At 43.1% G+C, this 115,343-nt stretch carries 101 protein-coding genes, 1 other RNA gene, 1 pseudogene and 1 riboswitch (1 of these 104 running past the window's edge); of the genes and pseudogenes, 55 read left to right on the plus strand and 48 right to left on the minus strand.

Translation table 11 applies throughout. From position 1 onward, the window contains the following. Positions 1-327 precede the first annotated feature (327 nt). From AC3CID_RS03060 to AC3CID_RS03070, 3 genes are all read right to left on the minus strand, one after another. Complete coding sequence (locus tag AC3CID_RS03060; RefSeq protein WP_488526925.1) at positions 328-1,698, minus strand: MBL fold metallo-hydrolase RNA specificity domain-containing protein; 1,371 nt, start codon at positions 1,696-1,698, stop codon at positions 328-330. A gap of 146 nt (positions 1,699-1,844) precedes the next feature. Further along, complete coding sequence (locus AC3CID_RS03065; RefSeq protein ID WP_016767150.1) at positions 1,845-2,612, minus strand: 1-acylglycerol-3-phosphate O-acyltransferase; 768 nt, start codon at positions 2,610-2,612, stop codon at positions 1,845-1,847. Between the two features lie 197 nt (positions 2,613-2,809). Further along, positions 2,810-3,748: a hypothetical protein gene (locus tag AC3CID_RS03070; RefSeq protein ID WP_488526926.1), complete on the minus strand. Its 939-nt coding sequence runs from the start codon at positions 3,746-3,748 to the stop codon at positions 2,810-2,812. A 269-nt stretch (positions 3,749-4,017) separates the two neighbouring features. Between AC3CID_RS03070 and AC3CID_RS03075 the strand changes: the two genes are divergently transcribed. From AC3CID_RS03075 to AC3CID_RS03090, 4 genes are all read left to right on the plus strand, one after another. After that, positions 4,018-5,730, plus strand: coding sequence for a class I SAM-dependent methyltransferase (locus AC3CID_RS03075; protein WP_488526927.1), 1,713 nt, complete (start codon positions 4,018-4,020; stop codon positions 5,728-5,730). Between the two features lie 58 nt (positions 5,731-5,788). Then, positions 5,789-6,517 carry a DUF429 domain-containing protein gene (locus tag AC3CID_RS03080; RefSeq protein WP_488526928.1) on the plus strand — a complete coding sequence of 243 codons (729 nt, stop codon included), beginning with the start codon at positions 5,789-5,791 and terminating at the stop codon, positions 6,515-6,517. An 82-nt stretch (positions 6,518-6,599) separates the two neighbouring features. After that, entirely contained in the window at positions 6,600-7,409 is an 810-nt protein-coding gene (locus tag AC3CID_RS03085; protein WP_488526929.1) for a M15 family metallopeptidase, read from the plus strand. Between the two features lie 305 nt (positions 7,410-7,714). Next, positions 7,715-9,595: an ATP-dependent zinc protease family protein gene (locus AC3CID_RS03090; RefSeq protein WP_488526930.1), complete on the plus strand. Its 1,881-nt coding sequence runs from the start codon at positions 7,715-7,717 to the stop codon at positions 9,593-9,595. A gap of 156 nt (positions 9,596-9,751) precedes the next feature. Here AC3CID_RS03090 and AC3CID_RS03095 read toward each other — a convergent pair whose 3' ends face one another. Genes AC3CID_RS03095 through AC3CID_RS03120 form a run of 6 tightly spaced genes read right to left on the minus strand, consistent with a single transcriptional unit; the run spans position 9,752 to position 11,865 of the window. Beyond that, positions 9,752-9,889 (minus strand): hypothetical protein, encoded by a 138-nt coding sequence (locus AC3CID_RS03095; protein WP_165689832.1) that lies wholly within the window; start codon positions 9,887-9,889, stop codon positions 9,752-9,754. A 1-nt stretch (position 9,890) separates the two neighbouring features. Continuing rightward, complete coding sequence (locus tag AC3CID_RS03100) at positions 9,891-10,034, minus strand: hypothetical protein (protein WP_170964600.1); 144 nt, start codon at positions 10,032-10,034, stop codon at positions 9,891-9,893. A 15-nt stretch (positions 10,035-10,049) separates the two neighbouring features. Next, positions 10,050-10,331, minus strand: coding sequence for a ParE family toxin-like protein (locus tag AC3CID_RS03105; RefSeq protein ID WP_065682674.1), 282 nt, complete (start codon positions 10,329-10,331; stop codon positions 10,050-10,052). Positions 10,332-10,390: 59 nt separating this feature from the next. Next, the gene (locus tag AC3CID_RS03110; protein ID WP_146457565.1) at positions 10,391-11,092 is read right to left on the minus strand and encodes a hypothetical protein; all 702 of its coding nucleotides are present in this window, start codon (positions 11,090-11,092) and stop codon (positions 10,391-10,393) included. Next, the gene (locus tag AC3CID_RS03115; protein WP_054542203.1) at positions 11,082-11,414 is read right to left on the minus strand and encodes a hypothetical protein; all 333 of its coding nucleotides are present in this window, start codon (positions 11,412-11,414) and stop codon (positions 11,082-11,084) included. The genes AC3CID_RS03110 and AC3CID_RS03115 overlap by 11 nt, the downstream gene beginning before the upstream one ends. Further along, complete coding sequence (locus AC3CID_RS03120; RefSeq protein ID WP_146457563.1) at positions 11,404-11,865, minus strand: hypothetical protein; 462 nt, start codon at positions 11,863-11,865, stop codon at positions 11,404-11,406. The genes AC3CID_RS03115 and AC3CID_RS03120 overlap by 11 nt, the downstream gene beginning before the upstream one ends. A 296-nt stretch (positions 11,866-12,161) precedes the next feature. Between AC3CID_RS03120 and AC3CID_RS03125 the strand changes: the two genes are divergently transcribed. Both AC3CID_RS03125 and AC3CID_RS03130 read left to right on the plus strand, forming a co-directional pair. Beyond that, positions 12,162-12,350, plus strand: coding sequence for a YgjP-like metallopeptidase domain-containing protein (locus AC3CID_RS03125; protein ID WP_488527270.1), 189 nt, complete (start codon positions 12,162-12,164; stop codon positions 12,348-12,350). 40 nt (positions 12,351-12,390) lie between these two features. Then, positions 12,391-12,654, plus strand: a complete 264-nt coding sequence (locus tag AC3CID_RS03130) for a M48 metallopeptidase family protein (RefSeq protein WP_261383280.1) — start codon at positions 12,391-12,393, stop codon at positions 12,652-12,654. Positions 12,655-12,741: 87 nt separating this feature from the next. On the opposite strand, the gene ssrA is transcribed toward AC3CID_RS03130, so the two are convergent. Next, positions 12,742-13,108: a transfer-messenger RNA gene (gene ssrA, locus AC3CID_RS03135) on the minus strand. Between the two features lie 66 nt (positions 13,109-13,174). After that, positions 13,175-13,660 (minus strand): SsrA-binding protein SmpB, encoded by a 486-nt coding sequence (smpB, locus tag AC3CID_RS03140; protein ID WP_004735156.1) that lies wholly within the window; start codon positions 13,658-13,660, stop codon positions 13,175-13,177. A 119-nt stretch (positions 13,661-13,779) separates the two neighbouring features. Here smpB and AC3CID_RS03145 point away from each other — a divergent pair, with 119 nt between their 5' ends. Together AC3CID_RS03145 and AC3CID_RS03150 are read left to right on the plus strand one after the other, a co-directional pair. Then, positions 13,780-14,208, plus strand: a complete 429-nt coding sequence (locus AC3CID_RS03145; RefSeq protein WP_004735157.1) for an SRPBCC family protein — start codon at positions 13,780-13,782, stop codon at positions 14,206-14,208. A 3-nt stretch (positions 14,209-14,211) separates the two neighbouring features. Beyond that, entirely contained in the window at positions 14,212-14,523 is a 312-nt protein-coding gene (locus AC3CID_RS03150; protein ID WP_004735158.1) for an RnfH family protein, read from the plus strand. A 200-nt stretch (positions 14,524-14,723) separates the two neighbouring features. Here AC3CID_RS03150 and bamE read toward each other — a convergent pair whose 3' ends face one another. From bamE to nadK, 3 genes are all read right to left on the minus strand, one after another. Further along, positions 14,724-15,083 (minus strand): outer membrane protein assembly factor BamE, encoded by a 360-nt coding sequence (bamE, locus tag AC3CID_RS03155; RefSeq protein WP_004735159.1) that lies wholly within the window; start codon positions 15,081-15,083, stop codon positions 14,724-14,726. Between the two features lie 167 nt (positions 15,084-15,250). After that, the gene (recN, locus tag AC3CID_RS03160) at positions 15,251-16,915 is read right to left on the minus strand and encodes a DNA repair protein RecN (protein WP_102492459.1); all 1,665 of its coding nucleotides are present in this window, start codon (positions 16,913-16,915) and stop codon (positions 15,251-15,253) included. 294 nt (positions 16,916-17,209) lie between these two features. Next, positions 17,210-18,094, minus strand: a complete 885-nt coding sequence (gene nadK, locus AC3CID_RS03165) for an NAD(+) kinase (RefSeq protein ID WP_017084432.1) — start codon at positions 18,092-18,094, stop codon at positions 17,210-17,212. 143 nt (positions 18,095-18,237) lie between these two features. Between nadK and grpE the strand changes: the two genes are divergently transcribed. The 5 genes from grpE to dnaJ all read left to right on the plus strand — a co-directional run bounded on the left by grpE (position 18,238) and on the right by dnaJ (position 25,498). Continuing rightward, the gene (grpE, locus tag AC3CID_RS03170; RefSeq protein WP_017059864.1) at positions 18,238-18,819 is read left to right on the plus strand and encodes a nucleotide exchange factor GrpE; all 582 of its coding nucleotides are present in this window, start codon (positions 18,238-18,240) and stop codon (positions 18,817-18,819) included. A gap of 392 nt (positions 18,820-19,211) precedes the next feature. Next, the gene (locus tag AC3CID_RS03175; RefSeq protein WP_004735163.1) at positions 19,212-20,486 is read left to right on the plus strand and encodes a dicarboxylate/amino acid:cation symporter; all 1,275 of its coding nucleotides are present in this window, start codon (positions 19,212-19,214) and stop codon (positions 20,484-20,486) included. Between the two features lie 256 nt (positions 20,487-20,742). Continuing rightward, positions 20,743-21,780 carry a polysaccharide lyase family 7 protein gene (locus AC3CID_RS03180; protein WP_488524674.1) on the plus strand — a complete coding sequence of 346 codons (1,038 nt, stop codon included), beginning with the start codon at positions 20,743-20,745 and terminating at the stop codon, positions 21,778-21,780. Positions 21,781-22,152: 372 nt separating this feature from the next. Then, on the plus strand, positions 22,153-24,066 hold the full coding sequence (gene dnaK, locus AC3CID_RS03185) for a molecular chaperone DnaK (RefSeq protein WP_004735165.1): 1,914 nt from the start codon (positions 22,153-22,155) through the stop codon (positions 24,064-24,066). 286 nt (positions 24,067-24,352) lie between these two features. After that, entirely contained in the window at positions 24,353-25,498 is a 1,146-nt protein-coding gene (gene dnaJ / locus AC3CID_RS03190) for a molecular chaperone DnaJ (RefSeq protein WP_004735166.1), read from the plus strand. Positions 25,499-25,635: 137 nt separating this feature from the next. Here dnaJ and AC3CID_RS03195 read toward each other — a convergent pair whose 3' ends face one another. Further along, complete coding sequence (locus tag AC3CID_RS03195; RefSeq protein ID WP_488524673.1) at positions 25,636-26,067, minus strand: type IV pilin protein; 432 nt, start codon at positions 26,065-26,067, stop codon at positions 25,636-25,638. Between the two features lie 102 nt (positions 26,068-26,169). Here AC3CID_RS03195 and AC3CID_RS03200 point away from each other — a divergent pair, with 102 nt between their 5' ends. From AC3CID_RS03200 to tadA, 7 genes are all read left to right on the plus strand, one after another. Beyond that, positions 26,170-26,676 carry a GspH/FimT family pseudopilin gene (locus tag AC3CID_RS03200; RefSeq protein WP_488526931.1) on the plus strand — a complete coding sequence of 169 codons (507 nt, stop codon included), beginning with the start codon at positions 26,170-26,172 and terminating at the stop codon, positions 26,674-26,676. Continuing rightward, positions 26,657-27,289, plus strand: coding sequence for a PilW family protein (locus tag AC3CID_RS03205; RefSeq protein WP_146457554.1), 633 nt, complete (start codon positions 26,657-26,659; stop codon positions 27,287-27,289). Before AC3CID_RS03200 ends, AC3CID_RS03205 begins: the two co-directional genes overlap by 20 nt. After that, positions 27,286-28,590, plus strand: coding sequence for a hypothetical protein (locus AC3CID_RS03210; RefSeq protein ID WP_488526932.1), 1,305 nt, complete (start codon positions 27,286-27,288; stop codon positions 28,588-28,590). Before AC3CID_RS03205 ends, AC3CID_RS03210 begins: the two co-directional genes overlap by 4 nt. Continuing rightward, entirely contained in the window at positions 28,580-29,029 is a 450-nt protein-coding gene (locus AC3CID_RS03215) for a prepilin-type N-terminal cleavage/methylation domain-containing protein (RefSeq protein WP_016796759.1), read from the plus strand. The genes AC3CID_RS03210 and AC3CID_RS03215 overlap by 11 nt, the downstream gene beginning before the upstream one ends. 297 nt (positions 29,030-29,326) lie before the next feature. Then, entirely contained in the window at positions 29,327-30,889 is a 1,563-nt protein-coding gene (locus tag AC3CID_RS03220; RefSeq protein ID WP_010438945.1) for an AbgT family transporter, read from the plus strand. A 231-nt stretch (positions 30,890-31,120) separates the two neighbouring features. Beyond that, positions 31,121-32,410: a hemolysin family protein gene (locus AC3CID_RS03225; protein WP_488526933.1), complete on the plus strand. Its 1,290-nt coding sequence runs from the start codon at positions 31,121-31,123 to the stop codon at positions 32,408-32,410. 85 nt (positions 32,411-32,495) lie between these two features. After that, positions 32,496-33,134, plus strand: coding sequence for a tRNA adenosine(34) deaminase TadA (gene tadA / locus AC3CID_RS03230; RefSeq protein ID WP_488526934.1), 639 nt, complete (start codon positions 32,496-32,498; stop codon positions 33,132-33,134). A 58-nt stretch (positions 33,135-33,192) separates the two neighbouring features. Here tadA and AC3CID_RS03235 read toward each other — a convergent pair whose 3' ends face one another. Both AC3CID_RS03235 and mltF read right to left on the minus strand, forming a co-directional pair. Next, a complete protein-coding gene (locus AC3CID_RS03235) occupies positions 33,193-33,327 on the minus strand; it encodes a hypothetical protein (RefSeq protein WP_004735176.1) in 135 nt (44 codons plus the stop codon). A gap of 316 nt (positions 33,328-33,643) precedes the next feature. After that, positions 33,644-35,212, minus strand: coding sequence for a membrane-bound lytic murein transglycosylase MltF (gene mltF / locus AC3CID_RS03240; protein ID WP_171317103.1), 1,569 nt, complete (start codon positions 35,210-35,212; stop codon positions 33,644-33,646). Between the two features lie 329 nt (positions 35,213-35,541). Here mltF and purL point away from each other — a divergent pair, with 329 nt between their 5' ends. Continuing rightward, positions 35,542-39,465, plus strand: a complete 3,924-nt coding sequence (gene purL, locus AC3CID_RS03245; RefSeq protein ID WP_488526935.1) for a phosphoribosylformylglycinamidine synthase — start codon at positions 35,542-35,544, stop codon at positions 39,463-39,465. Positions 39,466-39,717: 252 nt separating this feature from the next. Further along, positions 39,718-40,251: a DUF3332 domain-containing protein gene (locus AC3CID_RS03250; protein ID WP_017074183.1), complete on the plus strand. Its 534-nt coding sequence runs from the start codon at positions 39,718-39,720 to the stop codon at positions 40,249-40,251. A 109-nt stretch (positions 40,252-40,360) separates the two neighbouring features. On the opposite strand, the gene dapD is transcribed toward AC3CID_RS03250, so the two are convergent. Further along, positions 40,361-41,392 carry a 2,3,4,5-tetrahydropyridine-2,6-dicarboxylate N-succinyltransferase gene (gene dapD, locus AC3CID_RS03255; RefSeq protein WP_488526936.1) on the minus strand — a complete coding sequence of 344 codons (1,032 nt, stop codon included), beginning with the start codon at positions 41,390-41,392 and terminating at the stop codon, positions 40,361-40,363. A 504-nt stretch (positions 41,393-41,896) separates the two neighbouring features. Between dapD and AC3CID_RS03260 the strand changes: the two genes are divergently transcribed. Further along, positions 41,897-43,891, plus strand: a complete 1,995-nt coding sequence (locus tag AC3CID_RS03260) for a bifunctional metallophosphatase/5'-nucleotidase (RefSeq protein WP_488526937.1) — start codon at positions 41,897-41,899, stop codon at positions 43,889-43,891. A 135-nt stretch (positions 43,892-44,026) separates the two neighbouring features. Here the strand turns inward: AC3CID_RS03260 and AC3CID_RS03265 are convergent, their stop codons facing one another. The 5 genes from AC3CID_RS03265 to AC3CID_RS03285 form a co-directional block, all read right to left on the minus strand. After that, positions 44,027-44,668, minus strand: coding sequence for a MarC family protein (locus tag AC3CID_RS03265; RefSeq protein WP_371699635.1), 642 nt, complete (start codon positions 44,666-44,668; stop codon positions 44,027-44,029). A 232-nt stretch (positions 44,669-44,900) separates the two neighbouring features. Continuing rightward, entirely contained in the window at positions 44,901-45,890 is a 990-nt protein-coding gene (locus tag AC3CID_RS03270) for a GGGtGRT protein (RefSeq protein WP_139684110.1), read from the minus strand. Positions 45,891-45,914: 24 nt separating this feature from the next. After that, complete coding sequence (locus AC3CID_RS03275; protein ID WP_488526938.1) at positions 45,915-46,607, minus strand: iron-sulfur cluster assembly scaffold protein; 693 nt, start codon at positions 46,605-46,607, stop codon at positions 45,915-45,917. Between the two features lie 194 nt (positions 46,608-46,801). Continuing rightward, positions 46,802-46,886: riboswitch (Fluoride riboswitch) on the minus strand. A 155-nt stretch (positions 46,887-47,041) separates the two neighbouring features. Next, positions 47,042-47,335 (minus strand): YebG family protein, encoded by a 294-nt coding sequence (locus tag AC3CID_RS03280; protein WP_004735185.1) that lies wholly within the window; start codon positions 47,333-47,335, stop codon positions 47,042-47,044. An 88-nt stretch (positions 47,336-47,423) separates the two neighbouring features. Then, positions 47,424-48,320 carry a LysR family transcriptional regulator gene (locus tag AC3CID_RS03285; protein WP_488526939.1) on the minus strand — a complete coding sequence of 299 codons (897 nt, stop codon included), beginning with the start codon at positions 48,318-48,320 and terminating at the stop codon, positions 47,424-47,426. Positions 48,321-48,482: 162 nt separating this feature from the next. On the opposite strand from AC3CID_RS03285, the gene AC3CID_RS03290 reads away from it, so the two are divergent. From AC3CID_RS03290 to recD, 4 genes are all read left to right on the plus strand, one after another. Then, on the plus strand, positions 48,483-49,478 hold the full coding sequence (locus AC3CID_RS03290; RefSeq protein WP_017074190.1) for a TDT family transporter: 996 nt from the start codon (positions 48,483-48,485) through the stop codon (positions 49,476-49,478). 127 nt (positions 49,479-49,605) lie between these two features. Beyond that, positions 49,606-53,118, plus strand: coding sequence for an exodeoxyribonuclease V subunit gamma (gene recC, locus AC3CID_RS03295; RefSeq protein WP_488526940.1), 3,513 nt, complete (start codon positions 49,606-49,608; stop codon positions 53,116-53,118). 461 nt (positions 53,119-53,579) lie between these two features. Continuing rightward, entirely contained in the window at positions 53,580-57,254 is a 3,675-nt protein-coding gene (recB, locus tag AC3CID_RS03300) for an exodeoxyribonuclease V subunit beta (RefSeq protein ID WP_473576915.1), read from the plus strand. Next, positions 57,254-59,470 carry an exodeoxyribonuclease V subunit alpha gene (gene recD, locus AC3CID_RS03305; protein ID WP_488526941.1) on the plus strand — a complete coding sequence of 739 codons (2,217 nt, stop codon included), beginning with the start codon at positions 57,254-57,256 and terminating at the stop codon, positions 59,468-59,470. Before recB ends, recD begins: the two co-directional genes overlap by 1 nt. An 81-nt stretch (positions 59,471-59,551) precedes the next feature. Here the strand turns inward: recD and AC3CID_RS03310 are convergent, their stop codons facing one another. Both AC3CID_RS03310 and argA read right to left on the minus strand, forming a co-directional pair. Next, positions 59,552-59,743, minus strand: coding sequence for a hypothetical protein (locus tag AC3CID_RS03310; RefSeq protein ID WP_004735192.1), 192 nt, complete (start codon positions 59,741-59,743; stop codon positions 59,552-59,554). Between the two features lie 283 nt (positions 59,744-60,026). Continuing rightward, positions 60,027-61,364 (minus strand): amino-acid N-acetyltransferase, encoded by a 1,338-nt coding sequence (gene argA, locus AC3CID_RS03315; RefSeq protein WP_488526942.1) that lies wholly within the window; start codon positions 61,362-61,364, stop codon positions 60,027-60,029. 163 nt (positions 61,365-61,527) lie between these two features. Here argA and AC3CID_RS03320 point away from each other — a divergent pair, with 163 nt between their 5' ends. From AC3CID_RS03320 to csdE, 4 genes are all read left to right on the plus strand, one after another. Then, a complete protein-coding gene (locus AC3CID_RS03320; protein ID WP_171308813.1) occupies positions 61,528-62,001 on the plus strand; it encodes a DUF2850 domain-containing protein in 474 nt (157 codons plus the stop codon). Positions 62,002-62,082: 81 nt separating this feature from the next. Then, entirely contained in the window at positions 62,083-63,195 is a 1,113-nt protein-coding gene (gene mltA, locus AC3CID_RS03325) for a murein transglycosylase A (RefSeq protein WP_488526943.1), read from the plus strand. Between the two features lie 113 nt (positions 63,196-63,308). Continuing rightward, complete coding sequence (tcdA, locus tag AC3CID_RS03330; RefSeq protein WP_017074198.1) at positions 63,309-64,118, plus strand: tRNA cyclic N6-threonylcarbamoyladenosine(37) synthase TcdA; 810 nt, start codon at positions 63,309-63,311, stop codon at positions 64,116-64,118. 73 nt (positions 64,119-64,191) lie between these two features. Continuing rightward, positions 64,192-64,620 (plus strand): cysteine desulfurase sulfur acceptor subunit CsdE, encoded by a 429-nt coding sequence (gene csdE, locus AC3CID_RS03335; RefSeq protein WP_145570622.1) that lies wholly within the window; start codon positions 64,192-64,194, stop codon positions 64,618-64,620. Positions 64,621-64,689: 69 nt separating this feature from the next. On the opposite strand, the gene csdA is transcribed toward csdE, so the two are convergent. The 3 genes from csdA to AC3CID_RS03350 all read right to left on the minus strand — a co-directional run bounded on the left by csdA (position 64,690) and on the right by AC3CID_RS03350 (position 67,784). Next, the gene (gene csdA / locus AC3CID_RS03340; RefSeq protein ID WP_488526944.1) at positions 64,690-65,901 is read right to left on the minus strand and encodes a cysteine desulfurase CsdA; all 1,212 of its coding nucleotides are present in this window, start codon (positions 65,899-65,901) and stop codon (positions 64,690-64,692) included. Positions 65,902-65,988: 87 nt separating this feature from the next. Further along, entirely contained in the window at positions 65,989-66,882 is an 894-nt protein-coding gene (gene panE, locus AC3CID_RS03345) for a 2-dehydropantoate 2-reductase (RefSeq protein ID WP_488526945.1), read from the minus strand. A 110-nt stretch (positions 66,883-66,992) separates the two neighbouring features. After that, positions 66,993-67,784: a nucleoside-specific channel-forming Tsx family protein gene (locus tag AC3CID_RS03350; RefSeq protein WP_488526946.1), complete on the minus strand. Its 792-nt coding sequence runs from the start codon at positions 67,782-67,784 to the stop codon at positions 66,993-66,995. 585 nt (positions 67,785-68,369) lie between these two features. Between AC3CID_RS03350 and AC3CID_RS03355 the strand changes: the two genes are divergently transcribed. Further along, a complete protein-coding gene (locus AC3CID_RS03355; protein ID WP_488526947.1) occupies positions 68,370-69,716 on the plus strand; it encodes a DUF4397 domain-containing protein in 1,347 nt (448 codons plus the stop codon). A gap of 75 nt (positions 69,717-69,791) precedes the next feature. Here the strand turns inward: AC3CID_RS03355 and AC3CID_RS03360 are convergent, their stop codons facing one another. The 4 genes from AC3CID_RS03360 to AC3CID_RS03375 form a co-directional block, all read right to left on the minus strand. Next, a complete protein-coding gene (locus tag AC3CID_RS03360) occupies positions 69,792-71,150 on the minus strand; it encodes an AmpG family muropeptide MFS transporter (RefSeq protein ID WP_488526948.1) in 1,359 nt (452 codons plus the stop codon). Between the two features lie 54 nt (positions 71,151-71,204). After that, on the minus strand, positions 71,205-71,753 hold the full coding sequence (locus tag AC3CID_RS03365) for a peptidylprolyl isomerase (protein WP_488526949.1): 549 nt from the start codon (positions 71,751-71,753) through the stop codon (positions 71,205-71,207). Beyond that, entirely contained in the window at positions 71,753-72,322 is a 570-nt protein-coding gene (locus AC3CID_RS03370) for a YajG family lipoprotein (protein ID WP_004735204.1), read from the minus strand. The genes AC3CID_RS03365 and AC3CID_RS03370 overlap by 1 nt, the downstream gene beginning before the upstream one ends. A gap of 66 nt (positions 72,323-72,388) precedes the next feature. Next, positions 72,389-73,540, minus strand: coding sequence for a methyltransferase (locus tag AC3CID_RS03375; protein WP_488526950.1), 1,152 nt, complete (start codon positions 73,538-73,540; stop codon positions 72,389-72,391). Positions 73,541-73,715: 175 nt separating this feature from the next. Here AC3CID_RS03375 and bolA point away from each other — a divergent pair, with 175 nt between their 5' ends. From bolA to nqrM, 9 genes are all read left to right on the plus strand, one after another. Further along, entirely contained in the window at positions 73,716-74,024 is a 309-nt protein-coding gene (gene bolA / locus AC3CID_RS03380; RefSeq protein ID WP_488526951.1) for a transcriptional regulator BolA, read from the plus strand. Between the two features lie 521 nt (positions 74,025-74,545). Next, the gene (locus AC3CID_RS03385) at positions 74,546-75,886 is read left to right on the plus strand and encodes a Na(+)-translocating NADH-quinone reductase subunit A (protein ID WP_017080319.1); all 1,341 of its coding nucleotides are present in this window, start codon (positions 74,546-74,548) and stop codon (positions 75,884-75,886) included. 5 nt (positions 75,887-75,891) lie between these two features. Then, complete coding sequence (locus AC3CID_RS03390) at positions 75,892-77,136, plus strand: NADH:ubiquinone reductase (Na(+)-transporting) subunit B (protein ID WP_004735208.1); 1,245 nt, start codon at positions 75,892-75,894, stop codon at positions 77,134-77,136. Then, positions 77,126-77,893, plus strand: a complete 768-nt coding sequence (locus tag AC3CID_RS03395) for a Na(+)-translocating NADH-quinone reductase subunit C (RefSeq protein ID WP_004735209.1) — start codon at positions 77,126-77,128, stop codon at positions 77,891-77,893. Before AC3CID_RS03390 ends, AC3CID_RS03395 begins: the two co-directional genes overlap by 11 nt. Continuing rightward, positions 77,893-78,525, plus strand: a complete 633-nt coding sequence (locus tag AC3CID_RS03400; protein WP_004735210.1) for an NADH:ubiquinone reductase (Na(+)-transporting) subunit D — start codon at positions 77,893-77,895, stop codon at positions 78,523-78,525. The genes AC3CID_RS03395 and AC3CID_RS03400 overlap by 1 nt, the downstream gene beginning before the upstream one ends. A 7-nt stretch (positions 78,526-78,532) precedes the next feature. Beyond that, complete coding sequence (gene nqrE / locus AC3CID_RS03405; protein WP_004735211.1) at positions 78,533-79,129, plus strand: NADH:ubiquinone reductase (Na(+)-transporting) subunit E; 597 nt, start codon at positions 78,533-78,535, stop codon at positions 79,127-79,129. 29 nt (positions 79,130-79,158) lie between these two features. Further along, positions 79,159-80,385 carry an NADH:ubiquinone reductase (Na(+)-transporting) subunit F gene (gene nqrF, locus AC3CID_RS03410; protein ID WP_004735212.1) on the plus strand — a complete coding sequence of 409 codons (1,227 nt, stop codon included), beginning with the start codon at positions 79,159-79,161 and terminating at the stop codon, positions 80,383-80,385. Between the two features lie 174 nt (positions 80,386-80,559). Further along, on the plus strand, positions 80,560-81,564 hold the full coding sequence (locus tag AC3CID_RS03415) for an FAD:protein FMN transferase (RefSeq protein ID WP_146457511.1): 1,005 nt from the start codon (positions 80,560-80,562) through the stop codon (positions 81,562-81,564). A gap of 16 nt (positions 81,565-81,580) precedes the next feature. Beyond that, on the plus strand, positions 81,581-81,835 hold the full coding sequence (gene nqrM, locus AC3CID_RS03420) for a (Na+)-NQR maturation NqrM (RefSeq protein ID WP_004735214.1): 255 nt from the start codon (positions 81,581-81,583) through the stop codon (positions 81,833-81,835). A gap of 127 nt (positions 81,836-81,962) precedes the next feature. On the opposite strand, the gene AC3CID_RS03425 is transcribed toward nqrM, so the two are convergent. Then, on the minus strand, positions 81,963-83,204 hold the full coding sequence (locus tag AC3CID_RS03425; RefSeq protein WP_065206871.1) for a diguanylate cyclase: 1,242 nt from the start codon (positions 83,202-83,204) through the stop codon (positions 81,963-81,965). 318 nt (positions 83,205-83,522) lie between these two features. Between AC3CID_RS03425 and AC3CID_RS03430 the strand changes: the two genes are divergently transcribed. The 4 genes from AC3CID_RS03430 to AC3CID_RS03445 are packed head-to-tail and all read left to right on the plus strand — an operon-like array spanning position 83,523 to position 90,387. Beyond that, positions 83,523-84,749 (plus strand): site-specific integrase, encoded by a 1,227-nt coding sequence (locus AC3CID_RS03430; protein WP_372137098.1) that lies wholly within the window; start codon positions 83,523-83,525, stop codon positions 84,747-84,749. Then, positions 84,739-87,042, plus strand: coding sequence for a hypothetical protein (locus AC3CID_RS03435; protein ID WP_488526952.1), 2,304 nt, complete (start codon positions 84,739-84,741; stop codon positions 87,040-87,042). The genes AC3CID_RS03430 and AC3CID_RS03435 overlap by 11 nt, the downstream gene beginning before the upstream one ends. A 17-nt stretch (positions 87,043-87,059) precedes the next feature. Next, complete coding sequence (locus tag AC3CID_RS03440) at positions 87,060-89,837, plus strand: hypothetical protein (RefSeq protein WP_488526953.1); 2,778 nt, start codon at positions 87,060-87,062, stop codon at positions 89,835-89,837. Then, positions 89,830-90,387: a hypothetical protein gene (locus AC3CID_RS03445; protein ID WP_488518517.1), complete on the plus strand. Its 558-nt coding sequence runs from the start codon at positions 89,830-89,832 to the stop codon at positions 90,385-90,387. Before AC3CID_RS03440 ends, AC3CID_RS03445 begins: the two co-directional genes overlap by 8 nt. Before the next feature lie 210 nt (positions 90,388-90,597). Here AC3CID_RS03445 and AC3CID_RS03450 read toward each other — a convergent pair whose 3' ends face one another. The 3 genes from AC3CID_RS03450 to AC3CID_RS03460 all read right to left on the minus strand — a co-directional run bounded on the left by AC3CID_RS03450 (position 90,598) and on the right by AC3CID_RS03460 (position 92,040). Further along, on the minus strand, positions 90,598-91,074 hold the full coding sequence (locus tag AC3CID_RS03450; RefSeq protein WP_231897787.1) for a hypothetical protein: 477 nt from the start codon (positions 91,072-91,074) through the stop codon (positions 90,598-90,600). A gap of 250 nt (positions 91,075-91,324) precedes the next feature. Continuing rightward, entirely contained in the window at positions 91,325-91,531 is a 207-nt protein-coding gene (locus tag AC3CID_RS03455) for an antitoxin Xre/MbcA/ParS toxin-binding domain-containing protein (RefSeq protein WP_488526954.1), read from the minus strand. A 296-nt stretch (positions 91,532-91,827) separates the two neighbouring features. After that, positions 91,828-92,040 carry a helix-turn-helix domain-containing protein gene (locus AC3CID_RS03460; protein ID WP_372276220.1) on the minus strand — a complete coding sequence of 71 codons (213 nt, stop codon included), beginning with the start codon at positions 92,038-92,040 and terminating at the stop codon, positions 91,828-91,830. 101 nt (positions 92,041-92,141) lie between these two features. On the opposite strand from AC3CID_RS03460, the gene AC3CID_RS03465 reads away from it, so the two are divergent. From AC3CID_RS03465 to AC3CID_RS03475, 3 genes and pseudogenes are all read left to right on the plus strand, one after another. Then, a complete protein-coding gene (locus tag AC3CID_RS03465; RefSeq protein WP_488518519.1) occupies positions 92,142-92,675 on the plus strand; it encodes a hypothetical protein in 534 nt (177 codons plus the stop codon). After that, complete coding sequence (locus AC3CID_RS03470) at positions 92,675-94,084, plus strand: DEAD/DEAH box helicase (protein ID WP_488518872.1); 1,410 nt, start codon at positions 92,675-92,677, stop codon at positions 94,082-94,084. Before AC3CID_RS03465 ends, AC3CID_RS03470 begins: the two co-directional genes overlap by 1 nt. A 457-nt stretch (positions 94,085-94,541) precedes the next feature. Beyond that, positions 94,542-94,892 (plus strand): annotated as a pseudogene (locus AC3CID_RS03475) (regulator). Between the two features lie 201 nt (positions 94,893-95,093). Here the strand turns inward: AC3CID_RS03475 and AC3CID_RS03480 are convergent. Beyond that, a complete protein-coding gene (locus AC3CID_RS03480) occupies positions 95,094-95,984 on the minus strand; it encodes a hypothetical protein (protein WP_488526955.1) in 891 nt (296 codons plus the stop codon). 251 nt (positions 95,985-96,235) lie between these two features. Between AC3CID_RS03480 and AC3CID_RS03485 the strand changes: the two genes are divergently transcribed. Beyond that, the gene (locus AC3CID_RS03485; RefSeq protein WP_488526956.1) at positions 96,236-96,955 is read left to right on the plus strand and encodes a BTB/POZ domain-containing protein; all 720 of its coding nucleotides are present in this window, start codon (positions 96,236-96,238) and stop codon (positions 96,953-96,955) included. 319 nt (positions 96,956-97,274) lie between these two features. Here AC3CID_RS03485 and AC3CID_RS03490 read toward each other — a convergent pair whose 3' ends face one another. The 4 genes from AC3CID_RS03490 to AC3CID_RS03505 form a co-directional block, all read right to left on the minus strand. Continuing rightward, complete coding sequence (locus AC3CID_RS03490) at positions 97,275-98,171, minus strand: DUF6236 family protein (protein ID WP_488526957.1); 897 nt, start codon at positions 98,169-98,171, stop codon at positions 97,275-97,277. Positions 98,172-98,597: 426 nt separating this feature from the next. After that, positions 98,598-99,032: a GNAT family N-acetyltransferase gene (locus AC3CID_RS03495; RefSeq protein ID WP_102551158.1), complete on the minus strand. Its 435-nt coding sequence runs from the start codon at positions 99,030-99,032 to the stop codon at positions 98,598-98,600. Positions 99,033-99,169: 137 nt separating this feature from the next. Further along, positions 99,170-100,243 (minus strand): hypothetical protein, encoded by a 1,074-nt coding sequence (locus tag AC3CID_RS03500; RefSeq protein WP_248370524.1) that lies wholly within the window; start codon positions 100,241-100,243, stop codon positions 99,170-99,172. 107 nt (positions 100,244-100,350) lie between these two features. Next, positions 100,351-100,902, minus strand: a complete 552-nt coding sequence (locus AC3CID_RS03505) for a hypothetical protein (protein ID WP_102551159.1) — start codon at positions 100,900-100,902, stop codon at positions 100,351-100,353. A gap of 587 nt (positions 100,903-101,489) precedes the next feature. Between AC3CID_RS03505 and AC3CID_RS03510 the strand changes: the two genes are divergently transcribed. The 3 genes from AC3CID_RS03510 to dinB (AC3CID_RS03520) all read left to right on the plus strand — a co-directional run bounded on the left by AC3CID_RS03510 (position 101,490) and on the right by dinB (AC3CID_RS03520) (position 105,073). After that, positions 101,490-102,353: an AraC family transcriptional regulator gene (locus AC3CID_RS03510; protein ID WP_017102204.1), complete on the plus strand. Its 864-nt coding sequence runs from the start codon at positions 101,490-101,492 to the stop codon at positions 102,351-102,353. 476 nt (positions 102,354-102,829) lie between these two features. Then, positions 102,830-103,891 (plus strand): DNA polymerase IV, encoded by a 1,062-nt coding sequence (gene dinB / locus AC3CID_RS03515; RefSeq protein WP_372096714.1) that lies wholly within the window; start codon positions 102,830-102,832, stop codon positions 103,889-103,891. A gap of 174 nt (positions 103,892-104,065) precedes the next feature. Beyond that, complete coding sequence (gene dinB / locus AC3CID_RS03520) at positions 104,066-105,073, plus strand: DNA polymerase IV (RefSeq protein WP_488526958.1); 1,008 nt, start codon at positions 104,066-104,068, stop codon at positions 105,071-105,073. A 141-nt stretch (positions 105,074-105,214) separates the two neighbouring features. Here the strand turns inward: dinB (AC3CID_RS03520) and AC3CID_RS03525 are convergent, their stop codons facing one another. Then, the gene (locus AC3CID_RS03525; protein ID WP_488526959.1) at positions 105,215-107,149 is read right to left on the minus strand and encodes a RecQ family ATP-dependent DNA helicase; all 1,935 of its coding nucleotides are present in this window, start codon (positions 107,147-107,149) and stop codon (positions 105,215-105,217) included. A gap of 145 nt (positions 107,150-107,294) precedes the next feature. On the opposite strand from AC3CID_RS03525, the gene AC3CID_RS03530 reads away from it, so the two are divergent. The 3 genes from AC3CID_RS03530 (at position 107,295) to AC3CID_RS03540 (ending at position 110,294) form a co-directional block, all read left to right on the plus strand. Next, positions 107,295-107,768 carry a GreA/GreB family elongation factor gene (locus AC3CID_RS03530; RefSeq protein ID WP_488526960.1) on the plus strand — a complete coding sequence of 158 codons (474 nt, stop codon included), beginning with the start codon at positions 107,295-107,297 and terminating at the stop codon, positions 107,766-107,768. Positions 107,769-107,855: 87 nt separating this feature from the next. Continuing rightward, a complete protein-coding gene (locus AC3CID_RS03535) occupies positions 107,856-108,614 on the plus strand; it encodes a YggN family protein (RefSeq protein WP_488526961.1) in 759 nt (252 codons plus the stop codon). A 318-nt stretch (positions 108,615-108,932) separates the two neighbouring features. After that, the gene (locus tag AC3CID_RS03540; protein WP_488526962.1) at positions 108,933-110,294 is read left to right on the plus strand and encodes a sodium-dependent transporter; all 1,362 of its coding nucleotides are present in this window, start codon (positions 108,933-108,935) and stop codon (positions 110,292-110,294) included. A gap of 181 nt (positions 110,295-110,475) precedes the next feature. Here AC3CID_RS03540 and lipA read toward each other — a convergent pair whose 3' ends face one another. From lipA to rodA, 6 genes are all read right to left on the minus strand, one after another. Continuing rightward, positions 110,476-111,441, minus strand: coding sequence for a lipoyl synthase (gene lipA / locus AC3CID_RS03545; protein ID WP_004735240.1), 966 nt, complete (start codon positions 111,439-111,441; stop codon positions 110,476-110,478). 4 nt (positions 111,442-111,445) lie between these two features. After that, positions 111,446-112,105, minus strand: a complete 660-nt coding sequence (lipB, locus tag AC3CID_RS03550) for a lipoyl(octanoyl) transferase LipB (protein WP_017079937.1) — start codon at positions 112,103-112,105, stop codon at positions 111,446-111,448. Positions 112,106-112,300: 195 nt separating this feature from the next. Continuing rightward, a complete protein-coding gene (gene ybeD / locus AC3CID_RS03555) occupies positions 112,301-112,576 on the minus strand; it encodes a DUF493 family protein YbeD (protein ID WP_017079938.1) in 276 nt (91 codons plus the stop codon). A gap of 235 nt (positions 112,577-112,811) precedes the next feature. Beyond that, on the minus strand, positions 112,812-113,993 hold the full coding sequence (locus AC3CID_RS03560; protein WP_017079939.1) for a serine hydrolase: 1,182 nt from the start codon (positions 113,991-113,993) through the stop codon (positions 112,812-112,814). Positions 113,994-114,086: 93 nt separating this feature from the next. Further along, positions 114,087-114,926 carry a septal ring lytic transglycosylase RlpA family protein gene (locus tag AC3CID_RS03565; RefSeq protein WP_017094899.1) on the minus strand — a complete coding sequence of 280 codons (840 nt, stop codon included), beginning with the start codon at positions 114,924-114,926 and terminating at the stop codon, positions 114,087-114,089. A gap of 3 nt (positions 114,927-114,929) precedes the next feature. After that, positions 114,930-115,343, minus strand: partial view of a rod shape-determining protein RodA gene (gene rodA, locus AC3CID_RS03570; protein WP_054548035.1) — the final stretch only. It continues 708 nt past the right edge of the window; the window shows 414 of its 1,122 coding nt (coding positions 709-1,122); its start codon lies beyond the right edge, outside the window; it ends in the stop codon at positions 114,930-114,932.

Here is a 115,343-nt window from a genome sequence, read left to right on the forward strand (position 1 = left end):
GGTTTGTTAACGCTTAGTTCTAATTCGATAATCGTTCCATTCAACTTTATATGCAACTGTATGTATTTTCTGGCGTTTTGCAGAGTGAATAAATAGTGATTAATACAAAAATGGAAATTTGAGCCATGCAGAAGAGACAAAATCGAGAAAAACAGCGGTGAAAACCGATTAGCATGAACGGCTGATATATGAGTGGCGAGATGGATTTGATTGGAATATATCACCTTCATCGAGTGATCTCGCAGGCCTAAGAAACTGTGCCTTTGAAGGCTCGATAATTCTGGCCTTAATGTTTACTGAGTAAAAGTGGCTAGTTTGATGCGTGTTTCAAACAACCACAAACCCTCGCGCCTGTAGTTCTTGAGCGAACTCAGACTGAGTATTTGGTTCGCCATGTATCAAATGCAGCTCTTTTGGTGGAACGGAAATTCCTGCTATAAATCGGTTGAGATCTTCTTTATCGGCATGAGCCGAGTAGCCAGACATGCCATGAATTTGAGCATTAACCTCAACGTCTTTGTTATCAATAGAAACCTGCATTTCGCCTTGCTGCAACTCGCGCCCGAGCGTTCCGTGTGCTTGATAGCCCGCTAAAATCAAATCGGTGCGTTTATCTGGAAGCAAAGCCGATAAGTAGTTCATGATCCTGCCGCCCTGACACATTCCAGAAGCTGCGACCACAATTGCGGGTTCACCTGTCGACTTAAGACGATTGACGATTTTCTTGTGCATTCTATGCCCGTCAACGGTAATACATTGCTCAAAAGCAAGTGGGTGACGTTTCAGTTCAAGACGTTGTTTTGCTTCTTGCCCCCACAACTCTTTAAAGCGTCGGTAGGAACGCGTCACTTTCTCTGCCATGGGAGAATCGAGGATGATAGGAATATCGCTACTGAGTTGATGCTTAAAGATCAGGTGTTCGATATCAAACAAAAGCTCTTGTGTTCTACCGATGCTAAAAGCCGGAATTAGAATGACGCCACCATCGAGCAGCGAACGATCAATGATCGCTTTGAGGCGGTCTGAACGAGTAGCAATATCATCATGTTGACTTGTGCCATATGTGGATTCAATAAACAGATAGTCGGCTTGTTGTGGTGGCTTTGGATCGGGCAGGAGTGGTGTGTTACTTGGCCCTAAGTCACCAGAAAAGACCACAATCTCTTGGCTAGATAGCTTAATCTCGATATAGGCGGAACCTAAGATGTGCCCAGCAGGTTGAAAGCGAGCATACAGAGTATTTGGCCTACGATGATCCATTCCGTTATTTTGCTGCTTAGGAGCGATTGAAAACCACTCACCATAAGGCTTAGGATCAATCAACGAATGAATTTTTTTGAGTATGAGTTTTGATTGTTTATGACTGAGCCCTTGCAGTTTTAGCCCGTCTTCAATCATTAAAGGAGCGAGTTCTGCGGTGGCTTGCGTACAATAAATCGGTTGGTTAAAGCCGCTGGCGAGTAACCAAGGTAATCGGCCAATATGGTCAATGTGAGTATGAGTCAGCAGCAGAGCGTTAAGGTGGGACGTTTCAAATTCAATATCAAAAGGGTGTGTGTCTTCCCCTTGAAGCTTTTTATCTTGAAGATCTAAACCTTGAAAAAGGCCACAGTCGATGAGCACCGCTTGGCCTGAATCCCTTAGCTCGTGACAAGATCCGGTGACAGTATGTTTGCCACCATGGTGAATCACTTCCATCGTTTACTCCCATTGCTCTATAAAGCCGTTACGCCTGTTTTTATTTTGCGGATAAACGCCAGCAAGTAAAACGAGAACAATGAGAGTTGCGATCGTTGAGTGTCTTTTTAAGTCATTGAGCGATGGCTCAGTGTGTTCGTTGTGAGTTAGCTCGTAGAAGAACGGTCTGAATCCAGCTCTGGGTGTTGTTGTTCCTCTAAACGAGCCACTTCGGCATCAAGTTCTGCGATTTTCTCTGCCATGAGTGCGTGACAGCGATTGGCTAACTCTCTTGCGTCGCTGAGCTTGTATCCAGACACATCGATAGGTTCCAGCATCTCGGTGATCACAATGCCATTATTAACTCGGTTGAGGTCAATCTTATTGTGCGTAGTGCTGGTACACATTGGGGTAATAGGTACGCCGGCTTCAATCGCCATCCGGAAAGCCCCTGTTTTGAATGGCAATAATCCACGCCCTTTACTGCGTGTTCCTTCTGGGTAAACCCAAACAGACAGATCTCTGTGATGGATCGCTTCTGCCACTTGCTTGATGGTATCGCGTGCTTTGGATTTATCTTCACGATTAATCAGAATGTTACCTGTGATCCAATACAGCAAGCCAAAGAAAGGCACATACAGTAAGTCGCGTTTACCCAGCGAAACAGTACGCGGCCTCAGCATCCCCGGATCGGTGACAAAATCCAATATGCTTTGGTGGTTAGAGATGTAGACGCTTTTTTCTGACGTTGGCGCATTGTCTAGGCCGCGCTGCACCAGTTTTACACCGACGATCTTTTGTAGCTGGTTGAACCAACGACAGAAAACGTACACATGCTTGGGGTTCTTGGGGCTAAACAAGCAGTAAACAAAAGCACAGAGGGTGGTGAAAATAATAAACACCGTAGCCAAAATTATACGAAGAACAGCAAGCACAATTCACTCCTTACTCACCGCAAGATTGCAGTGATTAAATAGTTTTAGATGCTTGAAGTTTTCACTCTATTTAACCGAATTGCAACAATTAACTGTTATAGGGTTCTTTTTTTAGATCTTTATATAAAACAAGGACTAACAATAGGTGTTTGACACGATCATCGAGCTTACACGTGTTCACCAGTAGGTAGGTATGTTCACCAATACTGTTTATTTGGATCCGACTTTTCTACCCATTCAGGATTTTGACGCGACTCTAAATAGAGTTGTAGGCCGTTATAGGACATGAAAGCTGCAGGGCCACCAAGATGTTCGAAATAGTCAAAATAATCATCTTCGAGTGAACAAAGGTGAGCTAAATCTTTAACGTTATTCATCATTGCCCATTGAATGGCAAATACAGGCGCTATTGAACCTGAAATACTGACCTCTTCGACATTTGGGTTGAACAGTGAATTTGCTTGTTCAAGCTGTATCTCTTCTTGTTCAGACTCTTGTTGTAACACCTCTTCGATGATCTCTGAGCGCTTGGTATTAGAGACATTCTTGTTTAGTTTGGCGATTCGCAACGCGTAGCTAAAACGGTCTGTTGAAACGATGTCGACAAGTTGCGATAGCAGCTCTTTGTCTACGCCCGCAGCCTTGGTGAAATAATCGATACACGAATTGATTGAAGCATAACGAGTACCGTCAAATTCAAAGCCACTGGTTTCGTCGTAGGCCTCGATTACAATGTCATCAACCGACAAAGGCCAACCTTTATAGTCGATTCGCTGCTTGGCGATTTGATACATCTTCCAAGCACTGCGCCCAAACCCGCCAAGCGTCGAGCCAGAGAAATCTGAATCAATAAGCTCTTGCTCCGTCCAGTTTTCACCGATGCCTAAGTGCTTTGCATATTTATCGATGAGTGCGTGTTTTATCAGGTCGCGCACAGCCCAAATTGAATTTAGATCTTTTGCATACCTAACACTCGCGCATTCCTTACAAGCTGGCAGTGCAATCGGTGAATAGTCTATCTTGGCAATAGCCTGTGCAGTCTTAGGAAATTCAACAACATCATTGGAAGGTTCACCACAAAACCAACAGGTGTGGCGCAGGTTAAATGGGATGTCTATGTACGAGTATGTGGTCATTAGTCTTTTATCGGCTAGGTGCTTGAGGTTGGTTTAATTATCAAAGCAATTATCTCCGTTAGCACGTCGCCTTGCACCTTGTTTGTTTTATTTTTCTGACGAAACTGATTCGAGATGTGACTCGCCTGATGAGCTCATTAGGTAGATGTTGATATAAAACAGTCACTAACGATTAATGTCGATTCGTGTTGCTGAACTTACATGTGCCGCTAGCAATCACCCAAGCTCCCCATTACTATTGAGATAGGCTCCTTACTCTAATAGCGCATATGTCCTCATCGATTTCTTTTTACGATAAAAATGCTTACACACTTTGTGAACAGTACAACTCAGTGACGTTCGAGACGGTGCATAAAAGCTGGCAAGCTTATTGGCCTTTAGAGGGCGATAAAGTACTAGATGTCGGTGCTGGGAGCGGTCGTGATGCGTTATGGATGCACAATGCCGGAGCTGATGTTATTGCGATAGAACCAAGTGCTTCATTACGCGAACAAGGCTCGAAATATACAGGCCCAAGTGTTACCTGGATTGATGATTCACTTCCCTCGCTTAGCCGCACTGAAAACCTCGGAATGCGTTTTGACTTGATATTGGTCAGTGCGGTTTGGATGCATCTCGCTCCGTCTCATCGAGAGCGTGCATTTAGAAAGTTGTCTAACTTGCTAGCTCCAAATGGCAAGCTGGTGATCACTCTACGTCATGGAGAGTTTCAAGACAGTCGGCAAGGGTATCAAGTCTCGGTTGAAGAGCTTGAGCGTTTATCAAAAAACAGCGCCTTGTTGGTTCGTCATGTCGATGATAGCCAAGATACATTGAACCGCAGTGAAGTGTGGTGGCAAACCGTTGTGATGACATTACCAGATGATAGTTCTGGCGACTTGAACAAGGTGCGCCACATTATTGTGAATGACAACAAGTCGGCGACATACAAGTTGGCTTTGTTGAGAACATTACTGCGAATTGCTGATGCTCATTCAGGCTCTGTGATTGATCGAACTGATGGGAAAATTTCTCTACCAGTGGGCTTGGTTGCTCTGTATTGGGTTAGGCAGTTTAAGCGACTGATTGATATCGACATAGAAGGCGCTGGGATTCAGCAAAATAGCAACACAACGAAGGGACTTGGGTTTGTAAAAGAGGACGGATGGAATAAACTCAAACACTTAAGTGCTGATGATCTAGCGATAGGCGCTATGTTTCTCGGCGATGAAGCTAAGGCTCTACAAAAGCTATTTTCACAAACGATCAGCACCATTAAATCAGGGCCTGTGACTTTTATTTATCAAGGCTCGAAAGACACCCGACTATTCGATATATACCCTCCTAAAAAACGACGGAAGAGCCGAGAATCGCTGATCATTGATAGTGAGTTCCTAGAAAGCTTTGGTTATTTCATACTCGATGAAAGCCTGTGGGAGTGCTTTAGAATCTACCACTCTTGGATTGAACCGCTGGTGGTGAACCAATGGGTAATGGAGATGCAGCGCTTCGAGTTGAACCGACAGCGAAGTATCTCACTACAGACTTATCACGACTGCTTGGTATGGATCGATCAAAAGCATGATACTCGCGATGTGCGTAAACGTGTCGAGCAACTTAGAACTGATCGTGCCGGTATTGTCAGCGTATGGAGTGGGAAATCATTAAAAAATGAGTATCACGTTGATCACTGTTTGCCTTTCGCTTACTGGCCAAACAACGATAAGTGGAATCTCTTTCCTACTACAAGCAAAGAGAACTTAAGTAAAAGTGACAAAGTTCCTACGGCTGAAAAGCTTCGCTCGTCCAAGTCGCGGATTCTAGAGTGGTGGCAACTCGCTTGGAACGATTCGGCTCATTTTGAACAACAATTCTTTTCAGAAGCCGCTCTTTCGTTACCTAACATCCCTGCACAGTGTCGAGACTTTGAAGAGGTGTTCGATGCAATGGGATTGCAGATACGTGGTGTAAAAAGCCGACTGTTGATTAGTGAGTGGCACTGAACATTAAGTGGGCTAGTTATCCCAAATAGCCCTCAACAAATTAATCATCGAGAACATAATGAAATACATCGGAATTGATGGTTGCAAGGCGGGGTGGATCGCTTGGATTGTCTCAGGCAATGAGCCACCTACGTTCAAAGTGGTAAACAGGCTCGATGAGTTGGTCGATGATCTTATGGGAGCAACAACGTTAATCGATATGCCGATTGGCTTTAGCGATTCGCTTACTCCAGATAGATTATGCGATAAAGCGGCAAGACGTTTTCTAACCAGCAAGCGTGGTTCTTCGGTGTTTCCGGTGCCGTGCCGAGAGGCGGTTTACCAAACTGATTACATTGCGGCGTGTAATGCCAATGTGCAGCAGCTTGGTAAGAAGTTCTCTAAGCAAACTTGGGGGATTGTTCCTAAAATTCGAGAGTTGGATAAACTCATCGATGAGCTCCCAAATTTATCGATCAGAGAATCTCACCCGGAGGTGGTGTTTGCAGCTTTGAAAGGCGAACCGTTGACCTTTTCTAAACGAACAAAAGAAGGCAAAGAGGAACGGCTTTCTATTATTCAGCAACTCGCCCCTCAATGGTGTGATGGCTTGGCGTTGGCCATTTCAAACACTAAGCGTAAAGACGTCGCGATAGACGATATTTACGATGCTTTTGTACTTATGTTGGTTGCCTATTACGCTCCGCAATTATCGACCTTACCTGAACTTTCTGATGTTGGTGGAGAAGCTGACAAGGATCGGAACGGACGAGTTAGAGAGATTGTCTATTGGAATAAAGCGCGCTAACAAAGCGTGCGCTCAGCTTGGCTTAATATGCTATTTTCCAACCTCTGTTACTTTTCACTCTTACTATTTTTGAGTCTTTGATATGAAACGTTTTATTGTCGGCTGGCTGGCCACTGTGCTCAGTGCTGCGAGTTATGCCCAAGTTGCCCCTATATCTCAATGGCAATGCGACATGATGAAAAAGAACAATGTCTTGAGTAATGGTGCGCCTGTTGGTTGTGAACGATTATCCAAAGTGGATTTCGATTTCATTAATTTCAACGGCGAAACGCAACAGGGCAATATGATAGTGCTTGATGTTGTTGCGCCTTCTGTTGAGCAAATTTTTTCAGAGCTAAAACAGCGCAATTTCCCTCTTCATTCTGCTCGCTTGATGCGTGAGTTCAAAGGTGACGACAACGCCTCAATGGAAGCGAACAACAGCAGTGCATTTAATGCTCGGCCTATTACTGGCGGAGGAGGCTGGTCGAAGCATGCTTATGGTGTGGCGATAGACATCAACCCAGTTCAAAATCCTTTCTTAGAGTTCGATAACAACGGACGAATCACGGTAAAGCCTTCACAATCTGCGACTCGCTATGTGAACCGTACTCGTTTTCGCGCGCGTGATGAAATTGAACGCAGTGGCATGGCAGAAGATGTGGTTGAGCTGTTTGCCTATCACGGATTTATGATCTGGGGAGGGGATTGGAATAGCCCAATCGATACTCAGCATTTTGAGGTTGGATCAAGAAAGTTCGTTACCCAACTGCTCGATAAACCTCTACCTGAAGCAAAGGTGTTATTTGAGCGTTACGTCGAATCTTACCGCCAATGTTTTAATAAGAACAAAAGCGAGAACGCAGAAAAAGCTCGCGCTATCTGCGCAAAGAAAACAGTCGGGGCTTTTTAGTGCTATGTTTATCTAGAACCGTTTGTGTTTTAGCAAGTTAAGCCTGCTTATGGTGTGTTTTGAATCGCTAAGGTCAACGTATGTCGTTGGCCTTTTTTATATTCATTTCTTCAATATAACACCAGGCATTAAAAAGGTTATTGGGTATCCATTAGTCAATAATCGATAAGGTATTGCTCTGCAAAGTCATCGGTTTGTCATTGAAAAACTCATAGCGTTAACGTTATGTGAGAACCTGTGCTGGTAGGGGAACTCTTCGCCGAAACGCCAGTATTATTAGTGAACTGATCACAACGGACCAACTAATGAAAAAGATACCTTTGGCTCTAACTCTTCTAAGTACGCTACTTTTTTCACAATATGCTTTGGCTACTGATACTTCACCGACCACGCAAAACCCTACTTACGAACTCGATGGTAAGGCGGTATTAGGCCGTACTGAGAATGTGTACCTATCGAGCGTTCAAGGGCTAAAAGACGTTCCTTTCATTGGTAAAATCGATACTGGTGCAGAAACCACCTCTATGCACGCTGAAGACATTCATGTGAAAAGCAAGAATGCCGACTATAAAAACCTCAAAGACAAAGAGTTGATGGCGGCGTTAACCGAAGACCTGTTGAATAGTTCCGATGTTGATTACGATGATTGGAATGGCAGTACCTTTGCGAAATATGAAGCTGTGGTGTCTTTTAAAGTTCAAAACCCGCGCACGGGAGATATGGTATTAATCGAAGCGCCTTTAGAGCGTGTCAGCATGATACGCAGCCGCACCAGCAGCACGCCTTTACTTCGTCCTACCGTAAAAATGTCGCTTACCATTGCAGACCAAGAGCTAAAAACAGACGTTAACCTGACTGACAGAAGCCACTTCTCTGCGCCAGTATTGATCGGCAAAACCTTCCTTGCGGATAACGCACTGGTGTTTGCAGGTTACGACTATTTACAAGAGCAAGAGAACGCAACAGTGGTTGGCCGAAAAGAGGTGGTGTCTATCTCTGGAATGGCGATGAACGCGACCTTCTCATTAAAAAATCGCTACAGCATCCTTCATGCAAAAGACATCGATGTAGATAAGAAGAACAGTGAAGTGACGTTTGATATGGTCGACAACGACGGCAAGCAAAAAGAAATGACGCTGCCATTAGTTCGTATGTTGAGCGTGAGTGGTAAGAAAAGACCTTTGGTGTATGTGCCGGTTCAACTCGATGAAAACACAACTAAAGACGTTCTGGTGTACCTACGTGAGCGCTCGAGTAGTGAGTCGCAGTTGAGATTTGGTACCAGTACCGCCAGTGAACTTTTCATGATTGATACCAATGCAGAAAATATTCTTTCTGAAGGTTCAGAAAGCTTTAGTGATGTCGCTAAAAAGAGTGAACCTTTGGTTATTTCTCCAGAAGAGGACATCACCCTTGATGACTTCCCACTCAAGGCCGTTGCCTCTTTCACTGTCAACACGCCTCTGTTGAAGGTCGACAGTTTTGAAATGACAGGTAAAGGCAAAGATGCCTACGTTGAATTTTACCTTACGGATGTAAACGGTGAGAAGCAGAAGGTGACCAAGCCAATTATTAAGAAGCTTAAAGTCGGTGATGATACTCGTCCGGTAGTGAGTGGTGAGTTTGCGGTCTCTGGAAACGTTCGTACGCAAGAGTTTGCCATCGATGTGCTCAATACGAATGAGAAAGAAGCGTACTTTATTTTAGGCAAGAAGATGGCAAAAGACGGTGTGTATGTGAACACTCGCTCTGACTATCTTTTGAAAGCTGAGCCTTTGTTTAAAGTTGGGCACATTGAAGTTGTTGAAGTGAACGGCATGAAGTTCCCAGCCAAGTTGGATACTGGCGCGGATGTAAGCTCAATGAATGCAGTCAACATCAAACGATTTAAGAAAGACGGCCAAGACATGGTGAGTTTTACCTATCAAAACAACCAAGGCGATAAGCAAGATTTCACCAAGCCAGTGATTGATGTTATGCGCATCAAAGCCAAGAAAGGCGAGAAGGTGAACATTCGCCCTGTCGTTGAAATGAAGGTGAAGTTGGGTGACTTAGAGAAAGAGGTGAGGGTAAACCTTCAAGATCGCTCTCGCTTTGAATACAGCATGATCTTAGGTAAGAACTTCTTAAAGCACGGCGCAGTAGTGAGTAGCGATGAAGATTACTTGTTGGGTGATATGGATTAACACCTAAACTTATTTAAGTTCGTTCTAGAACAGTTTTAGACAGCCACACATTTCAGTATTGGGATGTGTGGTTTTTTATTGAGAGCCTAAACGGCTAACCATCAATGCCTTGTGAACAAGTTAAAAAAAGCGGCTCCTTAGAGAGCCGCATATTACTTAGTCATCACCTAAATAATCATCATTATTTGGGTTATGTGCATCAGACCAATCATCCATATCAGCATCGTTGTTTGGGTTGTTGATATCTGACCATACATCGAGCTCGTCTTGAGACATATCACTTGAGTTTGGCATATTATTTCTTCCCTTGTTGATTAGGGTTTAGTTGTTTACCGCGGTTGCCTTTGTTCTGATCATGCTGACGGTTAGTGCCGCTTGTTCCCTTGTTGGCATTAGGGATGTTTGCTGCATTGTCTGCTGGTGTGATTTTCTTAGCCATTGTCAATTTCCTTGTTTAATAACTAGCCTTGCGGATTTGTTTAATGATTCGCTCAAATCCTTGCCTAGTTGTGATTGCTTTGGGATAAAGCCCATCAGGAGCAACACGCCAAACAAACCGGAACCCTCTACCCAACTTAAACCTAATATAGGTCGGACAAGAGCGGATCTTCTTACCCCCTAAATTTGGGTATAAAGCTCCAGCTCGGAGTTGGGCTTCAATACTGAAAGCTCGCTCTGCATAGCATGGAGGAAGTTGAGATTGGAATGTATCAATAAGCTGTTTAGTTGAAGTCATTCTTGCTCTCCCTGATGAACTGATAGCAAGAATGATTGAGTGCACTGCACTCGCAACAACTAATTTAATAAATTATTTAATAGGTCATCGAACTCGACGGCTTCGAGGTATTTCTGCTTGATAAGGGTTTGGTATTGAGCCAGCGCAGGAGTTGTATTTCCTAGAGAGCATGCTGCAAGGTAGGCTTTTTCTATATCCTGATTGAAAAAGTGCATGATCATTGATTCACCTTGTGTCAGCAAGGCGCTTTGAGCCAATAGAGCCTGCATTACACTGGTTACGCCATTGAGAGAAAGTTGCGGTAACTCTTGAAAAGGTTTTGGTAACTTTTCCTTACTCAGGTCGATGTGTTCTGATTTTAATTTTACGATCAGCTCTGACAGCGCAGTTGTTTGAATGCCAACTGCGAGAATAGATTGTCTACCCATGACGACTGTTTCTAAAAAGTCCGCCGCTTCTATGCGTTTTTTAGAATGAGAAAAGATCTCTTTGACTCGTTTACTATCAGCAAAGAACCCTTGTAGCAAAACGGCATTATGGAGTTTGGTTAGGCTATTACTTGCAATGAGCAAGTTGTTCTTTGTTGAGCCCAGCGCCATAGGCTCTTTTTTAACCTCAAAGAAACCTTTGCTTCTTACTAGTGGGTACACCAAATCTTTGAATGATTTATGTTCGGCTAACTTTATGTTAAATAGCTTCTTAATTGCATCAGGCGTTGAGATGTAGCTATCGGTTGAGGTGTAGCTATCGTTAGATTTCACACGATAGCTCCAATAGTTTTCGCTCTGGCAACGGCTTATCTTTTAATGACTCGCGTGCAATAAACTGTGCTCGCTCATACCAATCTGAACGGCAGCCATATTCGGACTTTTCATATTGGTCAATCACTCCCAAGCAGTATCCTGCACGTAAACTTTCTGATAGCGATGTGGTTTGTGCCGCTAACAATCGTTTCGAACTTTTGGAGTCATAAATATTGATAAGTTCAACACAGCTATCGACCAGAGAGAGTTTTTTAGCATTGGAAACCATTGGTAAGATCGCTAGTGCAATAGCAAGCATGGCGTGTTTTTTATTGAGCATTTGTTACCTCAGCGTCCGTTTGTGCTTGTTTAGTATCGTTGTCGTTATTTGGGGTTTCTAATGGGGTGTCTGAGCCTGGGTTTAGAATCAGATCCTGGCTTGGAACTGCAATATACAAGCACAGTAATATAATGCTGAAAGAAAAGATTTGGTCGTAACTTTGCTCTAGCAATAACAGGTTTTTAAAGTGCTCGGTACCTTCGAATAGGTCAATAAAAACAATCGTACTGGCACAAAGTAACGCAGCCGTAACGAATTTTCCGTGCCATAAAAACGGGGTGCTAATGATATGCCACCAGCGAAGTGAGGTTTGTTTTGTATATACCCAATAGCGTTTTAGCAACACAAGAAATGAGATAAAAAAGATAATCTCGATGGTTGATACATCAGAGAATCCATCTTGATATTCAAAAATATTGAGTAATTCAAAACTGATGACTGCAATACTCATACTGACGAGGAAAATGTAAATTAACGCTTTTAAAATAAATCCTAGCAAGCGACTTAATGTCCAATCAGCCTGCTGTAAATAGTGTTTTAAAGAGGGCGTAGCCAATTTGGGCTTCGGGGTATCGTTGTTGATAGTGCTCTGCTCATGATTTGTTTACGTAATAGATATTTTACATACATCACGGATGTTTAATTGCATAAAAAATAGATATTAATATGAAATGTTATGCAAATCATGGATTGCATCGATGATTTGTTGTGTTTGCACTCTTTCATTGCCCCACCAGCCCTACGACAATGCGAGAGTATGTGTCAGGTGAGTCATTGCCATACTTAGGGCGGAATTATCGCTTAAAAGTGCTTAAAGGCGACTTAAAGCCTACAAAACTACTTAATGGACGTATTACGGTCACCGTTACCGACCCATCCACACAAACGCACTATATTCGCCGATCTTTAACGAATTGGTATAAGCAGCCATGCTGATAAGAAGATTCGAGAGAAGGTAAGGCGTTACGAATCGTTGGTGGGCGTTGAAACGGGAGTTGTTCGTACTAAAGAGTTTAAGAGTAGATGGGGCAGTTGTACCCCTTACGGTGATTTAGAATTTAACTGGGTGATTGTCATGGCTCCCAACAGGGTTGTTGATTACGTAGTGGTGCATGAGCTTTGTCATCTAATCCACCATGACCATTCGCCACAGTTCTGGAAAGAAGTTGAACGAGTCATGCCCGACTATAAAGAGCATAAAGAGTGGCTTAGAGGAAATGCACTAAATCTAATCATATAGTGCGTACGTTCACTAATGTAAAAAGACATCCTCAAATGAGACATAAAAAAAGGGCCAACTCTTTCGAGTTGGCCCTTTCCAAACGTTTGGTGGAGCTGGCGGGAGTTGAACCCGCGTCCAAAAATCATTCATCATTGGTACTACATGCTTAGTCGATCTTTAATTTCACCAGCAACCTGCGAACCGACACGCTAGTTAAAGGCTAACCTGAATTGTTATTCGCGCTTTTCCTCTCAGGTGGGAGAATCCGCGCTAGCTAGTTTGGGTTTGATCTCTTATTGGTCCCCGTCTTACGAGCGGAAGCTAGGGTAAGAGAGCTCTGAGCAGGTTATTAAGCTGCTAGTGCGTAGTTTTCGTCGTTTGCGACTATTTTTTTGCGGCTTTTAACGTGGCCAACCGCCCCACGGCATGCACCTCAGACTTCAAAATTCCTGTCGAATCCTAAATCAGCCCCAAGTGTTATTTGCATAGTACCAGAAAAGCTTTGCCTGTCTAGCACTGTGCGTTTAAGTGCTTAAAATTAACGCAAATTACTCTTCATAATTCGTGCTTTATCTCTCGCCCAATCTTTTTCTTTCATATCAGTACGTTTATCGTGCAGCTTTTTACCTTTCGCTACGCCAACTTTAATCTTCGCCCAAGAGCGAGACCAGTAAAGTGCGGTAGCGACAAGTGTCATGCCTTCACGATTAATACGACCGATAAGGTTATCGAGTTCTTTTCTCGACATTAGTAGTTTACGGATGCGTGTTGGGTTCGCCACGATATGAGTACTCGCTTGAGTTAGCGGAGTGATCGTCATACCACTGATGAATGCTTCGCCATCTCGGATGTAGACGTAGCTTTCTGCGATATTGGTTTTGCCTTCACGTAGGGATTTTACTTCCCAGCCTTGTAGCTCAAGCCCCGCTTCTATCTCATCATCGATGAAATATTCGTGGCGAGCTTTCTTATTAAGCGCAATGGTATTACTACCGGCTTTTGATTTTGATTTATTCTTTGCCATAATGGCCTCATTATACGGATTGCACCCTAGTTGGGGAATCCTTTTTATTTGCGCTCTGGCCCAATACAATTAAAATTGCAGTTTGTGTTAATGTAACGCTGTCTTTAACAGGAGTCTATATGCCAAAGGTTACTCGTTCAGCATTAGTGTCGTTTAGTGCCGACCAGATGTTCAGCTTGGTCAATGATGTTGCTCGTTATCATGAGTTTTTGCCAGGGTGTTCTGGTTCACGTGTGATCGAATCTTCAGATTCAACTATGGTGGCTTCGGTTGATGTCTCTAAAGCGGGTATCAGCAAAACATTCACTACCTCTAACCGTTTAGCTGATGGTGCTGAGATCTTGATGGAGCTGGTGGACGGTCCGTTCAAAAAGCTGCAGGGCGGTTGGTATTTTACTCCACTCGATGAGCAAGCGTGTAAAGTTGAACTTAAGTTGGAGTTTGAATTCTCTAGTCGAATGATTGAAATGGCATTTGGTAAGGTTTTCAATGAGCTGACGAGCAATATGGTCAGTGCTTTTACTCAACGTGCGAAACAGGTTTATTAAGCCATGACTATTGAATCGGATATGATCCACGTAGAGGTTGTGTTTGCGCTTCCGCACGAGCAGCGTGTGTTTACCTTGGTGGTGAACAAAAACGCGACTGTGGAAGAGATTATTGCGCAGTCTGGTGTTTTGGAACTGTACCCAGAAATCGACTTAGCGAAAAATAAGGTTGGCGTATTCAGCCGCAACGTTAAACTAGATGCGACGGTTCGTGATAAAGACCGTATCGAAATCTACCGAGCACTGTTAGCTGATCCAAAAGAGATTCGCCGTAAGCGTGCTGAGCAAGCGAAAGCAGCAGCTGCTAAATCGTAATGCTAAACAAGTTCGACTAAGAAGAGAGCTCGCTATATTGGCGAGCTTTTTTGTGCCTGTTGGTTAGACAACGCAGCTAACTTGTTAGCAGATGTTAAAAAGCCTGCTCGTGTTAGCAGGCTTTTGCGATTATTGCTTTGTCGACCGATAGCTTTGTCGACTGATAGCTTTGTCGACGGGAAAGCTTCGTTGGTTGAAAGCTAGCGAAGGCTTTCGAAGAACTCATCACTGGCTTCAAAATCACCGTTGATCGTTACTAGAGTGCCTGTGGCATCAAAGTTAACGACTAGGTTTTTCTGAATAGGGTCTTCATGGCCTTTTTGGTGGTGGTAAATGTAATACCACGTATCTGGGTAGCCGTTTTCGATAAGCATTGGTGAGCCCATAACGTAACGAACTTGTGTTTTTGTCATGCCAAACTTGAGCTGATCGACAGCTTCTTGTTCAACATAGTTACCCTGATTGATGTCAATTCGATAAACCAACTTCTCTAGTAGAGAGCAACCGGTCAACATTGTTAGTGCAAGTGGAACTGCAACTAACCACTTTTTAATTCGCATAGTTTGAGATCTTTCTTCGCTAAAATACTGCCTGATAATAAACAAGCTCCAGCAAGAAGTAAAAAGCTCCTTGCGCTTTGAGCTTGTTATGACTGGCAATTTTGAATTAAGTTGCAAAATTGCCAAGAATTTTCGGTAAATTATCAGAAAGTTGCCGAATATGTAACCTATGCTGCGATTAATAACTCTTTTGCGTTGGCCAGTGTCGATTCGGTAATCTGGCTGCCACCAAGCAGTCGAGCAAGCTCTGAAACGCGTTGTTGCTCATCAAGCGTGTGCATTTGAGTCTCAGTTTTACCTGATTTCGTGTTCTTCGCTACAAACAGCTGTTGGTGACCGCAACCGGCAACTTGAGGTAAGTGAGTCACACACATTACCTGCGTAGATTCACCCAGTTTACGTAGCATTTTTCCGACAACCGCAGCGGTTGGTCCACTGATACCCACATCCACTTCATCGAAAATCAGGCTTGGTGTATCCACTTTTTGCGCTGTGATCACCTGAATCGCCAGTGAGATTCGTGATAACTCACCACCAGAGGCCACCTTAGCAATTGGCTGCATTGGTTGGCCTGGGTTAGTCGAAACAATGAAGGTCACGTTATCCATACCCAATGGAGAAGGGTGTGTGTTGGTGTTGTTCACTTCAATGGCAAACTGCGCTTTTTCCATGCTCAGTTCGTGCATGCTTTGCGTGATCAGTTTGTTGAGCTCTTTTGCATAACGAGTTCGAGATTTATGAAGCTTCTCTGACTTAGCAACGAACGATTGGTATTGGTTTTCTACCTCGTTTGCTAAGTCTTCGAGTTTTTCATCCGAGCAATCAAGTGCTTCAACCTGTTGTAATAAGTCTTGATGGTGCTTGTAAAGCTCTTCTGGTAACACGTGGTGCTTACGAGACATCGACATCACTTTAGAGAAACGCTCTTCAACGTAAGCCATACGACCCGGATCGACATCAATGCTGTCTAGGTAGGTTCTTAATTCGTTATTGGTCTCTTCAATCTGAATAATGGCTTCAGACAGTAAGCTCGGCAATTCAGCCAATCTTTCATCAAGCTCAGCTAACTGAATTAGGGAGTTATTGGCCGATTGCAGAATACCAAGCGCATTAACTTCTTCGCCTTCATAAATAAGCTCGATAGCTTGCTGACAGGTTGTGGCCAATTCTCCGCTATTGGAGAGGCGCTTATGCTCTTGTTCGAGGTCTTCATATTCTTCCTCCCCAATAGACAGCTCGTTTAACTCTTTGATTTGGTATTCAAGAAGTTGTTTTTGAGCTTGGTTTTGCTGGCTATTTTCACGTAACTCTTTTAAGTGGTTATCGGCTTGTCGCCATGATTGGTAAGCGTTACGTGTCGACTTCAATAGGTTCAAGTGACCTGCGTATTGATCAAGCATGGCCATTTGGTAATCGCTTTTCATCAACTGATGGTGCGCATGTTGACCGTGAATGTTGATCAACAGCTGCCCAAGCGATTTCAATTGTGAAAGAGGGACAGGACTGCCGTTAATGAATGCGCGAGAGCGACCTTCTTTTGAGATGGTTCTGCGCAAGATGCATTCACTGCCATCAAGCAATTCGTTGTCTTCTAACCAGCGGGTAGCGTGTAGATTGTTCTCAAGTAAAAAAGCAGCACTGACTTCGGTTTTTTCTTCACCTTGTCGAACCATTCCCGCATCTGATCTTCCTCCAAGACATAAGCCTAAAGCATCGATAGCGATAGATTTACCTGCACCCGTTTCACCGGTGATTGTTGTCATGCCTTTAGAGAGTTCTAGCTGTAAAGACTTAACAATAGCGAAATTATTAACACTTAGATGAGCCAGCATTTTTATTTACCTGTATAACTGAACAATACTGTATATAAGCTCAGTATATACTGTTTCTTTATACAGTAAAGTCGACAGGTGAAAATTTTTTGTGACCGTTATCAGAATTGAGTGCGTCCGTAGATCACTGAAACCACTATGGATTCCCAACTCAGTCGTTCCTCCCTCTTGGGAATGACGGTATAAGGAATTGCAGAGAAGCTAGAGCCGACGGGCTTTTTACTGGCAATAAAAAAGGCTGACGCATGTCGTCAGCCTTTCAAATTTTTGGTTGCCACTGGAGCGTTTATTCTTTTAGAACAGCTTACTCGACCAGCCTAGTTTGTTACGTAGAACATGGTAGTAGTTGTAGTCTTTAGGATGGATCAGCTTAAGTACATTCGGGCTTTGGTAAATGTGGATCTCATCGCCAGGAGAAACCGGTAGCGAGATTTGGCCATCGCAGCTGACTTCCTGAGTACCGCGGTTATCAGGCGATACGATCAGCTTGATTCGACGCTTGCCATCCACCACCAGTGGGCGGCTTGAAAGGGTGTGCGGGAACATTGGCACTAGTGAGATAGCATTTAGGCTTGATGACAGGATAGGGCCGCCGCCAGAAAGCGAATAAGCGGTAGAACCTGTCGGTGTTGAGACGATCAAGCCATCAGAACGCTGTGAGAAGGCGAAGCTGTTATCGATATACACCTCAAACTCGATCATGTGCGCGACTTGACCTGGGTGAAGTACGGCTTCATTGAGTGCCGCGTTGTGGCTTTTTATTTGGCCGTGACGATGTATCTCTGTTTCGAGTAGGAATCGCTCTTCTTCCATAAACTCACCTTTAAGTACATCGGTGAGTGAGGTTTGGAAGTTTTCAGGGTTCAGGTCTGTCAGAAAACCTAAATTGCCTCGGTTAACACCGATGACTGAAATGTCGAAACGCGACAAAATACGAGCGGCACCGAGCATATTTCCATCACCACCCACTACAATCGCGAGATCGGCACGTTTACCTAATTCAATCAGGCTAGAAAAATGTTCTTGTGGGATATCGTCCAAAATGCTGGAGAGCCTATCATCAACAAACACTTGATAACCCTCAGTACTTAACCACTGATAGAGCTCTCTATGAGTCTGAATTGCTTGCTGATCTCGAGGTTTACCAATAATTGCGATGACTTCAAATGGCTTTTTCATAACGTTTCCAAACGAATTAGGCTTGAATCAAAATTCTTCATCCCCATAATAAAGGCAAGTTGAACGTCTATGCGAGTGTTTTATATCAATTTGAGGCGCAAACACGCCTGTCACTGGCATTGAAAACGAATTCTGGAGATATCATGAGCAACGAAGAAAACAAAGTAACCGAAGAAGAACTAGATCAGATCATTGCTGAAGCTGAGAAAGTTGAAGAAGCTGAACTGAATGAAGACGCGGCTGATGAGCAGGAATCAAAAATTGCTCAACTAGAAGCCGCACTGCTTTCTAGTGAGTCTAAAGTGAAAGAGCAGCAAGATTCTGTTCTTCGCGCAAAGGCTGAAGTTGAGAATATGCGTCGTCGTACTGAGCAAGAAGTGGATAAAGCACGTAAATACGCGCTAAACAAATTCGCTGAAGGCCTACTACCTGTTATCGATAACCTAGAGCGTGCAGTACAAGCTGCAGATGCTGAGAACGAAGCGGTTAAGCCGATTCTTGAAGGTGTTGAGCTAACTCACAAAACGTTCGTAGATACAGTGGCTAAATTTGGTCTTACCGAGATCAACCCTGAAGGTGAAGCATTCAACCCTGAATTCCACCAAGCAATGTCGATTCAAGAAAGCCCAGACCACGAGTCAAACACTGTGATGTTTGTTATGCAGAAAGGCTACGAGCTTAACGGCCGTGTTATTCGCCCTGCAATGGTAATGGTTGCTAAGTAATTGAGTAGCCGATTGCTAAGCAGTTGATTATTGCAGTTGTGAAGTAAGACAATAGCGGCGACAAAACAATTCACTGGTTAACATGAAATGAAAAGAGAGGCATATGCCTCTCTTTTTTTATGCCTGTAACTTGAGAGTCCACGTGAATAGTCACCAAAATCGCATTAAGAATGCCGTTCTTTTTATTTTATTCAGAACAGTGATTTAGAGTTTTATATTATGAAACTGGTTGTTAATGAAGAAATGTTTTGATGTCACACTTGTAATGTTTTTGTAAATAAATGCTTTTAATTGTTACCTTTGTATGTAAAATCCACTGCAATATAGCGATTTGGGTCGCATATATAACTATAAAAGTACAATTTTTAAACACAACAAACTGGAGAAGAACGATGGACAAATCGCTCTCAAGTAAGATTTTTGTAGGCTTGTTTGCCGGCCTTATTATTGGTACTGCTATTCAGTACCTATTCAGCGGCATTGCTATTTTTGATACGTACCTACTCGGCGCTGCTGAAGGTGCTGGTGGTATGTTCGTATCACTTATCAAGTTGCTTGTAGTACCTCTTGTATACGTATCTATCGTTTGCGGTATCGTTGAGCTAAAAGATATTCGTTCATTTGGTCGTCTTGGTGGTAAAACCTTTGGTCTTTACATTATTAACACCATCATCGCGATTTCTGCAGCGCTAACGATTGGTCTTATTTTCCAACCGGGTGCTGGTGCGAATCTAGCGGGTACAGTTTCTGAGACAATTGCGCTTACAACAACTGAAACGCCAGATATCTTCTCTCTTGTTGTAAACATCGTTCCTAGCAACCCTGTAGAAGCGTTTGCAAGTGGCGACATGCTGCAAATCATCTTCATGGCTATTCTGACTGGTCTTGCTATCCAAGCTCTTGATTCTCGTGGTGGCCCAGCTATCAAGACATTCAAGATGGCTAACGAAATCATGATGAAGCTTATCGGCCTAGTAATGAGCCTTGCGCCATACGGTGTATTTGCTCTGATGATTCAATTAGGTGCAACACTTGATGCAAACACGCTAATGTCAGTTGCTGGCTATGTAGCGCTTGTTGTAGCAATGCTTGTGTTCTGGATCTTCTTCTTCTACCCAATGATGGTTGGTTCATTCACTGGTATTTCTCCAAAGCAGTTCCTACGTGCAACTCGTGAGCAAATCCTTTTCTCACTATCGACTGCAAGTTCGAACGCGACGATTCCAGTAACAATGCGTACTCTGACGGACAAACTAAACGTATCTAAGTCAGTGGCAGGTTTCGGTGTACCACTAGGTGCAACAATGAACATGTCTGGTGTATCTATCTACATCGCACTAGCAACTATGTTCGTAGCAAACGCATTCGGTCAGCCAATCAACACTGCTGATATCTTTACTCTAGGTCTAACTATCCTGCTACTGTCTATCGGTGCTGGTGGTGTTCCTGGTGGTGGTGTTGTAATGGTTGGTGTTCTATTGCACCAACTAGGTTTGCCACCAGAAGGTCTAGCGATTGTTGCTGCTGTTGACCGTATCTGTGACATGTTCTGTACTTCTTCTAACGTTGTTGGTGATACTGCGGTTAACACTATCGTAGCGAAATCTGAAAACGAAATTGGCGTTGAAGCTAACGAAGAAGCTGAGCTAAAGAAAGCAGAAGCATAATTCTTAATTAAGATTCGATAACTAAAAGCCCCGCTCAATGAGAGCGGGGCTTTTTTGTTTCTGCTGAGAAGTGCTTTGGGTTATCTGATAACTTGGCTAAAAAGATCTTTGATTGGTGTTAAGTCTCATTTTTTCTTTTTACTCGTGCCGAATTAGCCATCAGTTTTCAATCTTTAATATAGATCACATATAATAATACAATATTATTTTACTGTTCTGGCAACCTACATTATGACGACATAAAGGAAACCCAATAATGAAGCTGTCTTACCTTAGCCTACTGACTGCCAGCCTTTTAGCCGCTCCCGCTCTTGCTTCTAATCACGATATTGGTCAACAGTTCAATCTTGACCCTGCAAAAGCACCAGCACAAAACTTCGATTTATCTAAATGGAAAATTAACTTACCGGAGCTGACGACTGAAGGGTCTAGAAAAGGTAAAACGCTGGAGATTGGTAAAAAGGAACTGTCGAATGTAGACACGCCTTACGTTCACCCTAAATGGTTCTACACGGATGCTGAATCTGGTGCGATGGTGTTTGTGGCTCCGAATACAGCTCCAACGACGCCAAACAGTAAAAACACGCGTAGTGAGCTAAGAGCTATGCTAGCGGATAGCTACTCTGCTCCGAGTAACAATTTCGCTATTTCAAGCCACGAGAACGCTGAAGAGTTTGGTTCTATCGGTGGGCAGATGACGGCAACACTTTCTGTTGATCAGGTGAGTACCAGCGGTAACTATAAGAAAACTGGTGCATTCTCTGTGGTTATTGGTCAAATCCATGGGTCGGATAATGAACCTCTGAAAATTGTTTACCGCAAACTACCGGAGCATGAGCATGGTTCGTTAACGTGGAACTATGAATTAAACCCGCCGACAGAGATGAAAAATGCGAAGGATGAAAACGGTAAGAAGCTTCGTAAAGACATTCGCCATGATGTATTTGGCCAATACAACCTGAAAAAAGGCAGCTCTGATCCTACTGATGGTATCAAGTTAGGTGAAGTGTTCTCATATGATGTGAATATCAAAGATAACATCATGCATTTAACCTTTATTAAAAATCCAAACTCAGCCGACCCTATTGTGAAGACGTATGATGTTGACTTGGCAAAGGGTAAATATCAGGGGCACGATATCGATCTTGGCTATGGTCAAGATTGGATGTACTTCAAAGCGGGTGCGTATAACCAGTGTAATACTAAGAAGTCGAGTTCCGCCTGTGAGTGGCGTGGTATGGAAGCGGGTGACTACACCCAAGCAAGCTTCTACCAGTTAGTTCTTAATCAATAATATTGCCGAATCAATAACGGTTCGACGCGCTGTTAGTTGAAAAAGACCTTCCATATGAAGGTCTTTTTTTATGCGAGATAGAATAGGGAGACATTTTATTTATGAAGATGAACGCGTGAATATGTCAACTTTCGAGCCTTAAGCAGTAAGGGGTAAGCCACTTTTTACCTTTAAGTAGAAAGATAGAGGGAAAAACAGATTTTTTTTACCTATTTCCCTTGAAAATTAGTTTGCAGCCCTTATCTATGGTGCATACGAAAGCAAAATACATTTGCATTTAAATTTTGTGTATTAGGGTTGAATCCCTGATTACTACCCCCCACATAGTGGGTATAGCAAAAAACTAAATAGAATTTATTCGGAGAAAGCCTGATGGGTCGAATCATTGGTATTGATTTAGGTACTACTAACTCTTGTGTTGCTGTTCTTGACGGTGACAAACCACGCGTATTAGAAAATGCTGAAGGCGAACGCACAACAGCATCGGTAATCGCATACACTGAAGGCGAGACGCTAGTTGGTCAACCTGCGAAACGTCAAGCTGTTACTAACCCTCAAAACACGCTATACGCAATTAAGCGTCTAATCGGTCGTCGTTTTGAAGATGAAGAAGTTCAACGCGATATCGAAATCATGCCTTTTAACATTGTTAAAGCTGATAACGGTGATGCATGGGTTGAAGCGCAAGGCCAAAAAATGGCTGCTCCTCAAGTATCTGCTGAAGTTCTTAAGAAAATGAAGAAAACAGCTGAAGACTTCCTAGGCGAAGAAGTAACTGGCGCAGTTGTAACTGTTCCTGCTTACTTCAACGATGCTCAGCGTCAAGCAACGAAAGATGCTGGCCGTATCGCTGGTCTAGATGTTAAACGTATTATCAACGAACCTACTGCTGCTGCTCTGGCTTACGGCCTAGACAAGCAAGGTGGTGATCGCACTATCGCTGTATACGACCTTGGTGGTGGTACATTCGATATCTCTATCATCGAGATCGATGAAGTAGAAGGCGAGAAGACTTTCGAAGTTCTTTCAACTAACGGTGACACTCACCTTGGTGGTGAAGATTTCGATAACCGCATGATCAACTACCTAGTAGATGAGTTCAAGAAAGAGCAAGGTATCAACCTTAAATCTGATCCACTAGCAATGCAGCGTGTTAAAGAAGCAGCAGAAAAAGCGAAAATCGAGCTTTCTTCTACTACTCAAACTGACGTAAACCTACCTTACGTTACTGCTGATGCGACTGGTCCTAAGCACATGAACATCAAAGTGACTCGTGCGAAGCTTGAGTCTCTAGTTGAAGACCTAGTTCAACGTTCTCTTGAGCCACTAAAAGTTGCTCTAGCAGATGCTGACCTATCTGTAGGCGAAATCACTGACGTTATCCTAGTTGGTGGTCAGACTCGTATGCCTATGGTTCAAGCTAAAGTAACTGAGTTCTTCGGTAAAGAGCCACGTAAAGACGTGAACCCTGACGAAGCTGTTGCAATGGGTGCTGCTGTTCAAGGTGGTGTATTAGCTGGTGAAGTTAAAGACGTTCTTCTTCTAGACGTTACTCCTCTATCTTTCGGTATCGAAACGATGGGCGGCGTAATGACTAAGCTTATCGAGAAAAACACAACTATCCCTACTAAAGCGGATCAAGTGTTCTCTACAGCTGAAGACAACCAAAGCGCAGTAACTATCCACGTTCTTCAAGGTGAGCGTAAGCAAGCGACTTACAACAAGTCTCTTGGTCAGTTCAACCTAGAAGGTATCCAACCAGCACCACGTGGCATGCCACAAGTTGAAGTAACATTCGACCTAGATGCTGATGGTATCCTGAACGTATCTGCTAAAGATAAAGCGACAGGTAAAGAGCAGAAGATCACTATCCAAGCATCAGGCGGTTTGTCTGAGGAAGAGATCGAAGCAATGGTTCAAGAAGCAGAAGCTAACAAAGAAGCTGACAAAAAGTTCGAAGAGCTAGTAACTGCACGTAACCAAGCTGACCAAATGATTCACGGCACTAAGAAGCAAGTAGAAGAAGCTGGTGAAGCTCTACCTGCAGACGAGAAAGCTAAAATCGAAGCAGCTATCGAAGCTCTAGAATCAGTTAAGTCTGGTGATGACAAAGAAGCTATCGACGCTAAAGTTCAAGAACTTATGCAAGCAGCTCAAAAGCTAATGGAAATTGCTCAACAGAAAGCTCAAGCTGAACAAGCTGGTGCTGACGCTGGTGAACAACCTAAGCAAGATGACGACGTGGTTGATGCTGAGTTTGAAGAAGTTAAAGAAGACAAAAAATAATTTCGTCGCAGAGTAGCCTGATTTCGTTGTCGGAAGTGCTCACCTACTAACGTAGGCTCCGCGCTTCCTTCTAGAACTCAAGCTACTTGCTTAGAAATTCATTGTCTCAAAGACTTATTATTACGGGCGTCAGAGGTAACTCTCACGCCCGTAAATTTGTATTTAGACTTGTCGATCTAGATAATAGCTTTATTCGGCGTTTCAGCCGGCAGAACTTTTATCTAGATTGATACACAGACTACTGAAGTGATCATTCGGTAGTAGCAATTATTTGGTGACCTAGAACATGTCAAAACGTGATTTTTACGAAGTATTAGGCGTAAGCCGCGATGCATCAGAGCGCGATATTAAAAAAGCGTACAAACGCTTAGCGATGAAATTCCACCCGGACCGTAATCAGGGTGATGACAGCGCAGCAGACAAATTTAAAGAAGTAAAAGTAGCGTACGAGATCTTAACCGATTCTCAAAAGAAAGCAGCTTACGACCAATACGGCCACGCAGCTTTTGAACAAGGTGGCATGGGTGGCGGCGGTTACGGCGGCGGTGGCCAAGGTGACTTCGGCGATATCTTCGGTGATGTGTTTGGCGATATCTTTGGCGGCGGTCGTCGCGGTGGTGGTCAAGCGCGTGCACAACGTGGTTCTGATTTGCGTTACAACATGGAGCTTTCTCTAGAAGAAGCCGTTCGTGGTGTATCTAAAGAAATCGAAGTACCAACTCTTGTAGAGTGTGATATTTGTGACGGTAGCGGCGCGAAAGCGGGTTCTTCTGCACAAACGTGTGGTACTTGTCATGGCCACGGCCAGGTACAAATGCGCCAAGGTTTCTTTGCGGTTCAACAGACTTGTCCTACTTGTAACGGTAAAGGCAAGATCATCAAAGACCCATGTAACTCATGTCATGGTCAAGGTCGCAAACAGAAGACGAAAACGCTTAACGTTAAGATCCCAGCAGGTGTTGATACTGGTGATCGCATTCGTCTATCTGGCGAAGGCGAAGCAGGGGAGCACGGCGCTCCAGCTGGCGACTTGTACGTACAAGTACACGTAAAAGAGCACAACATCTTTGAGCGTGACGGCAACAACCTTTACTGTGAAGTGCCAGTAAGTTTCTCTATGGCTGCTTTAGGCGGTGAAGTTGAAGTTCCAACACTAGATGGTCGTGTAAACCTTAAAGTGCCAGAAGAAACACAAACGGGCCGTATGTTCCGTATGCGTGGCAAAGGCGTGAAAGGCGTTCGTGGCGGCGGTGTAGGTGACCTAATCGTTAAACTAGTGGTTGAAACACCGGTTAAGCTAAGCTCTCGTCAAAAAGAACTATTACGTGAATTCGAAGAGACATGTTGTGGTGAAGCGGCAAGCAAGCACAAGCCAAAGTCTGAAGGTTTCTTCAGCGGCGTTAAAAACTTCTTCGATGACCTAACTAAGTAATTGATAGTGATTTGAAAATCTTAAAGCCTGCCAGTGTGCAGGCTTTTTTGTATCTGTAGATCAGAGAAAAGAAGCTCAGAGAAGAAAGAGTCGATATTTCTCAGACAAACTATCGAGCCCTTTGGTGGTTGCTCTTGTTACTTCCAACACGCTTCTGGCTCTGAAACACCCGAGTGGTGTAATTCCAACTTATCGGTAGTTGAGTCTAAGCACTCATCATTCACTTGTTGAGAAAGCGGTTCTGCTTGAATGGCATAGGTTGTACTACTCGCCGAAATCGCTAACGTGTATCGGCTGGTGTCGGTATCGCAAAACAAACATGTCCCTCCGGAAATAATATTCTCCGCTGCGGATGCATAGTTCCCCGTGTACAGCGTCTCCATTTCCAATTGTATCTTTGTTATATCAGCTATCGCGGTGACTCGGTGCGCTTTAACTACATGGCTCGTATAACTTGGATACGCAATGGCACCAAGTATCCCCACGATGGCGACAGCGATCAATAATTCGATCAATGTCATCCCTCTAATGCTTAAGTTGTTGTTGTTGCATATATTTCTTCGAATCATCGCGAGTAGTTTCCTTTAATATCTCTGCCTATTTTTCTCCGGTGGTAGCATCGGCGCAAGATTAAATACGGTTACGAACGGTATTACATAGGAATTTGGGAAATGACTCGCGGGTTTACTTTAATAGAGCTGTTAATCACGGTGTCGGTGTTATCGATACTGATAGCCACGGCTGCCCCGAGTTTTAGTTCAGTAACGCAAACTGTGAAGATGCAGCGATTGGCTGGCGAGTTGAATGGTTTTCTTATTCAGGCTAAGTCAGAGTCAGTAAAAAGGAATCAAGATCTTTGGGTTCATTTCTCGATGGAAAAGAATGAAGTGCAATCAACTGGAGATTGGACTATTTGGTTAAAACCGACCGAAGACTTGTCAGGAGAAACCTTACTGCAGTTGTCGGGCGAACCCTTTCGCGACCTTTCTTTTTCTCATAACTACACCGGAGACAGAATCACTTTTGAGAGCGTTCGTGGAAGGCCTTCTCGCGGGACTCTCTATCTGGCTCCTAATGCAGATTCAACCGATCGGCTTTTGATCAAATTATCCAGCCCTCCAGGGCGAATTAAGGTGTGCGGTGAGTCGAGTGCACAGTATGGCTATGATGCGTGTTAAATCGACAGCTGTAGCTCCTAGCAAGCAGCAAGGCACATCACTGATTGAATTAATGGTGGCCTCTGTGATTGGCGTGTTCGCTATTTCGATTATCGGCAGCGTCTTCATTACGGGGCAGAGAATTGCTAAAGATAAAGGCATTGAGTTATTACTGCTGCAAAATCTAACCAGTACGATGCAGGTCATGAAAGAAGATATTCAACGAGCGGGCTACGATGGCTCTAATGGTTACTCAATCAAGTTATCTGGAGCGAGCAATACCATCCAAGTGAGTGGCGGTGTTGCCGTTGGGTTTGTCTATTTCAGAGAGGGCTCGAACGGAAACAAAGATAATCGAAATATCGTTTATCGGAAAGATGGAACCAAGCTACAAATTTGTGAGAAGGGCACCACTGTATCTGAGGCGATTCCTACTTTTAATCAGGTTACTGGATGTTACTCACTTTTCGATGACAGCCTGATCGAGGTAGACGCATTCAGCATTGATGCTCAGTTATTAGAGCAACACTCTATTAAAACCACGCTTACCGATATCAGCATTACGGCTTCAATTCCAACCGCAGGTGTTACCAAATCGGTTTCGGTTTCCGTTAAACAAAGGAATTGGCAATGATGGTGTTTAGAAAGCAACGCGGCGTGGTGACCTTGTTGATCACATCGGTGCTTTTAGTTGGTGCTTTAGTGGTGACGTTAGGCGCATATCGCAGTGTGTTTCATCAAATTAAAGTTGCCCAAAATGAGGTGGAAGGGCGCAAAGCCCACTGGTTAGCAGAAGGTGGTTTAGAGTGTGGTTTCACTTACATCGCTGAAAATGATCTGACTGCTATTCCCAATGATTTAATGGATCATTGTCAGCAATCGAAAGTCGTTACGTTGGAATCAGAAGCCCTCACACCGAATGTATTGGTATCGAGCTCTGAGTCTTTATCGTTGAACAAAGAGATTAGCTTTGAAGACGCTTCGGGATTAGGAGTAATGCAAACCAATTCGAGTTTAGAATTTATTTCTGATCACAACATCGACATCAATCCCGATATTGCTCTTACTGCTGTTGATGGTATTAACGAGTGTGTCTCTGTTCGATTTTTAGATAGTGTTATCTATAAGCAAAAGGGAGGAGGACGTTTAAAGACAATTACACCAGAGTCACCTCCTTTTCCTTCCTTCGAGTCATGTCAACAAACCACCAATATTAGCAGTGATGCAATTATCGACTCTTCGGGTTCATTACCTTCAAACTCATTTCAATCAGACTTCAAATTTGATCCTGATATAGATACGTTCTCTAATTATTTTGGAGTACCTAAAACGTCAGAGAACATCGACCAAATTAAGCTTGATTATCATGTTATCGACCTGATTGACCGGACTACATCTCCTCCTAAACATTCAGACTTGGTTAGTGGGAAATATGAAGGTAATAAGTGTAGCAAAGCTATTAATGATGCCTTTTCAAGTGGGGAAAATAAGGTCTGGGTTATAGGTGATTGCGTGGTTTACTCACCTGCGATTAATGTCGTTGAACCTATCCCAGGAGTTATTACGCCACGTTCATTAGTGATTCAAGACGGCATCGTTGCGAACGGTAACGCAAGCGTATTTGATGGATCTTTTTATCATCTAAATGATATGAGTATATTTGATAATCCTAACTCTCCCGATGTCGATACCGACCTATTGAGTGGTTTGTGGGCTAAAGTTCCAGATACGGTTCCTATCGCAGGTTTAGTACAGATCAATTCGGTTTATATTGGATTTGCTTCTTTTTTTCCTAAAGGAGGGATGTTCTTTGATTCCGTTGGTGGGTTATCGACAATTCAGGGGTCAATCAATCTGGATTATATCGGTGAATACAACCCTCATAGTGCTCCTTTGAAAGCGAAGTGGAAGCGAGGATCATGGAATGATTTCTAAACACTCAGGTTTTAGCCTGATAGAGGTTCTTATCTCTTTTCTATTGATCGGTGTAGCTTCTCTAGGGTTGGTTAAGCTGCAAGTTTATGCGGAGCAAAAGTCGGACTTTGCGCTTCACAGTGTAGAGGCACTGCATTTTGCTGAAAGGCAAATGGAATATTATCGAACGCGAGTCTCGGATGTGAGTGGGGCAGTAGGGCTTATTCCTTTTTCGCAACTCAATCAAGCGAACTATTGTCTCAACACGACAAGCTCAGATCCTTTATCCGGTTTGTCGGACTCTGGGTATGCGATGACTTGTGAGGTGGAGAATGCTGCTGGCGCTTTGTCGGGTGCGTTAAAAAGCATTACTGTTTCCGTTGCATGGCAAGATCGTATGAACCGTTCGCAAAGCATTTACCTCGAGACTATGCTCTCCAAATACAGTGAGTTTGATTGATCTATTAAGCAAACGTTTACTGCATGCCAAGGCCTACGCATCCCCTTTACTGATAGTTTTCACTCCTCGGACATTGTTTACGTGCCAGTTAAAACTCTGTATATGGAATGGTGTTTTTTGTGTTTTTATATTGTTGCTGTTGTACAGTATTTTTGCAAAATATGTCTCCATTTATGGAAAATGATGTGGAACCTTGTGCTTTTTAACAGCGACTTTAATAGAATATGTGCTGTACCAATGGGCCATGGTCAAAACTTTTATTAGGCCTAAACAAACAACATCACATATGGAGTTACAATGAGTAACCAAGCTGTAAAAAAAGCACCATCGACTGAGAAGATCAGTGGGATGGACCGCTTTCTAAACTTCATTGAACGCGCCGGCAACAAAATTCCAGACCCAGCAATTCTGTTCTTCTGGGCTCTAGTTATCGTATGGGTAGCATCTGCACTTTTGTCGAACCTTTCATTCGACCTAATCAACCCTCAAACGGGTGCTGCTCTAGAAGTTAACAACCTACTTACTGGTGAAGCGCTTGCTAGCTTCCTAGCGAATATGGTAACCACATTCACAGGCTTCGCACCGTTAGGCATCGTACTTGTTGCTATGTTAGGTGTTGGCGTTGCTGACTCTTCAGGCTTCATTACGACTGGCCTTAAGAAGATGCTTAACTTCACGCCAGCTAAGCTACTAACGCCAATGCTAATCTTGGTTGCTATCGTGTCTCACACAGCAGCTGATGCAGGTTACGTTCTAGTAATTCCTCTTGGCGGTATCATCTTCCACGCTGCGGGTCGTCACCCTCTAGCGGGTATTGCAGCAGCGTTTGCTGGTGTATCTGGTGGTTTCTCAGCGAACTTCATTCCTTCAGGTATTGATCCGCTACTAGCAGGTTTCACTCAAACAGCGGCAAACGTTCTTGACCCTGCATACGTGGTTAACCCTCTAGCGAACATCTTCTTTACTGGCCTATCTTCAGTTCTAATCGTTGGTATCGGTTGGTACGTAACAGAGAAGGTTATCGAGCCTCGTCTTGCTAACACTCCTGTTGATGAAGATGCAGAGCAAGCTCCTGATTTAGGTACGTTCACGGCGATTGAATCTAAAGCATTCAAATTTGCTGGTTGGGCAATGGTTGCGGGTATTGGTCTGCTTATCGCAGCTTTGGTTCCTGAAAACTCAGCACTTCGTTCGCCTGAAGGTGAGCTAACAGCGTTCTCAGCACCAGTGATGAAGTCTATCGTTCCTCTGATCTTCATCCTGTTTATTATTCCGGGTATCGTTTACGGCCGTGTAGCAGGTACTTTCAAGAATAGTAATGATGTTATTAAAGCAATGTCTGAGACGATGGCAACGATGGGCGCATACATTGTAATGTCGTTCTTCTGTGCTCAGTTCCTATCTGCATTCGCTCAATCAAACATCGGTACTATGCTGGCACTTTACGGTGCTGAAGGCTTGAAAGCGATGGACCTTCCAGGTGAAGCAACGGTTGTTGGTATGATTCTACTAACGGCTGCAGTTAACCTGCTTGTAGGTTCTGCTTCAGCTAAGTGGGCACTGATTGGTCCTATCCTAGTTCCTATGCTAATGGTTGTGGGTATCTCTCCAGAGCTATCTCAAGCGGCTTACCGTGTAGGCGATTCAGTTTCTAACATCATCTCTCCACTGATGGTGTTCTTCCCATTGGTTGTTGTTTACTGTCAACGTTACGTTAAGTCGACAGGTATCGGTACTCTAGCTTCTCTAATGATGCCATTCTCGATTGCTATGCTAATCGGTTGGTCAATCTTCTTGCTAGCTTACTGGGCTCTTGGTATCCCACTAGGTATCCAAGCTCCTTACACTTACACAATGTAAGATAAGTAACGCTAAGTAATAAAAGCAAAAGTTAGTAAGATAAAATCATCGAAGCCCGCACCGAAATGTGCGGGCTTTTTTTCGTTATTTTTTTCGCCATTTTTTTTCTACTTCTGTTTGTGTCCAAGATTTCTTATATCCAAAACTTTTTATATCCCAAATAAAGGCACTCAGCTTATACTCCGGATTACGGCTAATTGTTGGCCGGTAAAATTAGGAAATCCAATCCACATGAAAATTCTGCTTTTAGTAGGGTTAATTGTTTTAAATGGTCTGTTTGCCATGTCAGAGATTGCATTGGTAGCAGCAAAGAATAGTCGGCTAAAGCGCTTAGCCGAAAAACATCGCTCCGCTCAGGTTGCACTTGAGCTCAAAGAAAATCCAACCCGCTTCCTTTCAACCATTCAAATCGGTATTACGGTAATCGGCCTACTCAGCGGTATTGTGGGCGAGGCGACGCTTTCTGCGCCACTGGCCGTTCAACTTGAGCTGTGGGGATTCGACCCAACCCAAGCGAATATCTTATCTACAGCGGTAGTCGTTGTTGGTATTACTTACTTCGCAATTGTTGTCGGTGAATTGGTGCCAAAGCGTTTTGCTCAATCCCAAGCTGAAAACATTGCTGTGTTAGTCGCGCTACCAATCTTCTGGTTATCTAAAATCGCAACGCCGTTTGTGTTTGCGTTGTCTGCGTCAACCGAAGGCATCTTAAAGCTGATGGGGCGTGGCGGTGAAGAAGATAGTGTCACTGAAGACGATATCCATGCACTGGTGAAAGAGGGCTCAGAATCTGGAGTGATTGAGCGCGGCGAGCAAGAGATGATTCGTAATATCTTGCAGCTTGATGATCGCCTTGTAAGCTCTTTGATGACGCCACGTCGAGATGTCGACTTTCTAGATATTGAGCAACCTGTAGAGCAGATATTTAAGAAACTGCGCTCTTCAAAGCACAGTGTATTTCCATTGTGCCAAGATCACCTCAATAAAGTGGTCGGTACGGTGTCGTCCAAAGCCTTGCTGAATCAGGCAGGCAATTTAAGTATTCAAGTTATCATGGGGCTGTCTAAGTCGCCGATCTACGTTCCAGAATCGATGAAGGCACTGCGGCTACTTGGCTACTTTAAAGAGTCGGGTACCGAGATGGCATTCATTGTCGATGAATATGGCGATGTGCAAGGCCTTGTGACTCATTATGATATTCTTGAAGCGATTGCAGGTGAGTTATCTAATAACCCCAATGACCTATGGACAGAGCAAGTTGAAGACGGGTTGCTGGTGGATGGTTTAATCCCTATCAGTGAACTCAAGAACCGCTTAGAGCTGTCAGAGTTAGAAGGGGAAAGCGAAGGCTTTCAAACATTGAATGGCCTTGTCACTTGGCTAATTGGACGTTTACCCGATGCGGGAGAAGTTGTTCAGTGTCAGCAATGGCAGTTTGAAATCATCTCGGTCGAAAACAACCGTATCGTGAGTGTTAAAGCGACAAAAATAGTCAATGAGCTAGGCGATGATGTTAGTTAGATACGCCGCTAGCTAGAGATTAAACGAACAAGCCAACGCTTGTTGTTCATTATCTCTTTATTGTTCATAATCACTAAGATTAGGTATGCTTCCCCGCATACCTTTTTTTGTTCTTATCCTTTGTTTTCTGGAGTTCCCTTTGTCAGACCATCAATTCACCCCTCAAGATGAAATCTTCATGCGACGCGCCATCGAGGTTGCTAAGCAAGCAGAGAAAGAGGGAGAGGTTCCCGTTGGTGCTGTGCTGGTGAAAGAGGGGGAGATTATTTCTGAAGGTTGGAACCGTTCGATTGGAAGCCACGATGCCACGGCACACGCAGAAATCGAAACCTTGCGTAAAGCTGGCCAAGCCTTGGAAAACTATCGCTTACTTGATACCACCTTATACGTCACGCTTGAGCCTTGCCCAATGTGTGCTGGTGCCTTGTTACACAGCCGAGTGAAGCGGATTGTCTTTGGTGCACCTGACTTAAAAGCAGGCGCAGCAGGTACGGTATTGAACCTCTTTGAAAGCCAAGCCTCATACCACTATGCCGATGTTGAGCATGGCTTATTAGAAGCAGAATGTCGTGAGCAGTTGCAGGCGTTTTTCAAGCGTCGTAGAAAAGAGATAAAAGAAAAACGGAAGCAAGACCGTCTGTTGGAAGAGCAGTGTTTAGAATCTGACAAGGCAAGTAATAAGAATAAGGTCAGTAACAAGAACAAGGTCTGTAACAAAAAATAGCAGCAAGCTTTCGGGACTCTCTATCGCAAGAGTGCTGCAGAAAACTTGCTCGGTACATTTACTCAGAAAGTATCTGCATGAAAGCACGGTTGCGCCAAATGATCTTTTTCTTATTATTTGAAAGCATACGCTTACGACGGTTTGCAGCAACGGTCTTATCAAGGCGCTTCGATTTCAGTTTACTCTTCATCATTTCAACGATTTCCTATTTGTCGTCTGGCTTTGTAATTATGACTTCGGTTTTAATTATAGTGGTTATTTGTTTATGAGCTCTGTCGCGAACTTAGCGATACCTTTTGAGTAACCATCGCGATGGCCAGTGTTTGAATACAACAGAACATCATGGCGCTTATGGTGTGTCGTTATAAAGTTCGATTGTTACTGCAATATGACACCTCAAGTATAATGGTCACTTTGTTGGTTTAGTTTCTCAATGCGAACTAGCCAATACGAACCAGTGACTCATGTATAAAAAAAAGAGCAACGCTATATGGCATTGCTCTTTTTATTTATTTGGAAGACTCAGCTTCGTCGACAGCGGATTCAGCCGCACTGATTGTCGATTCAGCGCCCGAGATCTCTAAAGGTGGGATAACCACCAAACCTTCGAGGCTCGCTTCTTCTTCTTTATTTCGCTTATTCACATGACCAATAATGCTTTGGTAATAACGGCGAATATTCTCAACGTAATTCCTTGCTTCATCACCACGCGCATAGCCGTATCGAGTTTGGCTGTAGTACTTCTTTTGTTTCAATAGAGGAAGTCGATCTTTTACATCACCCCAAGCGTCAGGGTTGCCGCCTTGTGCTTTGGTTAAGCGACGTGCATCCATCATGTGACCGTAACCTACGTTATATGAGGCGAGGGCAAACCAGATCTTTTCATGTTGAGTAATTGAGTCAGGAACTCGATTCACGATACGACGTAAATATTCCACGCCACCTTGTACCGACTGTTTCGGGTCAAGACGATTGGTTACACCTACGCTCTTCGCGGTTGGCAACGTCAACATCATCATGCCACGAACACCTGTAGGAGAACGCGCGACTGGGTTCCAGTGTGACTCTTGGTATGCCAAAGCTGCGATTAAGCGCCAATCAAATTCTTGCGAGTATTTCTGAAATAGTGGCGACCATTTTGGTAGCTTGCTGTCTAGAGCGCGGATAAAGGCACGAGTATCGACATAATCGAAGGTGCCGATATGGCCAATATATTTCTCTTCCAGTGAAGCTAGCTCACCAGACTGCTTTAGGTTACCGAAAAACTCAATCAGCAGCGCATAAAGGCTTTCATCTTCAGACTTCTGTAAATACCAAGAGATCGGTTGGTCTTCTGTAAGTTCAAAAGCCAAAGCCACGTCTGGGTATAAACGTTGTGCGAGTGACAGCTCAATCGAATCCGCCACAGTAAACAAGCGTTCCCCTGTAGAGACTTCTTTTAGCAGGTCGTTGATGTCAGCATTGCCGATCGCATCGTAGATAAAGTCATCGTGTGTGTTTTGCAGCTGTTTTAGTGTTGGCTCAAAGTGTGAGTCTTTCACTACAACCAAAGATGGCGTCAATGTGTCAGTAGACGCTACCTCTTCTGGTTCAGTTTGTGCTTTTACGAAATCAGCCTGACGCTCATTCTCAAACCTGATCAGTTGCTCAAGGTTTCTTGGTCGCCACTGACCTTTTTTGTACACGACTTGTTGGCTTACATAGTAATAAGCAGGCGCAGCGCGATAGGCACGTGTCAGGTTGCTGTTTTGTGTTAACCCCGTTGCGATAAGATCGATCTCGCCTTTCTTTAACGCCGGAAATAGGCCGGATAGACGGTAAGCGGGTTTAACCTCAAGCTTTACACCAAGTTCTTCTGCAAACTCGCGAGCTAACTCGTAATCCAAGCCAGCAGGACCATCTGGACCGATGTAATAAGAGAGTTGGTTATTCAGGGTGCCGACACGAAGAACGCCACGCTCTCGTATCTGCTCAAGGACACTTTTAGGTTCAGATTCAATCTGGCATCCAGCCAACCCAAATAGGGCAATAGCGAGCAGAAGAAACTTAGACGAAAAGATGAGCGTAAATTTAGGCATCAAAATGAAATCTCGAAAAGTGGAAGCCCCTTTATACCAAACCCCGCAAGGCTGGCAAAGCAGGTTTATTTAAACAGTTGTAAAAGTGGTGATAAATGCAGCAAAAGTACCATTTACACAGAAAGATAAAAAAAATAACGCAAACGGTTGCTTTTGGTGTTACGTCACAAAAAGAAATGCTTTATAATGCGCTCGCATTGAAGAGGTGGAATCGGCATAGGTTTGGCAACCTTCGGGAATAGCTTCGAAGAAAACAGTTAGGTTGTTCCTATAACCCACTGAATTTATTCCAATACTACCTTAATCAACTGCATAAGAGACGTAAGCACATGAGAATTTTGCGTGGCTCCCCAGCTCTATCTGAGTTTCGTGTTAACAAGCTTTTAGAGCTTTGTCGTGAATTAAGCTTACCTGTAACAGGTATTTACGCTGAGTTTGCCCACTTTGCTGATCTAACGGCAGACCTAGATGAGTCTGAAGTTGAGAAGCTAGAAAAGCTACTGACTTACGGTCCAACGATTGAAGAGCATGAACCTGAAGGTTTATTGCTGCTTGCAACGCCACGTCCAGGCACTATCTCGCCTTGGTCTTCAAAATCAACAGATATCGCACACAACTGCGGACTGGCTAAAGTGTCACGTCTAGAGCGCGGTACTGCTTTCTACATTGAAACCTCTTCTGAACTTTCTGAGCTTCAACTTGTTGAGCTGAAAGCAATTCTGCACGACCGTATGATGGAAGTGGTTTTCACTGACTTCGAATCAGCAGCGGCACTGTTCACTGTTGCTGAGCCTGCTCCTTATGCGGAAGTTGACCTACTAACTGGCGGACGTAAAGCGCTTGAAAAAGCAAACGTTACCCTAGGTCTAGCTCTTGCAGAAGATGAGATTGATTACCTTCTTGAAAGCTTCACTGAGAAGCTAGGTCGTAACCCGACTGACATCGAGCTAATGATGTTTGCACAAGCGAACTCAGAGCACTGTCGTCACAAGATCTTTAACGCTGATTGGACTATCGATGGCGTTAAGCAAGAAAAATCATTGTTCAAGATGATTAAGAACACCTTTGAAACGACACCAGAACACGTTCTGTCTGCTTATAAAGATAACGCAGCGGTAATGACAGGTTCTGAAGTCGGTCGTTTCTTTCCAGATCCAGAAACTCGTCAGTACAACTATCACCAAGAGAAAACACACATCTTGATGAAAGTTGAAACGCACAACCACCCAACGGCAATCTCTCCATGGCCGGGCGCGTCAACAGGTTCAGGCGGCGAAATCCGCGATGAAGGCGCGACAGGTATTGGTGGTAAGCCAAAAGCGGGTCTGGTTGCTTTCTCTGTATCTAACTTAAAAATTCCTAATTTTGTTCAACCGTGGGAAACGGACTTTGGTAAGCCAAGCCGTATCGTGACTGCGCTTGATATCATGCTTGAAGGCCCTCTTGGTGGCGCAGCATTCAACAACGAATTTGGTCGTCCAAACCTACTAGGTTACTTCCGTACTTACGAAGAGAAAGTAAACTCTCACGCAGGTGAAGAAGTACGTGGTTACCACAAGCCAATCATGCTGGCTGGTGGTCTAGGTAACATTCGTGATGATCATGTTCAGAAGAAAGAGATCCCAGTAGGTGCAAGCCTAATCGTTCTTGGCGGTCCAGCAATGAACATCGGCCTTGGTGGCGGTGCTGCATCTTCAATGGATTCGGGTTCTTCTTCTGAAGACTTAGATTTTGCATCTGTACAACGTGAAAACCCAGAGATGGAACGTCGTTGTCAGGAAGTGATCGACCGTTGTTGGCAGCTTGGTGATGCGAACCCAATCGCATTCATCCACGATGTGGGCGCGGGCGGTATCTCGAATGCACTTCCTGAGCTAGTAGACGATGGCGAGCGTGGCGGTATCTTTAACTTACGTGACGTGCCAAACGATGAGCCGGGCATGAGCCCACTTGAGATCTGGTGTAACGAATCTCAAGAGCGTTACGTAATGGCGGTTGCTGATAAAGACATGGCAACATTCGACGCGATTTGTAAGCGTGAGCGTGCTCCATACGCGGTAGTTGGTAAAGCAACAGAAGAGCGTGATCTTAAATTAGAAGATTCTCACTTCGACAACACGCCAATCGACATGCCAATGGACATCCTATTAGGTAAAACGCCTAAGATGCACCGTGACGCGAAGACGCTAAAAGCGAACAACCCTGCGATTGACCGTTCTGGTATCGAACTAAACGAAGCGGTTGACCGTATTCTTCGTCTACCAACAGTGGCAGAGAAAACATTCCTTATTACTATCGGTGACCGCTCAGTTACAGGCCTTGTAGCTCGTGACCAAATGGTTGGCCCATGGCAGGTTCCTGTTGCTAACTGCGCAGTAACAGCTGCAAGTTACGACTCTTACCACGGTGAGGCAATGTCTCTTGGTGAGCGTACGCCAGTGGCACTTCTAGACTTTGGTGCGTCAGCTCGTCTAGCGGTTGGTGAAGCAATCACTAACATCGCAGCGACCAACATCGGCGATATCAAACACATTAAATTGTCAGCTAACTGGATGTCTCCAGCGGGTCACCCAGGTGAAGATGCTGGTCTTTACGAAGCGGTTAAAGCCGTGGGTGAAGAACTATGTCCGGCACTGGGTCTTACTATCCCGGTAGGTAAAGACTCAATGTCGATGAAGACCAAGTGGGAAGAGAACGGTGAGCAGAAAGAAGTCACATCTCCGTTATCTCTTGTTATCACTGCGTTTGCACGTGTTGAAGATGTTCGTAAGACGATTACTCCTCAGCTTCGTACTGACAAGGGTAATACAAGCCTAGTTCTTATCGACCTTGGTAACGGCCAAAACCGCATGGGCGCAACAGCACTTGCTCAGGTTTACAAGCAGCTTGGTGATAAGCCAGCAGACGTAGACAACGCGGCACAGCTAAAAGGCTTCTACGAAGGCGTTCAAGCACTTGTAGCAAACGACCAAGTTGTGGCTTACCACGATAAAGGCGATGGCGGTCTATTCGTAACGCTAGCTGAAATGGCGTTCGCAGGTCACTGTGGTGTGAATGCTGATATTGCAGCGCTAGGCGAAGACACGCTAGCAGCACTCTTTAACGAAGAGCTAGGTGCGGTAATCCAAGTTCGTAACGATGACCTAGACGCAGTGCTTTCTACTCTTGCAGCAAATGGCCTAGAAGCGTGTTCACACGTAATTGGCAGCGTTGTTGGTGAAGGGGAAGCATCAGACGAAGTCGTGATTAAGTCAGGCGCAGACGTTGTAATCCAACGTAACCGTACTGAATTACGTACTATCTGGGCTGAAACCACGCACAAGATGCAAGGTCTACGTGATAACCCAATCTGTGCAGACCAAGAGCACGAAGCGAAGAAAGACAATTCAGACCCAGGTCTGAACGTAAAACTAAGCTTTGACGTAAACGAAGACATTGCAGCACCATTCATCAACGCTCCTATGATAAATAAGGGCGCTAAGCCTAAGATGGCGATTCTGCGTGAGCAGGGTGTTAACTCTCACGTTGAAATGGCAGCAGCATTCGACCGTGCAGGCTTCGAAGCAACTGACATTCACATGAGCGACATCCTAACGGGTCAAGCGGTACTAGAAGAGTACAACGGCCTTGTAGCTTGTGGTGGCTTCTCTTACGGTGATGTACTTGGCGCTGGTGAAGGGTGGGCTAAATCGGTTCTGTTTAACGACTCTACTCGTGACCAATTTGAAAACTTCTTCAAGCGTGAAGATACTTTCTCTCTAGGTGTGTGTAACGGTTGTCAGATGTTGTCTAACCTGCGTGAGCTCATCCCGGGTGCAGAGTACTGGCCACGTTTCGTTCGTAACGAATCAGAGCGTTTTGAAGCTCGTTTCAGCCTAGTTGAAGTTCAGAAGTCTGACTCTGTGTTCTTCAATGGTATGGAAGGTTCTCGTATGCCAATCGCTGTTTCTCACGGTGAAGGCCGCGTAGAAGTACGTGACAATGACCACCTAAACGCGATTGAAAACTCAGGCACGGTTGCACTACGTTACGTTGATAACAACGGTAACCAAACGCAGCAATACCCGAACAACCCGAATGGTTCGCCAAACGCTATCACAGGCCTAACAACCACGGATGGCCGCGTGACTATCATGATGCCTCACCCAGAGCGTGTATTCCGCACGGTTGCAAACTCTTGGTCTCCAGAAGGTTGGGGCGAGAATGGTGCTTGGATGCGTATGTTCCAAAATGCACGTAAGAATGTGGGTTAATCTGGTTCTCTAAACCGACATTTTTGATAAAATGAGAAAAGCGCAGATCGAAAGGTCTGCGCTTTTTTATTTCCAAAATTTGAGGAGCCTGATCGAAATAATTAAGGTTTGCAGTTTGCTGTTCTAAAAATCTCCACTACGCTAAATGTTATGGAATCAATTTGTTAGGCGGATAATTTCTGTAATTGTGCAGGGAAAGCTTCGTTCGGCTATGCAAAAACTGAATCAATCATCGTGGCATAAGAGGGATCTATGAAAACAACAATCACAAAAGCAGTTGCAGTGGCAGCGATTGTCATGTCATTAGCTGGGTGTGTCGGTAGTAATGCCGTTACTGGGAAATTAATGAAATTCAACGTAGAGGTTGTGGACAACCGTTACGCTCGTGCTGGGGTCAACTTCTTGCTTGCTCCAGTTTACGCTTTAACATTCGCAGCCGATTACATCGTATTTAACTCGATCGAATTCTGGGCAGGTAAAAACCCACTCACTGGCGCGCCTCACATCTTTGATAGCAAAGTCGATACCATGATTGATGTGAACGACAGCCTAGATGATTCATTGAAAGAAGCCCCACTTGGCTTCAACAATCGCCATATCGAACAAGGCGAAATGCAACAAATCGATGAAAACACCATACGCATGGATATTACCTACAATGATGGCCAAAAAGCTGTACTGATGGGGGTTCGTGATGGCGACAAAGTTAGTTACTACATGGATGGAGCGCTCGTTTCAGAAACTTCAATTCAAGCCCTTGAGCAGTTAGCAGCAGAAAAAGCATAGTCTTCTCAATTTTACCGCTATAAAAAAAGCCGCTGGATTAAACCCCAGCGGCTTCGTATTCTCTAGCATCTAGCATCTAGCATCTAGCATCTAGCATCTAGCGCTTAGATTAGTTGTTGCTGTGTAGCTCGCTGTTTAGCTCAACCGCAGACTTGTTCGCTAGGCACTCAATTTGACCAGTGATCGAGTTGCGACGGAACAGCAGATCAGAAACGCCAGCAAGGTTACGAGCTTTAATGATTTCTACTTCGTTGCCTTCTTTATCTAGCATGCGAACTTTAGTTCCCGCAGTCACGTAAAGACCCGACTCAACTGTACAACGGTCGCCCATTGGGAAGCCAAGACCTGCGTTTGCACCTAGTAGACAGTTTTCGCCGATAGAGATAACCATAGTACCGCCACCAGACAGAGTGCCCATGATAGAAGCGCCTCCGCCGATATCAGAACCGTTACCCACAACAACACCTGCAGAGATACGACCTTCAACCATGCTTACGCCTGTAGTACCTGCATTGAAGTTGATGAAACCTTCGTGCATTACTGTTGTGCCTTCACCTACGTGTGCGCCAAGACGAACACGAGAAGTATCAGCAATACGAATACCTGTTGGTACTACGTAATCTACCATTTTAGGGAACTTGTCTACGCAATCTACAGACAGAGCGCGACCAGCAAGGCGAGCTTCGATTTGACGCTCAGCTAGTTCAGGAAGGTCGATAGGACCTTCGTTTGTCCATGCAATGTTGTGCAGTAGACCGAAGATGCCGTCCAGTACCGTACCGTGTGGTTGAACTAGGCGGTTAGAGATAAGTTGTAGCTTTAGGAAGCCTTCAGCAACTGATGCTGGCTTCTCGTCAGTTGCAAGAACAACAAGAACAAGTGGCTGTTCAGACGCTGCCGCTTTTTCTGCGAAAGATGCGTTTGCTGCATCGTCGTTTGCTGCGAATGCTTTCGCTAGTTCTGCACTTTGTGCAGCAGAGATTTCGATAGCTTGGTTGCCTTCAGCGTAACCTGACACTTCAGCCACAGCCGCTACAAGAGCGTCGCTTGGGTTTAGACGTGGGTTAGGGAAGAACGCTTCAATGATTTTATTGTCGCGGTTTTTGGTTGCCGTACCGAAGGCTAGTGAAAAGTAAGCCATGTTGAATCTCCATGTGTTGAGTCTTGATTTTGCTATTCATAGCAGTGACTCGAATAATGAGTGCTGCCGTTAGCAAAGTTAATTTAATTGCGTTCATCATAAAGAGAGCGCCCTCGTTATGAAAGGGCGTATCGGGATAAAGTCTGTAAAATGATATTGCTTGTCTTTTTAGAGATAGTTTTCATTATCCGGATATTATACCTCGCTCTTAAATATGGGCGTGCTTACTTAAGTAGCGCGGTGCCATTTCATTTCCACACCTGACACTTATCTTTAGCCCATCCTCTTGTTAGCAGTATCAATAGAGTGAGTCACACTTTCTTTATAAATTCATGTTTATTATCAGAATTATTCGACTTCTGTTGATTAATCGCTTGTGCCTACAGTTAGGGTAAATACTCAATTTTCCAGACGTGTAATTAAGAGAACGATCACTAAAACCCTGCAAGATGTCAGTATATTGCCTGCCATAACGACATTAAAACGATTAATAAAGGATCTTCTATGAATTTTACTAAGTCTTTACTGGTGCTCTCTATCGGCGTAGCGATGGTTGGTTGTGGCTCGGACAATGACGACAATATTATTGCCCCCGATATGACATTGCGCATAGCACATGTGAATGACACCCACTCAAATTTTGATCCTGTAAAATCCAGTTTTACTATGGGTGCTGATGGCAAGAAGGTTTATAACGAATTTGGCGGTTATCCTCGCCTATTGAAAGCCGCTGACGATATCAAAGCGGGGGCTAAAGAAGACAAAGAACCTTTGTTATTCTTGCATGGTGGTGATGCATGGCAAGGTACCGCTTACTTTAAGCTAAATGAAGGTGCTGCAAACGCAGACTTATTGTCCCAGATGGGGTTAGATGCAATGGTACTTGGGAACCATGAATTCGACTTAGATACCGACAAGCTCGCATCGTTCATCAATACAGTTAGTTTTCCTGTATTAGCAAATAATATGGATGCATCAAAAGATCAGTCTTTAAGTAATGTAGATAATTTATATCCGTATCAACTATTTGCATTTGAAGGCTCAGAAAAAAGAGCAATTACCTCTGTTTCTGATGCAAGTGATGATGAGAAAGTTATTGCGGTAATAGGTGTTGTTTTGGGTGATATGCCAACGATTGCTACCGGCACTGGTGATGTGACATTTAGTGACCAAATTACAGCAACTCAAGCCACTATAAATGATTTAAAAACCAAGGGTGTGAATAAAATCATCGTTCTATCACACATAGGTAATGCTGCCGATAAGGAGCTTGCTGCCAATACAACGGGTATCGATATCATTGTTGGCGGTCATTCTCATACTTTACTTGGTGATTTTACCGATCTTGATCAAGGTAATAATGGTATTTACGCCGAAATGATTCCACAAAAAGACAAAACACAAAATACTTGTGTGGTTCAAGCAGGCCAATATGCGGAAGCTATTGGAGACGTTGATGTATCATTTGACATAAATGGCAATCTCATGTCATGCGTTGGGAACAATACTTTATTATCAAATGATGAGTTCTATCATGATTCTCATCGAGAACATCAAATGATTAGCACTGATAAAGATGATGTAACGTCGTTTATTGATAATAATGAAAAAATCACGATAAAAGATGAAGATATTGATTTAAGAACCCGTATCGACGCAACTTATAAGCCAGCTCTCGATGCTGCGTATGGTGATGTTGTTGCAGCTGCACCGACTGAAATCAGTCATGAGCGCCGTCCTGGGGATGCTGGAACTGATAAGCACGGTTCAGATGTTGCTCCGATGATTGCTCAAGGTATGATTTATTGGGCAAATCAACCGTCGGTAACAGCGGTTACCGGTAAAAATGTTCAGATTGGTTTGGTGGGAGCTGGTGGTGTTCGAACGGATATTGCGTCAGGTGATTTCAGGGAAGGCAATGCGACATTAGAATTATTACCATTCTCGAACTACTTGTCGATTTTAACCGTTAAAGGCGAAGTGATTCGAAATCTAATCGACAGCACAATTGAGCCTACGCTTGCGGAAGGTGCTCATGCTGGTAAGTTTCCGTACGTCTCGGGCATGCGTTACACGTTTACAGAAGATGTGAAAGGTGTATCTGGCACAGTGACGGCTCTTGAGGTAAATACTGGAACAGAAGACAATCCAGTGTGGACGGCAATGAACGATGTTGATAACTACACGGTTATCGTTAATAACTATAATGCAAGTGGTAGTGATGGTTGGAATGTATTAGGCGATGCTCAATTAACATCAACAGATCGTCAAGACATTGTCATTTCAGGCAATGGTTTTAAAACTTACAAAGTTAATAACCTGACATACGATGGAAGTACCGAGAAATATAGCGTCAACTATGATGGTGGTACTAAACCATGTGCGGAAAGCTCAGGTGACGTATGTAATACTGATGCCGAATCATTTATTTCTTGGGCTGAGCATAAGAAAGTATTAGAGCCACTAGGATTTGAAACAACAACGATGGAATATAAATAGTATTGATACGCTCTTATAGGAGCGTCATGTATTGTTAATGAAAGCCTTCAAATACAAGGTCATAGATTAACAATAAAATAAATATAGCCAGCAAGTTGCTGGCTATATTTGTATAAAACTTAGTGGAATTAGACGTTAAATAAACAGCGCTTTATAAGCCTGCTCAATCCCTTCAATCAACATCTGCATACCGATAACTGCGAGTATTAGACCCATCATTCGAGTAATCACGTTTAGTGCACTTGGTCCGACAGCTTTAACAAAGCGCTCGCCGAATACAAACAATACGTAAGTTAGGGTGCAGAGGAGGCCAAATGCCACAATGGTAATGATAGTCTCGTAAATCCCCTCGGTACTGGCAAAGTTCATCGCGGTGGCAATGGTGCCCGGGCCAGCCAGTATTGGCATGGCTAAAGGTGATACGGCGATACTTAGAGCAGCGTCTCGCTGGGCGTCTGAGTTCACTTTCTCTTTTGCTTTAGCGTGTGTTGAATCACCTTGCAGCATATGGAAGCCAATCAAAAAGACCAGAATACCGCCTGTGATACGCAGTGCGTACAGCGTGATACCAAAGAGGTCAAAGATCAGTTTTCCAGAAATCGCAAAAGTACTGACGATAACGAAGGCAATGAGTACCGATCGGAATGCGATAGATTTAACCGTTTCCCTGTCATTGTCGCCGGTTAATCCAAGAAAGATTGGCGTATTAGCGATAGGGTTCATGATGGCAAAAAAGCCCATGAACACGGTGATGGTATGAATGATCAACTCTTTCATATTATTCCTTTAAAAATATAGGGTTAAATACTTAGCGACTGGTGCATTTAATCTTATAGATAAATAACTATTAGGAATAGATCGTAGAGCAAATATGGATAAAAAACAGCCAGGTTAATACTGGCTGTTTAGTTTTAGTAGTAGGTGTAAATATTTATTCGTACGTTATTGTCGGTTTCTTAATTAACGGATTTCTTTTGGTTCCTCACGTTCGAATCACGCCGCTCTGCTGTTAGGCGTTTTGAGATTCGCTTACTGCTACAGCCAATGCAACCGTCGCACCGACCATTGGGTTGTTACCCATACCGATGAAGCCCATCATTGCCACGTGAGCAGGGACAGAAGAGCTACCTGCGAACTGAGCATCAGCGTGCATTCTGCCCATGGTATCTGTCATGCCGTAAGACGCTGGGCCTGCTGCCACGTTATCTGGGTGCAATGTTCTACCTGTACCGCCGCCTGAAGCAACTGAGAAGTAAGGTAAACCTTGGCGAGTACGCTCTGCTTTGTAGATACCTGCAACAGGGTGTTGGAAGCGAGTTGGGTTAGTTGAGTTACCCGTAATACTTACATCCACTTCTTCTCTGTGCATGATTGCCACGCCTTCACGTACATCATCAGCACCGTAACACAAGATCTCTCCGCGAGGGCCTTGTGAGAAGCGGCGACGTTCTGTTTCAACAAGCTCGCCTGTTTGGTAATCGTATTGAGTGCGAACATAGGTAAAACCATTGATGCGAGAAATTAAGTAAGCTGCATCCTTACCTAGACCATTGAGTATTACCTTTAATGGGTTGTGACGTGATTTGTTGACGTTGAGTGCGATTTTAATTGCACCTTCTGCAGCAGCAAAAGATTCATGGCCCGCAAGGAAAGCAAAGCAGTGGCTTTCTTCATTGAGAAGACGTGCAGCCAATGCGCCGTGGCCTATACCCACTTGACGTTGCTCAGCAACACTGCCAGGTTTTGTGAATGCTTGAAGGCCTTCACCAATGATATTTGCTGCTTGTTCTGCGCTGGTGGCTTTGCGAAATAGCGCCAGTGCTGAACCAAGGATATAAGCATCGGCAGCACTTTCAAAAGCAATAGGTTGGGTGTCCATCACCATGGCTTTTGGATCAACGTTGTGGGCTTTACAGTATTGGTTCGCTTGCTCTAAAGAGTCGAAGTTCATTTCTGCCAATACGCGAGTTACTGATTCATTAAATTGAGTGTTCATCATATCTTTCCTCTAAATTGGCAAAAATTATTGTTGGCGTGGGTTAACGGTAGTTATAGCTTCATCGAAGCGACCGTAGGTTCCCATAGCAAGGTCTGCTGCTTCATTGGCTGACATACCTTGATTAATCGCCTTCATCATTTTGCCGAGGTTGAGATACTCGTAGCCAATCACTTCGCTGTGATCATCAAGTGCAAGCTTGGTTACGTACCCCTCTGCAAGCTCTAGGTAACGAACGCCTTTCGCTGAGGTTGAGTAGCTAGTACCCACTTGGCTGCGTTGTGTTTGACCGAGGTCTTCTAATGCCGCGCCGATTTCTAGGCCACCTTCAGAGAAAGCTGATTGAGTACGGCCGTAAACAAACTGCAGAAAGATTTCGCGCATCGCTACGTTAATCGCGTCACATACTAAGTCAGTATTCAGGGCTTCAAGAATGGTTCTTCCGGTGAGGATTTCGGCTGCCATCGCGGCTGATTGAGTCATGCCTGAACAACCAATCGTTTCGATTAGCGCTTCTTCGATGATGCCGTTTTTTACGTTAAGCGTTAATTTTGCTGCACCTTGTTGTGGTGCACAAGTGCCTACGCCATGGCTTAAGCCAGAAATAGCGATGACATCTTTTGGGCTAACCATAGCGCCTTCAACTGGAATTGGAGCTGAAGTGTGAAGATCACCCCTTTGAATAGGGCACATTGATTGAATTTCTGAAGAGTAGTGCATAATGTTTTCTCACTGATAGAGCCATTTAAGACCTAGGGCGTTGAGAAAACAGGACGTGTTGGAAGAGGTGCGGCTAATTCACTACAGATCTTGAGTATCGGTAATCCAAAGGTGTCATGAAGCTTGGTCTTAATAGACTAAGTCCATTTCAAAATGGAGGAATAGCGATACATCCAACAGTATTACCTGTTTTCGATTCTGTAGGAGTCATTAGCACTGTTCGAAAAGAACGGGCGGTTGAAGCAAAAGCTTAGGTGGAACCCCATCACCTGATGACTATAGATTAGATCTTTATCACACTTTTTTGCAAGCGAATGTTTAGAGCGATTTCGACTATAAACAAGCTTCATTATATTTCAATAAGTATAAAAAAACGCCAACAACGGACTCTTATTAGAGGCATTATTGACGTTTTTTAGAAAGGTATCAGCTAGTTATGCTGCATCTTCTTCTGCGTCTTCAACAGCTTCAAGTTTCTTTTCTTTTTTCGGAGCTGGTTTGCGCTTAGCACCTAGTGCGTAAAGAACTTCTTCTTTATTCTTCGCTAGGTACATTGCAAGTTCTTCTTGCTTGCCTTCATCTTCAACTAAATCGCTTTTGCTTAACAGTTCAAAAAGCTCATCAGCCATATCCAGCATTTTGTCGTATGCGTCAGCTTCGGCTTTAGAGGTAAAAGTCATTTTCTCTTCTCCGTTGCGTTCGACCACGTACTTGACGATAACAGCCATGGTTAATCCTCTAAGTTTGATAAATTTTACTGGCTTTTTATACAGTTTCTGATGCAAAAAGTCCAGTTGATGACCTAACTATGCGGCCTCAATCTTGATGTGTAGCCCAGTCTTCACAATAACCCATGAAAGATTTCAGCAGCGGGCTTTGATATTTGTCTTTGTGCACCAGCATCCAGAATCGGCGTTTCATGTCGAGCGGGACATCGAGTGCTTTCACTCGGCCTGAATCAATAGCGCGTTGTGCTGCTAATCGGGATAAACACGCGAAACCAAGATTGGCGGAAACCGAATTGATGATCGCCTCGGTGGTATTGAGCTCAAATGACTCATACCAGTGTTCGATGCGAGGAGCGACGGCACGCAGGAAGAACTCGCGAGTGCCTGAACCAGATTCTCTCAGTATCCAGTGGCTGCCTTCTAAATCTCTTAAATTTACTTTGTCTTTTGCCACTAAAGGGTGTTGATTGCTAACGATAATACACATTTCATCGCTACTGAACTGGCTAGAGATCAATTCCGGATGGAGTGTTTTTCCTTCAATTAACGCGATATCCAGTTCATAATCCACCAACTTTTGGCAGATCAGCGCACTGTTTGAAATAAACAAGCTCTGATCTTGATGTTGAGTACGCTCTCTAAAGCCTGACAAAATAAAAGGTGCCACCTGATTACCAATCGTGTCACTCGCGCCGACCTTTAAATTACCACTTAATGGTTGGTCATCGCGGAATAGAACATCTATACCAGCAGCCCGATGAAGAATCTCGTCGGCTAAGGGAAGAAGCTTTTGTCCTTCTTGATTGAGAATTAATCGGTTGTTGACCCGGTCAAATAGAGAGTGACCCAACTGTTTCTCCATTTCACCCAGTGCCATACTGACGGCAGCCTTTGATAAAAACAGAGCTTCCGATGCGGCGGTAAGCGTCGAATGTTGGGTAATGGTGACAAACACTTTGAGTTGTTTAATTGAAATATTAGCCATCAGATTCCTAGTTTTGCACTGCTGGTGGAATGAATGTCGTTCAGAATTAATGAACACTTGTTATATATAATTGGATATTGTTAAACGAAGCGCAAGCGTATTATGGCTTCAACAAGCTGATGAGTTCACAAGTTTAGTGAATTAAGTTTAAGAGAGGCTGACATGATTCAACGTATTAAATATAGATTAACAGGAGCTCCAACACCCATGGCAGGGTTGGCACTAGCAATCGCAAGCTTAGGCTGGTGCTGGGATGGTGTTTTAGTCGCGCAAGGTATCTTACACACACCGGGTTTGGTGCAGTGGATCAGTGCTGGCATGGCTGCGGTATTACTTCTTGTTTTAGCTGTGAAATTTTTGATTCACGGCCACCTATTACGTGAAGATCTTGCTCACCCTGTTGTGGGTAGTGTTGTGCCAACCTTCGCGATGGGTTGCATGGTTGTGTCTGCTTCATTGGCTCCAATATCTCCGTTTCTTCAAGAAGCAATGTGGTTGGCTTCGGTAGCGTTACATGTCGTGTTCTTGGTGAGCTTCTTATACCACAGAGCTAAAAACTTTGAGATTCACCACATGGTGCCAAGTTGGTTTGTACCACCAATCGGTATTATCGTGGCAGATGTTTCTTTTTCAGGTAATCCGATCTTAGAACCCGTTGCTCATGCGACTTTAGTCTTTGGCTTATTGGTTTATGCCGTAATGCTACCTCTCATGATCTACCGTTTGATCTTCTCTCATGAAGTGCCTGACGCAGCAAAACCAACGATTGCGATTATGGCGGCACCAGCCAGTTTATCTTTAGCAGGCTACCTAACGGTGACGGCAAATCCTTCACCAGTGATCATTGGGTTACTCTTTGGCATTGCAGTGTTAATGACGTTTATTATCTACATCGCGTTTTTCAAACTACTTCGTCTGCCTTTCAGCCCTGGCTATGCGGCGTTTACCTTCCCAATCGTGATTGGTGCAACGGCGTTATTCAAATTGGCGGCTTGGATGCAAACTGTTGGTGTGGAAACTCACTATGTGGATCAAGTCTTCAACCTAGCGTATCTAGAATTGATTGTGGCAACGTTTGTAGTGGGTTATGTGGCGGTTCGTTATTACATGAATTACAAACCTCATCGTGTACTAAGCGCAGTAGGCAGTAGATTGTAAGAAGCAATAGTTCAAAAGATAAACGGACCTTAAGTTTTCAGTATTTCATAAGCTTATATTCCTAATCCAAACTCGGCACTTATGCTAATCTGGCTTTATATTGTGGCAAGATTAGCGTGAGTGCACTTTGTTTACTGTTTACCATTCCAATAAAGTCGATACTTTAAAAATCCTTCTCGTTCACTTAATCAAAAGTGACCCTTTAGCCAATCCTTTCGAAAAAGAGCAGATCTTGGTTCAGAGCCCAGGTATGTCTCAATGGCTTAAGATGGAACTCGCCAAAGAGTTTGGTGTAGCAGCAAATATAGACTTTCCTCTTCCAGCAACCTTCATTTGGGATATGTTTACCCAAGTGCTTCCTGATGTACCTAAACGCAGTGCTTTTAACAAAGAAGCGATGACGTGGAAGTTGATGAGTTTGCTACCCGCTAAGCTTGACCACCCTGATTTTTTACCTCTGCAACGTTATCTTGAAAACGACGAAGATGACTCTAAGTTGTATCAATTGGCAGAGAAAATTGCCGATATCTTCGATGGTTACTTGGTGTATCGACCTGAATGGATGGCGATGTGGGAAGCGGGAGAGCCTGTTTCCGAACTTATTGATGACGAAGGGCAGCAAGAGCATCCTTGGCAGCCGATTTTGTGGCAAGCACTCTATGACCAGACCCTGTCTCAAGGCCAATCGAAATATCACCGTGGTAACTTGTATCACGACTTCATTGAAGCGCTAGCCAACCAACAAGGGCAGCTACAACACCTGCCGAAACGTCTGTTTGTGTTTGGTATTTCGTCGCTGCCTCCTCGCTACATGGATGCCTTGAAAGCGCTTGGCGAGCAGATCGATGTTCACCTGATGTTTACCAACCCTTGCCAACATTACTGGGGCGATATTCGCGACCGTAAATATTTGGCAAGAGTTGAAGCGCAGCGTCGTAAGCAGTTTGCGTTGGTTGATGGTTTACCTCAGCTAGAAGGCGAAGTGTCACCTTTGAAAGATGGTATTGAAGCCAACGTTGAAGATGAACTACACACCAGCCAAGCCGTGGGTAATAGTTTACTTGCGTCTATGGGTAAGCTGGGTAGAGATAACCTGTTTTTGCTGTCTCAATCAGACAGTGAAGAGCATGAGTTCTTTATTGATGTTGAGAGGGATAACCTACTGCATCAACTGCAAGCCGATATTCTCCAGCTAGAAGAGCATCAAGACGACCACATCTTAGACTCCAGCAATCATAAACAGGTGGTTGAACTTGGCGATCGCTCTCTAACCGTACATGCGTGTCACAGCCCAATGCGTGAGGTTGAGGTTCTTCATGACCAGTTGTTGGCGATGTTTGATGCCGACCCGACACTAAAACCACGCGATATCATCGTGATGGTGTCTGACATTAATGCTTATAGCCCAGCGATTCAGGCGGTATTTGGTAATGCTCCTGGTGAGCGTTATATCCCTTACTCGATCTCTGATAGAACCGCAGACCAAGAAAGCCCAATTCTGACCGCCTTCATGCAGTTAGTCGCACTACCGAACACGCGCTGTTTAGCCTCTGAGTTACTAGAGCTATTAGAAATCCCAGCGATGATGGCACGCTTTGGTATTGATGAGTTTCAATTTGAGCAAGCCAAGCAATGGGTTGAAGAAGCGGGTATCCGTTGGGGCGTTGATTCTTCTACTGCAACAGAATTTGATCTACCTGCGACCGAGCAAAATACTTGGCTATTCGGTATTCAGCGCATGCTCTTAGGCTATGCGATGTCGGACTCTGCGGGTTTATTTGAAACTGAACACTCTCCGATTGCCGCTTATAACGAAGTTCAAGGTATTAACGCCGAACTTGCTGGTAAGTTAGCGCACTTTATCGATCGTATTGCCCATTACCGCCAACGTTTAACTGAAACACAATCTATCGATATGTGGCGTGAAATCTTGCTGCAAATGATTGATGATTTCTTTGCGGTTGAGCTGGAAGGCGAGGTGGTGCTTAAATCGATTCGCGATGCACTTTCCCAATTGAATGAACAGCTTGATGATGCCCTGTACGAACAAGAACTGTCGCCAAGCATTATCTACCAGTACCTCAATAATAAGTTATCTGGCGCGCGTATTAGCCAGCGATTCTTAGCTGGCCAAGTTAACTTTTGTACCTTAATGCCGATGCGTTCTATTCCGTTCAAAACGGTTTGTTTGTTAGGTATGAATGATGGTGTTTACCCTCGCTCAATGCCACCAGAAGGTTTTGACTTGATGAGCGGCCAAACTCGCTCGCCGAATGGCGTAGGCAAAAAGAGTCTAGCTCGACCTGGCGATCGTTCTCGTCGTGATGATGACCGTTATCTATTCTTAGAAGCGATGTTGTCAGCACAAGAGTGCTTATACATCAGCTATGTCGGCCGCTCGATTCAAGATAATACCGAGCGAGTGCCGTCGGTATTGGTTTCAGAGTTGATCGAGTACTGCCAGCAGAACTATTGCTTAAGTGAAGACCAAGCGTTACCAAGTGATGATTCAGGCATCAACCTGACTCAAGCGATCAGCTTTGAACACACCATGACACCGTTTAGCCCTGCAGCCTTTACTCAAGGTGACGCAAGCCATGTGCTGAGTTACGCCAAAGAATGGCTTCCTGCGGCTAACCGTTCAGGTGAGCGCAGTGGTGAGTTCAATCGTGCATTGGATGACTATTTGTTGGGGGCAACGTATCCGTTAGAACTCGACTTGGTTGAGTTACAGCGTTTTTGGCGTTTGCCAGTGCAGTACTTCTTTAATCGCCGTCTAAAAGTGGTGTTTGAGCCGCCGCTTCCTGTGATGGAAGATGATGAACCGTTCGTACTTAATGGTTTAGAGAGTTTCCAACTTAAGGATGCTTTGCTGCAAGTGTTGCTGGACCACCCTGAAGGTGCAGACGAAGCGGTTCGATTATTTGTCTCTGAGCAAAAAGCACAGGGCCGATTACCGGTCGGCGCCTTTGGTGATATCGAATTTGAAACCAATCGTGTTCAAGCGGAAGACTTAGCTAAAGAGATTCGATTTGTGAGCGGATCACCGCAGCAAGATCTCGAAGTGAATATCGAATTTGATGTGTTAGGCGAAGGCAAACCTGTTCGTTTGATGGGTTGGTTAACTCAAAACTATCAATCGGGTCTAGTTCGTTTCCGTAGCGGTAAAATACGCTCTCAAGATTATTTGGCAGCGTGGATTGATCATCTATGTTGTGCAGTGATGGGACACGGAAAAACGACCCATATTATTGGCTACGACAGAAAAGAAGGCGTGGTTCACCAAACGCTACAACCTATCGGCGATGCGCTTCAGGCGAAGAGTTTGCTGGCTGAGTTAGTACGACTGTTTTATCAAGGCATGACAGCACCACTGCCTTACTTCCCGAAAACCGCATTGGCTGGCGTTGAGGCTGGCTTTAGCCGTGGTAAATGGGTCGATGACGAAGAAAAGTCACTTAAGAAAATGGCCGATACTTTTAATGACAGCTTCGCCTTTACGGGCGAGGGCAGAGACACCTATATCTCACGAATTTGGCCTAAGTGGGATGATGAACTGGCTGCTGAGTCGCGTATGTATTCAACGCTTGTGTTACAGGCCGCAAGACTTGCCGCTGCCGATCTTGAAGATCAGGAATAATCAGCAGTGATCAGCAAGATCGCCAACGATACTAACGTCAAAGAGATGCGTTTGAATAAAGACATGGAAAATAAAGAGTTAGATGTAAATTTGGAGTGCAGGGCTTATCAAAAGGTTAGAGGTAATCGAGGTATAAGCTTAGTAAAAGCGATAGATAGTGATTTGCGGAAAGTCAGGGTACAGGAAATAAAGTGGCCGCCAGTAAATCATTATTAGTGTAGGGCGTTCGCTGTACGGCCACAGGTCAGAGGGACCATTATTCAGTGGTTCAAAGTAACGCATGAGTATAAAACTCGTAGGCGCTCCTGAACTCGTGGGCGCATAGTAGCGAGGCGATCTGAATTGATCCGTGAGAGAGATCGCACTAACTATTAACAAATTGGCGTAGGACGTAAATTGCATGACGTTTTCTACGCTAGGTCACATTTGTAACAGACTAATTTATCAGAAGGCAGTAAGGCATGACGACCACAAGCAGTGCTCAGGTAATCGTTCCACAAACACTTGATACCATGACGTTTCCACTTCATGGCGCGCGTTTAATTGAAGCATCAGCGGGTACGGGTAAAACATTTACCATCGCTGGCTTGTATTTGCGCCTACTGCTTGGGCACGGTACCGCTGCGCCGCAAGGTGATCTGACTGAAGCTACTCGACACCATGAGGAGCTTACTGTAGACCAAATTCTGGTGGTGACCTTTACTGAAGCCGCAACGGCAGAGCTACGCGATCGTATCCGCGCTCGAATCCATGATGCACGTATTGCGTTTGCTCGTGGACAAAGTGACGACCCAGTGATTGCTCCTTTATTACAAGCTATCGATGATCATGCTGGCGCTGCGAAAACTCTGCTCAATGCTGAAAGGCAAATGGATGAGGCTGCGGTTTACACCATTCACGGTTTCTGTCAGAGAATGTTGACTCAGAATGCCTTCGAGTCTGGAAGCCGTTTTGATAATGAATTTGTGACCGATGAAAGCCATCTGAAAGCACAAGTGGTTGCCGACTATTGGCGTAAGCAGTTCTACCCGCTGCCAATTCAACTGGCTGGTGAAGTGCGAAATATTTGGGGCTCTCCCGCTTCGTTATTGGCTGACGTAAATCGCTACCTGACAGGATCTCCGCTGAAGCTGACCGTAGATGCGATGTCGGGCGACTTACAAACGCTACACAACCAAAACCTAGATAAAGTGAAGCAACTTAAGACGTTGTGGTGCGAATCCGAAGCGGACTTTTTGGCTTTGATTTCAGGTTCAGATGTGAACAAACGCAGCTACACCAAGAAGTCTCTGCCTACTTGGTTAGAAGCCGTCACAGCATGGGCGCAGAGCGACACTCATGATTACCAGTTTCCAGATAAACTAGAGAAGTTCTCACAAGCCACTCTAATTGAAAAAACGCCGAAAGGTACTGCACCTCAGCACGCAGTTTTCGAAGCGATTGAGGACTTCTTAAATTCTCCAGCAGATCTGAAAGCCCCATTGTTGGCACATGCGATTACTCATTGTCGAACCATGTTAGCCAAGGCTAAACAGCAGAAACAGTGGCTATCGTTTGATGACTTGCTGACTCAGTTATCTGCATCGATTGATGTGGATGAGCAATCACTGCTGGTGGAAAGAATTCGTACCTTATACCCAGTGGCGATGATCGATGAATTCCAAGATACCGATCCGCTGCAGTACAGTATTTTCAGCCGAATTTATCTCGATAACCCGCAGTGTGGTCTGTTTATGATCGGTGACCCGAAGCAGGCTATTTATGGCTTCCGTGGCGCGGATATCTTTACCTATATCAAGGCGAGAAACCAAGTTAGTGCTCACTACACTTTAGGGACTAACTGGCGTTCGAGTGCTGATATGGTCAGCGCGGTAAACCAAGTGTTTATGAATTCGGATAGCCCGTTTATCTACGACCAAGACATTCCATTTTTGCCTGTCGCAGCCAGCCCATCGGCTGATAAACGCCAATGGGTAATGAACGGAGAAACTCAGCACGCACTTACCTTTTGGCTGCAAGATGCTGAAGATAAGCCCTTACCAAAAGGCGAATATCACAAAGCCATGGCCGAGGCGACGGCGAGTCAAGTTCAAACTATTCTGACGGCTTCTCAAAACGAACAAGCCTATTTTGATAACGGCAAAAAACAACATGCCGTGAATGCGGGTGATATTGCTGTCTTGGTTCGAACCGGTAGTGAAGGTCGTCTGATTAAGAATGCGCTGTCTGAGCAAGGCATTGCGAGCGTGTACTTATCTAACCGAGATAGCGTGTTCACCAGTTTGGTCGCGCAAGATATTCAACGCTTACTGCAAGCGGTGCTGACGCCAGAAAATGACCGTGCATTGCGTGCGAGTTTAGCGTCGGAGTTGTTTGCTCTGGATGCCGCCTCATTGGATGAACTCAACAACGATGAAGTGGTTTGGGAAAATGTCGTTAACGAATTTCGAGAATATCGTAAGTTGTGGTTGCAACGTGGCGTGCTACCAATGCTTCGCAGCGTGATCAGTAAACGACATCTCGCGGAACGTTTACTGGAAGAAGAAAATGGTGAGCGCTCACTCACTGATTTGATGCACATTGGCGAATTGTTGCAACAAGCAAGACAAGAGCTCGACAGTGACTATGGCTTGTTGCGTTGGTTGGCAGAAGCGATATCAGATGCACAAAATGGTTTAGGCGGTAGTGATGACGACATTCAACGCCTTGAATCAGAGAGAAACTTGGTTCAAATCGTTACCATTCATAAGTCGAAAGGCTTGGAGTATGACCTCGTATTTTTGCCGTTTGTCGCGAGTTACCGTGAAGCGAGTGAAGGCAAGTTCTACGATCACGAGTCAGATACCACAGTGCTTGATATTACCGGTAGCGACAGTGCCTTAGCACAAGCTGATAAAGAACGATTGGCGGAAGACTTACGTTTAATTTACGTAGCACTTACTCGTGCTGTATACGGTTGTTTCATTGGCATGGCACCGCTACGTAAAGGCCGCTCAACCAAAGAGCCGACCGGTGTACATTTGAGTGCCATGGGCTATTTGGTTCAAAATGGACAAGAGCAAGGCATCGCCGAGTTACATCAAGCTCTATCAGCGATTGAGGGTAAGAATTCAAGCGTATTACTGTCTGAAACACCAACCGCTCACGAGCAAGTGTTTGTTCAGGCAGAACAAGTGAGTGACGACTTACAGGCTAGCGAACTGAAGGCTTCAATTGACCGAGCTTGGCGTATCACCAGTTACTCGGGGCTTGTAAAACAAGGCAGTCATGGAGCAAGCCATGACGCTACGATTGAGGTGTCTGGTTTCGATATTGATTCAGCCGATGAGCAAGATGAGTCGGAACTGATTGAACCGGAACGTTCTATATTCACGTTCCCTCGCGGTGCTCGCCCAGGTACCTTCTTACATACCTTGTTTGAGGATGTTGAATTTACCGAGCCAGCAACCAGTGACCATAACACGCAAGTAATCACTCACTTGTTAGAGTCAGAGCAATACGAACTCGAATGGTTACCGGTGCTGCAACAGCTTGTTGATACGGTGCTAAACACCGCATTAGATGGAAAGAACTTAAAGCTGAGTGAGAAAGACTCAACTCAACGATTAGTCGAAATGGAGTTCTTGTTACCGATCGAAGTGTTGGCCGCATCTGAGCTCAATCAAACCATTCAATATCATGATCCGCTATCGGCTAAAGCGGGTGATCTCGGCTTCCAAACTGTACAAGGCATGCTGAAAGGCTTTATCGATTTAGTGTTTGAGCATCAAGGTAAATACTATGTACTTGACTGGAAATCGAACCATTTAGGTGATGACGTTGCCGTCTACCATGGTGAGGCATTGAAATCGGCGATGGCCGACCACCGCTACGATCTGCAATATCAAATCTATGCGTTGGCATTGCACCGCTTCTTACGCAGCCGCGTAGCAGGTTACAGCTATGAACAACATTTCGGTGGCGTTTATTACTTGTTTTTAAGAGGAATGGACGGCCAATCTCAACAAGGTATTTTCTCGGCGAAACCTACATTGGCTTTGCTCGATGAAATGGATCAATTGATTGACGGTAAAGTGATAGACAGACGTTCAGCACAATTGAATGACAATGAAACTGGACAGATGGGGCTTCTATAATGACAACAACGACCACGATTGATACGACAAACCCTGTAAAGCCAGTTTCACTTATCCCTGATCAGCTCATGGATGTATTGAAGTTCCTTGCGGATAAGGGTTCGATTCGCCAATTGGATTATCAATTTGCCCGTTTTATTACTCAGCAAGCGACGAGTCATTCTCAAGAACTCGGCTTTCTTGCTGGGGTCGTGAGCCATGAATTAGGCAAGGGGCATATTTGTACTCAGCTTATACAAGCTCAAACGGCAGGCCCTGAACTAACGACAGATCTAGCTCAGTTACTCGGTTTGTACGGTGAAACGGCGCTGCAACTGAACCTAAAATTGTTGGGGATTGATTGGGTGGCGGTACTTCAATCGTCAAACCTAGTAGGTACAACCAATGACTGTGTTAAGCCGCTGATGTTTGATGGGCAGCGTGTCTACTTACAGCGTTATTGGAACTACGAAGTTGTGCTGGCTGACACCTTAAACCGTTTAAGTAAGCCGGTAGAGTTCAATATTGAACAGAAAAAAGCGCTAACCGAAACGTTGAATCAGTTATTCGCACGCAGTTACCATTTTCTGTTTAATGCCTTAGCCAAGGCTGAAGCAAACCAACAAACGTCTCAGGTATTACGCCAACAGCTGGTGTGTGATCATCTTGATATCGTCGATGAGCAATCTCTGAATTGGGGTGCAATCGACCAAGCGATTGTCCAAGCTAAGCAGGTAACTGACTTAGATGTTCTAGACGGTTTGGTGCCGTTATCTGCATGTTTGAACTGGCAAAAAGTGGCGGCAGCGGTGGCGTTAAGTCGTCGTTTTGCTGTGATTTCTGGTGGGCCGGGTACTGGTAAAACGACCACGGTAACTAAGTTGCTTTCGGCTATGGTCGAGCAATCGCTAAGCCAAGGTAAAACACCGACGATCAAGCTAGTGGCACCGACAGGTAAAGCGGCAGCACGTTTAACTGAGTCGATTGGTAAAGCGATTGAGCAGCTGCCATTAGCGCCTGAAGTAAAGGCCAACATACCGACTGAATCCAGTACTTTACATAGGTTACTCGGCGCGATTCCTAATCGAGCGGAATTTAGACATAACCGACGTAATCCACTTCACCTTGATATCTTGGTGGTGGATGAGGCATCGATGGTCGATCTATCTATGATGTATAAGCTGGTGGATGCGCTTCCTGAGCACGCAAGGCTCATCTTATTGGGTGATAAAGACCAACTCGCTTCAGTAGAGGCAGGTGCTGTGCTCGGTGATATCTGTTCATTCAACTCTGTCGGGTATAGTTCAGCGCAAGGCAATTTGATTGCGGAGATGACAGGCTTTGATGCGATAGCTAAACCAAGACAAGACAAAGCTGGAGCGGTGAATCCGCCTGCGATTGCAGATAGTTTGTGTATGCTGCAGAAGAGTTACCGCTTCGACGCGCGTTCTGGTATTGGGCAGTTGGCAAAAGCAATCAATAACGGCTCTGCAAATCAGGTCGACCAAGTGTTTGCCAAAGGATTTGAGGATATCGAAAACCATCCCCTGTCGAGTGACAGCTATAACTTGATGTTGCGAACTTTGGTCAATGAATATGGTGGATACCTCAATAGAATGAATGTACCGCTTGAAGAGCTAGAGACTCAAGAATCACGCGCAAAATCGGTTCTCGACCTGTTTAGCCAGTGCCGATTACTGTGTTCTATTCGTGAAGGGGATTTTGGTGTTAAGGGCCTCAACCAAAGAATCGAAAGGGCACTTGCTGCAAGACGCTTGGTGAATCCGCACAATGATGAACTCTGGTATCACGGGCGACCAGTGATGGTAACGCGCAATGATCATGGCTTGGGCTTATACAATGGTGATATTGGTATCTGTATGTTTGAAGCTGATGCAAGTCGCTCTTCTGCAACTGACGATAACTCAGTCCCTCGATTGAAGGTGTACTTTGAGTTGCCCGATGGCAGTGTGAAAGCCGTGCTTCCAAGCCGAGTCCCCGATCATGAGACCGCTTATGCGATGACGATACACAAATCTCAAGGCAGTGAATTTGATTTGACCTTAATGATCTTACCGCCAGATTTCAGCCCCATTTTAACGCGCGAGCTTATCTATACAGGGATTACGCGTGCTAAGAAACGACTGATGATGTTCAGCGACACAAATGTGTTGAAGCGTGGGATTAAGGTGAAAACAGAGCGAGTGAGTGGTTTAGGCAGTCGCTTAACGAATTAGTCGTTAATGGCCGCTAGAAAAGGGCTTGAACTTAGAGCTAGATAAACACAAAGCAACCATCCCTGGTTGCTTTGAACGTTATTAAGACTCTTTGCTTAAAAACGCTCGAGTAAACGATATATGGTTTATCTTGTACTTTGCTTGGCAATTCAAAATAAACTCTTTTAGATTCTCGCTAACAGGGAACACGCAGTGTACGTCTAGCCCTTCTAAGAATTGGTTATCAGCCATATCCCAAAAACTTTGCAGCGAGTTACAAACAATGGTTCTCATATCAATGTTGCTCTTTTTGCTGTTTATATTAACGAGCAGAGCTAATAGTTAGCGTGCTGACCGTCAACGGGTATAGCAATCCGTGCAGTGACCATCTCAATGAGTTCGATATGACTATCGAGATGGCAATTCCAATAAAAACTTTTGTTAATATTATAAAGCGCCTAAATTCTATACAATTATTCGTGTGAGTGAAAGTGCATATTTGATAAATCTCATATAGTAAACGATTACATTTGCAATTATTTTTCTATTAAATTGAGATTTCGCTCCAAAACTTTATTTATACGTTTAGCGCTAAGATTTTTGAGTTTCTCTGATAGTTGTATAGCCCTTGTTTTTCCATCGGTAACTCGTCCACGCCTATCTCGTAAAACCCCTGCTCACGGAACCAGTGAAGGCTGTGCGTAGTAAGGACAAAGATCTGGTCGATATCACGAGATTTTGATTGGTGGCGCATGTAATCCAGCAGTAACTGTCCACGGTTTCCATCGCGATAGTCTGGGTGGATAGCAACACAGGCCATCTCTGCCATGTGGTCTTCTGGATACGCGTATAGCGCAGCGCAACCAATAATTAGGCCGTCTTTTTCGATAATGGTAAAGCGATAGATCTCTTGCTCTAACTGCTCTCTTGAACGGCGGACTAAGATGCCTTGTTCTTCCAGTGGACGAATGAGGTCAAAGATGCCACCGATATCATCAATCTGAGCTTGTCTTACTTGCTCGGCACTTGCCATGACCACCTGGGTGCCAATACCATCAAAAGAGAATAGCTCTTGGATTAATGCGCCATCCACTTTGTAGCTAATTAGATGGCAACGAGGTACCCCAGCACGACAAGCAGAGATAGCACCTTTTAAGAAGCGTAATGTACCAGTGCTCATATCTTCTTTAGGGTTCTGAGATTCCGTTAAGCGTTCTAGAATTTGCTTGGCGTCTTTAGGGAAAAGTTCGGCGAGTACATCACCGCTTTCATCGGTTACCCCTTGCTCTGAGCAAAAACCAATCAGCTTGTCGGCCTTTAAACGAATAGCAACTTGGGTTGCGACCTCTTCAGAAAGCAGGTTAAAGCTTTCGCCAGTCACGGAGCTAGCAATAGGCCCAAGAAGAACGATGGAACCTTGGTCAAGTGTGCGATTAATCCCTTCGATGTCTATTCGACGAATACGTCCGCTGTGGCAATAATCCGTACCATCATCGACACCTAGCGGCTGAGCGGTAATGAAGTTACCACTCATCACATTGAGTTGAGTGCCTGCCATCGGGGTGTTGTTTAGGCTCATTGAAAGTCGAGCTGTGATGGCTAGTTGTAGTTGACCAGCAGCCTGCATCGCGACACCTAAAGAATATTCGTCAGTAACTCTAATATTCTTATGGTAAGGCGTGTGGCAATCTTGCCTTGCTAATAGCTGGTTGATCTGTGGTCTTGCTCCGTGAACGAGAACAATCTTTACCCCAAGGCTGTGGAGTAAGGCTATATCGCTAATTATGTTGCCAAAGTTTCTATCGGCAACGGCTTCGCCACCAAGCATAATAACCATGGTTTTTCCACGGTGAGCATTTACGTAAGGGGTTGATTGTCTGAAACCTTTTACTAGCGCTGTACTTCTTAATTTCACAGAACAAGTCCACTTGTGTTTATTTATTCGCTAATTTAGCATTTAAATTCAAATGTAAACAACACCTTTTTTGGAATAAAGCGCAAACTATTCTCATCTAGGGTTCATTATGTAAACTGTCTCAGTGTAGAATGCACATAGCATCTTTATGAGTCGTAACCGAATGCAACAAGCTCCAGCAACAAAGAACAAGATCGATGAGATTACCCAAAGCCTCTACAGTGAAGCTGAGCAACGCAATCAATCTAAGTTGAAGCGTAAGATTATTGAACGTTGTTTAATGGTTTTAGCTTTGGTGGGATCGTTTGCTGTGGTTTCCTTGTTCGATGATGTGCTTTCCCGAGTACAAGATGCGGCGACGCCCGACCATCTGATATACGGTACGTGGGTAGAGCAGGACGTTGCACATTATGCGACGGACGAGTTTCGACTAAACGCTAATGGCGTGTCAGTGCGTGGGTCTGTTGTTTCGACGAGTTTTGACTTTGATGGTAACTACTTCGAATATAAAGCGGGTGATAAAACCTATCGCTTCCGCATGACCAATTCTGACAACACAGAAATGGTGCTCGATTCTGATAATCACTACAATCCCGTCTTCCGCCTTAAAGGTCATATCGAGAACTCAGTCCGATAGGTTATCTTATTGTAAACTCTTACAATCTACGATTGTGTTATCTGGCTGTTTTTGTCATCCTCGATGCATAGAATTTTTAGGATGACTCTTGTGATTAAAAAATGGCTTCCCCTTGTCGCTGCCTCTTTCTTATTTGGCTGTGCTCAACCGACTGATCTTGCTCAACAACACCTTGATGACGAATTTCCCCGCACCTTAAATAAGGTCGATCAGGTTGAATCCAATAAACCAAGAGACTACACCGCATTTGCAGAGCAAGCTGAAATGGTGGTTTCTAAATCCCCTTCGATGGCTAAAATCTATGAGCCGCTTTATCAGCAACTCAATGAGTGGGCGATGCAAAGTGGAGACCCAAGCGATCTCGCTAACTTTGGCGTTCAAACTGCTCAATTGGGTGGTGGTGATAAGCAAGGCAACGTTTTGTTCACGGGGTACTTTTCTCCCGTAATGGAGCTACGCCACGAAGCCAGTGAAGAATACCATTTCCCTGTTTATGGACTTCCAGAGTGCGATAAAGAGTGTCCAACCCGCGAAGAGATCTACAACGGTGCATTAGAAGGCCAGGGCCTTGAGTTAGGTTACTCTGCAAACCGTATCGACCCATTTATGATGGAAGTACAGGGCAGTGGATTCGTGCATTTCGGTGATGACGATACGTTGCAGTATTTCGCATACGCGGGTAAGAACAATAAAGCTTACGTGAGCATTGGCCGTGTTTTAATCGAGCGAGGCTTAGTTCCACGCGAAAAAATGTCCCTAAAAGCAATCAAAGAGTGGGTATTGGCAAACGATCCCGAAGTGGTCAAAGAGCTGCTTGAGCAAAACCCATCATTCGTGTTTTTTGAAGCGAGAGACGATCTATCAGTAATGGGCAGCGCGGGCATTCCTCTCTTACCTATGGCGGCGGTAGCGGGCGATCGCTCTATCTTGCCAATGGGGACGCCAATTCTGGCTGAGGTTCCATTACTGAATGCAGACGGTACTTGGAGCGGTGCGCACCAGCTAAGACTGTTACTGGTTTTGGATACCGGTGGCGCAGTTAAGCAGAACCATTTGGATCTCTACCACGGAATGGGGCCAAGAGCGGGAACTGAAGCGGGTCATTACAAGCATTTTGGTCGTGTATGGAAGCTTGGCTTAGATGGCAGTGCAACCGAAGCACCTTGGGCTTTGCCTCCTGAAAAGGTCGAGTAAACAACAATAAAATAGGGCATTGAAAGCGAATCGCTAATCCCCTAGACTTTTAATTCAAGAGTGCGTATAAAACGCACTCTTTTCTTTTTCTCAGAAATAAATTGGCGGCAATAATGCGTGAATTGACCACACCAGCTTCAGAAAACTATGACCAACGATTTGGTGGTACTCGCCGCCTATATGGCAATAGTGAAGTCGACATACTTAGAGCAGCGCACGTGTGCGTGATCGGTATTGGTGGCGTAGGTTCATGGGCTGTTGAAGCGCTTGCTCGTACCGGTTTAGGTGAGCTGACTTTGATCGATATGGATGATGTGTGTGTGACTAACATCAACCGTCAAATACACGCAATGTCGGGTACCGTTGGCAAAAGCAAAATCGAAGTGATGGCTGAGCGCGTTAAGCTGATTAACCCTGAGTGTAAAGTTAACTTGATTGATGATTTCATTGGCCCTGACAATCAGGCTGAGTACTTGTCGAAAGAGTTCGATTTTGTGTTAGATGCGATTGATAGCATGAAAGCCAAGGCTTCGTTGTTGGCGTATTGTCGTAGTAACAAAATCAAAGTGATCACCACGGGTGGCGCGGGTGGGCAAGTCGACCCAACTCAAATTAAAGTCGCCGATCTGACTAAGACAATTCAAGATCCGCTAGCGAAGAAGCTTAAAGATACTTTACGTCGTCACCACAATTTTCCTAAGAACCCAGATCGTAAATTTGGTATTGATTGTGTGTTCTCTACTGAGCAACTTAAATACCCTCAAGCTGACGGCAGTGTATGTGCTGCGAAAGCGACTGCAGAAGGGCCAAAACGCATGGACTGTGCGACGGGTTTCGGTGCAGCAACGGTTGTAACCGCGACTTTTGGCTTTGTGGCTGTTTCTCGTATCGTAGAAAAGATCATTCAAAAGCACTCTAAGTAGTTCTCTATTATTTGCTTAACAACACTAAACCATTGTCACCTGTACATTTAGTCATAATCTATTGGATATTAAAATGATGTCATTCCCAAGCTCTCCATTTGGTACTGAAATTACCAGTGATGATATTGTCGCAAAAATGCAGACATTCAGCGGTTGGGAAGACCGTTATCGCCAAGTGATTCAATGGGGTAAGAAATTACCTAGCATGCCTGATGAGCTGAAGAGTGAGCAGGTTGTAGTTTCTGGTTGTGAAAGCCAAGTCTGGCTAGTTTCTCAGAACATCGACGGTGTTTGGTATTTTTGTGCTGATTCTGATGCTCGTATCGTGCGCGGTCTGATTGCATTAGTGATGGCTGCGTATGACGGCAAAACATCAGAGCAGATTCAAGCGTTCGATATTGACGACTACTTTGAAAAAATCGGTCTAATCACACACTTGAGCCCATCTCGCGGTAATGGTTTAAAAGCGATTGTTGCTCAAATCCAAGAGCTAAGTGCGTAGTCCATTACGAACAAGCAAATATAAAAAGGGTTGACGAAGAACGCCAACCCTAAACAATTTTGCTACTCGCTACAGCATATCTACTGCTTTCTCTACTGCAGCAATCAGTTTTTCAACCTCATCCATGTTGTTGTAAATCCCAAATGAAATTCGTACCGTTCCTTTCACATTAAGCGCATCCATTAATGGATGAGCACAATGATGTCCTGCGCGTACCGCGATACCTTGTTGATCTAACAGTGTCGCAATGTCTTGATGGTGAACACCATCCATCACAAAAGTAATCACGCTTGCGTTGGGCTGATACCCCAAAACCTGAATATCATCCAGTTTACTGAGTGCACGGTAGGTTTCGTGCTGAAGCTGGTGGATATGATTTTCGACATATTGCTGTGCAAAACCACTCAACCATTCTATTGCAGTGCTTAATGCTATCGCGCCGGCTACATTTGGTGTTCCGGCTTCGAACTTACCAGGCAGTTCAGAAAAAGTAGTGCCAGAAAAAGAGACGCGCTCAACCATTTTGCCACCACCATGCCATGGAGGCATCGCTTCGAGCAATTCAAGTTTGCCATAAAGTACACCGATACCCGCAGGAGCGTAGAGTTTGTGCCCTGAAAATACGTAGAAATCCGCGCCTAAAGCAGCTACATCAACGGGCTCGTGTACGATGCCTTGCGCGCCATCAATAACCACAATCGCATTCATCTTGTGTGCTTTTTCTATGACAGCTTCAATTGGCTGACGAGAACCCGTCACGTTGGTTATCTGAGCTAATGCAACAATCTTGGTTTGTTCATTTAAAAGCGTATCAAACGCGACTAGGTCAAATTCGCAATCCGATCTCATCGGCACTTTAACGACTTTAGCCCCGGTTTGTTCTGCCACAATTTGCCAAGGCACAATGTTGGCGTGATGTTCCATTTCGCTAACCAAGATCTCATCGCCTGGTTGAAGCGTACTTCTTGCATAGGTTTGAGCGACCAAGTTGAGCGCTTCGGTTGCACCGCGAGTCCAGATGATCTCTTTTGAAGATCTTGCACCAATAAACTGAGCGACCTTATCTCTTGCCGCTTCAAACTGACTGGTCGCGTTCGCTGTTAAGCTATGACTACCACGGTGAACATTGGCATTTTGTTTGGAGTAATATTGGCTAATGGCATCAATAACCACCTGAGGTTTTTGTGTCGTTGCCGCGCTGTCTAAGTAAACCAACGGTTGTTGATTGATGGTTTGTGATAACGCAGGGAACTGCTCTCGGATGTGATTGATATCAAGCATCTATTCTTACCTAAAATCTTGGAAATTGGTGCTAGCGTTATGCTTAGCGGTATCGTTATTTTATCGCGACTTGTTAACCGTTGCTGACTAATCTTGATGATTCCAGCTATTTTCTCGTTCTTTGACTTGAGCAAACAGCTTTTGGTTAACGGGAACCTCTATCTGATGCTTAAGTGCTGTCTTTATAAGGTGTCCGGTAATGAAGTTTATCTCTGTCTTTCGTTGGTAAAACATATCTTGCTTCATTGAGGAATTGTTCTTTGCCGTGGCTTGGATAACCTGTTTGACGCTTGTCTCTAATTCGTCGAATGAACAAGTAATACCTTCAGCCATCATCACTTGCGTGAGTTCTTTAATTATAGAATTCAAAACTTCGCTAAATCTTTGGTCAGCAAGCTCTCCGTTTTTGATTTGTTCCAGCCCAGTGAGTGGGTTGATGGCACAATTGATGGCGAGCTTAGTCCATAGCGCTGTTTTTATCTCAGGATTCCAACTCACGGCAGGCAAGGCATGTTCCAACACATCAACTAAAAAAGTGCACTGTTGACCCTTGAGGTTAAAAGCCCCCAATTGTGTTTGACCGATTCCTGTGTGGGATACATTGTTGTGACTGGGTTTGAATGCCGCTTGGGTGGTGGTCGCCAATACTATTGGATGAGCATCAATTTGAGTGGCGATGTTGTCGACCGCGCCCATTCCGTTATGCATGAACATAAGAATGGTGTCAGAGTCGAGATATTGAAGTAACGGAGTAGTGGCTTCTTCTACTTGCCAAGCTTTGACCGTGAAAATAACCAAGTCACTCGCTAATAGCTTTTCGATATTGTTGTTACTGAAGGGATTCGAAGTTTGGTCATCAAGTGATAAGTCTATTGAGTTATCAGTGGAGCGGCTCCACAAAGAGACATTATGACCAGCTTGAAGTAGTTTTATTGCCCATAAAGAGCCGATGGCCCCTGGCCCAACAATGGTGATGTTCACAGCTATACCGAGATAAAAAAGTGATGCTGCAAGGATAGCGAGGCATTAAATGAAAGCAATAAAAAATGGCACCCGAGGGTGCCATTTAGGAAACTTTCTTATAAGTTCGATTAGAACTTGTAAGTTACCGCTACGTAGTGACCGAAGCCTGTCGTTTTACCTGCTAGGCCGTCATCTTTAAGACCGTAAACGTCTTTGTAGCCTTTAAGGCCGTAACCAACAGCAAAACGGTCTGAGTGCCAGTAAAGGCCGTTAAACATAACGCCGCCATTTGATGTTTTCAGCGCTTTATTATCATCATCCATACCGAATTGGTAATCGATGTAACCTTGGTAAGAGATGAACGAACCGTTCTCGAAGAAGTAGAATGGTTTGAACCAGTTAGTCGAGATTTGGTAGCCGTTCCAGTCTTTTTCGTTTGAATCGTATGTACCGTATAGGTTTAAGCCAATCTTGCCTAACCAAGGAACCATTACGTCAGAGCCAAGACCAACTTTTTGAGTGTTAACGCCAGAGTTACCACCCCATTCCATAAGCGTAGAAACATAAAGCTCTTGAACTGGACCGAAAGATAGATCTTTACCAGTTAGGCCATCTAGAGACATACGTGGTGCAAATTTCATGAAGATTTTTTCTTGACCATTTTTATCACTGCCTGGATCAGACGTTAGGTTGAATACATCAACGTAACCGTATAGATCGAAGATTCCAGAGCGACCACCAAACTCCATCTCTAGGTAATCATGAGTTGATTCGCCTGGAAGTTCGTCAATAGCACCCATAAGGTTGAACTGCATCCATTTGTAGTCGTTTTTATGGATGTCGCCGTCAGAATAATCAGCTGCCATTACTGGAGCAGATGTTGCTGCAATTAGGCCAAGAGCTAAAAGTGATTTACGCATAATGGAACTCTCTATGTTTAAAATAAGTAACCCGCTAATCCGTGCGTGTTTGTATGTCCGAATGCCGAGCATAATAGCGATTTTGTTCTCAAATAAAAGTGAGACAGAGTGAAAACTATAATTATTATGGTGAGGTTGATCACACTAACGATTTAAATGATGGAACTTTAAGATGGCAATGCATCTTGATGCACCCCTGTTTCTATTGATTTTGTGAAATTAGATTATTTTGTGGATAAATCGGTGAAATACTGCGCTAAGCAAACGATTCTACTAAATAGAGTGACATGCATATCAAAATCAACAGTATTCCTTTCTAATAGTTTTCTCTTTAAAAATGACTCATTAAATCCACCTCTCAATCTTGTCTTTGATCTATTTTTGACCAACTGCGTAATGATGTTGGAATCAATTGATGAACAAGTCATGTGATGACTGACTAGGAATTTCAACCTAGCTACTTTTGGAATCACGGAGAATTAAAGACAGTTCACTGCACTAGATTTTGAGACAATTTTTAAAGATTAGTTATTGGACTAATCATTTGTGTGACGAACTGGTCTAACTTTTTTGGAGAGAAGACCGATGAAATATTCACCATTACTCGCTGTTGCGTTGTCAGCCCTGTTCATTGTTGGGTGTGATGATGACGATGAACCAACAACTCAACTACAAGCTGTACATGCATCGCCAGATGCTCCGTTGGCTAATGTCTTAGTAAATAGTCAGGCTCGTTGGAGCGGTGTCGATTATGCTCAAGCATCCGGATATGCCTCAGTAGATCAAGGTCAAACCACCCTGCAAGTAGATGCCCAACTCCCAGGTGACGCAGTAGCGACTGTGATTCCGCCAAGCCAATTCGATTTGAGCGGTGATCTAGATTACACCGTAATGGTGGTCGGCGATGCTGATGGTTCTAATAACCCGGTTGAGGCGTTAGTTGTTACAAGGCCTGCTGAGGGAACGGCAACAAGTTCAAGTTTAGATGTGCAAGTTGTTCACGCGGCAACAGGGGTTGGAGATGTGAACTTATACGTAACGGCACCGAATGATCCATTGGGCGCTCCGCTTGGCACTCTCGGTTATAAAGACTTTACTGACGTACTCAATATTCCCGCAGGACAATATCGTGTGAGACTTGAAACGGTAAGTGGCAGTGCTATTGCTTTTGACTCTGGAGAAATCACTCTGTCTGGCGGTAGTGAGCTAACCATAGCGGCGGTGCCAAGAGCTGACTCCAATAGCGCTTCACCGGTAAAACTGATGGTGATGGACGGAACTGGATCATCTTTAATCTACGATATGGCAGAAACTGCAGAAGTAAGAGTCGGGCATTTAGTCGATGGTGCACCGGATGTTGACCCATTTGTGAACGGTTCTGCATTTGCTCCACTTGCTGATTTAATGTTTAAGGAGATCCGCGGGTTTCTCGATTTAGCTGCCGGGAGTTATGACATTGATATCTTTGCTGATGGTACAACAACCAATGCATTGATTGATGCTGACGGGGTGGCTGTATTTGCTGGAATGGATTACAGCATTTATGCAGTGGGGACTGTCTCTCCATTGAACTTGGAAGCACTTGTCGTTCCTGAAAACCGTCGTCCGGTAGCGACTAGCGCAGTATTGAACATTACCCATGCGGCGGCAAACCCAGTTGCAGCTTCGGTTGATATTTACTTGACTGAAAACGTGGGAATCTCTGGTAGCACTCCGGCACTAAGTGATGTGAAGTTCAAAGATTACGCGAATGGTATTTATGTGGCTGCGGGATCTTACTACGTGACAATTACTGTAGCAGGAGACCCAACTACTGTTGCCATTGACTCTGCGCCTGCAATTTTGGCTGACGGTGTTGTTTATCAAGTCGTCGCGATTGATGACTCGATGGGAACTGGCTTTAACTTAATCGTAAGTGATACAACAGATTAGCGTTTAAGTATCTGCTGGCAGAAAGTAAGGAGGGTAGCCCAGTGCTACCCTCTTCTCTTTTGTTTTCTTTTACTCTTATACGTGGTTGTTTTTGGCTTTCTCTAATAAATCAGTGAAAAAGTGGCGTAACGAGTAGAGCATGATCAAGCTTGGAATCACCATTAATGACGTTAGTATAAAGAAGGTTGACCAATCATTGAGGAAGTCGACCAACTCGCCACTGAAGGAGGCCAACGTCGTTCGACCGAAATTCCCCAAGGATGCGAGCAAGGCATATTGTGTTGCCGAGAAAGCTTGCCCGGTCAGTAGCGTTAAGAAGGAAACGAATGCCACTGTCGAAAAGGCGGTTGTGAAGTTATCGACAATAATCGTTGCCAAGAATAAGTTTTCATTGGGTCCTACTTGAGCAATCCATGCAAACATTAGGTTGCTGGCTGCCATTGCTACGCCGCCAATCATTAGCCCACGTACAATGCCAAATTTCACATTGAAGACACTGCCTAGCAAGGTGAAGAATATTGTTGCACCCCAACCAATTAACTTGGAGTAGTGGCCGATTTGTTCATTGCTAAAGCCGATCTCTTTATAGAAGGGAATCGACATTCTGCCTAAGAAGGCTTCACCTATCTTAAACAGGAATACGAACAGCAGAAGCGTAATAGCAACTTGAACACCGTTTCGCTTAAAGAAATCGTAGAAAGGTTCCAACACTGTAACGCTTAGCCAGGCCACAACTTTAGAGCCCACAACTTTATTATGGCGCTGTTGTGCTTCTTTTTGTAATGCTTCACGTTGTGTTGTTGGCTCACCGACAAATAAGGTGAATAGCATCAGAATGATGACGACGCCAGCCATGCCATAATACACGCCGTTCCAACCGATGGTATCGGCATTGATAAATGCGAGGTAACCAGGAAGAGAGTATCCAGTCCACCATCCCATCACGGCCATTGCGGATGCTTGCGGTAATTTGGAAGATTCCGATTTAGGGAATGAATCAATACGGAAGGCATCAATCGCTATATCTTGGGTTGCAGACGCAATTGCGATCCCGAGAGCGAGCATCGAGGTGAACATCAGATCATTGGCTGGATTTACTCCAGCGATGAAGAGCGTGCACACTAATACAAAGCTTTGACACAAAAATATCCAACTGCGTCGTTGGCCAAGAATGGCGTGCAGGATTGGCAATTTTACTCTGTCTACCAACGGTGCCCATAGAAAGTTAATGGCATAGACAGCGAATACACTGCCGAAATAACCAATAGCAGCACGGGTTAAGCCTGCATCTTTTAACCAACCAGACATGTTGGAGCCAATAAGAACCCAAGGGAAGCCACTCGAACAACCCAACATAAACACCCAGAGTAGACGTTTATCTAGATAGCTGCGGAAGGTCTGCATCCAAGAAAGAGAGGGAGAGCCTGATGACATAGGGCGTCCTTGTATAGAAAAACGCCCTTAAGAGGTTAAGGGCGCTGTATGAGATTACTTAAGAAGTGTTACTTTGTTGATGATGATAGGGTCGACTGGAATATCGGACATGCGGCCCATTCGTTTAGTCGGAATGGTTGCCATCTTTTGTACGACATCAAACCCTTCAGTTACCGTGCCAAAAACAGCGTAGCCCGGGTTACCACCTTTTGCATTCAAGAAGTCGTTATCCGAAAAGTTGATAAAGAACTGACGAGTCGCAGAGTCTGGCGCGTTAGTACGAGCCATTGCGATCGTTGCTGTATCATTCTTTAGACCGTTATTGCCTTCATTTTTGATTGGGGCATAAGTCGCTTGTTGATTCATGTCTTGATCGAAGCCGCCACCTTGCGCCATAAAGCCAGGAATAACACGGTGGAAGATAGTGCCTTCGTAGCTGCCGTCTGCCACGTATTTTAGGAAGTTTTCAGTACTAACCGGAGCTTGCTCTTGGTTTAGCTCTATCGTGAAGTCACCTAATGTTGTTTCAACGTTCACTTTTGGGCCTGCCCAAACGCTCACGCTCACCAGCATTAATGCAATAGAAGTTAGAATACGGCTCATTAGAAACGTTCCTTCATGTAGTTTTGTAGTTCAGGGTCGTTCGCAATTTCAGTAAGAACCAAGTTGATCACATCGTTAAGAACCATTGAGATGTCGTCGTTTGAAGCACTTAGCGCTCCAGTACGAGTTGCGGTACCGTTGAATGTTTTAACGAGCTTACCTTCAGGTGTCTCGGCCGTTACTTCAAGCGTTACTTTACCGTCCATTTTGTTTTCCATAATGGTGTGTTCTACGGTAACAAGTGCTTCTTGAATCTCTAAAACAATGGAGTTTTCGCTGTTTACGCTTGCTCGAAAACCTTGAGACTCTAACTGTTGAGCTACTGCGTTCTCTAGCGAAATACGCATGTTTTGTTTAGCGTGAATTGGCTGAATGTTTGAACGGCCACTATCAACCAAGGCTACATATTGAGCGGCACGAACATCTTTACTGGTTAGTGTGTATGTTTTGCCTTGTACAAGGTTGCTTGAGCTTAGTGAAGCTTCTGGCATTACATTGATCTGTTCTTGCTGAGGGGCAGAACATGCTGTCAATGCCATAATAGAAGCAGCCAAAATCAGTTTTTTCATTCCTTTATCCTTTCTAAATTCACACCAGAAGCTCGGTATCTTAAATTCTTGTGAAGTCGTTTCTGCTTATTTATTAAAATTCGCAGGCTCTCTTGTTGCTTGTAATATCTCAAATTTTTGGTTTAGTTCAAGCGTTTCAACGTTAGCTTCACCAAATAGTCTTGCTAGTTTGACATCGTATCCGAGGTGTCGGTTGCCAATAACAATTAATTTGCCTCCGTTGCTAAGAACATGCTTTGCATCACAGAACATTTGCCATGCAATGTGGTCTGTAATCGCTTGTTGCTGGTGGAACGGAGGATTACACATAACTAAGTAAGTGCTGTTCTTCTTGAAGCCATCTAAACAGTTGTTGGCGATGAACTGGAAGTTGCCTTCTTCACCAAGGTTATCCTTGACGTTTTGGCGCGCCGATTCCACCGCCATAAAGCTTTCATCCACACAGGTGATACGAGCTTGTGGGTTCAATTGCCCTGCTTTTACACTCAATACACCGTTGCCACAGCCTAAGTCGATGATATGACGTAGCTCAGGATCTTGAGGGATGTGCTCTAGCATATAACGAGCGCCTTGATCGAGTGCTTCCCCTGAGTAAACATTTGGTAAATTTTTCAGGCGGATATCTTCACCGTCTACGTCCCATTCAACATAAGGCTCTACTGTTTGAATCGGTTGGCAGTTTGGAGAAGAGAACACAAGGCGGTGCTTTTTCTTAGCCAGAGAGGTTTTGGTTTCACCGAGATATTTTTCAAACAGGTTCAGTGTTGAAGTGTGAATCTCTTTTACTTTATTCACACCAATCACTTGGCAGCCTTCAGGCAATGCTTGGCGCAACTGGCTCAATTGCCATATTAGGTGGCGGTTGGTTTTTGGCAATTGCATGATCACAAGGTCGATACCGTGTGGGATATCATCCATCGTGTTCAAGAAGTTCACTCGGTTACTTTGATTGCGCTGTAAGTTTTTTAACGTTCCGCGATGAGAAATGAAAGAGTCACTCATCATGGTCACGTCATGATCTTTGGAGAACCAAGCGGATAGGGCACCAAAACTGTCGTTCATGATCAGGATGTGTTTACCAGGTTCAAGATTCATCTCTTCAACATGGCTAATCAGATATTCGTCGCCGGCATCCCAAGCTTGAAGGGTTTCATTTGAACGGTTGGGGAAACGATTTAGGGTTAAAATTCTATCGTGAAGGGTAAGTTCAGTTTTCATTGCTTGAGATACTTATGTAAGAAATAACAAAGATATTGTCTCAAATGCAGCCTGAACAAGATATAAAAAACTCGACTAAACCCCTCGAGTCAGCGATGAAATACTCAGACAGTCGGTTAGTTAGGGTTTATACTGGAGCGACAGATAATGCCAATACGCTATTTAAGGAATCACAATGATCCAAGAAATTATCGAAACAAAATTGCACAATGAGTTTTCACCAAGTCATTTAAACGTGGTGAATGAGAGCTATATGCACAATGTTCCGGCTGGTTCTGAGAGTCATTTTAAAGTGATTGTTGTCAGCGATGTGTTTGAAGGTTTGCGTCTTATTGCTCGTCATAGAGCGGTAAATAAAGCACTATCAGAAGAGTTAGCGAATAATATTCACGCACTATCCATTCACACTTATACAAAAGATGAATGGATGAAGCAGCTAAATAACGTGCCAGATAGCCCGATGTGTATGGGTGGTGGTAAGTAAGATAATTAACCCATATAGAAGAGGCGGCTAGGCCGCCTCTTTTGTCTCAAAATCTATCTGTTTTCTGTTGTTATATCACTCAAGCTGATGGTAAATTGACCGACCAAAAATACCTACAATGAGTAATGTTTTTATTAACAGTGTTTCAACATAACACGTAAAATATTAGTTTGTGACAGAGTATTAATCTCTTGTTTAAAACACGTTCTAAAAGCCATTCTATCTGTGCGGCTCGTCAAATTTATACATATTTGAGAGTCCATATGCTTCAAATCTCACCAAATAAAGGCCGTATTCAAGTTATTGGTCATGGCATCAAGTTGTCAAAAAATGCTAGAATATGGCACCTGATAAATCTCACATAATTCTTGTGATGAGTTTATTAATGTATTGTTGCGATTTTGGTATCTCAAATTTACCAAAACCGGACACTGTAATGTCGTGTCTAAGGGCGATTTTAAAACGTCCTGAATTTACGCAATTAAAAGAATCTTTTTCCCGATAAAGTAGTGCAAGTGCGTATGATTACAATAAAGAAGGGTTTGGATCTTCCTATCGCAGGAACTCCATCCCAGGTGATTAATGATGGTAAGTCCATCACTAAAGTCGCCTTGCTTGGCGAAGAGTACGTTGGTATGCGTCCTACGATGCATGCTCGCGTTGGTGATGAAGTGAAGAAAGGCCAAGTTCTTTTTGCAGATAAAAAGAACCCAGGTGTTGTATTTACTTCTCCAGCAAGCGGTAAAGTTATTGAAGTGAACCGTGGTGCTAAGCGTGTTCTTCAATCAGTAGTGATTGAAGTAGCAGGCAATGAGCAAATCACGTTCAATAGCTATGAAGCTAACCAACTAGTAGGCCTTGACCGTGAAACGGTTAAAGCTCAGTTAGTTGAGTCTGGCGCATGGACCGCTTTGCGAACTCGTCCGTTCAGCAAGGTTCCAGCAGTTGATTCTGAAACTCAGGCTATTTTTGTTACTGCTATGGATACTAATCCACTAGCAGCTGAGCCAGAATTAATCATTAACGAGCAGTCTGATGCTTTCGTTGCTGGTTTAGATCTTCTTTCAACTCTGACTAACGGTAAAGTGTACGTTTGTAAAAAAGGTACTAGCTTACCTCGTTCAGCTCAGTCTAACGTTGAAGAACATGTTTTTGATGGCCCACACCCTGCAGGTCTTGCAGGCACGCATATGCATTACCTGTATCCGGTAAATGCACAAAATGTAGCGTGGAGCATTAACTACCAAGACGTGATCGCATTCGGTAAGCTTTTCCTTACTGGTGAGATTTACTCTGAGCGCGTTGTTTCTCTGGCTGGTCCAGTAGTTAACAACCCTCGTCTAGTTCGTACTCAAATTGGTGCTAGCCTTGAAGAGTTGACGGACAGCGAGTTGATGCCAGGTGAAGTTCGCCTGATCTCAGGTTCAGTGCTATCTGGTGTTCACGCTTCAGGTCCACATGCTTACCTTGGCCGTTACCATCAACAAGTTTCGGTTCTTCGTGAAGGTCGTGATAAAGAGCTATTCGGCTGGGCTATGCCTGGTAAGAACAAGTTCTCTGTTACTCGTTCATTCCTTGGTCACGTGTTTAAAGGTCAGTTGTTCAATATGACAACGACAACGAACGGTAGTGATCGCTCTATGGTTCCAATTGGTAACTACGAGAAAGTAATGCCATTAGATATGGAGCCTACTTTGCTGCTTCGCGATCTATGCGCTGGTGACGTTGATAGTGCACAAGCACTTGGTGCGCTAGAGCTAGATGAAGAAGATTTAGCACTGTGTACCTTTGTATGTCCTGGTAAGTACGAGTACGGTCAGTTACTTCGTGAATGCCTAGATACAATTGTGAAGGAAGGGTAATTTTCATGGGCCTTAAAAAGTTTATTGAAGACATCGAGCATCATTTTGAACCAGGTGGTAAACACGAAACGTGGTTTGCGCTTTACGAAGCAGCAGCAACACTTTTCTACACACCAGGTACTGTTACAAAGAAAAGCTCGCATGTCCGTGATAGCGTTGATTTAAAACGTATCATGATCATGGTTTGGCTTGCGGTATTCCCAGCAATGTTCTGGGGTATGTACAACGCAGGTGGTCAGGCTATCGCAGCACTAAACCACATGTATTCAGGTGCAGAACTAGTTTCTATCATTGATGGTAACTGGCACTACTGGCTAACCGAAATGCTTGGAGCCTCCTTAGGGGCCGATGCAGGTTGGGGCAGTAAGATGCTCTTGGGTGCGACTTACTTCTTACCTATCTACGCAACGGTATTTATCGTTGGTGGTTTCTGGGAAGTACTGTTCTGTATGGTGCGTAAGCACGAAGTCAACGAAGGTTTCTTTGTTACTTCTATCTTATTTGCGCTTATCGTTCCGCCAACGCTTCCTCTATGGCAAGCAGCACTAGGTATTACCTTTGGTGTTGTTGTTGCGAAAGAGATCTTCGGTGGTACGGGTCGTAACTTCTTGAACCCTGCTCTTGCTGGTCGTGCGTTCCTGTTCTTTGCATACCCTGCACAGATTTCAGGTGACGTAGTTTGGACTGCTGCAGATGGCTTCTCTGGTGCAACTGCTCTTAGCCAATGGGCTCAAGGCGGCGGTAGTGCACTAATGAACGTAACATCAGGTGAAGCAATCACTTGGATGGACGCATTCATTGGTAACATTCCAGGTTCTATCGGTGAAGTTTCAACGCTTGCACTTATGATTGGTGCAGCAATGATTGTTTACATGGGCATTGCTTCATGGCGCATCATTGCGGGTGTAATGATCGGTATGGTTGCAGTATCAACACTATTTAACGTGATTGGTTCTGACACTAATGCAATGTTCAGCATGCCTTGGCATTGGCACCTAGTTTTAGGTGGCTTCGCGTTCGGTATGTTCTTCATGGCGACTGACCCAGTATCAGCTTCATTTACCAATAAAGGTAAGTGGTGGTACGGCATCCTAATCGGCGCAATGTGTGTAATGATTCGTGTAGTTAACCCTGCATACCCAGAAGGCATGATGCTTGCGATTCTATTCGCAAACCTATTTGCTCCTCTGTTTGACCACGTTGTAATCGAGAAGAACATTAAGCGGAGACTAGCGCGCTATGGCAAGTAATAACGATAGCATTAAAAAGACGCTGTTTGTTGTTATCGCATTGAGCCTAGTGTGCTCAATCATCGTTTCAACAGCTGCAGTTGTTCTTAAACCTAAGCAACAAGCTAACGCAGTTCTGGATCAGCAAACTAAGATCCTTGAAGTTGCGGGCATTGAACTTGCGGGTAATATCCCAGCACTGTACGCAGAGAACATCGAACCTCGTCTAGTTGATTTCGCTACTGGCGATTTCGTTGACGGCGACGCTGCTGCATACGACCAACGTAAAGCGGCAAAAGATCCAGCTCAGTCAATCAAGCTTTCAGCTGAAGATGACATCGCTAAGATCATTCGTCGTGCTAACACGGGTACGGTATACCTAGTGAAAGATGGCGCTGAAACTTCTAAAGTTATCATCCCTGTTCACGGTAACGGTCTATGGTCAATGATGTACGCATTCGTTGCGGTAGAAACTGATGGCAACACAGTTTCTGGTATCACTTACTACGAGCAAGGTGAAACTCCTGGACTTGGTGGTGAAGTTGAGAACCCAACTTGGCGCGCTCAATTCGTTGGTAAGAAATTATTCGACGAAAACCACAAACCTGCTATTCAGGTTGTTAAAGGTGGCGCTCCTCAAGGTTCTGAGCACGGTGTAGATGGCCTTTCTGGTGCAACACTGACCAGCGTTGGTGTTCAACATACATTTGACTTCTGGTTAGGTGATATGGGCTTTGGTCCGTTCCTAGCAAAAGTTCGTGACGGAGGTCTGAACTAATGTCTAGTGCAAAAGAAATTAAAAAGAGCATCTTAGCGCCTGTGTTGGATAACAACCCAATCGCGCTACAGGTTCTTGGTGTGTGTTCTGCTCTTGCGGTAACCACTAAGCTAGAAACTGCATTTGTTATGACTATCGCGGTAATGTTCGTTACTGCTCTGTCTAACTTCTTCGTTTCTTTGATCCGTAACCACATTCCTAACAGTGTGCGTATCATCGTTCAGATGGCAATTATCGCATCATTAGTAATCGTGGTAGACCAAGTGCTTAAAGCATACTTATACGATATCTCTAAGCAGCTATCTGTATTCGTTGGCCTAATCATTACTAACTGTATTGTAATGGGTCGTGCTGAAGCATTCGCAATGAAGTCTGCGCCAATCCCATCTTTCATCGATGGTCTTGGTAACGGTCTTGGTTACGGTTTCGTTCTTATCACTGTTGGTTTCTTCCGTGAGCTTCTAGGCTCTGGCAAACTATTTGGTATGGAAGTACTACCTCTAGTGAGCAACGGTGGTTGGTATCAGCCAAACGGCTTGATGCTTCTAGCACCTTCTGCATTCTTCCTAATTGGTTTCTTGATTTGGGCAATTCGTGTGTTCAAACCAGAACAAGTAGAAGCGAAGGGGTAAGGTAGTCATGGAACATTATATTAGTCTGCTAGTTAAATCGATTTTCATCGAAAACATGGCGCTTTCTTTCTTCCTAGGTATGTGTACATTCCTAGCGGTTTCTAAGAAAGTTAAAACTTCTTTTGGTCTTGGTGTTGCGGTAGTTGTAGTACTTACAATCGCTGTTCCTGTAAACAACCTTGTTTACACACACATCCTAAAAGAAAATGCACTTGTTGCCGGTGTCGATTTAAGTTTCCTTAACTTCATCGCATTCATCGGTGTTATCGCTGCACTTGTACAAATCCTAGAGATGGTTCTAGACCGTTTCTTCCCACCTTTGTACAACGCACTAGGTATCTTCCTTCCATTGATCACAGTTAACTGTGCAATCTTTGGTGGTGTATCTTTCATGGTAACTCGTGACTACAACTTTGCTGAATCTGTTGTTTACGGCTTCGGTTCTGGTGTGGGTTGGATGTTAGCTATCGTTGCTCTTGCGGGTATCCGTGAGAAGATGAAGTACTCTGACGTACCTCCAGGTCTACGTGGCCTTGGTATCACGTTCATTACTGTTGGTCTGATGGCGTTAGGCTTTATGTCTTTCTCTGGTGTTCAACTGTAGGGTAAGCACCCAGTAATAAGGAATAACAAATGCAAAGCATTATTCTTGGCGTAGCGATGTTTACCATTATTGTATTGGCTCTAGTACTAGTGATTCTTTTCGCTAAGTCTAAGCTAGTACCATCAGGTGACATCACTATTGCTGTAAACGGCGACCCTGAAAAGGCGATCGTTACTCAACCTGGTAGCAAGCTACTTGGTGCCCTAGCTGGCGCTGGTATCTTCGTATCGTCTGCTTGTGGTGGCGGTGGCTCTTGTGGTCAGTGTCGTGTAAAAGTTAAGTCTGGTGGTGGCGACATCCTACCAACTGAACTTGATCACATCACCAAAGGCGAAGCTCGCGAAGGCGAACGTCTTGCATGTCAAGTTGCTATGAAAACTGACATGGAGATTGAGCTAGACGAAGACATCTTTGGTGTTAAGAAGTGGGAATGTACAGTTATCTCTAATGATAACGAAGCTACTTTCATCAAAGAGCTAGCACTTGCTATCCCTGAAGGTGAAGAAGTTCCGTTCCGCGCGGGTGGTTATATTCAGATTGAAGCTGAACCACATCACGTGAAATACGCAGATTACGATATTCCTGACGAATACCGTGGTGACTGGGATAAGTTCAACTTGTTCCGTTACGAGTCTATCGTTAAAGAGCATTCGATTCGTGCTTACTCTATGGCTTCATACCCAGAAGAGAAAGGCATCATCAAGCTTAACGTGCGTATCGCAACTCCGCCGCCAAATAACCCTGACGTAGCTCCTGGTGTGATGTCTTCATACATCTGGTCTCTTAAAGAAGGCGACAAATGTACTATTTCTGGTCCATTTGGTGAGTTCTTTGCTAAAGACACAGACAATGAAATGGTATTCATCGGTGGTGGTGCGGGCATGGCGCCAATGCGTTCACATATCTTCGACCAACTTAAGCGTCTTAACTCTACTCGTAAGATGTCTTACTGGTACGGTGCACGTTCTAAGCGTGAGATGTTCTACATTGAAGATTTCGATGGCCTAGCGGCTGCAAACGAGAACTTCGTGTGGCACTGTGCACTGTCTGATCCTCAACCAGAGGACAACTGGGATGGTTACACAGGTTTCATCCACAACGTATTGTACGAAAACTACCTGAAGGATCATGAAGCTCCTGAAGACTGTGAGTACTACATGTGTGGTCCACCAATGATGAACGCGGCTGTTATCGGCATGCTGAAAGATCTTGGTGTAGAAGATGAAAACATTCTACTAGATGACTTCGGTGGTTAATCCATTTAAGTGATTGATATTATGGCTGACTCTTACGAGTCAGCCATTTGTTTTTCTAAGACTACTCGTCACAACAAACTGGCTTATATAAGAAAGAGTAAGGCATTCAAAATACCTATTTTTTACTCTTATTTTTCCTTATATAAATCCTTAACCTTAAACAGGAGTAAGCAAGTGAGAATTTGGCTTGTTGCATTAACTTCTTTGATTTTTCTTGCGGGCTGTGATCAGGCAAGAGAGCAAGTGCATTTAAGTGGCCCTACAATGGGTACCAGTTACAATATTAAGTACATCAATGGTGATGAATTTCCTGAGTCTAACGAAGTTCATACCGAGATCGACCGTCTGCTTGAAGAAGTGAATGATCAAATGTCGACCTACCGTGAGGACTCAGAACTGAGCCGTTTTAACCAGCATCAAGGTGCCGATGCATTCGAAGTATCTGAACAAACAGCTATTGTTGTGAAAGAAGCGATTCGTTTGAACGGTCTTACTGAAGGTGCATTGGATGTTACGGTTGGACCATTAGTTAACCTTTGGGGTTTTGGTCCTGAAGCTCGTCCTGAAGTGGTTCCATCAGATGAAGAGCTTGCGGCTCGCAAGGCTAAGGTTGGTATTCATCACTTAAGCGTTGAAGGTAATAAGCTAAGCAAAGACTTGCCTAACTTGTATGTTGACCTTTCAACTATCGCAAAAGGTTGGGGTGTGGATGTCGTTGCTGATTACCTTGATTCAATTGGTATTCATAATTACATGGTTGAAGTAGGTGGTGAAATCCGCTTGAAGGGTTTAAACCGTGAAAGTGTGGGTTGGCGTATCGCCATAGAGAAGCCAACTGTCGACGAGCGCAACATTCAAGAGATCATCGAGCCGGGTGATATGGCGATCGCAACATCTGGTGACTACCGTAACTATTTTGAGCGCGATGGTGTTCGTTACTCACACATCATCAACCCTGAAACAGGCAAGCCGCTTCATCATAAAGTGGTTTCTGTAACCGTTTTAAACCCGTCTTCAATGACTGCAGATGGCTTATCTACAGGCCTTATGGTCTTAGGTGAAGTAAGAGGAATGGAAATCGCTAACCAGCATAACATCCCAGCGTTTATGGTGGTTAAAACAGCAGATGGCTTTAAAGAAATTGCTTCAGAAGCATTTAAGCCATACTTAGGTAAATAAGGTAAGCGAGAGAATTATGAATACATTTCTGATTACATTTGGTGTTTTTCTTGCAGTAATCGCAGCGATGTCTATTGGCTATATTATCCAAAAGAAAGTTGTGAAGGGTAGCTGTGGTGGCTTAGGGGCTGTTGGTATTGATAAAGTATGTAACTGTCCTGAACCTTGTGATGCGCGCAAAAAGCGTGAAGCACGTGAAGCGTACCGCGAAGAGAAACTGGCTGAGCGTCAGCAAAAAGAAGCTTCTTGGAATAAAGATCGTATTGCTTAATTGCGATTAGCAGCAATAACGATTAGGAGCGAAACCTGCTCCTCAAAAAACAAAGAGCCCAAGGTTAACACCTTGGGCTCTTTTCATTTTAAAGGCTGACTCGATTCGTGCTCTAGGAAAGCAGGAGTTACTCATTAACGCGTTGAAGGTTATTACGAGCGCATATCAACTGGTTTCGACCTTGCTTTTTCGCGGTATAAAGTAGCTCGTCTGCTGCTTTGATTTGCTCGTCTAAAGAGCCTTCTTGGTCGGTCACGCCAATGCTCATGCTCACTTTAATCACATGTGAATCATGCTGCACTTCATGATTTTCAATTGCGACTCTCATCGACTCCAAGGTCTCTATAAAATCTTCAAATGGTTCGCATGACTGAATGCAAAACTCTTCGCCACCGAAGCGAGCCGCTAAATCATCTTTAAAGTGCTCTTTGATGATTTTACCAATCTCAATTAATACCGCGTCACCACCGTCGTGGCCGTAGGTATCATTCACCTTTTTAAAAAAGTCGATATCCATCATGGCGATACTGCGATGTTCGCAGCCTTTACATGTTTGATTGAATAGGTAGCGACGGTTCCAAAGTCCGGTCAGAGCATCCTCGTTTGCATGACGAAACAGCTCGTTGGTCGCTTCTTTCATATCGAGTAATTGGTGAATACGGCAGAAAAATTCTTCTTGGTTAAATGGCTTATAAAGGAAGTCGTTGGCGCCAGCTTTAAGGAAGCGAGCGGTCATTGTGCGATCATCACTGCCAGATAGGCCGAGAATAGCGAGTTGATTACGATCGTGTTGGACTCGAATATCACGGGTCATCGAAATGCCATCTTTGTTCGGCATGTCATGGTCGGTAACGACAAAAGTGATATCAGGATCGTTTTGAAGGAGCTCTAGTGCTTGCTCTCCATCTTCCGCTTGAATCGTTTGAATATATTGATGCTCAAGAAGTTGGACGACATATCGACGAACCACAGCAGAATCATCAACAACTAAAGCTTTATGGTATCGGTTATTCGAGATTCGATTAACCAGAGGAAGTAAGTAACTGACTGACGACATGCTGTCTTTGAGGATGTAATCAAGCACACCTTTTGCGAGCACTTGCTCTCGAAGTGTGTTGTTGAACATGCCCGTGAGCACAATGATTTTTTGTTGATAGCCGAGTACCAAATCAATGATCTCACCATCTTGGCCATCGGGTAAGCAGTAATCGAGCACCGCACACAAGAAATCCGTCTCTTGCTCTAAGATAGCTTTGGCTTCTGCTACAGATTCAGCCAGTGAAACATCATAGCCATCATTTTTAAATTGCTGGTACAGGTAGTTTCTGAATGCACGACTGTCTTCTACTACTAGTATTTTCTCACTCAAAAGCTATCCCTACTTATAGACTAAATACTCCTTAACAATACTATCAGAATAGTAGGCGGCTATTGAAGAGAAACCTCTTGAGCTGGACTCCAGATCATTTTAAATCTGAGAATAATTGATTATACTGTTCATAGATCCAGTTGTAAGGTTGAATTATTCCTAAATGTGTAGTGCGGGCGAAGAGAAAGTTAGAAAAATAATCCATGTTGATATGGATTGTTTTTAAACTTGAGGGTGTTGCGCATTTGTAGCAGGTTGTAAGTAGACGGTTCTCTGCTACTGTTAAACTTTGAGGTATTGTCTTGTGTAGGAGAGTGTATGCAGAGAATCAGCGACAAAGTTTTTAATGGTCACTGGATTTATTTGGATGATTCTAATACACCTATACTCTTGCCTTCTTTGTATGCTCGCTATACAACTCATAAGGGTGTGTCTATAGAGTTGAAGTCAAAATTTGATCGAATTTTATCCAAAACTGAACACTGTTTTGAAGAAGTTGAAATAGGCACAAATGGACAATATGTACGATCTAATCAAATAGGATTATTTTTGGAGTGGGTTGAAGAACAAAATATTTCTGGAAGTCAATTATCCTTGACGAATCATACTGCAATGCCCAGTGAACTTATTAATAGCTACATTAACGATTACCTGATTTGTAGCCAAGGTAAGAGTGAGGTTGTTGTAAACAGAGCTGTTTACTCGTTAAGGAGTTACTACAACTGGTTGCATTATTTTTTTGGGAATGCCTATAAAAATATTTTTATATTCTCTTCTCACAGAGAACTAGCGAGATCTAACAATAAAGAAAACCTATTGGTTAAGTACCTCTTGCCGGCAACAAGAGAGTTGCTCTATCGTCGAGCCGCGACGTTGCTTGAAGAAGTTGTTTTACGAAATGGTGGGGAATTAGGTTGTAGGGCTAGTGAGAATAGAGGATTTTTATTGGAGGACTTCATAACCAATAAAAACAAACATAGCGGTCTTTTGACTTTGTTCTCCCAATTGGAAAAAAAAACAGAGAAGGATGAATTTGAATATCATTTGTCCTCCATATACACCAAAAATGGGCGCTCTAGAACATTATACATACCAAGAATATTATTGATTAAGATGAAACGTTATTATGATACAGAGAGGCCAGAAAGTGATTCTAATCACCTTTTTGTATCAAATTCTAATAATGGTTCCAAAGGTAACTGTATATCATCGAGATTTCCGTCAGATACATTTCATGCAATATTGAACGAAATGATTAAAGATATGAAAGATAAGCCCTATATGTATCGGGGATTTCAAACTCTTGAGAAAGGTGCTGTTTACCATCATTTACGGCACTCCTTTGGAACAGACATTTTTTACGAAGAGTGTAGGAAAAGGGGGAAGATTTATGATTCAATTACTACTGAATCTGCAGTTTATATTGAGACAGCAAGGCTCATGGGACATAAAGTAGATGCTAAATATGGTAACCAAACGACTAAAACCTACATACATTCGTGTGGGCATATAGATAGTTTATTAAAGGCGACCAATGAGGGATAAGAGGGTTGGCAACCCAAACCCAAACCCTGAGCGTGATGCCCCACGAGACAGTGATTATTACGAACAAAAGCTGCAAGCTGAGCTTCGTAGTAATCAGTCTATCAGAGAATCAATATACCCACTTAGCACGAGAACATTGATCATTAGATCTCGCAGTAGGCAAAAATTTTCTCCGCTAAAAATAATTATGACTGATAGCAAAAGCCCAGAGAAAGAAGCTTTATATAAGCTAGTTATTGCGGCGTATAATTATTCATTTTATGATAAATCAGCAGCTATATCGTCGGTCGATGTATTCTGTTCGGCAGTTCCTCGATTTATTGATTGGTTAAACGAGACAGAAATAGATAACCGTTATGATGTATTAAAGAATTATGAAGCATATCATTTCGATTTATTTGATAATCATGGCGGGTCTAGTGCCTTGCTCTCTATAAAAACTATATTTACACATGCATTAGATCGCTCAATAGAACTTTATGAGTATTTGACCTCAGAAGAGTTGCGGTACCTTCACGATTTGAGGAAGACGAGAGTTAGCCCGAATTTGAATAAGTCGCATAAGTCTTTAGCAACTTATTTTGGGGGGATCGATTGGTTAAGGCGGAGTGATGTAGGAATTGGAAGTGATTTATATAGTATATTAGCCTCTCCGAAACTTACGGTTCAATCGTTGAGTTTGAGTGCATCCAATATTATTCTTGAATTGTACAAGAGCAAGCTTGAATTACATAATTTTTTCAAACTTTTTGATTTTAAAGTTTCGGAATTTACTCTCCCTAAAGATTTATCTCATACAAAAAAAAGGGAGTTTGTTGGACTCTTACTATATAAAATTATTTCATTTTATCACAAATCAATAAACCCAAATCCAAGGTTGTATGGTGCGTTAGAAATTGTTTTATTATCAACTGCAAATAGCTTTAAGTCATTTGAAAGAATTAAATGTTCTTTAATTTCTCAAGAATATTGTAATGATCTTTTTCTCAATAAGAATCGAGATAAAAAAAAGGTGAGTATTAGCTTTTGTGCAGATAACTTTTCACAAGTAGAGTCAGGTAACCTTTTTAGTTTGGAGGTACTGAGGGAGCTTAGTAAAAATGACTTCTCTTGTCCAACTACTGCTCTCGATGAGTTAATGTTTTCATGGCTGATGGCGTCTTTAACAGTCCAACCATATGATATCCCAAAACTAACCCATAACTCATTCCGCATGTTAAAAGTCGGTGGGGCAATAAGAGAAATTGAATGCAAGTACTTTAAGAGTCGAGCTAAAGTGTATTGTACTATTCGCTCATTATCGACTAAAACCCTTGAAGGTAAAGCTCTTGTTACTTATCTATCAATGAAAAAAGAAGGAAGCCCTCTGTGTGTAAGAAAGGCTCAATCCTCTATTTTGATGGGATTAAACTCATTAAATGGTAGCCTCTATGGTTTACTAACAACGAATTCCATACAAGCTAGCCTAATTAAACAACATTTAAAGCTAGATAATTTACCACTGGTCATTCCCAGAGCATTGGAAAAGTTACTTGGGAACGGGAAGTACATTTATAATTCTATATCTAATCCAGTTAGCACTTCAAATCGAGAAAGAACTCAGATAGTTAATAAATTTGGAACAACTTGTCCATCGGTGATTTTTGGTCTAAAAATGATAAAAAACAGTGCCGTACACGCATATAGTGATCCTTATACGCTCAATTACTTGGTAAATAGAAACTCCCACACTAATAGAACTGAAAAAGAAAATTACTTAAATAGTGAAAATGAGGCGTGGATAAATTCGTCAGGTCGTATTACCAGAGAGGTAATGTTAGATCTTATAAATAATGTTTTCGATTTGAATTTTGACAAATTGCCTCCGAACAATAGAGAAGAGGTAGTCGAGGAGTTTAATAGCGAGTTTATGGTCGTAACGGAAAATATTTCTTACCGATCCGAAGAGATGTTAGCAAGGCTTAAAGTCGTTACCGGTAAGAAGAAAGGGAAAATGAATGAAGTTGGTGTGTTTGTACACCAAGGTACTGATGATAATACCGGTTTCTCCCATTTGTATGTTATAGATAGCCCAATAACAGCATGGAAGATGAATAATTATTTACATGAATTTAAGAAAGATTATAAGAAGCTACTATCTAAAAAACCAGAATACTTCTATAAAACAGTATTACCTACAGTAGAGTGGATAGAGCATACTTTAAGTCAATTATCGAAAGATAGTCAAAAAATTGGATTGATAATGTTTGAAAAGTCTCTCAGGAACGGTGTGGTGGTGAGTGTATTTGGCTGATTATAAGGGGATTTATTATGGAGGTGAAGAAGCTTGATAGTCGTTATTGTGATTTTTGGGAAAGTGAAAATAAAAAACTGATAGCACATCCTGATTTTTTTGTTGGGAAAGGAACTCTTTTTGATGATGCAGTTTATTTTAATCATAAGACTGTTAAATCTGTAACTAAGATTGATTTTTCAATTTTAGACTGTCCTCATGTAAATCGTGATGTGGCAGCTACATTATGCCTTGATGGGCTCCGATATTCGCTTTCAGCGAAGGAGTACGGCAAGCTGTTTTTTGTTGCAGCTCTGCCCGAAAAAAATATCTATGGCGCTACAGCTATTCCGCAAATGATAGAGCATATTTTTGCTTTTCTAAATGCTTCACAGTACCAAATGATTGATTCAAGTAATATAGATGCATTCTGGGAGTCTTACTTAATCCAATCGGTAAATGAAAATGGTTTTTACAACCGGTTGTCACCCCCATCTTATAACGGGGCTATCAAGTTTTTGCCTCTAGCTAAAATTCGCAATCACCTTAAATCGTTAGGTGTTATTGGGGTTATTGATGAAAGCCTCACACAGAAAAAAATTGAGTCCAAACTTGATGATGTGTGCCGTTCTACTCTCAATATTACATTAAATGAATATCGAAAGGGAGGCAGCTTCAATTTCTTGGGGTTAGAGCTTGGTCAATACTACATTGACTACCTCAGGCAGAATTATCAGCAAGATTATCTCTACACAATCATTTATAAAAAGACCCTTACCTTCTTTATTTCAAAGTACGGCCTAACTAGAGAAAGAGATAAAGGCTTATACTCAAGACTCCTAGGTGTGATTGTATCTGCGATGAGCAGTTATGATTTACAAAGTAACACCATGATTACTAGAGGCGTTCGTCATAATGACCTTTTTAAGGAAGTAAAAGAATTTATCTATTCTCAGTATTTAGCTGAATTTGATAAAGCTATGTCACTAAATGAAAAATGCATAGAAGAATTGGCCTTGAAATTAGGTTTGGGGATGCGATTTGATGTCGTTGAAGTTATACGGATTTTAATGCTCCAGAAGTTCTATGATTTAGGCTGTCATAAATCACCGGAGGAAGTGTGGGCAGGGTATATATCTTCGCTCGAAAAGAGTTTTCTAGACATTCGAAACCTGACAGAAGTGCATGTTGATGAAGTGTATTCACAAATGGATGATATAACGGAGACCCAAAAGCTAAGTAAAATAGATTTTTTGAGAGATATAGTAGATTTTGGTAGTAGGATTCTAGAAAGAGGTACTAGACCTAATTATAGATCCTTTAGGGCTGAATTGAACAGAGTGTTTCACTCAATGCTTACGCTTGTTGCTGCTTGGTTGGGTTACAGAAAAAGTGAATTTGGCTTCCCACTTGACGCCATTCATATAGAAAGAAATCAAGATATTCTTGATAATTCGTATATTCCTTTTCGCTTTAAACTGAAATGGATTGTACCTAAAACTAATAAATCAACAAAAATCAACAGGGAAATTACTTCTCAGTGTTACCAAATCGCCGTTCAACTTAATGACGCATTTTCCCCTGTAGAAGGTGGCCCATGTCTGTACGAGCCTACATTCGTTAAGGAAAGAACAAACGAATCAGGGATGTTTATTGAAATGAGAGTGAAGTCCAACTGGGAGTTTTTCGTATTAAATTATCAGCCTTTTATTGATGCAATACAGCTAGATTCATTACATAAAAAAAATACGCTTGATGAGCGTGACATACAAGATTTAGAACAATTGAGTGCGCGTTATAGGGTTGGGAGTGCTAGTTACACGCATCTACTAACAACAGCTATTAAAGTAAGGCAAGACTGGGATAAAAGGTTACGTTTTACATCTTTTAAGTCCCCCAAAGCTCAACGAGAGCTGAAAGCGTCACTTGAATCTTATATTCAAACTGGTGAAGCAATTGATGAACAACATCAGAGTTTGTTTGAAATTTATCTGTCAGATGTTACTAAGTCACTGCTTCGTTCTCGTGTCGTGGTACTAGACACCAAATCTATTTCAGATCTTATGAATGAGTTACTTGAAGGAGTTCGTTACCCATCCTGTCATTCTTTACGGCATGTATGGGCCGAGGCCGTATTAACTCGCTACCAAGGAGATGTCGGAGCTGTTATTCAGCATCAATTTTGTCATCTAGATAACTCTTTTTTTATGGCTTACCTTAGAGATAAGGATGCACGTGGTCTAATTAAGGTAGCAAGGCAGCGTTATCTTAATTCTATAGTTGAAATGCTACTGCTTGATGCTGATAAGATTGGAGAAGAGTATCTTGGAGGTTTTGCAAGGTACGTAAAAAAAGCCAAGAGTTTAACAAAAGCGATTTCTGAAAGTGAAGTTAAAGCGTTAAGAGAAACGATTAACCGTCGTATTATTACCATTGAGCCAAGTCCTTTTGCTATTTGTGTCCCTAGGGAAGGTAGTGAGAAGCGTGCGAAATGTGCCAAGTTTGGTAGCATAAACCCGCAGGACGCTAAGCCAGAGTTTTGTCTTCATTGTGTAAATTCAGTTATTACAAAAGGTCATATTCGCGGGATTTGGGAAGCAATTCAACCGATGGTCAAAGAGGCTCTCAATAAGGATGCATTGGGATTTATGTTAGAAAATCACCTTCCAACACTCCGTTCCGGCTACAAGAGAATCAGAGAGTTGCAGGCAACTGCTCCAAATAAAGAACAAGTGGGACAGATATTGAGTGCTATTGAAAATTCGATAAGTGCTATTGAGTCTAAATTGGAACAAGATAGGTTGAATTATGGATAAGACAGACTTTGATTTAGATGAACTGATGAGTGAGGAATTTCTTGATGACCTTGATAAGGTTAGTGCTCGGACTGAGGTTCTTATTAAACCTGACTGGGTTGTCGGTAATGAGAGTCATACAAGTTATAGGTCCTGGGAAATGATCTTGGAACTTAAAAAAGAAAAAGAAAAGAACATTAAAAACTATGGAAAGATTGCCAATGAAAAAACTCCTAAATCACTATATCAAATAACAAAATCTGAAGTGGCTAAAAGTTTGGGAGTCAGTGCACAAAGCATTTTTAGAATGTCAAAATTTAGCCCTATGATTCTGGGCTTTTTTGATGAAACCAATTCTGATTTGTTAAAGTCTTATGGAAAAGAGCAGTTAAAACAAAGACGCAGACAAATGAACACAGGTATTAGAGCTAAGAAAAAAGACTTAATCGTTAAGATTCATCAAAATATCGATAAAGAACTGAGTGAGTTGAAAGCTAAAACGACAAAAGATGTTCTTGATTTAGCTGTTGATAAAATACCTTTGGATTTGAAAGTGAAGCTTGGGTTGTAACTTCCTATTTAGCTAAGTTAACTTTATTTTAATGCGCCCATCAACGTTACGTTATCAAGCGAGGTGGTCAAGGAAATAGACTTAAAAGCCCTATAAGCATGTCTTGTACTGACATCGTACATGCAAATGAAGTGCTGAAATTCTACTTCAGAGAGTATTTTTCCGGGAAGTTAAAAGTAAGACACGTTTTATGATAAGTGATCTGCAAAGCTAGCAACCATAGCCAGTCAACCTAAAGTGACTTTGGTAAAAAGGGGCTTCGCGATCTGCAAACATCTTTAATAATGATGCTTTAGTTGTTATGAATACTGATTGTGTGTTGCTTCCATACCTAGTCGTCAAAATGGTTCTGAGAGAGTACGTAACATCAACATTTAAAGGAGCCAGTGATCCGCAATTAACAAACCATAACAAAGTTTTTTTGCTTCCATTTTCGATAGCTTCAAGAAATCTTGAATTTTCTTTTGCGGAGAATGCTGCAGCTGCTGAGTCATATTCTGAAAAATCTAAATAGTGAACACCGATACCTTTTTGCTCGGCGAGTAATGAGGTATGTTTAATGAAATCAGAGTGAAGTACTGATGAGTCAGCAGTAGAGATTCTAAAGTCCATCTCCCAAGCATGATGCACAAAATTTTCAGGAGTAATGTGATGTTCGGGTAAGTTGCATTTTTTATTTTTATTCAATCTAAACTCAGCGTCGTTGTTCTAGTTACTTCTTCGGGTAGAGTAAATCATGACTCATCAATGTACTACTTTCATACCAACATTCTAAATCAAACTTGTACTTATGCGTTCGTTATATTTGTCGGTGGACAATAAATTTTGATCATGAGTAAAGTGTTAGACTTTTAAGGTTCTGGACAGAGGCGAGTTACGACACTCGCTGAAACGTTTCTGGACACTTTCGAGCTAGAAAGTACCACGGATAAAAATCTCACGAAAACACTCCATGCTCTAAACGGCCGATAAAATCGATTACAACCTTAGTGTCTTCGGCTGTCGAAAGCATATCAATTGGTCGTTTGTTACCCAGTCCTCGAACTGGGTTCTTGAACCAATGATTAGCGGCGTCTTCACTTCCAAAGAGTGTTAGCGCAGTCAGAAATGCTTTGTCATAATTCTTTTTGGTTTCTTTATTCACTTTAAACCCCGCCTAAGTTTATGTGATAGGTCTTATACACCATACCTACATTAAGAAAAATAGGCCAAATAATGATTCACAAACTGATAGATAGTAATGATCTCAACAAGAATGAGGTAAAACAGAGCTAGTGCTATTGAACTAACTCATAACTATTCTGTGATCGTTAGCCAACTAAGCATTCCGTACATCACAGAGACCGATCGATAATTATATATTTCAAGAAACAGTGTATACAGGATACTTAATGGGGAGCACTACGTTTCTTGAATACGATGACCGACGATTCCGAATAACTAAGCTCCTGGTAGTAATTCAGTAACATTACACTCTAATGCTTGCGCTAAACCATAAACTTTTTCTAATGTGATGTTCACTTCTCCACGTTCAATACGGCCAACATAGCTTCTATCGATGTCAGCAATCAATGCGAGCTTATCTTGAGATATGCCATTTTTTTTGCGCACGTCACGTAGTTTCATGCCAAATTTAACCGCTAAGTCTTTCATTTTTAGTCCAAGTAAAAATGAAAACTATCCTTAGTTGCGGTATACAAAGCCACGGACTATAATCCGCATTAAAAGTTTAACTCGAAATTCTGGTCAACAAAATGCCAAGCAAGCCAATCACCTTAATTCAGCAGTTCTATCAAATACTCGTTGAAGAACAACTTGATGATTTCTCTGTGTTAGAACTTAGAGATCGCTTCATGGTACTTTCTGATCCAAAGCTCGATAAAGCAACAGCAAGAAGATTTGTATATCGACATATCTTACGTCTAGTGAAGAAAAAATTACTCAATAAGGTATGCGTTGATGAAGGTCAGAAAGCTACGTACCAAAAGACAGCTCTATTTTCCAAAACATCATGGGAAACCACTGGGGATGACCAAACTATTTGCCAAAAAAAAACACCTTGTAAAAGCAAGCTAGCGCTCCCTAAAGCCATACTTCAAGAAAGGCTAGAACAGTGTGAAAGTGATTTCTTGGCATGCTTACATGAGTTTGAAACCTATCAGGACCTGAGTTCTCAGTTCCCCCACCTAAAAGAAAGCCTTTATGATGTAAGGCATAAAACTAAAGTACAGAGCTCAAAGCTCGTCGGGGAAATACGAGCCATCAAAATGGCATTAACCCTCTCATGATGCTTTTACGACAATGGCAATCTGAGTGTACAGAGTTAGCTTTAAATCGTTACCAAAAAGGCCAACATCACTTTCTTTGCCTCGCTACACCAGGGGCGGGAAAATCCGTCATGGCTGCAGAAGTCGCATCCCGACTATTTCAAAAAGATAAAATTGATTTTGTACTCTGTTTTTCGCCTTCTTCCGCTATATCTAAAGGGTTGTCGCGCACCTTTAAGGCTCGTCTTAATTGTCGCTTTGATGGCGTTATCGGCGCTCTAGGAGCCTCGTACACCTATCAGTGTTTGCCGTTCTTTGATGAGTCCTTTTGGACACTATTGCGAAACCATCGTGTACTGGTGGTATTTGATGAAATTCACCACTGTGCAGGACTAAATATTGCGGAGGCAAATGCGTGGGGTAAAACGATTATTGAACATATTCAATCTCATGCCCGTTACACGCTTTCACTAACCGGTACGCCATGGCGTTCAGATAAAGCACCAATTAGCTTATCGAGCTATAACACCGCCAATACAAAAATTGAATGCGATTATATATATGGGTTAAGCCAAGCTGTTAAAGATGGCGTGTGCCGCTTACCCAATATTGTTTTAGTAGATAACGATCAGATCACAGCTACCTCTAGCGAATCCGAAGCTCGCTATTTCTCATCCATTAGTGACTATCTCGATGAACCTTGTGCTCGCTATCAAAGCATCATCAATGATGATACCTGCATGAGGTATCTAATAAAGTCTGGCATAGCAACACTAGAAGCCATTCAACAAAAGAAGTCGAATGCCGCGGGATTAGTGGTTGCTTCATCCATCGAACATGCGATTAGATTACATGCGATTATTTCTGGGGAGTTTAAAAAGAAAGCGGCTATTGTTACTTATAAGCATGATGACCCACCAAGCATTATTGATGATTTTAGAAGCAATGATACTGATTGGATCGTCAGTGTGGGAATGATCAGTGAAGGAACCGACATTCCAAGGCTTCAAGTCTGTTGTCACTTAAGCAACGTAAAAACAGAGCTTTATTTTAGGCAGGTATTAGGCCGTATATTGAGGATAAACCAAGGGCTGAACCAAGAAGCGTGGTTGTACACCTTCGCCGAGCCCAACTTAGTGAAATATGCACACCGAGTTGCTGAAGAAATCCCTGAACACAATGTCTTACATCACAAACACATAGATGCCAAAAGCTCGACGCTCCCAAAGAAGCATGAACCTCAACCATCCAACGACACTCGCCAAGATGACTCACTCGATATGGATAGATGGGAAGCATCACGAACAACTCAAAAAGATCAAAAATCAGCAAACCTAATGAGTCAAAATTCTGAATCTAACAACCACTATTTTGATATCGTTGGTGACTTTAGACAGCAAATTGTTGATGTATTTCGTTATCAAGATTAATCCGTCGATAGTCCAATAAATAAGCAGGTTATATTATTAATCGCAAAGCCACTAGCGTAATAACCGACTCTAAAATATACATTTTTGAGCGGAAACAGACCAACACGTCATAGACGTAAGTCGTGATACAAGACCGCTAATTCATGTTCCATTCGGGCAGTAACATTCATAGCTACTAAGCCCAAGCTTTTCTTTATAACATGATAAAACTCGGCCAATTTCAACCGACACCGTTTAGGTTGAAATTCGCCACATATCACAGAATAAGCTATGAGCTAGCTCAAAGATGGACATAAATTGAGTTTCAGGGATTCTAATATTAGTGATTCATGAATAACTTTTTATAAGGCCAGTTTGCCAATTAATACGCCTTTGTACAGTGCGCACTTTGTCTGATTATGTTTAATGGTGCATACCTTGTAAAATCAGTCAACCTCTTGTGTTTAGGGGGGGCTCATTGAAGTATCGCGAAATGAGTAAGAATTACATTTTTCGAGAGTTAGAGTGCTAAATGACGAAGTCGCTGAACTGTGTTTTAAAACTGTGAGAACAGTCACAGCTTGAGATGAGGGAAAACCAATACCTCCTGAGTGCACAAGACTTATGCGGATGGCCAAAGGTAGAGAACTTAGCATTAGTGAAGATTGGGTGCAGTTCAAAATGTTATACGACAGTATGGAGCTGTCGACAGGCCAAGTGGTGAAGCCACAACAAATACTAGCAGTTGGGGATTCAATCAGAGTTAGAGATTAAGACTTCAACACACCTACTTGGATTAGCTAGGGCGATAGCGAATATTAAGAAATAGGATTAGAAAAGTATGGTTTTATCAATGCGAATTCAAAGTCTAGGTTGCATCAGTTAACTAGGTAATCTTTCGTTGATATGGTTACCTTGACTGGCACAAAGATATACCTTGTTTAGTGGATTAGTCAGTCCTCCTTTTTGGTCATATCAAGGAGAAATAAGCCGAACCTTTATCGAGAGGGTTCGGCTTTTTTATTTTACTTTATTCTAAAGCTTTATGTACAAATCCCATAAATTTTGTGGTTGCTTGTTCTAATGTTTGGTCTTCTTTTTTTGAGACCCCCATGTCCAATCCCTTTTGACTGTCGGGCGTTGTCTGTACATAGATCTTATTTAAATCGAGGTGTATCGATGTTAATCGTTTTATCGGGGAAGCGTAATCGATAGAAAATTTGCAAAGTAATTCTATTTTTTCAATTACCAGTCGAGACACATAAATAAAACTCATAGATTGATAAAGATAAGAGTTTGAGTATTGTGAGTTAGCTTTGACAGCCAGAAAATTCACATAGTCCTGGCTATCTCTGTACATAAAGTCATAGAGGTCACAAATTATTTTGTAGTAATGCTTCTGGGTTTCCTGATCCAAATTTGAATCTATAGCGTTAGTGTATGAGCTTTCAATCTCATTAACAACTAGGTCAAGTCTTGACAGTAAAGCTAATAGCAACGGATTAATCGCATAATTGCCAGTCGGCGCATCTGGGTAGATATTGTTATGAGCAAATCTTAAATCAATCTCTTTATCTACACGTTGAGATAGGTACTTGGTGAATTCATCTATGTGTTTGTAGTAGTTGGAGAATACATTCTGTTCATTGGTGACGCGAATTTGTTCCTTTGTTTGTTCTGAACGGTGGTTCGCTGCAAGCAAAGCGATTACTGGAATAATTAGGGCGGCAATAGAAAGAGGGAATTTGAAAACCATAAAAAATAGATTGAAACCGTCATAACTCCAATTAAACGTAAGGTTTGAATTACAAGCTATTGTGATTGCAATTGATACTGAAAAGGAAAGTAGAGCAAACGCTGTTACTCTCACTACATTAAGACTTAAAAAACTCTTATGGGGATCGAAAAAATTCGAACTCATTAATTAAACCTCTGATTACTTAGTCTATGCAAAGTATAATCACCTCTAACTAGCAGGGGAAGATAATCTTAACTAGACGAAGTAATTATTAAACTTATCTGAACCTACATTGATTTCTTTCTTGGTAGGACTATAAAGAACTATTGTCAAAGAACTTAAATCAATATAATTCATAGAAATCACCATGCTCAATCGAGGTGGTTTGTGTCTGTTTGACAATTTGTCCTTATGACTATTAAAAGTGATTATCAATGAAAAAAAATAAGACAGTAGCTTTAATCTGGGTTGTAACATCTTGGGCTGTGATTTGGTTAGGGCTATACATCATGAATTTTTATAAACTTCCTATAAGCAATGATCCTGAACCTTGGGCACATTTTTCAACATTCTTTAGCGGTGTAATAATTGGGCCACTTACGTTTTCTGCTTCAGGAATAGCGGCATGGTTTGTTTATAAAACATTAGAAATTGAACGAAAAAATTACAGGAAAAATGTCGCTATAATTGAAGTGGACTCATATAAAGATAAACTTTTAAGGTTTAAAGAGGCTTTCGATGAAAAAATCAATCTTCGAGTAAACAATAAAAATTTTCACAATGAGCTAGAAGGGAAAAAAATTGTTGAAATACTACAAGCGTACGCACATACAACTAGGGTTCTTACTAACGAAGAAGAGCAAGAGATGTTGAAGCTTGCTCATTCCATTCTTGGGAGTGTAAACGTTCTTGTCCAATGTGCTTATACGTATAGCCATATGATGAATCATAAGATAATTGAAACAGAAGACGAGAAGGAAGCTCATGTCTGTACAGAGTACTTTATCTGGTATAACCGCTATAGCATACTTGCTCTTAACTTAATAAAAATATGTGAACCAAATAAAATAGAAGAAAATGAGTATTTTCAGTGCTTATTCGTTCTTGAAACTGATAACGAAAACCACTTCATAAAAAAATCACTTAGTTCATAATTATTGAAGCCATTTAAGCGCACTCTGTTGAGTTGGTCGAATTTACCCCCGTGATACAACACGGGGATTCACGACGAACAGCATTTGAAGAATGGATAACTTCTAGTAGGACAAAACCCCATGAACAGGATATGAATGAGTAAAAGGTGGGGCATAAACTATTTAGATCAAATGCTCTAAACTGGTTTTGAACAAAGCCTTCTTAGAGTAATCACGTAAAATATGTGATCACGTAAAATAGAAAAACTCGGATAACTTTTGCTATCGGAAAGTCGCTCAGTGAGGTGTCCAGTTCTGCTGGTTCAGATCACTACAAGCCTTAAATCGTGATTATTCCAACTTCTGATGCTTTAGACAGGTACATTAATGGGTTGTTGGTGGGCTCTTTCAATGCTTGGCCTCTTGACACAGAAACTTCTAAACCAGACACAAATCCAGCAAGAGCACCAACCGCAGTTGCCATAGTAAAAGAATAACCTGTGAACATATCGATTCCAAAAGCCGGTAATGCTGCCCCCCCGAGGTTAGCCAAACCTGTTGTTTGAATTAGGTCTTTCCCAGAAAGTTTGTATTGAACGTCAATATCAAACTTATTGAAAATACGGAATCTTTCCTTTGATACTTGGTCAAGGTTATTGATCGAGTTTTGAAATCTAGTTATTGCTTGTTTGCCCTCAAGAGTTTGATCGGGTGCAGATAACACTTCTTTATACATTTCATTTATGCAGTTATGTAAATCACCTAGCTCGTCACTTCGGTAATCTTTGAATTCAAGTATCTCGTTAATATTCACCGAACGATCAGGAACAGGAAGCACGTTAGTCAAGCCAAAACGAATATGATCGTTTTGCTCGGACAACTCAGGAGGTAAGTAGAACTGATTACAATCAGATTGATGAATAAGCCAATCAACATTAGGATCTTTGTTGAACATTTTAGCTAGTTCAGCTTGCTCTAATAGCATTGCATCAGCAATATCTTGGCTAGAGTATCGTCCATTGCCAAAGCTCAATTTAGGTCTCAGAACTTTTCCTGTTGCGACGAGGTCTTCTTGGTCGGGAATACCGAAAGATATGAGGTTGTTGTCGGGAACAATCATCTTGTCCCAGTACAACATATAGTACCTAACCATCTCAGGAGTTAGTTTCGAACTGAATGACAAACCTGTCATGTTGTACTGAATGTTCATCGGTAACGCAATAACACCTCTTTCCATCATATTCCCCATAACCATATAGATAAAAGGACATTGTAACCCCTAAGCAATTAGTTGCAAAAGCCGCTTGAGTCTACATATTAAAATTTGCGCTCGGCGAAGGCATCTGTGCTTAAGCTTATCAATAATCGAGATTAAAAAAGGGGCAGATCTGAGCTAGTGGTACTTTGAGAGAAAAGTGCCACGAGTAAAACTTCAGATCTATGAAGCCTCTGGACATTTCTGTGTTAGTGGTTTTGCTAAATTAGCAATTCATGAATAACTACAAGTATGGAAAGTCACTAACTTGGTGCCATGCGTTAATAGACCAGTTCACGGCGCAATGCCCCTCGACCATCATCGAATAATTTACTTAATAAAGTGGCTTCAGGCTTGTTCAACACTCGGAATTTAGTGTTGGCTTAGCAACACCTTAATCCTTATTTGTTATGCCTCTTGGTCACGATAGACATTCGGTTGCCAGATTTGCATTAATATCTCTGGATTTTCTACTGGTCTAAAACCGAATTGAGCATAGAGACCGTGAGCATCCCTAGTAGCCAAAACCATCCTACGGAGTCCTTTTACATCAGCGTGTTCGACTATCGTTTGCACTAACAACTTGCTCAGACCTCTCCCTCTATGACGATCGTCAATAAACACATCCGCAAGGTAAGCGAATGTAGCTCTATCTGTTATGAGTCGAGCAAAGCCAACTTGATCGCCAGTGTCAGTAAAAACACCAAAACAAAAAGAGTTTGATATCGCCTTTTTCAAAGTTTCTCTTGGAATCTCAGAAGCCCAATAACTACGTGAAATAAATTTATAGATAAACTCAAAGTCGAGGCCTTCATTGTTTGTGCTTACTTTGTATCCTTGCATTACTCTCCATCCTTGAGACATAAACGCCAAATTAAGTAGTGAGTAACGCTACCACCCACCTAAACTATTGTGCCGTAAACACTTAAGCTGATTCAAAGCAAAAATGCTGAGCGTTACGAATCTGCTTGAATTTATTGTTAGGCGATTGTTGCACGCAGATACTCCTCGTGCACTGACTCTCTCAAAGTCAGCATATACTCAGATGTCCTATTTTCTGGAAGGTTAGTTTTTCTTTTAGGGCTGCTCGCATTTTCTTGCCAATAACGAAACCTTTGGAAAAGTTTACTCCCATGACCATATTTCTTCCCCCACATAGTAGAGAATGTATGTTCAAGCCTGTCAAAGTAATCTTCTGGCTCTTCAGTAGAGCGAGGAAGCATCATATTTGCTGTTTTGGCAACAGCTTTGTCCATGCTAGCCAGTAGCCACAACTGTTCAGGATCTTTATTAGCTAATGTTAGCCAGTGCTGAAGTAGTGCTAAATCCCAACCAGCATTCCTGACGCTTTTCATTGAGTTAGACTTGAGCATTTTAGGAACTTTCTCGCCACTAAAATATATCGCCATGAAGAAAAATGCAGGAGCACAAAACACATACTCCTCAAACATCCATTCTAATAATAACTTCACAGCTTCATAATCGTTTTTGCACTTAGAACGAATGCTCAGCCCCTTTTTGATGACGACTATATTGAACTCAAAAGCTTTGACACGGCATTCCGTATCAAAGTTAGCCAACTCGCCTGTTTGATAGCGAGGAGCAACTTCAGAGGGGATAGAGTTAATGTTATTTAATGCAATATCCAAATATAAATTTGCATCCAAATTATCTGCTGAACGGAAATAGCTTAGCTCTTCATCTGCACGTTCGACAGAAGAGTTCTCAATGTATTCATGATATGAAAGACCCGGTTCAGATTTTATGTTTGAAGCATTGAAAAAGGCTTGAAGAGCGGCGGTCAGCCTATGACAACGGCTTGCTTCAAAGTCTGGCGACAAATTAATACCTTTAACCAAGTCAATTAAATATGAGACGATATTTCTATCAAGCAAACAGCTAACCTTTTGGTTACTGTTCAATAAATAATTTTCAAGTTTATATGCATGGTCAGAATCAATTCCATAGGGATTGAGCAAAACTTTTGACTCAATCAAAAGCTTTTCAATTTCTTTAAAGTCGCAGAGCCTTTCTTGATATATTACTGCTTCCATACTTCCCTCAAATCGCCTAACGCTAAGCTAAGCTGTGAGTGCACGTGTGCCATAATTTGAGCGAAGCGAAATCGGCACGCGTTCACGAATCAGACTTGAGCGTCTTGTTAGTGCTCGTGTTCACCAGTTCTGATTCTTCGGTCTATTTCTCTGCGAACAGCTCCAAGCGCATATGATTTAGCGCCACCAGTAATTGTTCCTTTGATAGTATTTGAGCAATTTTCACATATAAAGTGAGTTACGGTTGGCTCATAAAAACTATTTTTAGAGCTATCATCATAAACAAGTGTTGCATCGCACGAGGGACAAAAGCACCATAAATTAGTAATTTCGTGTCCGCTCCAACTCCAACGCCATTTTAGGTTAAAGATTGAACCTTCCTTGTAGTCAGAGTGTTCAGGCGCGTCGAAATTACTTTTAATAGCAAAGATAATTGTTAAGAAGCCAATTATAGCAAATGCAAAGATAATCAATAAAAACCAGCCTGAGAAAGAATAATTTTCAAAAAGGCTATTCCAAAGCCATTTAACGCCAGACCATATCCAATCCAATGCATAACTGGCATAACTACGTACAGTGGGTATTAGCAACAAAATGATACCAGCAATTACTGAAGCAATTACCCCGTTTCGTATATTTTTAATAGAACTTTCGCTCATAACTCTCCTAGAGCACTAACATTTTAATATCGTGCAGGCACGGATTCACACTTTCAGTGTACCCCAAGCCCATTACTTAACCAACTGAAAAATAAGAACATAATGCAGTATAAATCCGATTTTTCAGGTGCAAACCGTGCAAACACACATTGCTTCCAATTCAAGGCACGTTATCACTGAAGAACTTCCATTTAGTTATCGACTATTCAATAGCTTAGAAACACTTTAACAACGTATTCGTGCGTAATTGTGTTTGAAGATCAGTCTCTAGTGGTCTAGTGGTCTAGTGGGTTAGAACTTTAGGCATGAGGAAAAGTAAGACAAGTTCCTGAGTTTGAATCTGAGTTCAATCCCTCTCTGGCTCACTTTGGGGCAGAACTTTGCTAACGATGATCACTGCTGATAAAACTCTGGACTGAAGTAAGCACTGAGTACCATGCAGTTAAAAAGTGCGTTTGTGGTAACTAAGCATACCTATTCGTCCTCCATAAGCTTTATTCTAGCCGTCATCCAGCAATTTCAATCAGGCATAATTAAATCTTCGTGGGTATCATCTCTACGATTTCTGAGTTGGAGTATCAAAAACAATGAGCGTGATAAAACGTCATGAACGACAGATAAAGAAAGTGTGCGACTTTATAGATAGTAACCTAGACGACGAGTTCTCACTTGAGCATCTCAGTACTGTGGCTGCCAGTTCAAAGTACCACTTTCACCGTATCTTTAAGGCGTTTATGGGGATCAGTGCTATGCAGTATGTGTTACTTGCACGAATGAAACGAGCTTCCTTTAGGTTAGCATTTGAGTCAGAGTTCAGTGTTACTGATATTGCTTTTGAAGCTCAATTCGAAAGCCTAGAAGCTTTTACCCGTGCTTTTTCAAGGATATTTGGGCAAACACCTTCCCAATTTAGAAATCAGCCTGAGTGGCGTTCTTGGCACTCAAAGTATGAATATCATCCACCAATAACAGGAGAAAGTGTAATGGATGTTCAAATCGTAGATTTCGAAAAAAGAGAAGTTGCATTAATTGAACATAAAGGTAGCCCACGACTAGTATACGAGACAGCAGCTAAGTTTATAAATTGGCGAAAATCAACAGGTTTATCTCCAATAAAAACCAGCGAAACATTTGGTATTCCTCACTCAGACCCAAGCGATACGCCAGATGATCAGTTTCAGTTTGATATCTGTGGCTCGCACGAAGGAGAGGTTCCAGATAATGCCTATGGAATTAAATCTGGAACAATACCAAGTGGGAGGTGCGCCATGGCAGTCCATAAAGGAAGCCATGACAGCATTGGCGATACCGTTTATCACTTATATCAAAAATGGCTGCCAAATAGTGAAGAAGAATTAAGAGACTACCCTTGTTACTTCCGTTACTTAAATTTTGTTCATGAAGTAAATGAATGTGAGTTGTTAACGGAGATCTACCTACCAATTAAATAGTATGTGGCTATGAGCGGTGGTCAGCGTATCAAACCACCGCCGATTTGTTACATGTTGCTTGGTATAGGTGCTTTTTATTGCGGTTTCTCTGTTGCTAACCATGAGGAAAAATAAGGCGACTTCAGTGACATGGTTCTCTTCTGAGTAATTACGTTAACGCGTTTCGGGGCAAAAGTGACTCACATCTTTACAGTATCTATGACCCAGAAAGACGTAGGGTAAAGTCTTGGCTCTTAGCGAGGTTTCTACTATTGGTCGTAAAATTAGTGACTTAGCCGAAAATTCTGTGATGGTAAGCATCCTTACTCCCACTGGCAAATTTTCTTTGTAGATACACTTCTCGATAGCTGGTTGGATATACAGTATAATAATGAGGATATTTGTGGAGCTCAGTTTGTTTGTAATGAGCTTTTGGGTAACATAAAGCTAATGGTGACTTTAAGTACTTGGTTGCCTGTGTTTTGGGTGTAATGAAAATGCTGAAAAAAATCATACACATAGACCTTGACTGTTACTATGCCGCAGTTGAAATGAGAGATTATCCTGAGTTAAGGGATATACCATTGGCGATTGGTGGCTCCCAGAATCAGCGTGGTGTGATCTCAACATGTAACTATATTGCGCGAAAATATGGTGTTCGCTCTGCAATGGCGACCGCTCATGCTCTGAAACTATGCCCAAATCTAATGGTTATAGGTGGAGATATGGAAAAGTATAAGGCTGTATCCAAGCAGATCCATGCAATCTTTGCTCGTTATACCGACCTTATTGAGCCTATATCGCTTGATGAGGCTTACCTTGATGTGACAGATTCTCAACTATTTAGGGGGTCGGCAACATTAATCGCAGAGGATATTCGAAAGGCCATTGAATCAGAATTAAACCTTACGGCCAGTGCCGGAATAGCCCCTATCAAATTTGTTGCAAAGGTCGCTTCCGATATTAATAAACCAAACGGAATTTGTGTCGTAACTCCAGATGAAATAGACAGATTTGTTGACGATCTAGAATTAGGCTTAATTCCCGGTGTTGGTAAGGTAACACTGGAGAAGCTGCATAACCTTGGTTTGTACCAAGGTATTGATGTTAAAAATTACGACCAACACATGTTACTCAAACATTTTGGTAAGTTTGGCAGTTCCCTATGGGAGCGCTGCCATGGAATTGATCGTCGAGAGGTAACACCAACAAGAATTAGAAAATCCCTTGGTGTTGAACGGACATTTGCTCAAGATATTCTGACTGAATCAGAATGCCTAGAAGTTATTGAATCACTATATGATGAACTAGTGAGACGATTCAGTAAGGTTTCTCATGATAAAAGAATAATCCGTCAGGGTCTTAAACTTAAATTCGATGACTTCCAGCAAACAACGGTTGAACATAAACAAATCAGTCTTGATAAAGCTTTTTTCTCTGCTTTATTAAAAAAAGCTTGGGCGCGAGCTAATGGCCGAGGAATTCGTCTTATTGGATTAAGTGTAGGGTTAGAACCTCAGGAAGGTCAGTCCAACACCCAGATGACCCTCAAGTGGTGAAAATGTAAGTGTAAATGAAGCGTTTGCGAGGCATTTATCTTACGAATCTCGTGAATTTTCTGTAAGTGGATTATGTAAGTATATTTTTTAGTTTAACTATATATTTTTAAAAATTATTTGCTCATTATCTCACTAAAATTTACATTTTTTACCCGATAGTCCTACCACGCAGCTGTGGAAATGCGAGATAACCCATCTTATAGAAATCGACCGCTCGCCGTCGGGGGACATGAAAAACAGCGCGGGGTTTTGAGTACATGTAATTACGAAGCTCGCAAGTTTGGTATTCGTTCTGCAATGCCAACAGGAAAAGCGCTGCAGCTTTGCCCCAACCTGTTGGTTGTCCCTGGGAGAATGTCGGTCTACGTCGAGATATCGAAAAAGATCCGCGAAATTTTTTCTCGATACACATCCATCATCGAACCTCTTTCTTTGGATGAAGCTTTCCTTGATGTCACCGATTCCAAGCAATGTCATGGTTCGGCCACACTGATTGCAGAGGCGATTCGTCACGATATCTGGAATGAACTCAACTTGACCGCTTCGGCTGGCATCGCTCCAATAAAGTTTCTAGCGAAAGTAGCGTCAGATATGAACAAACCTAACGGACAGTTTGTGATTCCTCCACAAGACGTACAAGCCGTGATTGATGAGCTCCCACTCGAAAAGATTCCCGGTGTTGGCAAGGTCAGTATCGAAAAACTGCATCAAGCAGGCTTCTTTACTTGTAAGGATATTAAGGAGTCTGATTATCGCGATCTATTGCTCAGGTTTGGCCGTCAAGGTGCATCACTATGGAAGCGCAGTCATGGAGTTGATGACCGAGAAGTTATCATCGAACGTGAACGAAAATCGGTAGGTGTGGAGCGCACCTTTACTCAAAACATTTCTACCTACGAGGAATGTTGGCAGGTGATCGAAGATAAGCTGTTTCCTGAGCTTGAAACTCGTCTCGAAAAAGCCAGCCCAAGTAAAGCGATCATCAAGCAGGGCATTAAGCTCAAGTTCGCCGACTTTCAACAAACCACAATTGAACACATCCACGCCTCTCTAGATCGTGAACACTTCAAAGAACTGTTAAGTGAAATACTGAAAAGACAACAGGGGCGAGAAATACGCCTGCTTGGTTTGAGCGTGATGCTACAACCCAAAGATCAAATGCGTCAGTTGAGTTTCTTTTAGTCTGTCTTGTTTAGAGAGTAATAAGAATAGAGGGTAGGTGAGGATAGAGGATAAGTGGGAATAGAGTAATGAGATGTGCACTGATAAGCACCGACTAGACTTCATAGCCTAGCCAGTTTCTATATCAATACGTGAGATGCCTTATCTAGGAAGCTGTTTAACTCGCGCTAAGGTATCACTGAATGGTTGCTGCTCTAACTTTCCGTAACCGACCATTTTGCTGGCTTTAAGCTTAGTTGAAAGCGGGGTTGCTATTCCGCATAGAAAACGCGTAATGGCTTCGTCGGTGATCAATTGTTGACTCTTAGATACAAATTCATGAATCCATGTCATTACGGTTTCGTCGTCAACGGGTTCAATATCGACGGTTGGTAATATTGCCACCTCACCACGGCATACCGAGCAATGACCACATTTTTTTGGTGCCTTATCATCGGCAAAGTAGCTCGCTAGGCGTGAGCTTAGACAAGTGTCTGCCTCAAAGAAGCTCAGCATTTGGTTAAGACGGTTTATTTCACTGTTCTCTTTTTCTTTAAACAATTCAGTTAGACGTTCCGATAACTGCATCATGTCTTCAGAGGTGTTGTGGATCGCATATACATCTGTGATCTGCTTACTTTCCAACTCAATCCAACCTTGTTCATTGAAATAATCGATTGCCGCAATCACACGTTGACGATCTGTCTGGAAATGTGTCCACAGCGCATCGAAGTCGACTTGGCACCAGACTCTGGCTTGAGGCGAGCACTGGAAAATCGCTTCGACAAAATGACGACGTTCGCCTTGGAACTGTTCGGTGATCTGCTGTTTCGGGCGAACGAACTTAAATTTGTAGTCAGCAAAGTAGCTGTACTTCGGCTCAATTACACCTTCAATTTCAAGATACACCAGTAGCGTTTTTAGCGGTAACTGACGAACGTTGGATTCACGTGATAGCTGGTTAAGCATAATCTCCCATTGGTTTGAGCCAGAAACGCCAATGTTTTGATTTTCGTAGATTTCTTTCAATACTGCTTGGATCGATATGTTGTCTGGCGTATCGCCAAATACGAAGTTCTCTAGTGTACTGAGGCCGTACTTGTTGGCGAGAAGAATACATTCTGAAGGCTGGCCATCTCGGCCTGCTCGACCGATCTCTTGCGAGTAGTTCTCTATCGATTTAGGTAAATCAAAGTGAATGACTCGGCGAATATTGGATTTATCGACGCCCATACCAAACGCAATGGTGGCCACGATACAGTTCACGTCATCATTCATGAATTGATGTTGAATTACATCTCTGTTTTCTGGCTTAAGACCCGCATGATAAGCAACAGCATTTACGCCAGCGTTACGAAGTTGCTGAGCCACCATCTCTGCTGTTTGTTGAAGGGTGACATAAACAATAGTCGGAGCAAGAGAAGCTTGATTAACGACGTTGCACAAGGTTTCTAGTTTGCTGGTTTGTTCGCAAGGTTGAATAGACAGATCGAGGTTTTGACGATAGAAACCCGTAACCACAACACGTTCCTCATCGATATCAAACTTAGACTTCATATCTTGGATAACTGATGTGGTCGCGGTTGCTGTCAGCAGCAGTACCTGAGGAATATTGAGCTGTTTTTGGTACTGGGGAAGCTTTAGGTAGTCTGGTCTAAAGTTATGCCCCCATTCTGAAATACAGTGCGCTTCATCGACCACTAGTAACGAGATTGGTACTTGGGAGATAAACTGGCGAAAGCGTTCGTTCTTAAGACGCTCAACCGAGATCATCAGGATCTTGGTGTCTCCGTTACGTACCGACTGCATCACTTGTTGGGTGGTTTGTCTGTCTTGGCTTGATTCGATTGCAGCTGCGCTAATGCCTTTGCTGTGCAAGAAGCTGAGCTGGTCTTTCATTAAAGCTAACAGTGGCGATATCACTAAGGTTAAATGTGGCAATGCTAGCGCTGGCAATTGATAGCAAAGCGACTTACCTGATCCGGTTGGGAATATGGCCGCCGTCGAATGACCAGATAGAACATTATCAATGACTTGCTTTTGCCCATTACGCAGTGAGTCGAATCCGAATACTTGTTTTAACTTCTGCTCAATCATTTATGTTCTACCTGAATTATTAAGTGTCGTATTGATGATAAAGCGAGCGTCCATTCATGATAGCGTCGCTTGATGAATCAAATGTCTTGCACCTGATTGTACCTAATTCTATTCTGTAGCTCCTATAGAAAAGCACCCCAATAGTATGAATAAGTCTGAGCTTCGCCAAATAATCTTAGAGCAACTCGAATCACGGTTAAGCATCGCACAATCTGCGACTCAGCGAGCTATTGATGCTGCCACCGATGAAGAGACCGTGCCAGAGCACAAGTACGATACCTTAGCGTTAGAAGCCTCGTACCTTGCTCATGGACAAGCGATGCGGGTTCAAGAGTGTGAAGATGACATCCAGTGTTACCGAAACCTCGTCTTACGAGACAGTGAAAGAATCACCGTCAGCAGCTATGTTGTCGTTATTGACGAGCATGATCAATATAAACACTTTTTCCTTGGTCCTAAGGTTGGGGGGCTTTCTGTTACATGGAACGAAAATGAGATTGCCATCGTGACGTCGAATGCACCATTTGGTCAGGCTCTAATGGGCAAAGAAGTCGGTGATGAAATTGAGTTTAGGGTCGCTGATAAACAGTTTTGCTATGAAGTAGTATCGATTGACTGAATGACAGGCTTATAAATATAAACGTTTTTCTGACAAAGAAGCATAAACTAGCGGTATAGTCGTTGGGCAGATTGATGAGAGGGTGTTATGAAAAAAAGCGTACTAATTGCATCATTAACAGTGGCTACCGCTGTTGTGAGCCTGCCAACTTTTGCAGCTCAGTGTCGAGTTGATTTGAAAAATGAATTACGAATCGATGACCAAAAAGTCGAAATCCATCAAGTGAATGGTGATACTGCCGTTTTCGATGGCAACAACGACTTATATATCCATGGTGAGAAGGTTGAGCTTGATGCCGACCAACAAGCGGCGATTGAAAAATACCGCGAAAGCATGAGTGAGTACTTACCACGAGCGAAACAAATGGCGAACGATAGCCTAGCGTTAGCGAATGACGTGATTGATGATATTGCGGCTAGCCTAGATTCACCGGATTCATTTGATAATGTAAAAGAATCAATGAAAACCTACTTTGCTGAACTGGAAGCTCGTTACTACAAAGATGGCGAGTTAGTGTTACCAGCAGACAGTTTTGATTCGATGGCCAATGGTTGGTCTGAAGATTTCGAAAAGGCTAAGGAGATCTTTAACCAAGAGTTTATCTCAAGTGCCTTTAATGCGATGTCAGAAAAAATGAAGCAAGACGGCGGACTAAATCTGACCGAAATGGCTGATAGCATGGCTGAATTAAAGCTTAAAGTTGAAGAGCGAATGAAAGAACACTCTCAACAAGTGCAAGAGGAAGCGAATGAGTTCTGTGATTCACTTGATGAGATGGCAGAACAAGAGCAAGAGCTGCATGAAATCATTCCGAACCTAAAAGACTATCAAGTATTCACGATCTAATCTGAATTGACTGATGAATAACAAGAGCACCGTTTGGTGCTCTTTTTGTATGTATGTGCTTATGGATGTAGGTGTTTATGGATCTATGAATTCAGCCGCACGAGCATTTAACCCGATATACTTTCTTCGTTTTCCTAGGTCTACATCTTGACTGATCGTTATTTGGTGAACGATAACACCGGTAGATTGTTAACTTTGTGGTTATAAATAGCGCATTGATTGTAAAAATTAGATAATTGTTCATTTATTGGTTGTACCTATCATTGCTTTTTATTACTGTACTTATCAACTAGTTCACTGATTTTTTATGCGGGCAATATGGACCAACAATCTTCCTCTTCAAGAGAGCACTTTAGCTCTCGTTTGGGTTTTATTTTAGCAGCGGCGGGTGCAGCTGTTGGCTTAGGTAATATTTGGGGTTTCCCAACTCAAGTTGCCAGTAACGGCGGTGGCGCTTTTCTGCTTGTTTACCTAATCATGATTTTCGTGGTTGCTTTCCCGATGCTGGTGGTTGAGATGGCTATTGGCCGCCATGGTCAAGCGAACCCTGTCGATAGTATGCGCTCGTTGACGACAAATCCGTTAGGTAAGAAAGTCGGTGAATTTGTCGGTTGGATTGGCCTAAGTGTCCCAAGCGCCGTGTTGGCATTTTATAGTATTGTTGGAGGTTGGTTGATCTGCTTCCTCATTGGTGCTGTCGCTGATCTGATGGGTCTAGAGGCTGCTGCTGATTGGTTTAAAGGCTTCAGTGTTGAGCGAAACGTATTTGGCACTGTCGCATTCTATGTGCTGACTATCTTGATTGTTCAGGGCGGTGTTAAGCAAGGTATCGAGAAATGGTCGACTCGTTTGATGCCTGCGCTGTTTGTTTTGTTTGGCTTACTGTTTGTTTACATCATGACCCAAGCTGGCGCGATGGAAGGCCTGAAACATTACCTAGTTCCAGACTTTGAGAAAGTTTGGGACAGAAAACTGATTCTAGCGGCAATGGGGCAAGGTTTCTTCTCGTTGACTATTGGCGGTTGCTCGATGTTGGTTTATGGCTCTTACTTAAGTAAGAAAGAGAACCTGCCAAAAATGGCAATGAACGTTACCTTAGTCGATACCGCTGTTGCGTTTATTGCGGGTTTAGTCGTCATGCCTGCAATGTTTGTTGCGATGCAAAAAGGTGTTCAAATCTACGCTGAAGATGGCTCACTATTAAGCTCTGACACGTTAGTATTTACGGTTCTGCCGTTGATGTTTGATAGCTTAGGCGTGCTTGGCCAGATCTTCGCGATTGTCTTCTTTTTGTTGCTAACGATTGCCGCGCTGACTTCATCGATTTCGATGCTGGAAGGGCCTGTAGCGCTAGTGAGCGAGCGTTTCAATACCAGACGAACACCAACGAGTTGGGTAATTGGTAGTGTTATCGCGCTGTTTAGTGTGGTGATTGTCTACAACTTTGCCGCGATGTTTGGAATGGTTGCGATGATAGCGACTCAGTACCTTCAACCGGTTGCTGCTCTGATGTTCTGCCTATTTGGTGGCTGGGTATGGAGCCGAGCTTCAAAAGTCAAAGAGCTTGAGCAAGGTTGCCCTGATTTCCAATTGGGTTGGTTTGGTAAAGTGTGGCCAATGTATGTGAAGTTCGTGTGCCCAATCTTAGTGGCGACGGTTATCTGGGCTTCATTTGGTTAACGCAGAGCCCATCTGGACTCTCTGAACCTAAACACTCAGAACTTGAAATGTTAAGCACAAAGCCACTCATAAGGAGTGGCTTTGTTGTTTCGATGTGAAGGTATAGCTGAACTTGCAAGATAGAAAAAAGGCGCTGAACATAATAGTCAGCGCCTTTGTATTTTTAGTTAAGTAATCGTGACTACTTAATTTCCATACCTTGCGCTTGTAGATCTGCATGGTAAGAAGAACGTACAAACGGGCCACAAGCGGCGTGAGTGAAGCCTAGTTCTAGAGCAATCTCTTTCAGCTCATCAAACTCTGAAGGCGGCACGTAGCGTTCTACTGGTAAATGGTGGCGGCTTGGCGCTAGGTATTGGCCAAGTGTTAGCATAGTTACACCATGCTCACGAAGGTCTTTCAGTACTTGAACGATCTCTTCTTTCGTCTCACCAAGGCCCATCATCACCCCTGATTTTGTTGGGATAGTTGGGTGCTGCTCTTTGAATTTCTTCAATAGATCAAGAGACCATTTGTAGTTCGCACCTGGACGCGCTTTGCGGTATAGACGCGGCGCTGTCTCTAGGTTGTGGTTGAAAACATCTGGCGGGTTGTCTTTCATTAGATCAAGCGCAACGTCCATACGACCACGGAAATCTGGTACCAGCGTTTCGATACGAATATTTGGGTTTTGTTCGCGAATTTCACGGTTACAGTCAGCAAAGTGTTGAGCACCGCCGTCACGCAAGTCATCACGGTCAACTGAAGTGATTACTACGTACTTCAGTTTCATGTCTTTAATCGTCTTAGCCAGTTTCTTCGGCTCTTCTGCTTCAGGAGCAACAGGGCGACCATGGGCAACATCACAGAACGGGCAGCGACGAGTACAGATAGCGCCAAGAATCATAAACGTTGCCGTGCCGTGGTTAAAACACTCGGCTAGGTTAGGGCAAGACGCTTCTTCACAAACTGAGTGCAGGTTGTTCTTGCGCATTGCTGATTTGATTTCTTGAATACGATGGCTGTCTGAAGGAAGTTTAATCTTCATCCATGCAGGCTTACGTAGAACTTCTTTCTGTTCAGCAGGCATATTCTTTACGGGAATTAATGCCATTTTGTCAGCGTCACGATATTTAACGCCTTTTTCCATTTGGATTGGTTTGCTCATGATTTTATGCTTCTGCTGTAATGTTACTGGTGGCTTGAATGTCTACTTGGTCATAGCCGAGTAGTTCTACTAGCTCTTGTATTAACTGTTGCTCAACGTTTTCTAGTTCACTTGGTCCGCCGAGTTGGCTTACCTGCGCCATTTCCATGCCTTGGTAACCGCATGGGTTAATGCGTAGGAATGGAGACAGGTCCATATCGACGTTGAGTGCTAACCCGTGGAATGAGCAGCCACGTCGAATACGTAATCCGAGTGAACAGATTTTCTTGCCATCGACATAAACACCAGGAGCGTCAGGTCGGGCAGTTGAATTTATATTGTAAGCTTTCAGAGTGTTGATTACGAGGTTCTCGATATGAGTCACCAAATCACGTACTCCGAATTTTTTGCGGCGGATGTTAATCAAAAAGTAAGCGACTAACTGGCCTGGGCCATGGTAAGTCACTTGGCCACCGCGATCGCTTTGAATGACAGGGATATCACCGGCATTTAATACATGCTCGGCTTTGCCTGCTTGTCCTTGAGTGAAGACAGGGTTGTGTTCAACCAACCAAACTTGGTCTACGTCTTCTTCCGTGCGTTCGTCTGTGAACTTATGCATGGCTTTCCATACAGGTTCGTAATCCTGACGGCCTAATTTTTTTACGATTAGCTTATTTTGCAAAGCTGCACTCCCTCAAGGATTAATAAAGTGAACGCATTATAAACGCGAAACAGGTTTCTAACTACAGACGGACTGCAAGGTTTTTCAACTTTCTTTGTATTTATTGAAAATTAAGTTGAATGAATTTGACCTAGATAGGGTGCTTCAAACAAAAACAGCGGCAATAAGCCGCTGTTTTTCATGTGTAATCGGAGATTACAGAACCATACGAACGATTTCGATCTCGCCCAGTTCTTTATAAAGCGTTTCTACTTGCTCAATTGAAGTCGCTGTAATATTGATCGAAACAGAGTGGTAGTTACCTTTCGCACTCGGTTTTAGCGTTGGGCTGTAGTCACCAGGAGCGTGACGCTGGATCACTTCTAGCACTAGCTCAGTAAGTTCTGGCTTTGCATAGCCCATTACTTTGTAAGTGAATGAACAAGGGAACTCTAAGAGATCTTTTAGTTTTGCATCAGAATTGATGTTCATGAATAGCTCCAAAAGGCTAGACTCTCGCAAATTGGCGAAATGTCGATAAAAAGCGTGTTCGGTCAACAGACACGAGTAATAGGGCGGAATATTACGTGTAAACATCGCTGAACTCAAGATCAACAAAAGCCGCACATGGCGGCTTTTAGTTCGTCAATGAGTAAATAATGAACTTACTCATTGAGTTAGCTTTGCACTGAGCTTGTGTGTTGCTTAGAGCAAAGCTTTGACTGGTTTAGAATAAACCCTTAAACAGCAATACTAGGTAGTCCCATAGACGGCTAAATAAGCTGCCTTGGTCTACATCTTCAAGTGCAAGTAGTGGGTATTCAGCAACGTCTTCACCATCAACTTGGTAGAATAGTTTACCGACAACATCGCCTTTGCTGATTGGTGCTTCTAGTTCCTTTTCAAGAACGAAGCTTGCTTTTAGGTTCTTAGCTTGACCACGAGGTAGGGTAACGAAAGTATCTTCGTCGACACCGAGTGCAACTGTATCCTTGCTACCCATCCAGATCTTCTCTTCTACGAAGGTTTCACCGGCTGTGTGTGGCGCCACTGTTTCGAAGAAACGGAAGCCGTAGCTAAGCAGCTTTTTGCTTTCTGTTTTACGAGCGTTAGCATTTTTAGTTCCCATCACAACAGCAACTAGGCGCATTTTGCCTTCGGTTGCTGAGCTTACTAGGCTATAACCTGCCTTGCTTGTATGGCCCGTTTTGATGCCATCAACGTTCATGCTCTTATCCCATAACAGACCGTTACGGTTGTACTGGGTGATGCCGTTGTAAGTAAATTTTTTCTCTGAGTAGATACGGTACTCATCAGGAACATCGCGAATCAGCGCCTGACCAAGTAGCGCCATATCATAAGGTGTTGAGTATAGATTCGGGTTGTCTAGACCGTGCACGTTAGCAAAGTGCGTGTCTTTCATGCCGATAGAGCTTGCCCATGCGTTCATTAGGTCAACGAATGCATCTTCAGAACCAGCAATATGTTCAGCCATTGCAACAGTAGCATCGTTGCCTGATTGAATGATGATGCCACGGTTCAGTTCTTCCACTTTAACCGTTGTGCCCACTTCAATGAACATTTTCGATGAATCTGGGAAGTTTTTAGCCCAAGCATTTTCACTGATTACAACATCGTCGTTTAGATTGATGTTGCCACGTTCTAGCTCTTGGCCGATCACGTAGCTCGTCATCATCTTGGTTAAACTTGCTGGAGAAAGTTGAGTGTTCATCTCTTTCTCTGCTAGTACTTTGCCTGAATGGTAATCCATCAGAACAAAACCTTTAGCGGCGATTTGCGGTGCATCAGGGACTACAATTGGAGCGGCGAATGACGATGTAGCTATCGTTGCAGAAAGAGCAACAGAAGTAGCAAAAATCGATTTAACAAGTTTATTAGATTTAATCATTTTGAATGCAATTATTTGGTGAACTATTCATATATTAACAGAATCACTCTGTCACACCAGAGCGCTGATTACCAGAAGTAACTGTTAGATTAATTAGCGGGTTAGTGTGTGTTTTTTTATATAAGCTGACGGGTAACCCATTAGCTTAACTTGTTCTAATTTTTCTTGAGTCAGAGCATAGTCATGAAATGGCCCAAGCATCAGACGGTAGTTGTCGTCATTTGGCTGCAAGAACGTTGCTACCGCTAGCTTTTCGCCTAGATCTTTGGCTAACTTCTCGGTTCTATCTTCATGTGGAGAAGTTGCGACTTGAATGATAAATTGCGGTAAAGCGGCCTTTTTATTCGCGTCGGTTGGCATAGCCACGGTGATGACTTCTATCTCAACATTTGCGGTGCCTGTTCTCAAGACATCGAGCTTGTAAGCTGCCGCATAACTAAGGTCAATGATTCGGCCTTCATGGAATGGACCGCGGTCATTGATACGAACAATCGTCGTTTTATTGTTATCAGTATTCGTCACTTTTACATAGCTTGGAATTGGCAATGTTTTGTGCGCTGCCGACATGGAATACATGTCGTAGATCTCGCCGTTAGACGTTAAGTGACCATGAAATTTCTTACCGTACCAAGAGGCTTTGCCTTTCTCAGTAAAACCTTCGGTCTTCTTTACGATCTTGTAGTCTTCGCCACGCAAAGTGTAATCCGTGTTACCACCTAAACTATAAGGTTCATATTGAGGGTGAGCATCTTCTAGATGCTCCACCGAGATAGGTGCATCCGGTGCAATATCCGAATCAATATCGTAGCGACCGGTTGGCTTTTGTGAAGAGCAGCCGTTGATCAAAATCGCCAAGCCTAGAATAGAGGCTATTTTTTTGATTGGCAGCTCATCAACCAAAGATGCTTTTCTTTGAAATATTGTAATAGACATCGATTAGGTCGCCTTTGAAAATGCTTTTCTGTGTGTATGGATCGACATTAAAATACCAAAACCAGCCATAAGGGTAACCATTGAAGTACCGCCATAGCTGACGAGAGGTAGAGGAACACCAACCACGGGTAGAATACCGCTTACCATGCCAATGTTTACAAAGATATAAACGAAGAAGCTCAGTACAATACTGCCGCCCATCATTCGACCAAATGCTGTTTGCGCTTGGCTCGCGAGTACTAAACCCCGTCCAATAATGAATAGGTAGATAGCAAGCAAGAACAAAATACCAATCATGCCCCATTCTTCGGCTATTACCGCAAAAATGAAGTCAGTGTGACGCTCTGGAATGAATTCCAGTTGGGATTGAGTTCCTTGTAGCCAACCTTTTCCTGATATACCACCCGAACCTATCGC

The organism is Vibrio sp. QJM3NY_21, from assembly GCF_057785975.1.

Coding starts and splice junctions, on each gene's coding strand:
- AC3CID_RS03225 (WP_488526933.1), top strand. CDS start 31,121: ATGAAAATTCTGCTTTTAGTAGGGTTAATTGTTTTAAATGGTCTGTTT.
- AC3CID_RS03280 (WP_004735185.1), bottom strand. CDS start 47,335: ATGGCTGTTATCGTCAAGTACGTGGTCGAACGCAACGGAGAAGAGAAA.
- AC3CID_RS03495 (WP_102551158.1), bottom strand. CDS start 99,032: ATGCAAGGATACAAAGTAAGCACAAACAATGAAGGCCTCGACTTTGAG.
- AC3CID_RS03060 (WP_488526925.1), bottom strand. CDS start 1,698: ATGGAAGTGATTCACCATGGTGGCAAACATACTGTCACCGGATCTTGT.
- AC3CID_RS03180 (WP_488524674.1), top strand. CDS start 20,743: ATGAAGCTGTCTTACCTTAGCCTACTGACTGCCAGCCTTTTAGCCGCT.
- nqrF (WP_004735212.1), top strand. CDS start 79,159: ATGCAAAGCATTATTCTTGGCGTAGCGATGTTTACCATTATTGTATTG.
- csdE (WP_145570622.1), top strand. CDS start 64,192: ATGATGTCATTCCCAAGCTCTCCATTTGGTACTGAAATTACCAGTGAT.
- AC3CID_RS03265 (WP_371699635.1), bottom strand. CDS start 44,668: ATGAAAGAGTTGATCATTCATACCATCACCGTGTTCATGGGCTTTTTT.
- AC3CID_RS03430 (WP_372137098.1), top strand. CDS start 83,523: ATGCAGAGAATCAGCGACAAAGTTTTTAATGGTCACTGGATTTATTTG.
- dinB (WP_372096714.1), top strand. CDS start 102,830: ATGCTGAAAAAAATCATACACATAGACCTTGACTGTTACTATGCCGCA.
- dnaK (WP_004735165.1), top strand. CDS start 22,153: ATGGGTCGAATCATTGGTATTGATTTAGGTACTACTAACTCTTGTGTT.
- AC3CID_RS03460 (WP_372276220.1), bottom strand. CDS start 92,040: ATGAAAGACTTAGCGGTTAAATTTGGCATGAAACTACGTGACGTGCGC.
- AC3CID_RS03435 (WP_488526952.1), top strand. CDS start 84,739: ATGAGGGATAAGAGGGTTGGCAACCCAAACCCAAACCCTGAGCGTGAT.
- AC3CID_RS03470 (WP_488518872.1), top strand. CDS start 92,675: ATGCTTTTACGACAATGGCAATCTGAGTGTACAGAGTTAGCTTTAAAT.
- dapD (WP_488526936.1), bottom strand. CDS start 41,392: ATGGCTTACTTTTCACTAGCCTTCGGTACGGCAACCAAAAACCGCGAC.
- AC3CID_RS03075 (WP_488526927.1), top strand. CDS start 4,018: ATGTCCTCATCGATTTCTTTTTACGATAAAAATGCTTACACACTTTGT.
- bamE (WP_004735159.1), bottom strand. CDS start 15,083: ATGCGAATTAAAAAGTGGTTAGTTGCAGTTCCACTTGCACTAACAATG.
- recN (WP_102492459.1), bottom strand. CDS start 16,915: ATGCTGGCTCATCTAAGTGTTAATAATTTCGCTATTGTTAAGTCTTTA.
- AC3CID_RS03210 (WP_488526932.1), top strand. CDS start 27,286: ATGATGGTGTTTAGAAAGCAACGCGGCGTGGTGACCTTGTTGATCACA.
- AC3CID_RS03270 (WP_139684110.1), bottom strand. CDS start 45,890: ATGATGAACACTCAATTTAATGAATCAGTAACTCGCGTATTGGCAGAA.
- bolA (WP_488526951.1), top strand. CDS start 73,716: ATGATCCAAGAAATTATCGAAACAAAATTGCACAATGAGTTTTCACCA.
- csdA (WP_488526944.1), bottom strand. CDS start 65,901: ATGCTTGATATCAATCACATCCGAGAGCAGTTCCCTGCGTTATCACAA.
- AC3CID_RS03195 (WP_488524673.1), bottom strand. CDS start 26,067: ATGATTCGAAGAAATATATGCAACAACAACAACTTAAGCATTAGAGGG.
- AC3CID_RS03070 (WP_488526926.1), bottom strand. CDS start 3,748: ATGACCACATACTCGTACATAGACATCCCATTTAACCTGCGCCACACC.
- nqrM (WP_004735214.1), top strand. CDS start 81,581: ATGAATACATTTCTGATTACATTTGGTGTTTTTCTTGCAGTAATCGCA.
- AC3CID_RS03080 (WP_488526928.1), top strand. CDS start 5,789: ATGAAATACATCGGAATTGATGGTTGCAAGGCGGGGTGGATCGCTTGG.
- AC3CID_RS03285 (WP_488526939.1), bottom strand. CDS start 48,320: ATGGCTAATATTTCAATTAAACAACTCAAAGTGTTTGTCACCATTACC.
- dnaJ (WP_004735166.1), top strand. CDS start 24,353: ATGTCAAAACGTGATTTTTACGAAGTATTAGGCGTAAGCCGCGATGCA.
- AC3CID_RS03490 (WP_488526957.1), bottom strand. CDS start 98,171: ATGGAAAGAGGTGTTATTGCGTTACCGATGAACATTCAGTACAACATG.
- AC3CID_RS03095 (WP_165689832.1), bottom strand. CDS start 9,889: ATGCCAAACTCAAGTGATATGTCTCAAGACGAGCTCGATGTATGGTCA.
- AC3CID_RS03175 (WP_004735163.1), top strand. CDS start 19,212: ATGGACAAATCGCTCTCAAGTAAGATTTTTGTAGGCTTGTTTGCCGGC.
- mltA (WP_488526943.1), top strand. CDS start 62,083: ATGACTCTTGTGATTAAAAAATGGCTTCCCCTTGTCGCTGCCTCTTTC.
- AC3CID_RS03445 (WP_488518517.1), top strand. CDS start 89,830: ATGGATAAGACAGACTTTGATTTAGATGAACTGATGAGTGAGGAATTT.
- AC3CID_RS03375 (WP_488526950.1), bottom strand. CDS start 73,540: ATGAAAACTGAACTTACCCTTCACGATAGAATTTTAACCCTAAATCGT.
- AC3CID_RS03275 (WP_488526938.1), bottom strand. CDS start 46,607: ATGCACTACTCTTCAGAAATTCAATCAATGTGCCCTATTCAAAGGGGT.
- mltF (WP_171317103.1), bottom strand. CDS start 35,212: ATGCCTAAATTTACGCTCATCTTTTCGTCTAAGTTTCTTCTGCTCGCT.
- smpB (WP_004735156.1), bottom strand. CDS start 13,660: ATGGCAAAGAATAAATCAAAATCAAAAGCCGGTAGTAATACCATTGCG.
- AC3CID_RS03365 (WP_488526949.1), bottom strand. CDS start 71,753: ATGAGCCGTATTCTAACTTCTATTGCATTAATGCTGGTGAGCGTGAGC.
- AC3CID_RS03385 (WP_017080319.1), top strand. CDS start 74,546: ATGATTACAATAAAGAAGGGTTTGGATCTTCCTATCGCAGGAACTCCA.
- AC3CID_RS03310 (WP_004735192.1), bottom strand. CDS start 59,743: ATGAGAACCATTGTTTGTAACTCGCTGCAAAGTTTTTGGGATATGGCT.
- AC3CID_RS03510 (WP_017102204.1), top strand. CDS start 101,490: ATGAGCGTGATAAAACGTCATGAACGACAGATAAAGAAAGTGTGCGAC.
- AC3CID_RS03530 (WP_488526960.1), top strand. CDS start 107,295: ATGAATAAGTCTGAGCTTCGCCAAATAATCTTAGAGCAACTCGAATCA.
- AC3CID_RS03100 (WP_170964600.1), bottom strand. CDS start 10,034: ATGGCTAAGAAAATCACACCAGCAGACAATGCAGCAAACATCCCTAAT.
- AC3CID_RS03220 (WP_010438945.1), top strand. CDS start 29,327: ATGAGTAACCAAGCTGTAAAAAAAGCACCATCGACTGAGAAGATCAGT.
- nqrE (WP_004735211.1), top strand. CDS start 78,533: ATGGAACATTATATTAGTCTGCTAGTTAAATCGATTTTCATCGAAAAC.
- lipA (WP_004735240.1), bottom strand. CDS start 111,441: ATGAGCAAACCAATCCAAATGGAAAAAGGCGTTAAATATCGTGACGCT.
- AC3CID_RS03525 (WP_488526959.1), bottom strand. CDS start 107,149: ATGATTGAGCAGAAGTTAAAACAAGTATTCGGATTCGACTCACTGCGT.
- AC3CID_RS03320 (WP_171308813.1), top strand. CDS start 61,528: ATGCAACAAGCTCCAGCAACAAAGAACAAGATCGATGAGATTACCCAA.
- purL (WP_488526935.1), top strand. CDS start 35,542: ATGAGAATTTTGCGTGGCTCCCCAGCTCTATCTGAGTTTCGTGTTAAC.
- AC3CID_RS03535 (WP_488526961.1), top strand. CDS start 107,856: ATGAAAAAAAGCGTACTAATTGCATCATTAACAGTGGCTACCGCTGTT.
- AC3CID_RS03355 (WP_488526947.1), top strand. CDS start 68,370: ATGAAATATTCACCATTACTCGCTGTTGCGTTGTCAGCCCTGTTCATT.
- AC3CID_RS03440 (WP_488526953.1), top strand. CDS start 87,060: ATGGAGGTGAAGAAGCTTGATAGTCGTTATTGTGATTTTTGGGAAAGT.
- AC3CID_RS03505 (WP_102551159.1), bottom strand. CDS start 100,902: ATGAGCGAAAGTTCTATTAAAAATATACGAAACGGGGTAATTGCTTCA.
- AC3CID_RS03215 (WP_016796759.1), top strand. CDS start 28,580: ATGATTTCTAAACACTCAGGTTTTAGCCTGATAGAGGTTCTTATCTCT.
- ybeD (WP_017079938.1), bottom strand. CDS start 112,576: ATGAACATCAATTCTGATGCAAAACTAAAAGATCTCTTAGAGTTCCCT.
- recD (WP_488526941.1), top strand. CDS start 57,254: ATGACAACAACGACCACGATTGATACGACAAACCCTGTAAAGCCAGTT.
- AC3CID_RS03290 (WP_017074190.1), top strand. CDS start 48,483: ATGATTCAACGTATTAAATATAGATTAACAGGAGCTCCAACACCCATG.
- AC3CID_RS03360 (WP_488526948.1), bottom strand. CDS start 71,150: ATGTCATCAGGCTCTCCCTCTCTTTCTTGGATGCAGACCTTCCGCAGC.
- AC3CID_RS03560 (WP_017079939.1), bottom strand. CDS start 113,993: ATGATTAAATCTAATAAACTTGTTAAATCGATTTTTGCTACTTCTGTT.
- AC3CID_RS03370 (WP_004735204.1), bottom strand. CDS start 72,322: ATGAAAAAACTGATTTTGGCTGCTTCTATTATGGCATTGACAGCATGT.
- AC3CID_RS03480 (WP_488526955.1), bottom strand. CDS start 95,984: ATGAGTTCGAATTTTTTCGATCCCCATAAGAGTTTTTTAAGTCTTAAT.
- nadK (WP_017084432.1), bottom strand. CDS start 18,094: ATGAAAAAGCCATTTGAAGTCATCGCAATTATTGGTAAACCTCGAGAT.
- AC3CID_RS03200 (WP_488526931.1), top strand. CDS start 26,170: ATGACTCGCGGGTTTACTTTAATAGAGCTGTTAATCACGGTGTCGGTG.
- AC3CID_RS03085 (WP_488526929.1), top strand. CDS start 6,600: ATGAAACGTTTTATTGTCGGCTGGCTGGCCACTGTGCTCAGTGCTGCG.
- recB (WP_473576915.1), top strand. CDS start 53,580: ATGACGACCACAAGCAGTGCTCAGGTAATCGTTCCACAAACACTTGAT.
- AC3CID_RS03540 (WP_488526962.1), top strand. CDS start 108,933: ATGGACCAACAATCTTCCTCTTCAAGAGAGCACTTTAGCTCTCGTTTG.
- AC3CID_RS03260 (WP_488526937.1), top strand. CDS start 41,897: ATGAATTTTACTAAGTCTTTACTGGTGCTCTCTATCGGCGTAGCGATG.
- AC3CID_RS03145 (WP_004735157.1), top strand. CDS start 13,780: ATGCCAAAGGTTACTCGTTCAGCATTAGTGTCGTTTAGTGCCGACCAG.
- grpE (WP_017059864.1), top strand. CDS start 18,238: ATGAGCAACGAAGAAAACAAAGTAACCGAAGAAGAACTAGATCAGATC.
- AC3CID_RS03395 (WP_004735209.1), top strand. CDS start 77,126: ATGGCAAGTAATAACGATAGCATTAAAAAGACGCTGTTTGTTGTTATC.
- tadA (WP_488526934.1), top strand. CDS start 32,496: ATGCTTCCCCGCATACCTTTTTTTGTTCTTATCCTTTGTTTTCTGGAG.
- AC3CID_RS03350 (WP_488526946.1), bottom strand. CDS start 67,784: ATGCGTAAATCACTTTTAGCTCTTGGCCTAATTGCAGCAACATCTGCT.
- AC3CID_RS03205 (WP_146457554.1), top strand. CDS start 26,657: ATGGCTATGATGCGTGTTAAATCGACAGCTGTAGCTCCTAGCAAGCAG.
- tcdA (WP_017074198.1), top strand. CDS start 63,309: ATGCGTGAATTGACCACACCAGCTTCAGAAAACTATGACCAACGATTT.
- AC3CID_RS03105 (WP_065682674.1), bottom strand. CDS start 10,331: ATGACTTCAACTAAACAGCTTATTGATACATTCCAATCTCAACTTCCT.
- AC3CID_RS03465 (WP_488518519.1), top strand. CDS start 92,142: ATGCCAAGCAAGCCAATCACCTTAATTCAGCAGTTCTATCAAATACTC.
- AC3CID_RS03250 (WP_017074183.1), top strand. CDS start 39,718: ATGAAAACAACAATCACAAAAGCAGTTGCAGTGGCAGCGATTGTCATG.
- AC3CID_RS03390 (WP_004735208.1), top strand. CDS start 75,892: ATGGGCCTTAAAAAGTTTATTGAAGACATCGAGCATCATTTTGAACCA.
- AC3CID_RS03125 (WP_488527270.1), top strand. CDS start 12,162: ATGCGAGAGTATGTGTCAGGTGAGTCATTGCCATACTTAGGGCGGAAT.
- AC3CID_RS03150 (WP_004735158.1), top strand. CDS start 14,212: ATGACTATTGAATCGGATATGATCCACGTAGAGGTTGTGTTTGCGCTT.
- AC3CID_RS03400 (WP_004735210.1), top strand. CDS start 77,893: ATGTCTAGTGCAAAAGAAATTAAAAAGAGCATCTTAGCGCCTGTGTTG.
- AC3CID_RS03485 (WP_488526956.1), top strand. CDS start 96,236: ATGAAAAAAAATAAGACAGTAGCTTTAATCTGGGTTGTAACATCTTGG.
- AC3CID_RS03500 (WP_248370524.1), bottom strand. CDS start 100,243: ATGGAAGCAGTAATATATCAAGAAAGGCTCTGCGACTTTAAAGAAATT.
- AC3CID_RS03235 (WP_004735176.1), bottom strand. CDS start 33,327: ATGATGAAGAGTAAACTGAAATCGAAGCGCCTTGATAAGACCGTTGCT.
- AC3CID_RS03565 (WP_017094899.1), bottom strand. CDS start 114,926: ATGTCTATTACAATATTTCAAAGAAAAGCATCTTTGGTTGATGAGCTG.
- AC3CID_RS03090 (WP_488526930.1), top strand. CDS start 7,715: ATGAAAAAGATACCTTTGGCTCTAACTCTTCTAAGTACGCTACTTTTT.
- AC3CID_RS03115 (WP_054542203.1), bottom strand. CDS start 11,414: ATGCTCAATAAAAAACACGCCATGCTTGCTATTGCACTAGCGATCTTA.
- AC3CID_RS03120 (WP_146457563.1), bottom strand. CDS start 11,865: ATGAGTATTGCAGTCATCAGTTTTGAATTACTCAATATTTTTGAATAT.